Annotated in this window: 92 protein-coding genes and 3 pseudogenes (1 of these 95 only partly in view); 43 read left to right on the top strand and 52 right to left on the bottom strand. The window is 73.0% G+C overall.

Translation table 11 applies throughout. The annotated features are described in order from the left end of the window. Window positions 1-190: 190 nt before the first annotated feature. Window positions 191-964, bottom strand: coding sequence for a CDP-alcohol phosphatidyltransferase family protein (locus ACP4IX_RS24605; RefSeq protein ID WP_426556624.1), 774 nt, complete (start codon window positions 962-964; stop codon window positions 191-193). A 109-nt stretch (window positions 965-1,073) separates the two neighbouring features. Here ACP4IX_RS24605 and ACP4IX_RS24610 point away from each other — a divergent pair, with 109 nt between their 5' ends. The 5 genes and pseudogenes from ACP4IX_RS24610 to ACP4IX_RS24630 all read left to right on the top strand — a co-directional run. Then, entirely contained in the window at window positions 1,074-2,066 is a 993-nt protein-coding gene (locus tag ACP4IX_RS24610; RefSeq protein ID WP_426556625.1) for a zinc-dependent alcohol dehydrogenase, read from the top strand. Window positions 2,067-2,225: 159 nt separating this feature from the next. Beyond that, complete coding sequence (locus ACP4IX_RS24615; RefSeq protein ID WP_426517467.1) at window positions 2,226-2,624, top strand: 6-pyruvoyl trahydropterin synthase family protein; 399 nt, start codon at window positions 2,226-2,228, stop codon at window positions 2,622-2,624. 143 nt (window positions 2,625-2,767) lie between these two features. Next, the gene (locus tag ACP4IX_RS24620; protein WP_426556626.1) at window positions 2,768-3,910 is read left to right on the top strand and encodes a glycosyltransferase family 4 protein; all 1,143 of its coding nucleotides are present in this window, start codon (window positions 2,768-2,770) and stop codon (window positions 3,908-3,910) included. After that, window positions 3,907-4,815: an SAM-dependent methyltransferase gene (locus ACP4IX_RS24625; protein ID WP_426556627.1), complete on the top strand. Its 909-nt coding sequence runs from the start codon at window positions 3,907-3,909 to the stop codon at window positions 4,813-4,815. Before ACP4IX_RS24620 ends, ACP4IX_RS24625 begins: the two co-directional genes overlap by 4 nt. A gap of 161 nt (window positions 4,816-4,976) precedes the next feature. Next, a pseudogene (locus ACP4IX_RS24630) lies at window positions 4,977-5,750 on the top strand (lysylphosphatidylglycerol synthase transmembrane domain-containing protein); the annotation flags it as partial. Window positions 5,751-5,893: 143 nt separating this feature from the next. Here ACP4IX_RS24630 and ACP4IX_RS24635 read toward each other — a convergent pair. Continuing rightward, the gene (locus tag ACP4IX_RS24635) at window positions 5,894-6,652 is read right to left on the bottom strand and encodes a creatininase family protein (RefSeq protein WP_426556628.1); all 759 of its coding nucleotides are present in this window, start codon (window positions 6,650-6,652) and stop codon (window positions 5,894-5,896) included. Between the two features lie 101 nt (window positions 6,653-6,753). Here ACP4IX_RS24635 and ribA point away from each other — a divergent pair, with 101 nt between their 5' ends. Further along, window positions 6,754-7,422 (top strand): GTP cyclohydrolase II, encoded by a 669-nt coding sequence (ribA, locus tag ACP4IX_RS24640; protein WP_426517457.1) that lies wholly within the window; start codon window positions 6,754-6,756, stop codon window positions 7,420-7,422. Between the two features lie 147 nt (window positions 7,423-7,569). Here ribA and ACP4IX_RS24645 read toward each other — a convergent pair whose 3' ends face one another. Genes ACP4IX_RS24645 through tkt form a run of 7 tightly spaced genes read right to left on the bottom strand, consistent with a single transcriptional unit; the run spans window position 7,570 to window position 17,718 of the window. Next, on the bottom strand, window positions 7,570-9,030 hold the full coding sequence (locus tag ACP4IX_RS24645; protein WP_426556629.1) for a membrane-associated oxidoreductase: 1,461 nt from the start codon (window positions 9,028-9,030) through the stop codon (window positions 7,570-7,572). Window positions 9,031-9,087: 57 nt separating this feature from the next. Continuing rightward, window positions 9,088-9,969, bottom strand: a complete 882-nt coding sequence (gene gnd, locus ACP4IX_RS24650; protein WP_426517453.1) for a phosphogluconate dehydrogenase (NAD(+)-dependent, decarboxylating) — start codon at window positions 9,967-9,969, stop codon at window positions 9,088-9,090. A 1-nt stretch (window position 9,970) separates the two neighbouring features. Then, window positions 9,971-11,659, bottom strand: coding sequence for a glucose-6-phosphate isomerase (gene pgi / locus ACP4IX_RS24655; protein WP_426517814.1), 1,689 nt, complete (start codon window positions 11,657-11,659; stop codon window positions 9,971-9,973). Window positions 11,660-11,663: 4 nt separating this feature from the next. Beyond that, window positions 11,664-12,599: a glucose-6-phosphate dehydrogenase assembly protein OpcA gene (gene opcA / locus ACP4IX_RS24660; RefSeq protein WP_426517451.1), complete on the bottom strand. Its 936-nt coding sequence runs from the start codon at window positions 12,597-12,599 to the stop codon at window positions 11,664-11,666. Beyond that, window positions 12,596-14,374 (bottom strand): glucose-6-phosphate dehydrogenase, encoded by a 1,779-nt coding sequence (gene zwf / locus ACP4IX_RS24665; protein WP_426556630.1) that lies wholly within the window; start codon window positions 14,372-14,374, stop codon window positions 12,596-12,598. The genes opcA and zwf overlap by 4 nt, the downstream gene beginning before the upstream one ends. Continuing rightward, on the bottom strand, window positions 14,371-15,540 hold the full coding sequence (gene tal, locus ACP4IX_RS24670; protein WP_426556631.1) for a transaldolase: 1,170 nt from the start codon (window positions 15,538-15,540) through the stop codon (window positions 14,371-14,373). The genes zwf and tal overlap by 4 nt, the downstream gene beginning before the upstream one ends. Window positions 15,541-15,579: 39 nt before the next feature. Continuing rightward, on the bottom strand, window positions 15,580-17,718 hold the full coding sequence (gene tkt, locus ACP4IX_RS24675; RefSeq protein WP_426556632.1) for a transketolase: 2,139 nt from the start codon (window positions 17,716-17,718) through the stop codon (window positions 15,580-15,582). A gap of 157 nt (window positions 17,719-17,875) precedes the next feature. On the opposite strand from tkt, the gene ACP4IX_RS24680 reads away from it, so the two are divergent. Further along, a complete protein-coding gene (locus tag ACP4IX_RS24680) occupies window positions 17,876-18,811 on the top strand; it encodes an AraC family transcriptional regulator (RefSeq protein ID WP_426517443.1) in 936 nt (311 codons plus the stop codon). Between the two features lie 84 nt (window positions 18,812-18,895). Then, window positions 18,896-21,922, top strand: a complete 3,027-nt coding sequence (locus tag ACP4IX_RS24685; protein WP_426517441.1) for an NACHT domain-containing protein — start codon at window positions 18,896-18,898, stop codon at window positions 21,920-21,922. An 11-nt stretch (window positions 21,923-21,933) separates the two neighbouring features. Here ACP4IX_RS24685 and ACP4IX_RS24690 read toward each other — a convergent pair whose 3' ends face one another. After that, window positions 21,934-23,328, bottom strand: a complete 1,395-nt coding sequence (locus tag ACP4IX_RS24690) for a glycoside hydrolase family 16 protein (RefSeq protein WP_426556633.1) — start codon at window positions 23,326-23,328, stop codon at window positions 21,934-21,936. Window positions 23,329-23,741: 413 nt separating this feature from the next. Between ACP4IX_RS24690 and ACP4IX_RS24695 the strand changes: the two genes are divergently transcribed. The 3 genes from ACP4IX_RS24695 to ACP4IX_RS24705 all read left to right on the top strand — a co-directional run bounded on the left by ACP4IX_RS24695 (window position 23,742) and on the right by ACP4IX_RS24705 (window position 26,871). After that, the gene (locus ACP4IX_RS24695) at window positions 23,742-25,079 is read left to right on the top strand and encodes a 6-phospho-beta-glucosidase (RefSeq protein ID WP_426556634.1); all 1,338 of its coding nucleotides are present in this window, start codon (window positions 23,742-23,744) and stop codon (window positions 25,077-25,079) included. A gap of 245 nt (window positions 25,080-25,324) precedes the next feature. Then, complete coding sequence (locus ACP4IX_RS24700; RefSeq protein ID WP_426556635.1) at window positions 25,325-26,194, top strand: metallophosphoesterase family protein; 870 nt, start codon at window positions 25,325-25,327, stop codon at window positions 26,192-26,194. Next, the gene (locus ACP4IX_RS24705) at window positions 26,191-26,871 is read left to right on the top strand and encodes a 4'-phosphopantetheinyl transferase family protein (protein ID WP_426517433.1); all 681 of its coding nucleotides are present in this window, start codon (window positions 26,191-26,193) and stop codon (window positions 26,869-26,871) included. The genes ACP4IX_RS24700 and ACP4IX_RS24705 overlap by 4 nt, the downstream gene beginning before the upstream one ends. A gap of 342 nt (window positions 26,872-27,213) precedes the next feature. Here ACP4IX_RS24705 and ACP4IX_RS24710 read toward each other — a convergent pair whose 3' ends face one another. The 3 genes from ACP4IX_RS24710 to ACP4IX_RS24720 all read right to left on the bottom strand — a co-directional run bounded on the left by ACP4IX_RS24710 (window position 27,214) and on the right by ACP4IX_RS24720 (window position 28,815). After that, entirely contained in the window at window positions 27,214-27,450 is a 237-nt protein-coding gene (locus ACP4IX_RS24710; RefSeq protein ID WP_426556636.1) for a hypothetical protein, read from the bottom strand. A 136-nt stretch (window positions 27,451-27,586) separates the two neighbouring features. After that, window positions 27,587-28,126 carry a toxin-antitoxin system, toxin component gene (locus tag ACP4IX_RS24715; protein ID WP_426517812.1) on the bottom strand — a complete coding sequence of 180 codons (540 nt, stop codon included), beginning with the start codon at window positions 28,124-28,126 and terminating at the stop codon, window positions 27,587-27,589. A 32-nt stretch (window positions 28,127-28,158) separates the two neighbouring features. Next, window positions 28,159-28,815: a helix-turn-helix domain-containing protein gene (locus tag ACP4IX_RS24720; protein ID WP_426517810.1), complete on the bottom strand. Its 657-nt coding sequence runs from the start codon at window positions 28,813-28,815 to the stop codon at window positions 28,159-28,161. Between the two features lie 231 nt (window positions 28,816-29,046). Here ACP4IX_RS24720 and ACP4IX_RS24725 point away from each other — a divergent pair, with 231 nt between their 5' ends. Continuing rightward, window positions 29,047-29,700 (top strand): hypothetical protein, encoded by a 654-nt coding sequence (locus ACP4IX_RS24725; RefSeq protein WP_426517429.1) that lies wholly within the window; start codon window positions 29,047-29,049, stop codon window positions 29,698-29,700. A gap of 80 nt (window positions 29,701-29,780) precedes the next feature. Here the strand turns inward: ACP4IX_RS24725 and ACP4IX_RS24730 are convergent, their stop codons facing one another. From ACP4IX_RS24730 to ACP4IX_RS24760, 7 genes are all read right to left on the bottom strand, one after another. Next, window positions 29,781-30,584, bottom strand: coding sequence for an ABC transporter ATP-binding protein (locus tag ACP4IX_RS24730; protein WP_426556637.1), 804 nt, complete (start codon window positions 30,582-30,584; stop codon window positions 29,781-29,783). Window positions 30,585-30,604: 20 nt separating this feature from the next. Continuing rightward, a complete protein-coding gene (locus ACP4IX_RS24735) occupies window positions 30,605-31,384 on the bottom strand; it encodes an ABC transporter permease (RefSeq protein WP_426556638.1) in 780 nt (259 codons plus the stop codon). After that, window positions 31,381-32,154 (bottom strand): ABC transporter permease, encoded by a 774-nt coding sequence (locus tag ACP4IX_RS24740; protein ID WP_426517423.1) that lies wholly within the window; start codon window positions 32,152-32,154, stop codon window positions 31,381-31,383. The genes ACP4IX_RS24735 and ACP4IX_RS24740 overlap by 4 nt, the downstream gene beginning before the upstream one ends. Then, entirely contained in the window at window positions 32,151-33,119 is a 969-nt protein-coding gene (locus ACP4IX_RS24745) for an ABC transporter substrate-binding protein (RefSeq protein ID WP_426556639.1), read from the bottom strand. Before ACP4IX_RS24745 ends, ACP4IX_RS24740 begins: the two co-directional genes overlap by 4 nt. A gap of 263 nt (window positions 33,120-33,382) precedes the next feature. Beyond that, complete coding sequence (locus tag ACP4IX_RS24750) at window positions 33,383-34,321, bottom strand: PDR/VanB family oxidoreductase (RefSeq protein ID WP_426556640.1); 939 nt, start codon at window positions 34,319-34,321, stop codon at window positions 33,383-33,385. Then, window positions 34,318-34,521, bottom strand: coding sequence for a hypothetical protein (locus ACP4IX_RS24755; RefSeq protein WP_426517417.1), 204 nt, complete (start codon window positions 34,519-34,521; stop codon window positions 34,318-34,320). The genes ACP4IX_RS24750 and ACP4IX_RS24755 overlap by 4 nt, the downstream gene beginning before the upstream one ends. Next, window positions 34,518-35,591 carry a Rieske 2Fe-2S domain-containing protein gene (locus ACP4IX_RS24760; protein WP_426556641.1) on the bottom strand — a complete coding sequence of 358 codons (1,074 nt, stop codon included), beginning with the start codon at window positions 35,589-35,591 and terminating at the stop codon, window positions 34,518-34,520. Before ACP4IX_RS24760 ends, ACP4IX_RS24755 begins: the two co-directional genes overlap by 4 nt. A gap of 207 nt (window positions 35,592-35,798) precedes the next feature. Here ACP4IX_RS24760 and ACP4IX_RS24765 point away from each other — a divergent pair, with 207 nt between their 5' ends. Continuing rightward, entirely contained in the window at window positions 35,799-36,683 is an 885-nt protein-coding gene (locus ACP4IX_RS24765; RefSeq protein WP_426517413.1) for a DUF4132 domain-containing protein, read from the top strand. A 38-nt stretch (window positions 36,684-36,721) separates the two neighbouring features. Further along, window positions 36,722-41,764 (top strand): DNA-binding protein, encoded by a 5,043-nt coding sequence (locus tag ACP4IX_RS24770; protein WP_426556642.1) that lies wholly within the window; start codon window positions 36,722-36,724, stop codon window positions 41,762-41,764. Between the two features lie 453 nt (window positions 41,765-42,217). Here ACP4IX_RS24770 and ACP4IX_RS24775 read toward each other — a convergent pair whose 3' ends face one another. Together ACP4IX_RS24775 and ACP4IX_RS24780 are read right to left on the bottom strand one after the other, a co-directional pair. Continuing rightward, complete coding sequence (locus ACP4IX_RS24775) at window positions 42,218-43,255, bottom strand: hypothetical protein (protein WP_426556643.1); 1,038 nt, start codon at window positions 43,253-43,255, stop codon at window positions 42,218-42,220. After that, on the bottom strand, window positions 43,252-44,058 hold the full coding sequence (locus tag ACP4IX_RS24780) for a phosphatase PAP2 family protein (protein WP_426517407.1): 807 nt from the start codon (window positions 44,056-44,058) through the stop codon (window positions 43,252-43,254). The genes ACP4IX_RS24775 and ACP4IX_RS24780 overlap by 4 nt, the downstream gene beginning before the upstream one ends. 212 nt (window positions 44,059-44,270) lie before the next feature. On the opposite strand from ACP4IX_RS24780, the gene ACP4IX_RS24785 reads away from it, so the two are divergent. Continuing rightward, entirely contained in the window at window positions 44,271-44,885 is a 615-nt protein-coding gene (locus ACP4IX_RS24785; RefSeq protein ID WP_426517405.1) for a TetR/AcrR family transcriptional regulator, read from the top strand. 145 nt (window positions 44,886-45,030) lie between these two features. Here the strand turns inward: ACP4IX_RS24785 and ACP4IX_RS24790 are convergent, their stop codons facing one another. Beyond that, window positions 45,031-46,059: a DUF2510 domain-containing protein gene (locus tag ACP4IX_RS24790; RefSeq protein ID WP_426556644.1), complete on the bottom strand. Its 1,029-nt coding sequence runs from the start codon at window positions 46,057-46,059 to the stop codon at window positions 45,031-45,033. Window positions 46,060-46,323: 264 nt separating this feature from the next. Between ACP4IX_RS24790 and ACP4IX_RS24795 the strand changes: the two are divergent. Beyond that, a pseudogene (locus tag ACP4IX_RS24795) lies at window positions 46,324-48,997 on the top strand (ATP-binding protein). Between the two features lie 39 nt (window positions 48,998-49,036). Here the strand turns inward: ACP4IX_RS24795 and pcaD are convergent. The 7 genes from pcaD to ACP4IX_RS24830 are packed head-to-tail and all read right to left on the bottom strand — an operon-like array spanning window position 49,037 to window position 55,487. Next, entirely contained in the window at window positions 49,037-50,152 is a 1,116-nt protein-coding gene (pcaD, locus tag ACP4IX_RS24800; RefSeq protein WP_426517808.1) for a 3-oxoadipate enol-lactonase, read from the bottom strand. Window positions 50,153-50,154: 2 nt separating this feature from the next. Further along, window positions 50,155-51,483, bottom strand: a complete 1,329-nt coding sequence (gene pcaB, locus ACP4IX_RS24805) for a 3-carboxy-cis,cis-muconate cycloisomerase (RefSeq protein WP_426517399.1) — start codon at window positions 51,481-51,483, stop codon at window positions 50,155-50,157. Continuing rightward, window positions 51,480-52,085 (bottom strand): protocatechuate 3,4-dioxygenase subunit alpha, encoded by a 606-nt coding sequence (pcaG, locus tag ACP4IX_RS24810; RefSeq protein WP_426556645.1) that lies wholly within the window; start codon window positions 52,083-52,085, stop codon window positions 51,480-51,482. Before pcaG ends, pcaB begins: the two co-directional genes overlap by 4 nt. 6 nt (window positions 52,086-52,091) lie before the next feature. Next, window positions 52,092-52,865, bottom strand: coding sequence for a protocatechuate 3,4-dioxygenase subunit beta (gene pcaH, locus ACP4IX_RS24815; protein WP_426517395.1), 774 nt, complete (start codon window positions 52,863-52,865; stop codon window positions 52,092-52,094). Between the two features lie 23 nt (window positions 52,866-52,888). Then, on the bottom strand, window positions 52,889-54,091 hold the full coding sequence (locus tag ACP4IX_RS24820; protein ID WP_426556646.1) for a thiolase family protein: 1,203 nt from the start codon (window positions 54,089-54,091) through the stop codon (window positions 52,889-52,891). Next, a complete protein-coding gene (locus ACP4IX_RS24825; protein WP_426556647.1) occupies window positions 54,088-54,732 on the bottom strand; it encodes a CoA transferase subunit B in 645 nt (214 codons plus the stop codon). Before ACP4IX_RS24825 ends, ACP4IX_RS24820 begins: the two co-directional genes overlap by 4 nt. Next, a complete protein-coding gene (locus tag ACP4IX_RS24830; RefSeq protein WP_426517389.1) occupies window positions 54,732-55,487 on the bottom strand; it encodes a CoA transferase subunit A in 756 nt (251 codons plus the stop codon). The genes ACP4IX_RS24825 and ACP4IX_RS24830 overlap by 1 nt, the downstream gene beginning before the upstream one ends. 238 nt (window positions 55,488-55,725) lie before the next feature. On the opposite strand from ACP4IX_RS24830, the gene ACP4IX_RS24835 reads away from it, so the two are divergent. Then, a complete protein-coding gene (locus tag ACP4IX_RS24835) occupies window positions 55,726-56,193 on the top strand; it encodes a MarR family winged helix-turn-helix transcriptional regulator (protein WP_426556648.1) in 468 nt (155 codons plus the stop codon). On the opposite strand, the gene ACP4IX_RS24840 is transcribed toward ACP4IX_RS24835, so the two are convergent. Beyond that, a complete protein-coding gene (locus ACP4IX_RS24840; protein WP_426556649.1) occupies window positions 56,194-57,177 on the bottom strand; it encodes a DUF3048 domain-containing protein in 984 nt (327 codons plus the stop codon). Window positions 57,178-57,386: 209 nt separating this feature from the next. On the opposite strand from ACP4IX_RS24840, the gene ACP4IX_RS24845 reads away from it, so the two are divergent. Then, window positions 57,387-58,577, top strand: coding sequence for a zinc-dependent alcohol dehydrogenase (locus ACP4IX_RS24845; protein ID WP_426556650.1), 1,191 nt, complete (start codon window positions 57,387-57,389; stop codon window positions 58,575-58,577). 15 nt (window positions 58,578-58,592) lie between these two features. Here ACP4IX_RS24845 and ACP4IX_RS24850 read toward each other — a convergent pair whose 3' ends face one another. Next, a complete protein-coding gene (locus tag ACP4IX_RS24850; protein ID WP_426556651.1) occupies window positions 58,593-59,660 on the bottom strand; it encodes an ATP-dependent DNA ligase in 1,068 nt (355 codons plus the stop codon). A 259-nt stretch (window positions 59,661-59,919) separates the two neighbouring features. On the opposite strand from ACP4IX_RS24850, the gene ACP4IX_RS24855 reads away from it, so the two are divergent. The 3 genes from ACP4IX_RS24855 (at window position 59,920) to ligD (ending at window position 63,196) form a co-directional block, all read left to right on the top strand. Next, window positions 59,920-61,626 (top strand): TlrC/CarA/OleB/SrmB family ABC-F type ribosomal protection protein, encoded by a 1,707-nt coding sequence (locus ACP4IX_RS24855; RefSeq protein ID WP_426556652.1) that lies wholly within the window; start codon window positions 59,920-59,922, stop codon window positions 61,624-61,626. 63 nt (window positions 61,627-61,689) lie between these two features. Next, window positions 61,690-62,064 (top strand): hypothetical protein, encoded by a 375-nt coding sequence (locus tag ACP4IX_RS24860; protein ID WP_426556653.1) that lies wholly within the window; start codon window positions 61,690-61,692, stop codon window positions 62,062-62,064. Window positions 62,065-62,170: 106 nt separating this feature from the next. After that, the gene (gene ligD / locus ACP4IX_RS24865; protein ID WP_426556654.1) at window positions 62,171-63,196 is read left to right on the top strand and encodes a non-homologous end-joining DNA ligase; all 1,026 of its coding nucleotides are present in this window, start codon (window positions 62,171-62,173) and stop codon (window positions 63,194-63,196) included. Window position 63,197: 1 nt separating this feature from the next. Here the strand turns inward: ligD and ACP4IX_RS24870 are convergent, their stop codons facing one another. Both ACP4IX_RS24870 and ACP4IX_RS24875 read right to left on the bottom strand, forming a co-directional pair. Beyond that, entirely contained in the window at window positions 63,198-65,387 is a 2,190-nt protein-coding gene (locus ACP4IX_RS24870; RefSeq protein ID WP_426556655.1) for an OmpL47-type beta-barrel domain-containing protein, read from the bottom strand. Between the two features lie 14 nt (window positions 65,388-65,401). After that, complete coding sequence (locus ACP4IX_RS24875) at window positions 65,402-67,879, bottom strand: ThuA domain-containing protein (RefSeq protein ID WP_426517373.1); 2,478 nt, start codon at window positions 67,877-67,879, stop codon at window positions 65,402-65,404. 208 nt (window positions 67,880-68,087) lie between these two features. Between ACP4IX_RS24875 and ACP4IX_RS24880 the strand changes: the two genes are divergently transcribed. Then, a complete protein-coding gene (locus tag ACP4IX_RS24880) occupies window positions 68,088-69,095 on the top strand; it encodes a multicopper oxidase domain-containing protein (RefSeq protein WP_426517371.1) in 1,008 nt (335 codons plus the stop codon). Window positions 69,096-69,422: 327 nt separating this feature from the next. Further along, entirely contained in the window at window positions 69,423-70,496 is a 1,074-nt protein-coding gene (locus tag ACP4IX_RS24885; protein WP_426517369.1) for a LacI family DNA-binding transcriptional regulator, read from the top strand. Between the two features lie 35 nt (window positions 70,497-70,531). On the opposite strand, the gene ACP4IX_RS24890 is transcribed toward ACP4IX_RS24885, so the two are convergent. Then, window positions 70,532-71,320, bottom strand: coding sequence for a VOC family protein (locus ACP4IX_RS24890; protein ID WP_426517367.1), 789 nt, complete (start codon window positions 71,318-71,320; stop codon window positions 70,532-70,534). Window positions 71,321-71,511: 191 nt separating this feature from the next. Between ACP4IX_RS24890 and ACP4IX_RS24895 the strand changes: the two genes are divergently transcribed. Continuing rightward, a complete protein-coding gene (locus tag ACP4IX_RS24895) occupies window positions 71,512-71,757 on the top strand; it encodes a WhiB family transcriptional regulator (protein WP_426517365.1) in 246 nt (81 codons plus the stop codon). A gap of 84 nt (window positions 71,758-71,841) precedes the next feature. Then, entirely contained in the window at window positions 71,842-75,201 is a 3,360-nt protein-coding gene (locus tag ACP4IX_RS24900; protein WP_426556656.1) for a hypothetical protein, read from the top strand. 127 nt (window positions 75,202-75,328) lie between these two features. Here ACP4IX_RS24900 and ACP4IX_RS24905 read toward each other — a convergent pair whose 3' ends face one another. The 4 genes from ACP4IX_RS24905 to ACP4IX_RS24920 all read right to left on the bottom strand — a co-directional run bounded on the left by ACP4IX_RS24905 (window position 75,329) and on the right by ACP4IX_RS24920 (window position 81,286). Continuing rightward, window positions 75,329-76,303 carry an acyl-ACP desaturase gene (locus ACP4IX_RS24905; RefSeq protein WP_426517361.1) on the bottom strand — a complete coding sequence of 325 codons (975 nt, stop codon included), beginning with the start codon at window positions 76,301-76,303 and terminating at the stop codon, window positions 75,329-75,331. A 207-nt stretch (window positions 76,304-76,510) separates the two neighbouring features. After that, a complete protein-coding gene (gene ddaH, locus ACP4IX_RS24910) occupies window positions 76,511-77,287 on the bottom strand; it encodes a dimethylargininase (RefSeq protein WP_426556657.1) in 777 nt (258 codons plus the stop codon). A gap of 104 nt (window positions 77,288-77,391) precedes the next feature. Continuing rightward, window positions 77,392-79,650 (bottom strand): ATP-binding cassette domain-containing protein, encoded by a 2,259-nt coding sequence (locus tag ACP4IX_RS24915; protein WP_426556658.1) that lies wholly within the window; start codon window positions 79,648-79,650, stop codon window positions 77,392-77,394. Between the two features lie 10 nt (window positions 79,651-79,660). Next, window positions 79,661-81,286 (bottom strand): ABC-F family ATP-binding cassette domain-containing protein, encoded by a 1,626-nt coding sequence (locus ACP4IX_RS24920; RefSeq protein ID WP_426556659.1) that lies wholly within the window; start codon window positions 81,284-81,286, stop codon window positions 79,661-79,663. A 322-nt stretch (window positions 81,287-81,608) separates the two neighbouring features. Between ACP4IX_RS24920 and ACP4IX_RS24925 the strand changes: the two genes are divergently transcribed. Continuing rightward, a complete protein-coding gene (locus ACP4IX_RS24925) occupies window positions 81,609-82,307 on the top strand; it encodes a GOLPH3/VPS74 family protein (RefSeq protein WP_426556660.1) in 699 nt (232 codons plus the stop codon). Between the two features lie 72 nt (window positions 82,308-82,379). Here ACP4IX_RS24925 and ACP4IX_RS24930 read toward each other — a convergent pair whose 3' ends face one another. After that, window positions 82,380-82,796, bottom strand: coding sequence for an SsgA family sporulation/cell division regulator (locus tag ACP4IX_RS24930; protein WP_426517351.1), 417 nt, complete (start codon window positions 82,794-82,796; stop codon window positions 82,380-82,382). Between the two features lie 408 nt (window positions 82,797-83,204). Here ACP4IX_RS24930 and ACP4IX_RS24935 point away from each other — a divergent pair. Both ACP4IX_RS24935 and ACP4IX_RS24940 read left to right on the top strand, forming a co-directional pair. Continuing rightward, a pseudogene (locus ACP4IX_RS24935) lies at window positions 83,205-83,676 on the top strand (WD40/YVTN/BNR-like repeat-containing protein); the annotation flags it as partial. A 42-nt stretch (window positions 83,677-83,718) separates the two neighbouring features. Then, window positions 83,719-84,048: a plasmid stabilization protein gene (locus ACP4IX_RS24940; protein WP_426517349.1), complete on the top strand. Its 330-nt coding sequence runs from the start codon at window positions 83,719-83,721 to the stop codon at window positions 84,046-84,048. Window positions 84,049-84,060: 12 nt separating this feature from the next. Here the strand turns inward: ACP4IX_RS24940 and ACP4IX_RS24945 are convergent, their stop codons facing one another. Then, entirely contained in the window at window positions 84,061-84,357 is a 297-nt protein-coding gene (locus tag ACP4IX_RS24945; protein WP_426517347.1) for a YciI family protein, read from the bottom strand. Between the two features lie 41 nt (window positions 84,358-84,398). Between ACP4IX_RS24945 and ACP4IX_RS24950 the strand changes: the two genes are divergently transcribed. After that, a complete protein-coding gene (locus ACP4IX_RS24950; protein ID WP_426517345.1) occupies window positions 84,399-85,103 on the top strand; it encodes an endonuclease V in 705 nt (234 codons plus the stop codon). Here the strand turns inward: ACP4IX_RS24950 and ACP4IX_RS24955 are convergent. Then, the gene (locus ACP4IX_RS24955) at window positions 85,091-85,285 is read right to left on the bottom strand and encodes a hypothetical protein (RefSeq protein WP_426556661.1); all 195 of its coding nucleotides are present in this window, start codon (window positions 85,283-85,285) and stop codon (window positions 85,091-85,093) included. The genes ACP4IX_RS24950 and ACP4IX_RS24955 overlap by 13 nt on opposite strands. A gap of 180 nt (window positions 85,286-85,465) precedes the next feature. Between ACP4IX_RS24955 and mmpA the strand changes: the two genes are divergently transcribed. Next, on the top strand, window positions 85,466-85,615 hold the full coding sequence (gene mmpA, locus ACP4IX_RS24960) for a morphogenic membrane protein MmpA (protein ID WP_426517341.1): 150 nt from the start codon (window positions 85,466-85,468) through the stop codon (window positions 85,613-85,615). Between the two features lie 251 nt (window positions 85,616-85,866). On the opposite strand, the gene ACP4IX_RS24965 is transcribed toward mmpA, so the two are convergent. Beyond that, the gene (locus tag ACP4IX_RS24965) at window positions 85,867-87,045 is read right to left on the bottom strand and encodes a saccharopine dehydrogenase family protein (RefSeq protein ID WP_426556662.1); all 1,179 of its coding nucleotides are present in this window, start codon (window positions 87,043-87,045) and stop codon (window positions 85,867-85,869) included. Window positions 87,046-87,250: 205 nt separating this feature from the next. Between ACP4IX_RS24965 and ACP4IX_RS24970 the strand changes: the two genes are divergently transcribed. From ACP4IX_RS24970 to ACP4IX_RS24980, 3 genes are read left to right on the top strand one after another with little or no spacing between them, the layout of a single operon-like run. Beyond that, window positions 87,251-88,408, top strand: coding sequence for a CaiB/BaiF CoA transferase family protein (locus ACP4IX_RS24970; protein ID WP_426556663.1), 1,158 nt, complete (start codon window positions 87,251-87,253; stop codon window positions 88,406-88,408). Window positions 88,409-88,419: 11 nt separating this feature from the next. After that, window positions 88,420-89,634, top strand: a complete 1,215-nt coding sequence (locus ACP4IX_RS24975; protein ID WP_426517335.1) for an acetyl-CoA C-acetyltransferase — start codon at window positions 88,420-88,422, stop codon at window positions 89,632-89,634. 55 nt (window positions 89,635-89,689) lie between these two features. Then, window positions 89,690-91,888: a 3-hydroxyacyl-CoA dehydrogenase NAD-binding domain-containing protein gene (locus ACP4IX_RS24980; protein WP_426556664.1), complete on the top strand. Its 2,199-nt coding sequence runs from the start codon at window positions 89,690-89,692 to the stop codon at window positions 91,886-91,888. A 9-nt stretch (window positions 91,889-91,897) separates the two neighbouring features. Here the strand turns inward: ACP4IX_RS24980 and ACP4IX_RS24985 are convergent, their stop codons facing one another. Then, complete coding sequence (locus ACP4IX_RS24985; RefSeq protein ID WP_426517331.1) at window positions 91,898-92,629, bottom strand: MerR family transcriptional regulator; 732 nt, start codon at window positions 92,627-92,629, stop codon at window positions 91,898-91,900. A 235-nt stretch (window positions 92,630-92,864) separates the two neighbouring features. On the opposite strand from ACP4IX_RS24985, the gene ACP4IX_RS24990 reads away from it, so the two are divergent. Both ACP4IX_RS24990 and ACP4IX_RS24995 read left to right on the top strand, forming a co-directional pair. Continuing rightward, the gene (locus tag ACP4IX_RS24990; RefSeq protein ID WP_426556665.1) at window positions 92,865-94,334 is read left to right on the top strand and encodes an amino acid permease; all 1,470 of its coding nucleotides are present in this window, start codon (window positions 92,865-92,867) and stop codon (window positions 94,332-94,334) included. Between the two features lie 54 nt (window positions 94,335-94,388). Further along, complete coding sequence (locus ACP4IX_RS24995; protein WP_426556666.1) at window positions 94,389-94,874, top strand: macro domain-containing protein; 486 nt, start codon at window positions 94,389-94,391, stop codon at window positions 94,872-94,874. A gap of 32 nt (window positions 94,875-94,906) precedes the next feature. On the opposite strand, the gene ACP4IX_RS25000 is transcribed toward ACP4IX_RS24995, so the two are convergent. After that, window positions 94,907-96,400 (bottom strand): M1 family metallopeptidase, encoded by a 1,494-nt coding sequence (locus ACP4IX_RS25000; RefSeq protein WP_426556667.1) that lies wholly within the window; start codon window positions 96,398-96,400, stop codon window positions 94,907-94,909. Between the two features lie 180 nt (window positions 96,401-96,580). Here ACP4IX_RS25000 and ACP4IX_RS25005 point away from each other — a divergent pair, with 180 nt between their 5' ends. From ACP4IX_RS25005 to ACP4IX_RS25015, 3 genes are all read left to right on the top strand, one after another. Next, window positions 96,581-98,542, top strand: coding sequence for a Xaa-Pro dipeptidyl-peptidase (locus ACP4IX_RS25005; RefSeq protein ID WP_426556668.1), 1,962 nt, complete (start codon window positions 96,581-96,583; stop codon window positions 98,540-98,542). After that, window positions 98,539-99,834, top strand: coding sequence for a M14 family metallopeptidase (locus tag ACP4IX_RS25010; protein ID WP_426556669.1), 1,296 nt, complete (start codon window positions 98,539-98,541; stop codon window positions 99,832-99,834). The genes ACP4IX_RS25005 and ACP4IX_RS25010 overlap by 4 nt, the downstream gene beginning before the upstream one ends. An 80-nt stretch (window positions 99,835-99,914) precedes the next feature. Then, window positions 99,915-101,645, top strand: a complete 1,731-nt coding sequence (locus tag ACP4IX_RS25015) for a BCCT family transporter (protein ID WP_426517319.1) — start codon at window positions 99,915-99,917, stop codon at window positions 101,643-101,645. Between the two features lie 84 nt (window positions 101,646-101,729). Here ACP4IX_RS25015 and ACP4IX_RS25020 read toward each other — a convergent pair whose 3' ends face one another. Next, on the bottom strand, window positions 101,730-102,683 hold the full coding sequence (locus tag ACP4IX_RS25020) for an FAD-dependent oxidoreductase (protein WP_426556670.1): 954 nt from the start codon (window positions 102,681-102,683) through the stop codon (window positions 101,730-101,732). A gap of 66 nt (window positions 102,684-102,749) precedes the next feature. Between ACP4IX_RS25020 and ACP4IX_RS25025 the strand changes: the two genes are divergently transcribed. Beyond that, on the top strand, window positions 102,750-103,781 hold the full coding sequence (locus tag ACP4IX_RS25025) for an oxidoreductase (RefSeq protein ID WP_426517315.1): 1,032 nt from the start codon (window positions 102,750-102,752) through the stop codon (window positions 103,779-103,781). A 35-nt stretch (window positions 103,782-103,816) separates the two neighbouring features. Further along, entirely contained in the window at window positions 103,817-105,457 is a 1,641-nt protein-coding gene (locus tag ACP4IX_RS25030) for an ABC-F family ATP-binding cassette domain-containing protein (protein ID WP_426517314.1), read from the top strand. A 124-nt stretch (window positions 105,458-105,581) separates the two neighbouring features. Here ACP4IX_RS25030 and ACP4IX_RS25035 read toward each other — a convergent pair whose 3' ends face one another. The 4 genes from ACP4IX_RS25035 to ACP4IX_RS25050 form a co-directional block, all read right to left on the bottom strand. Then, window positions 105,582-107,957 carry a Tex family protein gene (locus tag ACP4IX_RS25035; RefSeq protein WP_426556671.1) on the bottom strand — a complete coding sequence of 792 codons (2,376 nt, stop codon included), beginning with the start codon at window positions 107,955-107,957 and terminating at the stop codon, window positions 105,582-105,584. A 119-nt stretch (window positions 107,958-108,076) separates the two neighbouring features. Then, on the bottom strand, window positions 108,077-108,208 hold the full coding sequence (locus ACP4IX_RS25040) for an LPFR motif small protein (RefSeq protein WP_426517310.1): 132 nt from the start codon (window positions 108,206-108,208) through the stop codon (window positions 108,077-108,079). Window positions 108,209-108,301: 93 nt separating this feature from the next. Then, complete coding sequence (locus ACP4IX_RS25045) at window positions 108,302-109,171, bottom strand: SCO6745 family protein (protein ID WP_426517308.1); 870 nt, start codon at window positions 109,169-109,171, stop codon at window positions 108,302-108,304. Between the two features lie 91 nt (window positions 109,172-109,262). Then, the gene (locus ACP4IX_RS25050; RefSeq protein WP_426556672.1) at window positions 109,263-110,030 is read right to left on the bottom strand and encodes an enoyl-CoA hydratase/isomerase family protein; all 768 of its coding nucleotides are present in this window, start codon (window positions 110,028-110,030) and stop codon (window positions 109,263-109,265) included. Window positions 110,031-110,233: 203 nt separating this feature from the next. Here ACP4IX_RS25050 and ACP4IX_RS25055 point away from each other — a divergent pair, with 203 nt between their 5' ends. Further along, window positions 110,234-110,695 carry an ATP-binding protein gene (locus tag ACP4IX_RS25055; RefSeq protein ID WP_426517804.1) on the top strand — a complete coding sequence of 154 codons (462 nt, stop codon included), beginning with the start codon at window positions 110,234-110,236 and terminating at the stop codon, window positions 110,693-110,695. A gap of 45 nt (window positions 110,696-110,740) precedes the next feature. Here the strand turns inward: ACP4IX_RS25055 and idi are convergent, their stop codons facing one another. Further along, window positions 110,741-111,334, bottom strand: coding sequence for an isopentenyl-diphosphate Delta-isomerase (idi, locus tag ACP4IX_RS25060; RefSeq protein WP_426556673.1), 594 nt, complete (start codon window positions 111,332-111,334; stop codon window positions 110,741-110,743). A gap of 413 nt (window positions 111,335-111,747) precedes the next feature. Next, window positions 111,748-112,686, bottom strand: coding sequence for a cation diffusion facilitator family transporter (locus ACP4IX_RS25065; protein ID WP_426517304.1), 939 nt, complete (start codon window positions 112,684-112,686; stop codon window positions 111,748-111,750). Between the two features lie 466 nt (window positions 112,687-113,152). On the opposite strand from ACP4IX_RS25065, the gene ACP4IX_RS25070 reads away from it, so the two are divergent. Together ACP4IX_RS25070 and ACP4IX_RS25075 are read left to right on the top strand one after the other, a co-directional pair. After that, window positions 113,153-115,015, top strand: coding sequence for a DUF5941 domain-containing protein (locus ACP4IX_RS25070; protein WP_426556674.1), 1,863 nt, complete (start codon window positions 113,153-113,155; stop codon window positions 115,013-115,015). Beyond that, window positions 115,012-115,083, top strand: partial view of a sugar phosphate nucleotidyltransferase gene (locus tag ACP4IX_RS25075; RefSeq protein WP_426517300.1) — the 5' end (the start) only. 681 nt of this gene lie beyond the right edge of the window; only the first 72 of its 753 coding nucleotides appear in the window; its start codon is at window positions 115,012-115,014; its stop codon lies off the right edge, out of view. The genes ACP4IX_RS25070 and ACP4IX_RS25075 overlap by 4 nt, the downstream gene beginning before the upstream one ends.

Below are 115,083 nucleotides of genomic sequence, written 5' to 3' on the forward strand. Positions count from 1 at the left end.
CCGTCCGGCACCAGACGCCCCACCATCGCCATCACGGCCGCCAGCCTAGTGATCCAGCCAGTTGAGACGTCCTCTAAAAGGGCATGAGGGTATGACGGCACTAAGGGCATGAGGTCTGAGGGGCTCGGGGCCGAGCGGGGCGGGGGAGGAGCACCGGCCTTCCGCCTGCCTCTGCTGCCGCCTGCTTGCCTCACCTCTGAGCGGGGAGGTCCGGCATCACCGTGTCCGGGGTGTCCTTCTCCCGCGGTGTCCGCCGCCACAGCCACAGCACGTCCCGGCCGAACGACCACACCAGCAGCCCCAGCGCCAGCAGCACCACCCCGGCGTTCGCCGTCCGCGGCAGCAGGGCCGCGCCCGCCAGCAGCAGCAACACGCCCTGCAGCGCGGCCACCGTCTTGCGGGCGGTGCTCGGCGGCAGCGGGGCGGTCAGCCACGGCCACAGGCGGGCGGCGGCGACGAACACGTAGCGCATGCCGCCGATCAGCAGTACCCACGGGCCCAGGTCCGTCGCGACGTACACGCTGAGCACCAGGATCAGGAACGCGTCGACCTCCATGTCGAAACGGGCGCCCAGCGGCGAGGACGTGCCGGTGCGGCGGGCGACCCGGCCGTCCACGCCGTCCAGGACCAGGGCCACCACGGTCAGGCCGACGAGGAGGGAGACGGGCGGTGCGCCGCGGAAGGAGTCCGCGACCAGTGCCGTGACCCCGCCGACCAGGACGGCCCGGCCGAGGGTGACCCGGTTGGCGGGGCCGAACGACGGCAGCCGGGAGCGGTGCAGGGCCCGGGAGAGCACCGCCCAGGTGGCGAACGCGAACGCGAGGCCGGTCAGCCAGCCGGCCGTGCCCATGCCGATCGCGGTACCGAGGAGTGTCAGGAGCAGGATCTGCGCGCCCGCCCCCACCGCCGTCTCCTGCTGAACGGGCCTCGCGTCGTACGCGTCGTACGTGTTGTTCAGGGCCACCGAACACCCTCCGGCCGAGTGACAGAGTCGATCAGTGCCGCTACCTTGTGCGCGGCTTGTGCGTCCCCCGGTACGTGGGCGGCTTCCCGATCGTTCAGGAGGACATCCGATGACAGGCACCGCACACGCGTTCTGGCTCGACGCGCCGGGCCGGGGCGTGATCCGCGAGGTACGGCTGCCCGAGCCCGGGGCGGACGAGGTGCTCGTGCGGACGCTCTACAGCGGGGTCAGCCGGGGCACGGAGACGCTCGTCCTCCGCGGCCGGGTGCCCGAGAACCAGTACGCGGCCATGCGCGCGCCGTTCCAGGAGGGCGACTTCCCCGGGCCGGTGAAGTACGGCTACCTCAATGTCGGAGTGGTGGAGGAGGGACCGGGGGACCTCGTCGGCCGTACCGTCTTCTGCCTCTACCCGCACCAGACCCGGTACGTCGTCCCGGCCGACGCCGTCACCCCGGTGCCCCCGGAGGTCCCCGCCGGGCGGGCCGTGCTCGCCGGCACCGTCGAGACCGCCGTCAACGCCCTGTGGGACGCGGCGCCCCTGGCCGGCGACCGGATCGCCGTGGTCGGCGGCGGCATGGTCGGCTGCTCGGTGGCCGCGCTGCTGGACCGGTTCCCCGGCGTCCGCGTCCAGCTGGTCGACACCGACCCGACTCGTGCCGGGATCGCCGAGGCACTCGGCGTCGGCTTCGCGTCACCCGCCGACGCCCTCGGCGACCTCGACCTCGTCGTCCATGCCAGTGCGACGGAGGCGGGCCTCGCCCGGTCACTGGAGCTCCTGCGGCCCGAGGGTACCGTCCTCGAACTGAGCTGGTACGGCGACCGGCGCGTCGCCCTCCCCCTCGGCGAGGCCTTCCACTCCCGGCGCCTGACCGTGCGCAGCAGCCAGGTCGGCACCGTCTCCCCGGCGCGCGGCGCCACCCGCACGTACGCCGACCGGCTCGCCCTCGCCCTCGACCTGCTCGCCGACCCGGCGCTCGACGCGCTCGTCACCGGCGAGTCCGCGTTCACCGAACTGCCGGACGTGCTGCGAGGGCTGGCCGCCGGTGAGATCCCCGCCCTGTGCCACCGGATCCGGTACGCCGACGACGGCCACGGTGACTGACCGCCGACCACTCGTCCCCTACGGGGCGGCAACGGCGCCCGACCCTGAGAAGAGACGCACGGGCCGCTGAACGACGGAAGGCACCGGGCCGTAATGGACGGCACCCCCGCGCAGCGATCGGCGGGGAATCAGACGTGCCACACCTTGGAGGGTCGTCCGTTGTTCAGCATCACCGTCCGCGATCACATCATGATCGCCCACAGCTTCCGCGGCGACGTCTTCGGGCCCGCGCAGCGCCTGCACGGAGCGACGTTCCTGGTGGACGCCACCTTCCGGCGCGAGCAGCTGGACGAGGACGACATCGTCGTCGACATCGGACTGGCCACCCGGGAACTGGGTGCCGTCGTCGGCGAGTTGAACTACCGCAACCTCGACAACGAACCCGACTTCGCCGGCGTCAACACCTCCACCGAGTTCCTGGCGAAGGTCGTCGCCGACCGGCTCGCCGAGCGCGTGCACAAAGGCGCGCTCGGGGAAGGGGCCAAGGGGCTGGCCGGTCTCACCGTCACCCTGCACGAGTCGCACGTCGCCTGGGCGAGTTACGAGCGTGTGCTGTGACCGGCGCGTCCACCGAAACGGCGTCCGGGCGGCCTCGGCCCACCCGCGTTCCCGGGCGGACGTCCGCGCGGATGTCTGGCCAGGCGTCCGGGCAGGCTTCCGGTCAGGCGTCCGCGCAGGCTTCCGGTCAGGCGTCCGCGCAGATGTCCGCGGCGACTTCCTCCCCGAGGAACGGGGAGATCATCCCCATGGCCCTGCGCTCGGTGCACTTCGTCATGCCGGGCGGAGTCGACGACCCGGCCGCGCCGAGCGGCGGCAATGCCTACGACCGGCGTGTGCGGCTCGACCTGCCCGGCTTCGGCTGGCGGGTGCGGGGGCTGCCGGTGGCCGGTGACTGGCCCCGGCCGGACGGCGGCGCCCGCGCGGAACTCGTTCGCGTACTGCGCCGGTTGCCGGACGGTGCCGTCGTCCTCCTCGACGGGCTGGTCGCCTGCGGCGTCCCGGAGATCGTCGTCCCGGAGTCCGGGCGGCTGCGCATGGCCGTCCTCGTCCACCTCCCGCTCGGCGACGAGACCGGCCTCGACCCCGCCGTGGCCGCCGGACTGGACGCCCGCGAACGCGCGGTACTGCGCGCCGTCCCGGCCGTCGTCGCCACCAGCGACTGGGCGGTCCGCCGCCTCGTCTCCCACCACGGACTCGACCCGGGCCGCGTCCACGCCGCCGTCCCCGGCGCGGACATCGCGCCCCTCGCGCCCGGCACCGACGGCGTCTCCCGGCTGCTGTGCGTCGCCGCCGTCACCCCCCGCAAAGGCCAGCACCGGCTGGTGGAGGCCCTGGCGACCGTCACCGACCCGCGGTGGAGCTGCGTGTGCGTGGGCGGGCTCGGCCATGACCCGGAGTACGTCGACCGGCTGCGGGCGCTGATCGCGCGGCACCGTCTGGAGGGCCGGCTGGTACTCACGGGCCCGCGGGCCGGCGCGGAGCTGGACGCCACCTACTCCACCGCCGACCTGATGGTCCTCACCCCGTACGCCGAGACGTACGGCATGGCGGTGACGGAGGCCCTCGCGCGCGGCATCCCCGTGCTGGCCACGGACGTCGGCGGTCTCCCGGAGGCGGTCGGGCGCGCTCCCGACGGCGGAGTGCCGGGCCTCCTCGTGCCGCCGGAGGACCCCGCCGCCCTCGCCGCCGGACTGCGCGACTGGTTCGGTGAAGCGGACCTGCGACGCCGGCTCAAGGCCGCGGCACGCGGTCGCCGCGCCGCCCTGAACGGCTGGGCGACCACGGCACAGAGCCTGGCCGCAGTACTGCACCGGCTGCCCGGCGAACCCCGGAGGACGGCATGAGGGAGACGACGCCGCCGCCCTCCGCGGAGCACCCCGCCCGCCGCCTCCGCGAGGCCCCGGGGCATTGCGGCGAACCCCCGCGCTACGCGCCCGAGTGGCTGCGGCTGCGCGAGCCGGCCGACGCCGCCGCGCGGGCGCGCGACCTGCTCGACCCGCTGCGGATCCGCCTCGCCGGCCTGCCGAGGCGGGCGGACGGGCTGGTCGTGCACGACGTGGGCTGCGGCACCGGCTCGATGGGACGCTGGCTCGCCCCGCTGCTCGACGGGGCCCAGCACTGGGTGCTGCACGACCGGGACCCGTACCTCCTGCGCTCCGCCGCCGTCACCGCCCCGCGCTCGGCCGCCGACGGCAGCCGTGTCACGGTCGAGACCCGGCGCGGCGACCTCGCCCGTCTCACCCCGGACGCGCTGACCGGTGCCGCGCTGGTGACGGCGTCCGCGCTCCTCGACGTCCTCACCATCGAGGAGGTCGGCACACTTGCCGCCGCCTGCGCCTCGGCGGGCTGCGCGGCACTGCTGACCCTCTCCGTCGCCGGGCGCGTCGACCTCACCCCCGCCCACCCCCTGGACGCCGAGATCGCCGAGGCGTTCAACGACCACCAGCGGCGCACCGGCCTGCTCGGCCCGGACGCGGTCACCGCGGCGACGGAGGCCTTCGCCGCGCACGGCGCCACCGTACGGACGCGCCCCAGCCCCTGGCGGCTGGGTCCGGGCGAGGCCGCGCTCACCGCCCAGTGGCTGCGGGGCTGGGCCGGCGCGGCCGTCGAACAGCGCCCGGAGCTGCGTGAACGGGCCGGCCGGTATCTGGACGAGCGTCTCGCGTCCTGCGCCGCGGGGGAGTTGCGCGTCGTCGTCCACCACACCGACCTGCTGGCGTGGGGCCGGCCGGCGGGCAGGACCCCGTGAGCGCACCGGCCGTACCGGCGAGGGCCTGGCCGGCGGCGGCCGTACGCCGGGACACCGCGGCAACCGCCGGCACCCCTCCCGGCGGCCCTCCTGGACATCCTCCCCGTCGCCGCGCCCTCCGCGCCCACCTGGGCAGCCTCGCCGGCAGCGCCGTCCTCGCCGTGCTCCTGTGGCGGACGGGGCCCGGCGTCCTCCTGGACGGGCTGCGCCGGATCGACGGGCCCGCGCTGCTGGCGGCGCTCGGGATCGGGCTGGTCACCACGGTGTCCAGCGCCTGGCGTTGGGCTCTGGTGGCCCGGGCGCTGCGCCTCCGGCTGCCCCTCGGGCCGGCCGTCGCCGACTACTACCGTGCCCTGTTCCTCAACGCCGCCCTCCCCGGCGGCGTCCTCGGCGACGTGCACCGCGCGGTACGGCACGGACGCGGTGCCGGCGACCTGGGGCGGGGTGTGCGGGCCGTCGTCCTCGAACGCGCCGCCGGACAACTCGTGCTGGCCGGCGCCGGCGTCGCGGTGCTGCTCACGGTGCCGTCGCCCGTGCGGGCCGGCACCCGGAGCGTCGCGCCGCTCGCGGGGACGGCCGTACTCGGTGCGTTCGCCGTCGTCCTCGCTCTGCGCGCGCACCGGGCGCCCGCGCGTCCGGACCCCGGCCCGAAGCGGAGGGCCGGGGCCCGGTGGACGACGCTCGCCGAGGCGCGCGAAGGGCTGCTGTCCCGACGCACCCTGCCGGGGGTCGTCGTGTCGTCCGTCGTCGTACTGGCCGGGCACCTCGCGATGTTCGTCCTCGCCGCACGCGTGACGGGCAGCGGTGCCTCCGTCGCCGTACTGACGCCGCTGGCCGTGCTGGCGCTGCTCGCCATGGGGCTGCCGCTGAACATCGGCGGCTGGGGGCCCCGGGAGGGCGTCACCGCCTGGGCGTTCGGCGCGGCCGGGCTGGGGGCGGGCACCGGGCTCGGCGTGGCCGCGGTCTACGGGGTGCTCAGCCTCGCGGCGAGCCTGCCAGGCGTCGTGGTGCTCGTCGTCCGCCGGCGCGCGGGACCGCGGGCCGGCGGCTGCGAGCCGCGCCGCGCGCCCGACGCGCACTACCCGGGCTCACCGTCCGGCACTGTGCCCGACCCCGCCGTCAGCAGCGCGAAACACATCCCGAAGGAATCCGCGAGGCCGGCCAGCAGTTTCCTCCCCTTTTCCGCCGAACCCAGTGAAGGACGCCCGATGACACCGGATTCGGTATAGCCGGACATACCGAGGGAGAGCAGATGACGCCGGTCGTCCGCGACGAAATCGGCGGCCTCGAAACCGGGCCGGACGTATTCGGGGTGCGTATGCAGAAGAATGGAGGTCTCGATTTCCCCGGCGTGCATGTCGGTGAGCAGCGACGTGGTCACCTCCGCACGTTTCCGCGCCGCCTCCCAGTCCTCCGCGGCGGGGAACAGCGCCATCCGCTCGCCGCGGGCGGTGGACTCCTGGACGACGTTGCCCAGTACGTGGTTTCCGCCGTGCCCGTTGACCACCACCAGGGCGTCGACGCCCGAGCGGCGCAGCGAGTCCGCTATGTCCCGTATCACCGCATAAAGGGTCACGGAGGAGATGCTGACGGTCCCCGGCCAGTCCGCGTGCTCGTGCGAGCAGCCGATGGTCACCGGCGGGAGCAGGTGCACCGGGTACGCGGCGGCGATCTCCCGCGCGACGGCACAGGCGACGAGCGTGTCGGTCGCCAGCGGCAGATACGGGCCGTGCTGCTCGAAACTCCCCACCGGCAGCACCGCGACCTGCCGCGGCACCCCGCCGCCGCGTGCGCGCACGTCCGCGCTCGTATCCGCCGGCACCAGTGAAACATCCATTCCCGCACGGCCTTTCGTCTCCGCCCGGCCATCTGCTGAGCCGTCTGCCGGGCCATCTGTTGAGCCATCTGTTGAGCAATCTGTTGAGGAACGCGAGAATCATGACAGAAAAAATCGGTGTACTCGGCAAGAAAGCGTCGCAGCGGTCACGGCGCACGGACGTGGAACGCGTCGTGGTCACCCCCCTGCCCACCGTGTACGGGGAATTCCGGGCGTTCGGCTATTTCGACCACGAGCGTGGCGAGGAGCAGGTGGCGCTCGTCCACGGCGACCCGGGCGCCGACGGCGTGCTCACCCGACTGCACTCGGAGTGCCTGACGGGCGACGCCCTCGGCTCGCGGCACTGCGAGTGCGGCGACCAACTCGCCTCCGCGCTGCGGGCGGTGGCCGTCGCGGGCAGCGGCGTCGTCGTGTACCTGCGCGGCCACGAGGGGCGCGGCATCGGACTGCTCGGCAAGCTGCGCGCGATGGCGCTGCAGGCGGAGGGCCTGGACACGGTGGAGGCGAACCTCGCCCTCGGCCTGCCGGTCGACGCCCGGGACTACGGCGTCGCCGCCCGCGTCCTGGAGGACCTGGGGGTGCGGTCCGTACGGCTGCTCTCCAACAACCCGCGCAAACGGGAGGCCTTGGTGCGGCACGGCATCCAGGTCGCCGAGCAGGTGCCGCTGCTGATACCGCCGTGCGAGAGCAACATCACCTACCTGCGGACCAAGCGGGAGCGTCTGGACCACCACCTGCCCCACCTGGACGCCGTGGCGCACCTGTCCTGAACCGCACCAGCGGCCGCGCCCCGGTCACGCCCCGGTCGGTCCGTCAGGGCCTCGTGCACGAGCCGCCTGCGCGGGGAGGGCGGCGTGCGCGGGGAGGCGCGGCCAACGCCCCGGTCCGGCCGGCCGCGCAGCACGCCGTGCGGGGATTCACTGGCGGCTGACGGTGCGGGTCAGGCCGGTGATCACGGTGGTCGCCAGGATCCAGCCCGTGACGATCAGGACGTAGGACAGCGTCTGGTACCCGCCCTCCGGGGCGAAGGCGTTCTCCTGGCCGAAGGAGATGACCGGCAGCAGCAGGTCCAGGGTGTAGAACACCGGATCGAAGTCGGGGGACTCCGCGGGCTTGAGGGGCGGCGGGTGGCGCAGCCCGTACGCGACGGAGCCGACCGCGAGGAGCGACAGCAGCCAGCCACCCGCGCGCAGCGGACGGAAGCCGTATCCGACCGTGACGTCCTGGAGGTGCCCCCACAGCCGGCCGTACCAGGGCAGAGTGCGACGGCGCCGCCGCTGCTTGGCGAGCTGGACCAGCCGGGCCGCGTCGTCGTCGCCGATCCGGCGGTAGGCGGCGGTCAGCTGCTCGTAGGTGAAGGGCAGGTAGCTGTCGCCCTTCTCCAGCATCGGCAGCCGCCTTGCGGCGGGCTCGTGCGGGACGAGCGAGGTGTAGGTGAGGTCGTTCAGCTGGACCCAGCCCGGTACCGTCTCCGGTTCGACGAACAGCACGTCCACCTGGGCGCGGCGCAGGTTCAGGGTGCCCTCCACCCTCGGGCCCTGACGCAGCCACAGTTCGCCGATCACGGAACTGCTCGCGCGCAGCGCGGTTCCCGCGGGATTGGCCAGGCGCGCGTGCGAGAGGTCGAGACGGCCGGGTATGCGCGCGCCGCGCAGCTCCAGCCGGCCCCGCACCTCGGCGTGCCGCATCACCACGTCGGCCTCGGCCGCGAGCGTTTCGGCCTGCAGGGCGGTGCCGCCGGGACGGTCCAGCACCGAGTCGGTGAGGTTGACCGCCCCGGCCACCCGTGCGCCGGTGAGCCGCACCTCGCCCCGGGCGCGCAGCCCCGGCGCCCACAGGTCGGCACCGAGGACCGCCTGGTTCAGCTGGAGCACCGGCCCCTCGGTGTCCGGCGCGTGGATCTCCGTGCCCTCCAGGTAGAGGCTCCCGGTGACCTCCGCCCCGCCGAGCCGCACCATCCCGCCGAACCGCGCGCGGGTCAGCCGCAGCACGCCCTCCACCCGGAGCGCGTGCGCGATCAGCCCGGGCAGCACGGACTCACTCAGGTTCACCTCGCGCAGCCGTCCCGCGTACAGCCTCGGCACCTCGTCGAAGTGGCAGTGCCGCAGCCGCACGGGGTGGTCCACCGTCGCGTACTGCAACTCCAGCGGGCCGGTGACGCGCGCCCCGGCCAGACTGAGCGCGGCCACCTCGCCGTCCTCCTGGGGACCGTCCAGGAGCAGCGCCCTCAACACGCTCCCCCGTATGCTCCGTTCGGGGCCCCAGGTGCCGCCGTCGGCCGGGTCCTCGTCGTCCGCGGCGCGGAAGTCCACGGCGGTTCCCGTGGCGAAGGCCCGCCAGACGCGCGCCTCGGCCGGTGTCAGGTCGTTGATCTCCATCGCGGGGACTCTGACCCGAACCGGCCGCTCGCGTCAACGTGTTACTGCCACGCCGTGCTACTTCTTGGCCGACTCCACCGCGTGCCCGCCGAACTGGTTGCGCAGCGCGGCGATCATCTTCATCTGCGGGGAGTCCTCCTGCCGGGACGCGAAGCGGGCGAAGAGGGAGGCCGTGATCGCGGGCAGCGGCACGGCGTTGTCGATGGCCGCCTCGACGGTCCAGCGTCCCTCGCCGGAGTCCTGCGCGTAACCCCGAAGGTTGTCCAGGTGGTGGTCCTCGTCGAGGGCGTTGACGGCCAGGTCGAGGAGCCAGGAGCGGATGACGGTGCCCTCCTGCCAGGAGCGGAAGACCTCGCGGACGTTGTCCACGGAGTCGACCTTCTCCAGCAGCTCCCAGCCCTCGGCGTAGGCCTGCATCATGGCGTACTCGATGCCGTTGTGGACCATCTTGGAGAAGTGCCCGGCGCCGACCTTGCCCGCGTGGACGTAGCCGTAGGGGCCCTCGGGCTTGAGCGCGTCGAAGATCGGCTCGAGGTCGTCGACGACCTCCTTGTCGCCGCCGACCATCAGCGCGTAGCCGTTCTTCAGGCCCCACACGCCGCCCGAGACGCCGGCGTCGACGAAGTTGATGCCGTGCCTGGCCAGCTCCTCGGCGTGCTTCTCGTCGTCCGTCCAGCGGGAGTTGCCGCCGTCGATGACGGTGTCACCGTGCCTGAGCAGGGTCGCCAGCTGGTCGATCACGCCCTGGGTGGCGGCGCCGGCCGGGACCATCACCCAGACCGCGCGCGGCCGCTCCAGCTGCTCGACGAGGTCGACGAGGCTGTTGACGTCGGCCAGTTCGGGATTGGTGTCGTATCCGACGACGGTGTGGCCGGCGTTGCGCAGGCGCTCGCGCATGTTGCCGCCCATCTTGCCGAGACCAACGAGACCGATCTGCATGTCAGTGCACTTCCTTCAGTTCACGGTAGGCGGCCACCAGCGCGGCCGTGGACGGATCGAGGCCGGGCACGTCGGCGCCCTCGGTCAGGGCGGGCTCGACGCGCTTGGCGAGGACCTTGCCGAGCTCGACGCCCCACTGGTCGAAGGAGTCGATGTTCCACACCGCGCCCTGGACGAACACCTTGTGCTCGTACAGCGCGATCAGCTGGCCGAGGACGGAGGGGGTCAGTTCGGCGGCCAGGATCGTGGTGGTCGGGTGGTTGCCCTGGAAGGTGCGGTGCGGCACCTGCTCCTCGGGCACGCCCTCCGCGCGGACCTCGTCGGAGGTCTTGCCGAAGGCCAGCGCCTGTCCCTGGGCGAACAGGTTGGCCATCAGCAGGTCGTGCTGCGCCTTCAGCTCGTCGCTCAGCTCGGCGACGGGCCGGGCGAAGCCGATCAGGTCGGCGGGGATGAGCTTGGTCCCCTGGTGGATCAGCTGGTAGTAGGCGTGCTGCCCGTTGGTGCCGGGCGTGCCCCAGACCACCGGCCCGGTCTCCCACTCCACCGGACGCCCGTCGCGGTCCACCGACTTGCCGTTGGACTCCATGTCGAGCTGCTGGAGGTAGGCGGTGAACTTCGACAGGTAGTGGCTGTACGGCAGGACCGCGTGCGACTGGGCGCCCATGAAGTTGCCGTACCAGACGCCCAGCAGGCCCAGGATCAGCGGGGCGTTGGCCGGGGCCTCGGCGTTGCGGAAGTGCTCGTCGACGATGCGGAAGCCGTCGAGCATCTCCCGGAAGCGGTCCGGGCCGATGGCGATCATCAGGGAGAGCCCGATCGCCGAGTCGTACGAGTAGCGGCCGCCGACCCAGTCCCAGAACTCGAACATGTTGGCCGTGTCGATGCCGAAGCCGGCGACCTTCTCGGAGTTCGTCGACAGCGCGACGAAGTGCCGGGCGACCGCCTTCTCTCCCCCGCTCTCGGCTTCGCTCGAGCGGGTGGGGCCCCCATCGTCCAGCCCCGCCAGCAGCCAGGAGCGCGCCGACGTGGCGTTCGTGATCGTCTCGATCGTGGTGAACGTCTTGGACGCCACGATGAACAGCGTCTCGGCCGGGTCCAGGTCCCGGACCGCCTCGTGCAGGTCGGCGCCGTCCACGTTCGACACGAACCGGAAGGTGAGCGAGCGGTCGGTGAAGGCGCGCAGCGCCTCGTACGCCATCGCCGGACCGAGGTCCGAGCCGCCGATGCCGATGTTGACGACGTTGCGGATGCGCTTGCCGGTGTACCCGGTCCACTCGCCGGAGCGGACCCGGTCCGCGAAGGCGGTCATCCGGTCGAGCACGGCGTGCACCTTGGGCACGACGTTCTCGCCGTCGACCTCGATCACCGCGTCCCGCGGGGCGCGCAGCGCGGTGTGCAGCACCGCCCGGTCCTCGGTGATGTTGATCCGCTCGCCGCGGAACATGGCGTCGCGCAGGCCGGACACGCCGGTGGCCGAGGCCAGGTCCCGCAGCAGGGTCAGGGTCTCGTCGGTGACCAGGTTCTTGGAGTAGTCGATGCGCAGGTCGCCGACGCGCACGACGTACCGTTCCGCCCGCCCGGGGTCGGCGGCGAACAGCTCGCGCAGGTCCGGCCGTCGCAGCGCGTCCTCGCGGTGGTCCGCCAGCGCGGTCCACTCCGGGCGCCGGGTGAGCTTCGGGGAGTCGGACATGGAGTCAGACATGGACAGGGGTCTCCTTGCCGGCCTCGCCGCGCAGGGCGACGGCGTACATCTCGTCCGCGTCGAGGCGCCTGAGCTCCTCGGCGATGAGTTCGGAGGTGGGGCGCACCTTCAGCGCGAGGGAGCGCGGGGGCTGGCCGGGCAGGGTCATCGTGGCGAGCGGTCCCTCCGGCCGGTCGATGACGATCTCGCCGTTCGCGGTGCCCAGGCGGACGGCCGTGACGACCGGTCCGTCGGTGATCACCCGGTCGACCCGGACGTGCAGCCGGGCCTCCAGCCAGCGGGCCAGCAGCTCGGCGGCCGGGTTGTCGGCCTCGGCCTCCACGGTCGCCGAGGTCACCGGCACCCGGGCCTGGTCGAGGGCCGCGGCCAGCATGGAGCGCCACAGCGTCAGCCGGGTCCAGGCGAGGTCGGTGTCGCCGGGCGCGTAGGAACGGACCCGGCGCTCCAGGACCTCCATCGGCCGCTCGACCGCGTACAGGTCGGTGATCCTGCGCTGCGCCAGCGCGCCCAGCGGATCCTGCGCGGGGTTGTCCGGCGCCTCCACCGGCCACCACACGACGACCGGGGCGTCCGGCAGCAGCAGCGGCAGCACGACCGAGTCGGCGTGCTCGGACACCTCGCCGTACATGCGCAGCACGACGGTCTCGCCGGTGCCGGCCTCGGACCCCACCCGCACCTCGGCGTCGAGGTGCGAGCGGGTGCGGTCGCGCAGGTTGCGGGCGTGCCGCTTGATGACGACCAGGGTGCGCGAGGGGTGCTCGTGCGAGGCCTCCTCGGCCGCCTTGATCGCGTCGTAGGCGTTCTCCTCGTCCGTGACGATCACCATCGTCAGGACCATGCCCACGGCCGGGGTGCCGATGGCGCGGCGGCCCTGCACCAGCGCCTTGTTGATCTTGCTTGCCGTGGTGTCGGTCAGGTCGATCCTCATGGCCTGCGCCAGCTCCGTCCGTCTCGTGCGAGCATCTCGTCGGCTTCCCGCGGTCCCCAGCTGCCCGAGGCGTACTGCGCGGGCCGCTCGTGCCTGGCCCAGTACTCCTCGATCGGGTCGAGGATCCGCCAGGACTCCTCCACTTCCTGGTGGCGGGGGAACAGGTTGGCGTCGCCCAGCAGGACGTCCAGGATCAGCCGTTCGTACGCCTCCGGGCTGGACTCCGTGAAGGACTCGCCGTACGCGAAGTCCATGGACACGTCCCGGATCTCCATCGACGTCCCCGGCACCTTGGAGCCGAACCGCACCGTCATGCCCTCGTCGGGCTGGACGCGGATGACGATCGCGTTCTCGCCCAGCTCCTCCGTCGCGGTGGAGTCGAAGGGGGAGTGCGGGGCCCGCTGGAAGACGACCGCGATCTCGGTGACCCGGCGGCCGAGCCGCTTGCCGGTGCGCAGGTAGAAGGGGACGCCCGCCCAGCGCCGGTTGTCGATGCCCAGCTTGATCGCCGCGTAGGTGTCGGTCGCGGAGGCCGGGTCGATGCCCTCCTCCTCCAGGTAGCCGGGGACCTGCGCGCCGCCCTGCCAGCCGCCCGCGTACTGCCCGCGCACGGTGTGCTCGCCGAGTTCGTCCGGCAGCCGCACCGCCCGCAGCACCTTCAGCTTCTCGGTGAGCAGCGACGCGGCGTCGAAGGAGGCGGGCTCCTCCATCGCGGTCAGCGCGAGCAGCTGGAGCAGGTGGTTCTGGATGACGTCGCGGGCGGCGCCGATGCCGTCGTAGTAGCCGGCCCGGCCGCCGATGCCGATGTCCTCGGCCATGGTGATCTGCACGTGGTCCACGTAGGACCGGTTCCAGATCGGCTCGTACATCTGGTTGGCGAAGCGCAGCGCCAGGATGTTCTGGACGGTCTCCTTGCCCAGGTAGTGGTCGATGCGGAAGACCTGCTCCGGATCGAAGACCTCGTGCACCAGCGCGTTCAGCTCCCGGGCGCTGCCCAGGTCGTGCCCGAACGGCTTCTCGATCACCGCGCGGCGCCAGGAGCCGTCCGGGGCGTCGGTCAGCCCGTGCTTCTTGAGCTGCTGGACGACCTTCGGGAAGAACTTCGGCGGCACCGAGAGATAGAAGGCGTAGTTGCCGCTGGTGCCGCGGGAGGCGTCCAGCTCCTCGACGGCCCTGCGCAGCTGTTCGAACGCGTTGTCGTCGTCGAAGTCGCCGGGGATGAAGCGCATGCCCTCGGCGAGCTGCTGCCACACCTCCTCGCGGAACGGAGTGCGCGCGTGCTCCTTGACGGCGTCGTGCACGACCTCGGCGAAGTCCTGGTTCTCCCAGTCCCGGCGGGCGAACCCGACCAGGGAGAAGCCCGGCGGCAGCAGGCCGCGGTTGGCCAGGTCGTAGACGGCCGGCATCAGTTTGCGGCGGGACAGGTCACCGGTGACACCGAAGATGACCAGTCCGGAGGGGCCCGCGATGCGGGGGAGGCGGCGGTCCTGGGGATCGCGCAGGGGGTTGCTCCAGTCGAGGGGTGCGACGGGCGCGACGGCCTTCTCGCCGGCGCCCGCCCCCTTCGCCTGCTCGGCGGCCCCGGCCGCCCGGGACTTCCGGGCGGTACGGGCGGACCCGGCCGTACCGCGCGCCTTCGGCGTCCCGGCGGCGCGGGACTCCTCGCCCTCCTCGGCGAGCGGCGGCCCCGCGGCGTCCTGGGCCGTCCCCGCCTCCTCGGCCTCCTTCGTCGCCTTGGCCCCGTGGACCGTCGTAGCGGGAAGGTCCTCGCTCATTCCCCGTCAACTCCCTTGCTGTCGAGGGACTTCGTCACGGCGTCGAGCAGGTCCTGCCAGGCCGCCTCGAACTTGGCCACGCCCTCCTGCTCCAGCTGCTGCACCACCTCGTCGTACGAGATGCCGAGCCGCTCCACGGCCGCGAGGTCGGCCCGGGCCTGGGCGTAACCACCGGTGACCGTGTCGCCCCGTACGTCACCGTGATCGGCGGCGGCGTCCAGGGTTGCCTCCGGCATCGTGTTCACGGTGCCGGGAGCGACCAGCTCCTCCACATACAGGGTGTCCCGGAATGCCGGGTCCTTCACCCCGGTGGACGCCCACAGGGGGCGCTGGGCGTTGGCGCGGGCGCCTGCCAGGGCGGTGAACCGGTCGCCCGGCCGCGTCGAACCGCCGGCCGAGCCGAACACGTCTTCGTACGCCTCGTAGGCCAGGCGCGCGTTGGCCAGCGCCGCCTTCCCCTTCAGGGCGAGGGCCTCGTCCGTGCCCAGCAGCGTCAGGCGCTTGTCGATCTCGCTGTCGACGCGGGAGACGAAGAAGGAGGCCACGGAATGGATGCCCGCCAGGTCGAGCCCGGCCGCCTGCGCCTTCTCCAGACCGGCGAGGTAGGCGTCCATGACCTCGCGGTAGCGCTCCAGCGAGAAGATCAGCGTGACGTTGACGCTGATGCCGGCGCCGACGACCTCGGTGATCGCCGGGAGACCGGCCTTCGTCGCCGGGATCTTGATCATCACGTTGGGGCGGTCGACCAGCCAGGCCAGCTGACGCGCCTCTGCGATCGTGGCTCGCGTGTCGTGGGCGAGACGCGGGTCGACCTCGATGGAGACCCGGCCGTCCCGGCCGCCGGTGGCGTCGTACACCTCACGCAGCACGTCGGCGGCGGCGCGGACGTCGGCGGTGGTCATCATGCGGACCGCCTCGTCCACGGTGACGCCCCGGGTCGCGAGGTCGGCGAGCTGCTCCTCGTAGCCCTCGCCGGATCCGATGGCGGACTGGAAGATCGACGGGTTGGTGGTGACGCCGACGACGTTCTTCGCTGCGATCAGCTCGGCGAGGTTGCCGGACTCGATCCGCCGCCGCGACAGGTCGTCCAGCCAGACGGAGACGCCCTGGTCGGACAGGCGTCGCAGTGCTCCCGCGGTCGCGGTTGCTTCGGTCACAATGATCATCTTCTCTTTCTGCGGTCGGACCGGGTGGTTCCGGTCGGCTCAGCCGCGGGCGGCGGCCAGGGATTCCCGGGCGGCGGCGGCGACGTGCTCGGCGGTGAAGCCGAACTCGGTGAACAGGGTCTTGGCGTCGGCGGAGGCGCCGAAGTGCTCCAGGGAGACGATGCGGCCCGCGTCCCCCACGAACCGGTGCCAGGTCAGGCCGATACCGGCCTCCACGGCCACCCGGGCCTTGACGGACGGCGGCAGCACGCCCTCGCGGTACGCGCGCGGCTGCTCCTCGAACCACTCCACGGACGGCATCGACACCACGCGCGCGGGCGTGCCCTCCGCCTCCAGCGCCTCCCGCGCGGCCACGGCGAGCTGCACCTCGGAGCCGGTGGCGACCAGGATCACGTCGGGTGCGCCGGTGGAGGCGTCGGCGAGGACGTAGCCGCCGCGCGCCGCGTCCGGGTTCGGCTCGTACGTCGGTACGCCCTGACGGGTGAGGACGAGTCCGTGCGGGGCCGGGCCGGTCGAGTGGCGCCTGAGGATCTCGGCCCAGGCGGTCGCGGTCTCGTTGGCGTCGGCCGGGCGGACGACGTTCAGGCCGGGGATCGCGCGCAGGGCGGCGAGGTGCTCGACGGGCTGGTGGGTCGGTCCGTCCTCACCGAGGCCGATGGAGTCGTGGGTCCACACGTACGTCACCGGCAGCTGCATCAGCGCCGACATACGCACGGCGTTGCGCATGTAGTCGGAGAAGACGAGGAACGTGCCGCCGTAGACGCGGGTGTTGCCGTGCAGGGCGATGCCGTTCATCTCCGCGGCCATCGAGAACTCACGGATCCCGAAGTGGACGGTGCGGCCGTACGGGTCGGCCTCCGGCAGCGGATTGCCCGCGGGGAGGAAGGAGCTGGTCTTGTCGATGGTCGTGTTGTTGGAACCGGCCAGGTCGGCGGAGCCGCCCCACAGCTCGGGCAGCACCGCGCCGAGGGCCTGGAGGACCTTGCCGGAGGCGGCGCGGGTGGCGACGGCCTTGCCGGTCTCGAACACCGGCAGGGTGCCCTCCCAGCCCTCGGGCAGCCGGCCGGCGACCACGCGGTCGAACAACCCGGCGCGTTCCGGCCGGTCGCCGCGCCACTTGGCGATCCGCTTGTCCCAGGCGGCGTGCGCCCGGGCGCCCCGGTCCAGGGCCTTGCGGGTGTGGGCGAGGACCTCGTCGTCGACCTCGAAGGACCGCTCGGGGTCGAAGCCGAGGACGCGCTTGGTGGCGGCGACCTCGTCCTCGCCGAGCGCGGAGCCGTGGGAGGCCTCGGTGTTCTGCGCGTTCGGGGCGGGCCAGGCGATGATCGTGCGCATGGCGATGATGGAGGGGCGCCCGGTCTCCGCCTTCGCCGCCGTCAGCGCCGCGTACAGCGCGTGCACGTCGACATCGCCGTTCTCGGCGGGTTCGACGCGCTGCACGTGCCAGCCGTAGGCCTCGTAGCGCCCCAGCACGTCCTCGGAGAACGCGGTCGCGGTGTCGCCCTCGATGGAGATGTGGTTGTCGTCGTAGAGGAAGACGAGGTTGCCGAGCTTCTGGTGGCCGGCCATCGACGAGGCCTCGGCGGAGACGCCCTCCTGGAGGTCGCCGTCGGAGACGAACGCCCAGACGGTGTGGTCGAAGGGGGACTCGTCCCCGGGGCGCTCGGAGGCTTCAGCGGCCCCGGGGGCCTCAGCGGCCTCGGGGATCTCGCGAGTGTCGGGGTCGAACAGGCCGCGTTCGTAGCGGGCCGCCATCGCCATGCCGACCGCGTTGGCCACGCCCTGGCCGAGCGGGCCGGTGGTGGTCTCCACTCCGGCGGTGTGGCCGTACTCCGGGTGGCCGGGCGTCTTCGAGCCGTGCGTGCGGAAGGCCTTCAGGTCGTCCAGCTCCAGCTCGTACCCGGCGAGGTAGAGCTGGGTGTACAGCGTCAGCGAGGTGTGGCCGGGGGAGAGGACGAAGCGGTCGCGGCCGGTCCACTCAGGGTCGGCGGGGTCGTGCCGCATCACCTTTTGAAAGAGCGTGTACGCCGCCGGGGCGAGGGCCATCGCCGTGCCGGGGTGGCCGTTGCCGACCTTCTGCACGGCATCGGCCGCGAGAACTCGGGCGGTGTCGACGGCACGCCGGTCGAGTTCGGTCCATTCGAAGCGGTCCGCGCTGTCCATCGTGTGCGTGCTCATCTTCAAGAAGTCCTCGATCGGAGCGGAGAAACGGGCTTGACGTGTCCAAACTTAAAAGTCTGACTTTTGAGAGTGAAGGTCCTGATGTGCCAGCCTGTGGTGAAACTGGGACACGCCCCCGACGCGGGACGTACGGGCGGGACGGCACGAGAAGGACATGGCGGACGAAAACCATCAAGACGGCAGCGGCGGCGGTGACGGCGACAGCGGGTACGGCGGCGGGATCAGAACCTTCCCCTTCCCGGTCGATCTCAGCCTCCTCGGCGTCGGCATGCAGGTCGGCCCCATGGGCGCCGGCCGCACCTGGCACGCGCAGGCCCCGCTGCACCGCGTGCACCGCATCGACTTCCACGTCGTCATGCTCTTCACCGGCGGCCCGGTGCACCACATGATCGACTTCGCCGAGTACGAGGCGACGGCCGGCGACCTGCTGTGGATCCGGCCCGGACAGGTCCACCGCTTCTCGCCGCGGAGCGAGTACCGCGGAACGGTGCTCACCATGCAGCCCGGCTTCCTGCCCCGCGCCACCGTCGAGGCCACCGGCCTCTACCGCTACGACCTGCCGCCCCTGCTCCACCCCGACGAGGCGCGGCTCGCCGGGCTGACGGCCGCGCTCGACCAGCTCCGCCGCGAGTACGAGGACGCCACCACCCTGCCCCTCAGCCTGCACACCGCCGTACTGCGCCACACGCTGTCCGCGTTCCTGCTGCGTCTCGCGCATCTCGCCGTCAGCTCCGCCGAGGCGGCACGGCAGGGCCAGGCTGCCGCGCCCGGCGACACCACCTTCACCCTCTTCCGGGACGCGGTCGAACGGGACTTCGCCACCAACCACAGCGTCAGCGCCTACGCCGACGCGCTCGGCTACTCCCGCCGCACCCTCGTCCGCGCGGTGCGCGCCGCCACCGGCGAGACGCCCAAAGGGTTCATCGACAAACGCGTCGTCCTGGAGGCCAAGCGCCTCCTCGCCCACACCGACATCCCGATCGGCCGGGTCGGCGCGGCGGTCGGCTTCCCGGACGCGGCGAACTTCTCCAAGTTCTTCCAGCAGCACACGGACCAGACGCCGGCGGTGTTCCGGGCGGAGCTGCGCTGAGATCACCGGACACCTGCCCGCGGCCCTGCCGACTCCCTATGATCTAGGAGCGCTCGTCACTGGTACGTCGGTTCGGGGGGTCTGATGGATCCGGCCAGCATCGGTACGACCGCGCGCATCGCCTCGGCGGTGGCGCGGCCGATCATCGCCAGACTCTTCGTCCAGGAGGGGCCGGGCGCGGGCCTCGTGGACAAGCCGGTACGCGTGTCACGGCTCATCGGGTGGGGCGGGGAGAAGCGCGGACTGAGCAACCTGGACATGTGGAAGATCGCGCGGGAGCTGGTGAAGGCGGCCATCGACGCCAACCCGCACGAACCCCCGGTGAAGTCCGACGAACGCGAAGCCCTCGCCGACGCCCTCGCGGCGACCCTCAGCGCCCTCGGCGAGCTGGAGATGGACGACGTGCAGGCGGTCCGGCTCGGCCGGGTCGAGCTGGCCCGACGCCTGACGGCCGCCCGCGGGGACGCCACAAGGGACCTTTCCGCCGACGCCACCGCTCTGTACGACAGTCTGCTCGACCTGAGCTGCCTGCACATCCTGCACTTCTTCACCCAGCGCTCGACCTTCGTGGCCCGTGCCCAGGTGGCCCAGACCCGCATGCTCGACGAGACACTGCGCCTGCTGGACGCGCTGGTGGACCGCATCCCCCGCCCCGGCAGCGCGGACGAGGAGTTCGAGACACGCTATCTCGCCCACCTGGAACGCAAGTACGGCAAACTCAACATCTTCGGCCTCGACCTGAGCGATCCCGGTCAGGCCAACTGGCCCCTGGACACCGCCTACCTCAACCTGGAGCTGGCATCGCAGCGTGACGGCGGTTCGCCGTCGGCCAACCGCCGGCGTGTCGAAGAGGCGTTCACCGGATGCAACCGGGCGGTGCTGCGGGGCATGGCCGGATCGGGCAAGACCACGCTGCTGCAGTGGCTGGCCGTCTCGGCCGCGCAGAACTCCTTCCCCGACGAACTGGCGGAGCTGCGCGGCCGGGTGCCGTTCGTGCTGCCGCTGCGCGCGCTCGCCCAGACTCCGGGGATGCCGGGCCCCGAGCGGTTCCTCCACGCCGTGGGCAACATGCTGCACGGCCTCCAGCCCGAGCACTGGGCCGACCGGGTCCTGCACAGCGGCCGCGGCATGGTGCTCATCGACGGCGTGGACGAGATCTCCGAAAGCGAACGTCCCGGCGTGCGCAGGTGGTTGCTCGACCTGATCGAGCTCTACCCGAGGAACTTCTTCCTCGTCACCACCCGGCCCTCCGCCGTGGACACCCACTGGCTGGAAGAGGTCGACTTCGCCGAGTTCAACCTGCTGCCGATGACCCGCCAGGACGTCGACCGGTTCGTCCACCGCTGGCACGACGCCGTCCTCACCACGGTCGGCGAACCCGAGGAACGACAGGCGGTCGAACGCTGCCGCGAAGCCCTGCGCGCCAGCCTGCGGCAGAAGCACGACCTGTACCGGCTGGCCACCAATCCGCTGATGTGCGCGCTCATCTGCGCTCTGCACCGCGACCGGCTGACCCACCTCCCCGAACGCCGCATGGAGTTGTACGCCGCCGCGCTCACCATGCTGCTGGTGCGCCGCGACAAGGAGCGCGAGATCCCCGCGCCCCCCGGCCTGGCACCCACGGAGGAGGCCCAGGTCCAGCTCCTCCAGCGGGTCGCGTACTGGCTGATCCGCAACGGGCGTTCCGAGGCGGCCCAGAGCACCGCGGTCCGCATCATCCGCGAGAAGCTCCCCGCCATGCCGCACCTGGCGCCACCCGACCGGGCCCAGGACGTCTTCCGCTACCTGCTGCTGCGCAGCGGGCTGCTGCGGGAACCCTCGGCGGGCATGGTGGACTTCATCCACCGCACGTTCCAGGACTACCTCGGGGCCAAGGCCGCCGTCGAGGCCGAGGACCTCGACCTCCTCGCGGAGTCCGGCCGTGACGACCAGTGGGACGACGTCGTCCGGCTCGCCGTCGGCCACGCCCGCGACAGTGAACGCGCCTACCTGCTGCGCAAGCTGGTCGCACTGGGCGACCAGAGCGCCGACCCGAAACTGCGCCGTCGCTACCACCTGCTCGCCGCCGCGTGCCTCGAGCACGCCACCACCCTCGACCCGGCCGTCCGCGCCGCGGTGCTCCTGCGGGCCGGTGAACTGATTCCCCCCGCCTCTCCGGCAGACGCCGAACAGCTCGCCACCGCCGGTGACATCGTCCTCGACCTGCTGCCGCGTCCCGAGGGCCTGGGACCGGAGCAGGCGCGGGCCACGGTGATGACCATCGCCCGGATCGGCGGTGCGGCGGCGCTGGACCAGATGGCCCGGTTCCAGGGCGTGCCCGACCGCATCGTCCGCCAGGAGGTGGCGGCCTCCTGGCCGTACTTCGACGCACGGTCGTTCGCCGAGGACGTGCTGGCCGGCCTGCCGATGGACGACCTGACACTGCACCTGTCCTCCCCGGAGCAGGTCGCCTGCCTCGACGTGCTCGACCGGGTGCCCCACCTGTCCGTGCGGGGCCAGTTGCTGACCGCCGGCCTCGTCGCGTCCCTGGTCCCCCTGCGCGTCCACTCCCTGTCGGTCGCGCTGTCCAGCGCCGTGTCGTTCGCCGTGCCCTCCCTGGCACCGCTCGACGGACTGCGCCGGCTCGTCGTCGAGTCCTGCGATGTCATCGAGGGGCTGGCCGTCCTGGCCGAGAGCCCGGCGGAGGAGCTCACCCTGCACCGGCTGCCGGCCGGCGCGGACCTGGGCTTCCTGACCGGAGCCGCACAGCTGAGATCTCTCACCCTGTCCTCGCCGCACGGCGTCCCGCTCCCCACGGTGCCGCTGCCCCGGATCACCAGCCTCACCGTGGACGGGGTCCTGACGGACGCCGGAGTCCCGGAGTTCGCGGCGGCGCACCCCGCGCTCACCTCCCTGACCCTGCGACTGACCTGCCAGAGCTACCAGGCGGCCGTCGACCTGTCCCCGCTGCGCGACGTGCCGAGGGCGAGGATCGACATCACCCTCGTGGACGCCGGCAAGGTGCACGGTCTGGAGTCGTTGCCGGCCGATCGGGTGGTCGTGCGCCACGAGGGCCGGTCCGGGACCGACAGGCGGCCCCGGACCGGCTTGCTGCGGCGCTTCCGGGCGTGAGCCCCGGGTGGTCAGCGGCCGAAGCTGAACCAGTTCACGTTCACGAAGTCGGCGGGCTGGCCGCTGGTGAAGGTCAGGTACACGTCGTGCGTGCCCGTCACCGAGCCGATGTTCGCCGGGACGGTGCGCCACGACTGCCAGCCGCCCGTGCTGCCCACCGCGAAGCTGCCGATCGGCGCACTGGTACGGCTGTCCAGGCGCACCTCCACCAGGCCGCTGACGCCGGCCGGCGCGCCGCTCGCCACCCGGGCCTTGAACTGCGTCGCCGGACCCGCGCCGAAGTTCACGCCTTTGTACTGGACCCAGTCGCCGTCGGCGAGCGCGCCGAGGTTCCGGCCGCCGCCCGAGTCCGAGGTGGCCTCGGTCATCGTGCCGGCCTGGGAGTCGTACGACTCGGCCTCGACGGCGCTGTACGCGTCGCGGTCACCGGTCGGTGGCGTGGTACCGCTCCCCTCGGACGACAGCACCTGGACGTAGTCCACGAGCATGGAGTGGCCGGGCTGGGTGCCGGCGTCCGGGCCGCCGCCGAAGGCGTTCGGGAAGCCGCCGCCCATCGCCACGTTGAGGATGAGGAAGTAGCCGTGGTCCGTCGCGTTCTGCCACGTCGTCGCGTCGACCTGGTCGGCGCGCACGGTGTGGAAGTTGTTCCCGTCGAGGGAGAAGCGGATCTCCTCGACGCTCGTCGAGCGGTCCCATTCCACCCGGTAGGTGTGGAAGCCGGCCTGGCAGGTGGTGCCGGTGCACGTGGTGCTGCCGCCGATGCCGCTGGTCTCGTTGCAGGGGCCGCCCGGTGAGGTGCCGCAGTGCATCGTGGCGTGGACGGTGTTGAGGCCCTGGGTGTTCTCCATGATGTCGATCTCGCCGACCGCGGGCCAGTTCCAGTAGTTGCCCCGGTAGGGGGAACCGAGCATCCAGAACGCCGGCCAGTAGCCCTTGGCCGCTGCCCCGGTGACGTTCGGAACCTGGATACGGGCCTCCACGCGCAGCGTGCCGTCCGCCGGGGGCTCGAAGTCGGCGCGTCGGGTCTCGATGCGTCCGGAGGTCCAGTTGCCGGCGCTGTCGCGCTGCGGGGTGATGCGCAGGTTGCCGTTGCCGTCGAGGGAGACGTTGGAGGGGCTCGACGTCATCGTCTCGATCTCGCCGGTGCCCCAGTTGGCGGGGCCGCCGGGATACGAGGTGCCGGTCGCGTACTGCCAGTTCGAGGTGTTCACGCCGGAGCCGGCGGCGCCGTCGAAGTCGTCGGCGAAGACCTGCGTCCAGCCGGACGGGGGCGGCGGGACGGTGGCGTTCGCGGACGGCCCGGTGACGGCGGTGGCGGCCGCCGCGAGACCGAGCGTGCCGACGACGGCCACCAGCGCCCGGCGCAGTCGACGTCGTCCGGGCGGATTGCCGGAGCTTTCTCTCATGTGGGGGTCGCCTCTCGGGTGCGGGGGTGGGAAGCGTGAAGGGTCCCGAGCGCGCTCCCCGGACGTCGTGCTGAGAGCGCTCTCAGAGTGCGGCCAATGTGCTCCCGGTCGCACCGGTCGTCAAGAGGTGAAGCCGAGAAAGTCCGTACGGGGCGCGGGAGTTCACCCCGTGAACGACGCGAATGTGCCGAAGTGTGCGCAGCGGCCGCGGGTCCTCCCCAGCCCTGTCGGAGAGGGACCGCGGCCGGCCGGTCCGGCGGGCGGTGATCGGGCGCGGCCACGGTCCCTCCGTTCACCCGGCCGGCCCGTTCACCCGGCCTCGGTGCCGGTGCCGGAGCCGGTGTCGGCGGGGCCGGGCGTGCCATGATCGGCGCCGGACGGAAGACTGGCCGGACGACGGAGAGGGCACGGGCGTGAGGCTGACGATTCTGGGCGGCGGCGGGTTCCGGGTGCCGCTCGTGTACGGGGCGCTCCTCGGCGACCGTGCCGAGGGACGCGTGACGCACGTGGTGCTGCACGACCTGGACGCGGCCCGGCTGTCGGCGGTGACCCGGGTGCTGGCCGAGCAGGCCGCCGGGATGACCGACGCGCCCGACGTGACCGCCACCACCGACCTGGACGACGCGCTGCGCGGCGCCGACTTCGTGTTCTCCGCGATCCGCGTCGGCGGCCTGGAGGGCAGGGCCGACGACGAACGGGTGGCGCTCGCCGAGGGCGTGCTCGGGCAGGAGACGGTCGGCGCGGGCGGCATCGCGTACGGACTGCGGACCGTTCCGGTCGCCGTCGACATCGCACGTCGCGTGGCCCGACTCGCCCCGGACGCCTGGGTCATCAACTTCACCAACCCCGCCGGTCTGGTCACCGAGGCCATGTCCCGGCACCTCGGCGACCGGGTCATCGGCATCTGCGACTCCCCGGTCGGCCTCGGCCGCCGCATCGCCCGCGTGCTGGGCGCCGACCCGGCCCGGGCCTTCATCGACTACGTCGGCCTCAACCACCTCGGCTGGGTCCGCGGCCTGCGCGTCGCCGGCCGCGACGAGCTCCCCCGGTTGCTCGGCGACCCGGCGCTGCTCGGCTCCTTCGAGGAGGGCCGGCTCTTCGGCCCCGAATGGCTGCGCTCCCTGGGCGCGATCCCCAACGAATACCTGCACTACTACTACTTCAACCGGGAAACCGTCCGCGCCTACCGGGAGGCGGACCGGACCCGCGGCGCCTTCCTGCGCGACCAGCAGGCCCGCTTCTACGACGAGATGCGCCGCCCCGACGCCCCCGCGCTGGCCACCTGGGACCGCACCCGTGCCGAACGCGAGGCCACCTACATGGCCGAGAACCGGGAGACCGCGGGCGCGGGCGAGCGCGAGGCCGACGACCTGTCCGGCGGCTACGAGAAGGTGGCCCTGGCGCTGATGCGGGCCGTCGCCCGCGACGAGCGCACCACCCTGATCCTCAACGTCCGCAACCGCGGCACGCTGTCGGTCCTCGACCCCGACGCCGTGATCGAGGTGCCGTGCCTGGTCGACGCGAACGGCGCCCGTCCGGTGGCCGTGGACCCGCTGCCGGGGCACGCCACCGGCCTGGTCTGCGCGGTCAAGGCGGTCGAGCGGGAGGTCCTGGCGGCGGCCGATTCCGGCTCCCGTACGGCGGCGGTACGCGCCTTCGCCCTGCACCCCCTCGTCGACTCGGTCAACGTCGCCCACCGCCTGGTCGACGGCTACACGGCGGTCCATGCCGGCCTGGGGTACCTGCGGTAGGGCCGGCGGCGGGACGGCTGGTCGTGACGACGTGTCCGGGGCCACCGTCCGCCGCCGGCGGGACGGGCCGATCGGGCTGCTCGCCGCCGGGGCGCCGGGCCCGGGCCGTGCCCCGGGTCGCACGGACGCGCCGGCGCCGCCGCGGGGCGGTCGGGAGGTCCGGTCGGGTGGGGCGAGTCGCCCTTGTGACCGGGGGCCGGGATGTGATCTCGTGGCGTCGAACGCGCGTCTGGAAGGGGTGGGGGATGACGTCGACGGTCGGTGGCCCGGGTCAGCTGTGGGCCATCAGCGACTTGCACATCAGCTACGCGGAGAACCGTGCCCTGGTCGAGGAGATGCGTCCCGGCTCCGACGACGACTGGCTCCTGGTGGCCGGCGACGTGGCGGAGACGGTCGCCGACATCCGATGGGCCCTGGGCACCCTCGCGGGTCGCTTCCGCCGGGTCGTCTGGGCCCCCGGCAACCACGAACTGTGGACCCACCCGAGCGACCCCGTCACCCTCCGGGGGGTCGCCCGCTACGAGCACCTCGTCGCGATGTGCCGCGAACTGGGCGTGACGACACCCGAGGATCCGTACCCCGTGTGGGACGGAGTCGGCGGCCCGGTGGTCGTCGCACCGCTGTTCCTGCTCTACGACTACTCGTTCCTGCCCGCCGGATGCGCGACCAAGGCCGAGGGGCTGGCGTACGCCCACGGTACCGGCGTCGTGTGCAGCGACGAGTTCCTGCTGCACCCCGACCCGCACCCCAGCCGCGAGGCATGGTGCCGGGCGCGGGTCACCGGGACCGAGCGCAGGCTCGCCGAGATCCCCACCGAGCTGCCGACGGTGCTCGTCAACCACTACCCGCTGGACCGGCATCCCACGGACGTCCTGTGGCACCCCGAGTTCGCCATGTGGTGCGGCACCCGCCTGACCGCCGACTGGCACCGCCGTTTCCGGGTCGACACCATGGTCTACGGGCATCTGCACATCCCGCGGACCACCTGGCACGAGGGCGTCCGCTTCGAGGAGGTGTCGGTGGGCTATCCCCGCGAATGGCGCAAGCGGACGGGGCCGCCGGGACGGCTGCGCCGCATCCTGCCGTCGGCGTCGCGTGAGGAGGTGGCCCGGTGATCGAGGTACTGCTGCCGGACACGGTCGTCACCGTGGAGGCCCACGGCCACGACGACACCGGACACCTGCCGCTCCATCCCGAGGAGGAGGCGCTCGTGGCGCGGGCGGTCGCCAAGCGCCGCCGGGAGTTCACCGTCGTCCGGTCCTGCGCCCGCCGGGCCATGGAGAAGCTCGGCGTGCCCCCGCAGCCCGTGCTGACCGGCGAACGCGGGGCGCCGCGCTGGCCGCACGGCCTGACCGGCAGCATGACCCACTGCGACGGCTACTGCGCCGCCGCCCTGGTCCGTGTCGCCGACCTCGCCTCCCTCGGCATCGACGCGGAACCGGACGGGCCGCTGCCGGACGGGGTCCTGCCCAGCGTGTCGCTGCCCGGTGAGGTGGAGCGGCTGCGCCGGCTGGCCGAGGAGCATCCCGGTATCCACTGGGACCGGCTGCTGTTCAGCGCCAAGGAGTCGGTCTACAAGGCGTGGTTCCCCCTCACCGGGCAGTGGCTGGACTTCGCGGAGGCCGACATCGAGATCTCCGTGGACCCCGTCGACCCGCGCCGTGGCTCCCTGCGTGCCGCCCTCCTGGTGCCGGGACCGACCGTGGGCGGCCGACGCCTGACCCACTTCGACGGTCGTTGGACCGCCCGGCAGGGCCTGGTCGCCACGGCGGTCACGGTCCCGCACACCTGAGCCTGGGCCGGTGCCTTCGGGCATCCGTGCGGCCCGCCGTGTCCGGCGCCGGGCCGCACGGCCCGAGCTCCCCGTGCGCGCGCCCTGGCGTCCTTCCGCCTCCTGCCCCGCCCGGCGGGCGTCCGGCCGAAGACGCCCGCCGGTCCGGGCGCGGACGCCCGCCGGTCCGGGCGCGGACGCCCGCCGGTCCGGGCGCGGACGCCCGCCGGTCCGGGCGCGGAACGGTTCCGGGCCGGCGCCGGCGGGCGCACGGCGTAGCGACGCCTCCCCGGCCTCACGCGCGGCGTGTGGTCCGTCCGTCGGCCTCACGCGCGGCGCGTGGACCGCCTGCCCGGCTCCGCGTCACGCCCGTGGGCCCCAGCTTCGCACCAGCCGGAAGAACGCCTCCTCGTTCCCCGCCAGCCCCGCGGCTGCCAGCGCCTGTTCCGCCTCGGCCAGGACGGAGGGCGGGACGAGGGGCGGGCGGGCGGCGTCGGCCGGTCCCGCCGCGGTGTCGAAACCGGCCCGCACGGTGTGCAGGAGCCGCAGGTAGGCCTGAACCGCGGTGCGCTCGTGGTCGGTCAGTACGGCGATGGTCATCGGTCGGCTCTCCCCACAACGACGTCAGCGGTCACGCGTCCCCGCACGGCGGGGACACACACCCAGCTTGCCGCCCACCACTGACAATCACCCCGAGCCGCGCCCGCCCGCCGCCCGGCACGAGCCGATCGAGCCATCAGCCCAGGTAGCCCAGCGACGCCCCGATCCGCCCGGCCAGGTGGTCCCGCTGCACCGGTCCGCGCAGTGACGAACCGGCCAGCCACGTCCGGCACTTGCTGGCCAGCAGCAGTCCGAAGGCCTCGGCCTCCTTCTCGTCGGCGAGGTCGAAGCGGGAACGCGCGGCGACGGTGCGCACGGTCGCGCGCAGCGCTTCCTCGTCCCGGTCCGGGCCGTCTCCGGCGAGGAGCCGGGCCGCGACCGCGGTGCCCTCGACGTGGTGGCCGCGGTGCCCGGCCTTCATGTGCCACAGCTCGTGCCCCAGGATCACCAACTGGTGGTCGGGTGCGGTGCGTTCCTCGACGACGACCAGGTCCTGATCGGCCATGTCGAGCCACAGGCCGCTGGCCGTCCCGGGCGGGAAGGCGGCCATGCGGAACAGCACCGGCCGGCCCCGCCGTCTGCTCATCGCCTCGCACAGCGCGGCGTACAGCTCGGCCGGCCGCGCCGGGGCGGGAAGCGTCAGCTCCTCGACCAGCTCGCCGCACAGGCGGCGCATCTCCTTACCGATGCCCACGTCTCTCCCCAGGCTCACGACTCGGGCCGCTTGACGCTCTCCAGGAGCATGTCCAGCCACTCGGCGACCTTGTCGCGGTGCTGGTCGGTGGGCAGTTGAGCGGCCCGCCAGGCGATGCCGCGCACGCCGTGGTCCTGCAACAGCCGCTCCAGCGGGTCGCTGTCGGCGGCTGCCGCCTCCCGCTCCCGGCCGGCGAGCTGCTGCAGCAGTTCCTGTTCGGTGTGCTGCAGGGCGCCCGCGAGCGCCTCGGGGTCCTCGGCGGTGAGGAACCCGGCGTGCACCCGGAAGAAGCGCTGGATGGCGTCGCAGTGCTCCATGGTGGGCCGCCGGTCGCCGTTGATGAGGGCGCCCGCCTGCTGCCGGGACATGCCGGCGCCGTCGGCGATCTCCTGCTGGGTGTACTTGCGGCCGTTCGGCTTCACCCGAGTGCGGCGCAGCAGGTCCAGGCGCTGCACGAACCGGGCCTGCACATCGGGTTCACCCGCCGGCCGGCCGGCCAGCAGGGCTCCCACCACGCGCTCGGGTACGCCGGAGGCCGCGGACAGGCGGCCGACGTCGAAGACCTCGGCGTGCGGCACGCCGAGCCGGTCCGCGAGTGCGGTGACGCGGGCGACGACGGCGGGCAGCGCGGTGGTCGGCACGGCGCACGGACCCTCGAAGCCCCCCGCCACCGACAGCTCTTCTACGTCTTTCACAGGCCTCACAGGCTTCTCACAAGCGGTTGCCGTGAACTTCCGGGAGAGTAGCGTGCCGCTCGAACTCACATCCAGGTCTCGCCACAACTGTGGCCAGTTTCAGCCGTCAACAGGCACGAAATGCCACGATAGTTGACACGCCTCTGTCGGGGCACCAGGATCGGGACGCCGCGAGAAGGCCGCATAGGCAAGAGGGGTGACCTCCCGATGGCATTTCAGGCAGGAGGGCAGCGGCCGGCGCCGCCGCCCGCCCCCGCGACCTCCGGGGCCCAGGCGTACCTCCAGGACTACACCGCGCTCCTGGAGGGCGTTCCCTTTCCGTCCCTCGTCGTCGACCACCGCTGGGACGTGGTGCTCAGCAACGGTGCGTTCCGGACACTCTTCCGGGGGGCCGGACCGCATCCGACGGCCATGCCGGGCGACAACTTCCTCAGGTTCGTCCTCTTCCACCCGGACGCGTCCGCGGTCCTCGGGGAACACGAGTCGAGCTGGTGCCTGCCGATGCTGGCGCACTTCGCGGCCGCCCTGGAGCGGTACGGCCACGATCCCGGCCTGCAGGCCGTCCGGCGTGACATCGCCCAGGATCCGATCATGGAGGCCGCCTACCGGCAGGGCCTGCCGCACTGGATCCGGGCCGTCGGCGCGGAGGCCGTCGAACACGACGGTGCCGTACGGCCGCTGCACCACCCCGATCCGCGCTGGGGCGACACCGAGTGCCGGGTCGTGATCGAAACCCCCCGGACGTTGGAGGAGCTGGGGTACACCCGTCTGACCCTGGTCCTGCGGGAGCGGCGCCGCACCCCGTACCGCCCCGCGCGCCGCACCGCCGCCCACCTGAGGGTGGTCCCCGCCCCCGAGTGACCCACCGCCGAGCGGCCGTCGGCCCGGGTCCGCGGGTACGCCACCCGCCCGGGGCTCGACGCGGCTGCCCGGCGGCCTGGTCAGTGCGGGGGAGGCGAGTCCGTCTTCGTCACCCCCGCCTCGCGTTTCGCCGCCTGGATCTCCTCGTACACACGGGTGCGCAGGGCGGCGAAGCGCGGGTCCGCCCGCGTGTGCGCCTGGTCCCGCCCGCCCGGCAGATCGACCTCGAACTGCTCTCGCACGACGGTGGGGGAGGCGGACAGCACGAGCACGCGTTCGCCCAGGTAGACGGCCTCGTCGATGTCGTGGGTGACGAACAGGACGGTGATCCCGCGCTCCCGCCACAGCCGCCGCACCAGGTCCTCCAGGTCGGCGCGGGTCTGCGCGTCGACCGCCGCGAACGGCTCGTCCATCAGCAGTACCTCGGGCTCGTAGGCCAGCGCCCGCGCGATGGCCACCCGCTGCTGCATGCCGCCGGACAGCTGCCACGGGTAGGCCCCGGCAACGTCCGCGAGGCCGACGGAGGCGAGGGCGTCCGCGACCAGCTCCCGGCGCCGGGGCTTGCTCAGGCTCTTCTGACGCAGGGGGAGTTCGACGTTCTCGCCGACCCGCATCCAGGGGAACAGGCTGCGCCCGTACTCCTGGAAGACGAACGCCGTCCCGGGCAGCGGCCCGTCCACCCTCCGGCCGGCCAGGAACACCTCGCCGGCCGTCGGGGAGAGCAGTCCCCCCACGCACTTCAGCAACGTCGTCTTGCCGCAGCCCGACGGGCCGACCAGACAGACCAGTTCCCCGGACGCCACGGTGAAGGTCAGGTCGCGCACCGCCTCCACCCGCCGCCCCGACCCCTCGTACACCTTCGTCAGGCCGCGTACGTCGAGCATGGACCGCCCTTTCAGGAGCGTCACCCGGACCGCCGGGCGGCGGCGCGCAGGCCGTGGTACCAGCCGAGCACCCGCCGCTCGACCAGCCGGAAGAGGACCGACAGCACGAAGCCGAGCAGACCGAGCAGCAGGATGCCGGTCCACATGCCGGGGATCGCGAAGGAGCGCTGGAACTGCACGATGGTGAAGCCGAGCCCGTTGCTGGCGGCGAACATCTCGCTGATCACCATCAGGATGATGCCGACCGACAGCGCCTGGCGCAGACCGGCGAAGATCTGAGGGCTCGCCGAGCGCAGTACCACGTGCCGCAGCCACGCGACGCCCGTGATGCCGTAGGAGCGGGCCGTCTCGGCCGTCACCGCGTCGACCGCCCGGACCCCCTCGACCGTGTTGAGCAGGACCGGCCACACACAGCCGGCGGCGATGACGACGATCTTCATCGTGTCGCCGATGCCCGCGAACAGCATGATCACCGGTACGAGCACCGGCGGCGGCACCGCCCGCAGGAACTCCAGCACCGGCTCGCACACTGCCCGCACCCGCCGGTAGGAGCCGACGAGCGTGCCGAGCGCGACACCGGCGACGGCCGCGAGCGCGTAGCCGGCCGCGAGCCTGAGCATGCTGGGCAGCACGTCCGCGCGCCACCGCTCGCCGGTCCACACCTGCGGGAAGGTCTTCAGGATCGTGCCGAGCGGCGGCCAGTACACGTTCTCGCTGCCGGCCGACGCCGCCCACCAGGCGGCCACCAGTGCGACGGGCAGCGCGAGCGCGAACACCAGTCGCAGCAGGGCCGGCCTCACACCGCCACCTCCCCGCGCACCGACTGGTGCCAGGCCAGCGCCCGCCGTTCCACCGACCGGGCCCCGACGTTGATCAGCAGCCCGAGCAGACCGGAGACGACGATCAGCGCGTACATCTCGGGAACGGCCTGCGAGGTCTGCGCGACGGCGATCCGCGCGCCCAGCCCCGGTGCCCCGATGACGAGTTCGGCGGTGATGGCCAGGATCAGCGCGACGGCCGCCGCCAGCCGCACCCCGGTCATGACGTACGGCAGCGCGGTCGGCCACAGCACGTGCCGGATGCGCGCCCAGGTGCCCAGCCCGTACGACCGCGCCGTCTCCTCGGCGACCGGGTCGACGTCCTGGACGCCGTACAGCACCTGGATCAGTACCTGCCAGAAGGCGGCGTAGACGACCAGGAGCAGCACCGATCCCAGCTCGGTGCCGTACAGCAGCACCGCCAGGGGGATCAGCGCGACCGACGGGATCGGGCGCAGGAACTCGATCGTGGACGCCGTCGCCTCGCGCAGATACGGCACCACCGCGAGGAGTACCCCCACGACGATCCCGGCGCCGACCGCGAGGGCCAGGCCCAGCACCCAGCCGGTGAGGGTGTCGCCGAGCGCCGCCCAGAAGGCGCCGTCCGCGACCTCCGCGGCGAGCGCGTCGGCGATGCGGCTGGTCGGCGGGAAGTAGTCCTCCTCGACCAGGCCGAGGCGGGGCACCGCCTCGCCCAGGGCGAGGAAGGCCGCGAGGCCGGCCGCGCCCAGCGCGGCGTTCGTCCCCTTCACGGCAGCAGCGCGTCCAGGTCGGGGAACCGCTCGAACAGGCCGTCCGCGTGACCGAGTTTCGCCAGCGCCGTGATGGAGGAGCGGTCCGGTTCGGCCGGCCACTTCGGCAGGGTCACCTTCGCCAGCACGTCCGCCGGGATCTTGGTGTACGTGGTGACGGTCTCGCGGACCTCGTCGGGGTGCGCGTCGGCGTACGCGAGGGACTCGGCGGTGGCCTCCTGGAACTTCTTCACCACCTCCGGGTTCTCCCGCGCGTACCGGGTGGAGGTGAAGTACATGGCGACCGTCAGCTTCGGAGAGACGTCGACCATGGGAGAGGCGATCTCCCTGCCGCCCTGGCTCTTGACCGTGGCCAGCGCCGGTTCCACCACCATCGCCGCGTCGATCCGTCCGCCGTCGAGCGCGGCCGGCATCTGGTCGAAGGCCAGCTCGACGAAGTCCACCTTGTCGGGGTCGCCGCCCGCGGCGCCGACCGAGGCGCGTACCGCGGTCTCGTTGATGTTCTTCAGGGTGTTGATGGCGACCTTCTTGCCCTCCAGCTCCTTCGCCGACGTGATCGGGCTGTCACCCCTGACGGTGAGCGCCTCGAAGTCCTCGCCCACCACGCCGGTCGAGGCGATGCCGTTGGCCACCGCCTTGACGGGCACGTCGTTGGACTGGGCGATCATGAGGGACGTCATGTTGCTGAAGCCGAACTCGAACTGGCCGCTGACCACTCCGGGCACGATCGCCGCGCCGCCCTGCGCGCTGGAGAAGGACAGTTCCAGCCCGCGCTCCTCGAAGAACCCCTTCTTCCGACCCAGGTAGAGGGGTGCGACATCGACGATGGGGATGAGTCCCACCTCGACGGTGGTGGTGCCACCGGACGAACCGGCGCCGTCCGGCCCGCCGGAACCGGACGATCCGCACGCCGTCGCGGCGGCCAGGACGGAAACGGCCGTGAGGCCGACGAACAGACGACGCATGAACTCCCCCTGTGGCACCGGACCAGGTACTCCGACAGCTGTGCGCAGACAGTACGGATGTGCTCAGCGAGAACGTGTTCAGCGGGAACGTAGGGCCCGTGCGGAGTCCGGGTCAATGCCCCTGCCCGGATGGGCGGTTGAGGATTCAACCGCGACCCCGTTGGCAGCGCGGGACGCGCACGCGTAGCGTGCGCCGGCCGCACCATGACCGCGGCGATCACCGTCGGCACCCGTTTCCCGGAACCGCATCGCCGGCCCCGGGGTCACAGGTCCAGCACGAGCCGTCGGCCACGGCAGCGGGACACGCAGATGAGCATGGTCTCCCCCGCGGCCCGCTCCTCGTCGGTGAGCACCGAGTCCCGGTGGTCCGGTTCGCCCTCGACGACGTCGGTCTCGCAGGTGCCGCAGGTGCCCTCCGTGCACGAGTAGAGCACCTCGACGCCGGCCGTGCGGACGGCGTCCAGGACCGAGACGCCGGGTGGTACGGCGACCGTGCGCCTGCTGCGCGCGAGCACGACCTCGAACTCCGCCTCCGGGCCGCTCGGTGCCGCCTCCTTCGGGCGGAACCGCTCCAGGCGCAGCACCCCCGCCGGGCAGCGAGCCTCGACCGCGTCCAGCAGCGGCGCGGGTCCGCAGCAGTAGACGAGGGTGCCCTCGGGGACGTCGTCGAGCACGGAGGCGAGGTCCAGCAGTCCCGACTCGTCCTCGGGGGCGATCGTGACCCGGTCGCCGTACCGCTCCAGCTCCCCGGTGAACGCCATGGAGTTCCGGGTCCGTCCGCCGTACAGCAGGGTCCACTCGGCGCCCGCCGCCTCGGCGGCTGCCAGCATCGGCAGGATCGGGGTGACGCCGATGCCGCCCGCGACGAAGCGGTACCGGGAGGCCGGCTCCAGCGGGAAGTGGTTGCGGGGCCCCCGTACCCGGACCTTGCCGCCGGACCTCAACTCGGCGTGCACGTAGGCGGACCCTCCCCGACCCTCGGCCTCGCGGAGGACGGCGATCCGCCACACCTGCCGGTCGGCCGGGTCGCCGCACAGCGAGTACTGCCGTTCCAGGCCCGGGCCGATGACGACGTCGATGTGGGCGCCGGGCTCCCAGGCGGGCAGCGGTTCGCCCAGCGGATGGCGCAGGGTGAGGGCGAGCACGCCGTCGGCCGCGGTCTCCCGGCGGTCGACGACGAGTTCGGCTTCGTACGGGTTCATGAGCCGTCTCCCCGGTGCTTTCGCTGCGGGAGGCCCTGCGGGAGGCCTTGCGGGTGTCCTTGCGGGTGGGCGAGCATCCAGTCCCACATGGCGACGGGGTCCTCGGCGGTGTGCTCGGCGCCGCAGTGGCAGGTGCCGTGCAGGACGTCGGTGCCCGGCAGCCAGTCGACGCGGTAGACCTCGCCGGTGCGCCCGCTCACCGGGCCGCCCGTTCCACGGGCTTGTCGCCCTCCTCGGCCAGCCGGGCGAGGATGCGGCGGGCGGCCAGGCCGCCGGTGTCGATGTTGATGCTCAGCTCCTGGTAGCCGGTGCGCTCGGAGCCGAGCGTGCGCTGGAGCAGGTTGAGCGCGTCGACGTCCTGCATGACGACCGTGCGGTTGTTCTCCCGCAGGAACTCGGTGACCTCGGCGTCGTCCGTCGCCCAGTCCCGCGAGACCGCCCAGAAGTCGTACACCCTGCCCTCGCCGGACGGTGTGATGGCGTACGTGATCTCGGTGTGGAAGCCGTTCGGATCGCTGCCGTCCGCCTCGGGCACCACACCGGTCGGGGCGACCCGGCTGTGCAGCAGGTACAGACAGGGCGCGTGGTACTCGATGTCCTGCCACCGGTCGATGCGTCCGCTGATGCCGGTCGACCTGGCGTAGAACGGCGGGCACTCGGCGTCGTCCATGTGCCGGCTCACCCGGACGATGCCGGCGCCCTCGTCGACCTCCGTGGTGATCGGCGTCTCGGCGACCTCGGGCGTGCCGATGTAACCGCCGTGCAGATACGTCTCGTGGGAGAGGTCGAGGAGGTTGTCGACCAGCAGCCCGTAGTCGGCGTCGATCGGCTCCATGCCCCGGACCGTGACCCAGCCGGGGGAGTCCAGGTGCCGGGCCCGCGGCACGGCCCCGGCGTCGGCCAGTGCCGGGTCGCCGATCCACACCCACACCAGGGAGTCCCGCTCCGCCACCGGATAGGAGGCGACGCGGGCGGTGCGCGGGACGCGTTTCTGGCCCGGCACGTACACGCAGGTGCCGGTCGTGTCGTACGTGAACCCGTGGTACCCGCACACGATCCGGTCGCCGTCGAGCCGCGTCGGCGCCTCGGACAGCGGGTAGCGGCGGTGCACGCAGCGGTCGTGCAGGACGACCGGCGTCCCGTCCTCCTCGGTGCGGTAGAGGACGAGCGGCTCACCGAGGACCGTGCGTCCCAGCAGTTCGCGGCCGACCTCTTGGCTGTAGGCGGCGACGTACCACTGGTTCCTGGCGAAGGCGGTCATGTGCGGCATCGTTGCGGCTCCCGTCCGTCGTGGGTGGTGGCATCGTCGGCGAGTACGTCGCGGGCGGGCAACGCTCCTTCCGCCTCACGGAAGGGGTTCCACGGGGACTGTCGGTGGGTGCCCCTAGTCTTTCGCCAACGTTACAGCGGGGCACGCCGATTGGGGCCGCCTCGGGCGCTGTGCCGTGTTCCGAGCGGTGGGAGAGGCGAAGAACCTATGGGTTGGCTGGCAGCGGGCGGCACCTACGAAGTCGCGCTGGTGGATGGACGGGTGGTGGCCCGGCCCGCGCCGGGAGGGGCCCCGGCCGGGCGGGAGGGCAAGCAGGAGGGAACCCTGCCGGCGGAGATCCGGGACCGCCCCGAAGTCGTCGAACTCCAGCGCTTCGCCGAGTGGCTGGACCGGCACGCGGCCGAGTGCGCGGCGCAGGTCACCAACTGGATGGTGTCCTCGCTGCCGGTGCCGACCGCCCTGCTGGCCCGGGTCTGGCCCGACGAGGCATGGCAGGCGGCGCTCCGCGACATCGTCATCGTCGGTGCCACCCCCCAAGAGGTCGGCTTCCTGCGCGACGCGGACGACTCGGGTGAACTGCGGGTGGTGAACCTGGACGGCGAGACCGTTCGCCTGGCGGCCCGGACGGTGACCATGCCCCACCCGGTCCTCCTCCCCGATCTCGAAGGACTCCGCCTGTTCGCGGCGGAGTTGGGGGTGGTCCAGGGTGTCGAACAGATTCACCGGGCCACCTGGAGCAAACCCGCCGACGGGACGGACGGCGGGGCCCGCGGGGTCACCGAATTCGCCAATGCCGAGTACCGCTCGTGGTTCCACCTCTCCTCCCGTGCCACGTCCCTCGGCTACAAGATCTCCGGCAGCAGCGTCGTCGACAGGATCCGGGACGCCGGGCGCGTCTTCACTGCCACGGTCGGCATGAGCGATCCCTACACCGAGGAGAAGGCCTGGACCGGCAGCCTGACCTGGAGCGACGAGGACGGGCACCGGTGCCTGCCGCTGACGGAGGTCGGCCCCGTGGCCTGGTCCGAGGGCATGCGCATGGCCGCGGCGCTGCACGCCGGCCGCACCGTGACCACGGACGGCGCCGAGTGAACGGCAGCGGTACGCACACCCACGAAAGGCACGCGAGCATGAGCGACGGTACGACACGGGACGGGGCGACGGCAGAGGTGGAGGAGCTGCTGCGCGCCGGTGCGGTACTGCCGCCGGGCACCACCGGAGGAGGCGACCGGGCCGTGCCCGTGTTCGCCCGGGCCTACCGGCATCCGGGTCTGGACGGCCGGACCGTGGTGCGTCTGATCGCCGAGGACGGGACCGGGGACCCGGACACAGGCTTCCTCGGACTCGAGCCCGAGGGCGAGCCGGTGGAGGTCGGTGTCGGGCAGCACCGGGCCATGGGCTTCCCCGAATGGGTGCTGGCCCGCCACCCCTCGGACGGACACCTGGCGATGTCCCTGGTCGAGGAGATGAACAAGGTCGCGCGGACGGTGAGATCCCGGGCGAAGAAGGCCCGTGCCACCTACGAGTCGATCGGCGAACGGCTCGCGGGCTCCGTACCGCACTTCCTGCCGACCTTCTACGAGCAGGCCGGCCGGGTGTTCCTGGGGGCCGACCAGACGGCCTACGCGACCCAGATGTTCGTCAACGCCCGCAAGGCCGAGACGGCACACGCGCTGCCGTTCGACGAGGCGCGCATGGACGCGGTGTTCCTCGAGTTCGCCCTGGCCCGTGCCGTGCCGACGAAGATCCTCTCCAGCTACGCCAAGGGACTGTCGTCCCGGGTACCGGCCGAGACGGCCTTCCGGCACCTGCGCGGGCTCTTCGTCCGGCTCGCCGCGCACGGCGTGCCGCCGTCCAGTCCGGGCGCGGCCGACCTGCGCCGACTGGCGAAGGCGGTCGCGGGCAGGAACGCGCTCGCCGAGGAGATGGCCTACCTCCGCGAGATGCTGCCGCTGCCCGGCACGGTCAAGGCACCGCCCGGCTGGTGGAAGGCCCACCGGGCCGCCCTGCTGGAACTGGCCCGGCGGGAACCCGCCGTCCGCGGCACCCTGCTCGGGTTGCTGCCGACGGAGTGGGAGCGGGACGAGCTGCCCCAGTGGCTGGCCCTGCTGGACGACGCCGGAGCCACCGCCGGGCTGTGCGACACCACGCTGCCCGCCGAGGCCCGGTCCCCCGACGGCACGGTCGGATGGACGCGCAGGGTCGTCGCACTGTGCGGTGCCGACGGCCATCGCGCCGCACCGCCGGAGCTGTACCCGCTCGTCGACCGCATGGCCGGCGCGCTGCGGGCCGAACTCCGGGCTCAGGGAGACACCTTCGAGCCGCCGGTCGGGGATGTGGACCTGCTCGACCAGCTGCTGTCCCTGGACATACCGCTGGCGGAACCCGGCGACGGCCAGCGGCTCGCGCTGAGTACGTGGGCGGCCCGCGAGCACCGTCGGGACCTCCTGGCGCTGGCAGCCGACGCCCGTTTCCGTCCGGCGTTCCGGCGCGGCTGTCCCGACGGGCACTGGGGCAACAGCGAGGAGACCGTCGTCAACCTGGCCGCGTCCCCCGGCGGGCGTCCGATGCTCGCCCCATGGGTGGCAGAGGCCGCCCGCAAGTACCTCACCGGCGAACTGGCCGAGTTCCTCGGCTACTCCGGCCCGCTGCGCACGCTGTCCTGGCTGCCGGGAGAGGCGCTGGCCGTCGCCGCCGACGAGGTGCGGGAAGCCCTGGCCACCGGCGTCGCACCCGCGCTGGCCCGCACCCTGCGCACCGGCGTCCTCGACGAGCTGGGCTGGCCCGCCTGGGAGGAAGCCCTGCGATCCGCCGCCTCGCGGGAGAAGAACCGGGGGATCAGGATCATCGACGGCTGGCCGTACCTCATCGTCATGTCGGGCGACGAGGTACGGGTGATCGGGGCGGAGGGCACGGTTCTCGCATGCGAGCCGAGCCTCCCGGACGGTTCGGACAGGCTCTGGTCGTTCACCTGCCAGTACGTCGACGGTGGGCTGTTCGTCTGGTGGCGTTCGTACTCCGCCTCCGAATGGCAGGGGTACTGGCTCGACACCGCCGGCTCGGACTCGCCGCACATGACGGTGGAGGGTCACCACCACTCCTGGTGGCCCTGCGAGGTGGACGGGAGCGGCGGGGTCAACGGGGGCATGGCCCCCGCGTCCCCGCCCCTCCCCGGGGGCGGCCGGGTCACCGGTCTCGGGGTGCTGCGCCGAGGGGACGCCTTCGTACCGGAAACGCGGCGGGTGATCAGCGACGGCACGGCGTACTGGGTGTGGGCCAAGGAGGACGGGGAGAAGGAGCGGTACACCTGGCGCGCGTACGACCCGGTCGGCGACACCCTGGGCGAACCCGGCGCACCGGAGTGGATCGACGAGGCGCTGAACACCGCCCCGGAGGGAAGCACCCTCGGGAACGCCTGGCTGCTGCCCGCCCCCTCCGCCGTACCGGGCCCGGTGTGCGCCCCGGTGGACGGCGTGCTCGGCTGGCGTGTGGTGACCCTCCCCGACGGCTCGCGGCGGGGCGAGGACCTGGCCGGACGCGCGGTCGTCGTGCCGCCCTCGGTGGGCGCGGACCCCGAGCACGCGCTGGTCTTCCCCGGCGCCGACCGGCCGTTGACTGTGATCTCCAGGTCCCGCACGGTCCAACTGTTCGACACCGACGGCGTGCTGGTCGCCGAGAGCGGGAGCGGCTACACGGCAGGTCCCTTCCACGCGGGTACGGCCCTGCTTCCGCACCTGCGCTACTGGCACCTCCTCCAGCCGCGCGACCCGCAGGGGTCCGCCGCGCTGCGTCAGGTCGGCGAGGACACCGCGGCGGCACTCCTGGCAGGGGCCGTGGCCGCGCTGGACGCCGAGAAGGACGACGAGCCGGGGAAGGAACGGGCCGGGACGGACGGCCGGGACACGGTGTCCGACCTGGTCCGCACGCTCCTGCCGGAGGTCGGCCACGAGGCGCTGCGCGCGGGCATCACCGGGGTGGTGCGGTTCGCGGCCGAGCAGCAGCGCACCCTGGACGCGGCGCTGGCCCGGCTCGACTCCGCGATCGCCGGAGTCGTCCCGCAGGAGCCGCGGCCCGAGGTGGGAGACGAGCTGCTCGAGGCGGCGGTGAACGGCGTCGGTCTGACCGGCCGGGGCTGGCGCCCCCATTACTGGGCCAGCGACCACTACCTCTACGACCTGCCGCGCCTGCTGGGCCGGTCCATGCGGAGCACGGCCGAGCAGGCGCCCGCGGGCCGGATCCACCAAGAGCTGACCGGGCAGAAGTCGCTGGAGAAGATCGACGCCTTGGCCCTGCCCGAGCTGCCCGCGATACTCGCCCTGCGAGCCGGTTCGGTGCCCGTCCTGGAGGAGCACCGGCAGGCACTGGACGCGTACCTCGCGGAGTTCGACGCGCAGGAACTCACGGACCTGGACCCGGGCCACTGGCGCCGCGTCCGGCTGCGGCTGGACAGGAGCCTGTTCGAGGGGCCCCGCGCCGTGCGGGGCGGCACGAACGAGACCGTGCTCCCCCTCGACGGCGGTGCGTTCCTGCTCTTTCCCCACCGCGCGTTCGACTTCCTCGGCGAATGGGACTTGGAGGACGACCCCACGGGCCATCGCTACGGAGCGGTCTTCCATGATCCGTCCGGCCGGTTCGAGGTACCCGCGCCCTACACCCTGGTCGCCGCGGGGCCGTTCGTGCCGGAGCGGACGCGAGCTCCCGGCTGGGCGGCGGCGTTCCGCGCCGAGCTCGCCGAGCGCGGCCCGGCACCCTGGTTCCCGGCGGCTGCCGAGGAGTTCGCGCGACTCACCGGTGTCACCCCGACCATGGCCCGGCTGGTGGTCGCGGGTATGCCCATGGTCGACGACAAGCGCGAGGCGGTGCCCTCCGCGACGCTCAAGGCGATCGGAGTGAAGGCGGCCGACGCGCGCGTGGCCAAGGACGAGTTGCGTTCCCTCGACGCGGGCGCCCGGCAGGCCGTCGTGGCGGCGCTCCTGCCCGCCGAGCCGACGCGGCTGTGGACGGACGGCCCCGACGCCGCCCGCGCGGCCGAGGTCTGGAACGAGCGGCTGGGCCGGCGCACACCCGTCCGCGAGGAGGTGCTGCACGACGCGGCCCGCACCGTGGTGTCTCCGGGATGGGCACCGCCCGCAGCCCTGCACGGCTTCGTCGACATGGCCACCGAGCCCCGCCTGACACGGGACCTGACCTGGCAGCTCGGCCCCTACTACGTCCAATCCGCCGAGAAGACACCCGGCTTCGACAACAACGTCCTCAAGGGTTCGGTGGCCCTCGCCGCGTGGCTCGCCCACCGGCTCCCGTCCGGCGACCCGGTCCGCGCCACCCTGCCCGGCGTACTGAGCGCGCTGCGCGACCGGCTGGCCCATCCGGGCCTGCTGATCGCTCTCGACCGGCGGACCGAGTGGGAGCCGTTCCGGCGGGCCGCCGGAGATCCCACGGAGACCGGCGAGGACTTCGTGCGCTACGGCGCCGTCGTGCTGGGCACCGGGGGGCCCGGACCCGTCCCCGCCATCCGGCCCGCGCTGCTGGACGCGGCCGGCAACGACCCCCACCTGACGACGTTGTTCACGGGTGAACGACCGAACGCCCAGGAGACCGCGCTGAGCATGGTCCACGACCGGCGCTTCGCCGAACTGCTCGCCGACCCCGGCAACCCGGTGGCGGGCGAGCGCGACGCGGACGGGCTGTGGTGGCCGCAGGATCCCGCCCGGTCCGTGCCCGGCCTGGTCGCCGAGGTCGCCGAGCGGTACGGCGTCGGCGAGGACGCCGCCGTCCTCTACCTGATGCTGCTCGCCATGCCGGACCCCACCGACCGCAACACCGCGCGCTGGACCGGCTGGGGCGGGCAGCGAGGGGGAACGGCCCGGCTCCGCGCCGCCCGCGCCGAACTCGCGGCCACCGACCTCGTACTCGAGGGCAACCGCTCCAAGGCCGGACGTTCGCTGTTCCTGCCCGGCGGCTGGACCCGGCTCGGCAATCCGCACCTGCCGCTGGAGCGGTGGAAGCTGCCGATGTACGACCTGCGCGACGGCGAGAGCCCCGTACTGGGTGTCGTCGTGCCCACCCGGCCCGTCGCCGGTCTGTACCGCGAGGCCTGGCAGCGGGTCCAGGACGGGGACGGGCCGCGACTGGAGGAACTGGAGGTGCCGCGACCGCGCAAGCGCCGCCGCTGAGTTCCGCCACCGGAGGGGACGCGGCCCAGTGGCTCGCCACCGCCGTCTACCTCGCCGGGGGCGCCGAGGCGGCCCTGCGCGACGGGAGGTGGCGCGGATGAGCTCGGCGGCGGGGCCGGTGGGATTCGAACCGCGGACAGGAGAGGGGCGGGGCCCGCCCGGTCCCTCAGTCGGCGTGCGCGGGCCTCGCCCACGTCGATCGCGATGGACCGCTCTGCCACGGCCCCGCAGCCTGCGGGCACCGCGCGCTACCGCTCCGGTCAGCGTAAGGATGCCGTCCCGTCCGGGCGACATGTCTTGTCTCCGCCCGTGGGTCACCCTCCGTGTACCGGCGACTTCCACTTCCGCGCCACCCCCCGCCACCGGAACGGGAGCGGCGCCCGCCAGACCGGGGCGGGCATGCCGGGCCGCGCGTCCGGACCCCGCGGTCCGTGGCATGTCCGCCGGGCGGCCCTACAGCCGCGTCAGGTGCCCCGGCTCCGGCTGCCGGGGCACCAGCACCGGTCCCGCCTGCCTCGGCCCCGCCGCCGCCTGTCCCACCGCTGCCGTTCCCGCAGGTTCCTGATGCGCCGCCGCCTGTTCCGTCGCCGTCCGTCGGCCGGCCGGTTCCCGTCCCGCCGCATCCGGCTCCAGTACCGGTACGGCGGCCATCGCCCCCGTGTCAGCGGGCCGCCCGGGCGTCGCCCGGCTCAGCTGGACCACGCCCCAGGCGGCCAGCGCCGCACCGGTCAGAGCGAGCAGTATCCCGCCCGCGCCGCCCCGCAGCCGCTCACCGAGCAGGGACAGCCCGATCACCGCGGCGGCCAGGGGGTTGGCCAGCGTCACCACCGCCAGCGGGGCACCGAGACCACCCCGGTACGCCGTCTGCGACAGCAGCAGTCCGCCCGCCGCGAAGGCCGCCACCAGCACCGCCACCCCGATCACCTGCGCGCTGAGCAGCGGGCCCGAGCGGTCCGTGACGGCGACCGTGACGGTCTGGGTGAGCGCCGAGGCGACTCCGGAGGCGATGCCGGACGCGGTCGCGTGCCGCAGGCCCGGCCGGGCGCCGGGCCGCGACAGCATGCCGATCAGCGCCGCCGTCGCGCCGGAGACCACCAGCGCCTCGGGCACGCTCAGCACGTCGTCGGGCGCGGGACCGGACGCGGTGAGCAGCAGTGCGCCCAGCCCGAGCAGCGTCAGCCCGGTGCCTCTCCACTCGACCGCGCTCACCCGCCGGCCCGCCAGCCGTGCCCCCAGGGGCACCGCCGCGACCAGGGTGAGCGCACCGAGGGGCTGCACCACGGTCAGGGGGCCGTACTTGAGGGCCGCGACATGCAGCAGCGCGGCCGCGGCGTTGAGCGCGACCGACCACCACCAGGCGCCGGTGGTCAGCATCCGCAGGGCGCCCGTGCCGGTGCTGCGGGAGGCCAGACGCTCCTGGGCGACGGCCGCTGCGGCGTAGGCGCAGGCGGAGACCAGGGACAGCAGGACGGCGATCAGCGCGGCGTTCATCGGCCCGCCCCCACCAGCTCGTGCCGTTCCGCCGCTGTCCCGGGCCGGAACTCCGGCCGGCGGTGCGACACGGCGCACCGGGGCCGCCGCGGCACGCGGATCACCGCGAGCGCGAGACCGAGCAGGGCCGCGGCCACGAGCACGTCGAGCCAGTAGTGGTTCGCGGTGCCCACGATCACCAGCAGTGTCGCCAGTGGATGCAGCAGCCACAGCCACCGCAGGGGCGACCGCGTCGCGACGATCAGACCGACCGCCAGCATCAGGGCCCAGCCGAAGTGCAGCGAGGGCATCGCCGCGAACTGGTTCGACAACTGGTCGGTGCCCGGCGGGCCGTACACCGAGGGGCCGAACACGCGGGCGGTGTCGATCAGACCGGTGGCGCCCAGCATCCGCGGCGGGGCGAGCGGGAAGAGGAGGTGCAGCACCAGCGCGGCGGCGGTCAGCGCGGCCAGGGCCCGGCGGGCCCAGACGTAATGCGCGGGCCGCCGCAGGTAGAGCCAGACCAGGAAGGCCGCGGTGGCCGGGAAGTGGACCGTGGCGTAGTAGGTGTTCGCCGCGTGTATCAGGGTGTCACCGTGCAGGAGCAGGGACTGCACCGTGCCCTCACCGGGCAGCCGTAGCGCGCGTTCCCAGTCCCACACGTGGCGGGCGTTGCGGAAGGCGTCGGCGGTGTGGCCGGTCGCCAGCTGCCGGCCGGACTTGTACATGAGGAAGAGCCCGGCCACGAGCAGGACCTCGCGGACGATCGGCGGGCGCGGGTGCGCGTCCGGTGCCGCTTCTGCAGGCTCGCTGCGGGCGTTCATCCCCCGGCCCCTTCGCTGACGGTGGTGCGTGTGGCTCACAGGTACGGGGGCGTGTGACGGTTCTCATCGATACGACCTCGTTCCGATACGCCAGTGTACCGATACGCTGGTGTACCGGTACACTGGCGTATCGGTGGACATACGACACACTGGAGTACAGGCCGCTGGAGCGCCGCTGTACCGCCGCTGGAACCGAGTGAGGAGCAGGACCGATGACGTCGCAGGCCGCGGACCGACCGGACACGGCCGGCGTCTCGCGCCGCTCCAAGATCACGCCGGAGCGTGAGCAGGAGTTCTTCGACGCCGTGCTCGAACAGATCCGGTCCTGCGGCTACGACGCCGTCACCATGGACGGCATCGCCGCCAGCACCCGGTGCAGCAAGTCCACGCTCTACCGGCAGTGGAAGACCAAGCCGCAGTTCGTCGCCGCGGCGCTGCGTTCCCACCGCCGGGTGCGCTTCGTCGGCATCGACACGGGGTCGCTCGCCGAGGACCTGCGCCAGGCGGCCCGCGCCGCGGGTGAGGGAGCGGCCAGGGACACCGGGCTGCTCCAGGCGCTCGGCCACGCGGTCATGCAGGACCCGGAGCTCCAGTGCGCGCTGCGCGAGGCGCTCGTCGAGCCGGAGATCGCGGCGCTGAGGGAGATCCTCGACCGCGGCGTCGCGCGGGGAGAGGTCCCCGCCGGCCACCCGGCCCTGGAGTACGTGCCCGCGCAGATGTTCGGCATGCTGCGGATGCGGCCCGTGGTCGAGGGCGAGCAGGCCGACGCGGCGTACCTCGTCCGGTTCGTGGAGGCCGTCGTGCTGCCGGCGCTCGGCCTCCCCTGAGACTCAGGCCGCCGTCCGTGGGATGACTGGACGGCGGCCTGCCCGCGCCGCACCGTGGGGACGGGGGCGGCGCGCACCACCGGCCGGGTGGGGCACCCTCTGAGCGGAAGGGCGCCCCGCCCGGCCGACTGCTGTCCGGGGCAGGTCAGACGTCCTGCCCGTTGCCGCCGCCTCCGGAGGAGTCCACCTCGATGCCCTCGGTGATCTCGTCGATGACGGACTGGTTCTCCCCGACGTCGACGCCGAACCGGACGACGACGATGCGCTCGGGGTCGGCGGGCGCCGGGAAGGCGAGCGATTCGACGTAGCCGTCGGCACCCTCGCCGGTGACCGCCTTCCAGCGGACCAGGTAGCCCTTCTGCCCGGCGACCGTGACCGCCTTGGACGCCAGTTCCTCGTGGGAGGTGATCCCGCCGTAGGACTCGCCGCCGTAGGACTCCTCGGCGTTCGCCTCGATGTCGGCCTTCGCGACCTCCTCGGCGGTGCCGCCCTTCGTGCCCAGCACCACCGCGGGAGCCGAGTAGGCGCCGCCCTTGGTGCACGTCTTGGAGGTGTCGCCCGGGCACGGGTAGCTGTTGTCCGACGTCACCGTCGCGCCGACGGACAACCGCTGCCCGGACCAGCCGTCCGGGATGGGCAGGCTGATCCCGCTGACCGGGTCCGTCACCGATCCGCTGTCGATCGTGGGCGGTTCGGACCCGTCGGGGGAGCCGGGGGCGGACGGCTCGCCGCCCTCGCCGCCGCCCGAGTCGCCGAAGGGGTCGTTCTGCCCGCCGGGGCCGCGCCGGTCCGCCTGCGAGGACACGTTGTCACCGCCCGAACCGTCGTCGGCCAGCACGTACACGCCGACACCGATCCCGGCCAGCACGGCCACGGCGGCGGCGACGGCTATGCCGGTGCGCAGCCGGTGCCGCCGGGCGGACGGCGGCTGGACGGGCAGCCCCGGATAGCCCGGGTGCACGGGGTACGGCGCGGGCCCGGCCCCGTACGCGGGCACGCCCTCGTGCACCGGCGGTTGCGCGGGCGGCTGCGCAGGAGGTGCCCACGCGGCGGCCGGCCCCGCGGGGCGGACCTGGTCCGTCCACGCCTTGCCGTCCCACCAGCGCTCGGTGGCGGGACCGTCATTCTTCTGTCCGGGGTCCGGGTACCACCCGGGGGGAGTCACCTGCGTCATGTGCCCACCGTATGAGGCGTCGGTGAAAGCGGGATGAGAGACCCCGCGCCGGCTCGCCGGGCCGCCCGCCGTGCCGGCGCCGTTCACGGCGAGTTGACGGACGTCGCCCGGTACCGTCGCTGATGACGGGCCCGGCGCGTCGTCCGCGCTTTACCGCATGTCACCCGTCGCGGCAACTGCCGCCCCGACACCCCACCACTGACGCGATCGGACGGCTAGGCTCGAGGTCTGTACGTCATTCGGGCGACTCGGGGAGGTAGCGGGATGACGGAGGTACGGCGGAGGTCCGCCGCCTCGGCCGCCCTGTGGGAGCGCGACGAGGAAGTCGCCACCCTCACACAGGCGGTCGACACACTGTGCGCGGACCGCACGTCCCCCGGCAGCCTCCTGGAAGCCCGGGGCGAGGCCGGACTCGGCAAGACCGCGCTGCTCGCCGAGACCCGCCGGATCGCGGAGGCCCGGGGCTGCACCGTCTGGTCGGCGCGCGGCGGCGAGACCCTCAGGTCCGTCCCCTTCAACGTCGTACGCCAACTGCTCCAGCCCGCGCTGGTGTCCATGCTCCCGGAGGAAGCGCGCGAGTACCTCGGCGACTGGTACGACATCGCGGGCCCCGCCCTCGGTATCGCGGACCCCGGGGACCGGCAGGCCGACCCGCAGAGCGTGTGCGAGGGACTGGTCGCCGCCGTGCGCCGGCTCGCCCGCCGGGAGTGGCCGCTGGTCCTGCTGATCGACGACGCCCACTGGGCCGACCAGGAGACCCTGCGCTGGCTCGCCGCGTTCGCCGAACGGCTCGACGAGATCTCCGTGCTGGTCGTGATCGCCCGCCGCCCCGGCGACGTCAGCGGCGACAGCGCCCGCCACCTGGAGGCGGCCGCCGCCGTGGGCCGCCTCCTCGCCCCGTTCAACGAGCTCACACCCGAGGCGACGGCCGGTCTCACCCGCTCCACGCTGGGCGACCACGCCGACGCCGCGTTCTGCCGCGAGGTGTGGGCCGTCACCGGGGGCAACCCCTACGAGACCGTGGAACTCCTCGCCAAGGTCCAGGACAGCGAACTGGAACCGGTCGAGGCGGAGGCCTCCGAACTGCGCGCCCTGAACCGCTCCGCCCGAGGCGGCGGCCTCGTCGCCCGCCTGGAGCAACTCGGCGTCGAAATCGACCCGGTTCGCCTGGGCCGCCGCCATCCTCGGCAGCGGCATCACCGTCGACATGGTGGCCCGGCTCGCCACCCTCGACCGCGACGAGGCCGCCCGCTGCGCCGAGTTGCTCCGCGGCGCACGCATCCTCTCCGCACCCGACCCCGCCGCCGGGCAACCGGACGCGGGCGACCTGGAGTTCGTCCACCCGCTGATCGCCACCGCCGTCTACAACTCCATCCCCGACGCGCTGCGCACGGCGATGCACGGCATAGCGGCCCAGTTGGTCACCGACTCCCGGCTCGGTGCCGCGGCCGCCTCCCGCCACCTGCTCCGGGTGCATCCCGACGACGACCCGGAAGTCGTCGGTCAGTTGCGCGACGCCGCCCGCGAGCACCTCGCCGTCGGCGCGCCCGACGCGGCCCGCCTCTGCCTCGAACGCGCCCTGCGGGAACCACCGCTGCCCGACATCCACGCGCGCGTCCTCTACGAACTGGGCTGCGCCACCCTCCTCACCGCGCCCGCCACCACCATCGGCCACCTGCGCACCGCCCTCGCCATGCCCGGCCTCGACGGCGACCAACGCGTCAACGCCGTGTTCCGGCTCTCCGAGGCCCTGCTCCACAACAACCAGCTGGAGGAGGCCGTCCGCACCGTCGAGGCGGAGGCCGCCCGGAACCCGGACCCGTCCGCCCGGCTGCGGATGCGGGCCGTCCAGTACATGTGGGAGGGCATCCACCCCGGCGAGACGTCCTCACCCGGCCGTTCCGCGCACCTCGCCGAACTCGCCCGGACCTGCACCGGCCGCGACGACACCGAGCGCGCCCTGCTCATCCTGCGCGGATTCGACGCGATGACCCACGGCGAGAACGCCGAGGAGGTCGTCGAGCTGTGCGACCGCACCCTCGTCAACGGCCGCCTCGCTCCAGGCCTCGGCTGGACCGACAACGAGTGGGGCCTGGAACTGCCGATGATGCTGGCCAACTGCTACGCCTACACCGATCGGCTCGACCGCGCCGAGGCACTGTTCACCGAGGCCCTGCGCGCCTACGAGACCGCCGGCTGGAGCGGCGGCCACCTCGCCCTCGCGTACACCTACGTCGGGCTCGGCCACCGCAGGCGGGGCCGCCTCAGGGAGGCCGAGGCGACCCTGCGCGAATCACTGCGCGTCGCGGAGCGCGTCGGCCGTGGCCTGCCGATGTACTGGTCCGCGGTCTGCAACCTGATCGACACGCTGCTCGCCCGCGGCCATGTCGAGGAGGCCCGGTCCGTCGCCGACCGGTACGGCTTCGACCCGCCGTACCCCACCACGATCGTGCTGCCCGAGCCCCGTTCCGTACGCGGGCGGCTGCTGCTCGCCACGGGCCGCACCAAGGAAGGCATCAACGAACTGGAGGCCGCCGAGAAGGCGGCGGCCGCTCGCGGGCGGGACAACCCGGTGGTGGCTCCCTGGGCGGCCGAGCTCGCCCGGGCCCTCGCCGCGGAAGACCCCGCCCGCGCCGCCCGGCTGGCCTCCGACGCACGCCGCCAGGCCGAGCGCTTCGGCACGGACACCGCCATAGGCGAGGCCCTGCGCTGCGCCGCCGCGCTGGAGACCGGTCAGCGCGCGGTCCGGCTCGCCGGCCAGGCCGTCGCCTATCTCGAGGCGTCACCCTGCCAGTACGAGCACGCCGCCGCCCGCGTGGAGTACGGCATCGCCGCCCGCTCGGCGGCCGAGCTGCGCCGCGGCCTGGCGCTGGCGGACTCGTGCGGCGCGGACGGGCTGGTGGCGAGGGCCCGCGAGGCACTGGCGGCGGGCCCGTGAGCCGAGGGGCCGGTGTCGGCCCACGGGGACGCCGGCGGCTCAGCCTCCGGCGCCGTCCTCCTCGGCCAGCACCCGCTGGGCCGTCGCGAACGCCGAGTTCGCGGCGGGCACCCCGCAGTACACCGCCGTCTGCAGCAGCACCGCGCCGATCTCGTCCGGCGTCAGCCCGTTGCGCCGCGCCGCCCGTACGTGCATGGCCAGCTCCTCGTAGTGGCCGTGCGCGACCAGCGCCGTCATGGTGACCATGCTGCGCTCGCGGCGCGAGAGGGTCTCGTCGGTCCAGATCTCGCCCCAGGCGTAGCGCGAGATGAAGTCCTGGAACCGGGCGGTGAACGGGGTCTGCCGCCCCTGTGCCCGGTCCACGTGCGCGTCCCCGAGCACCTCGCGCCGTACCGCCATGCCCCGGCCGGCGCCGCCGTCGAAGTGCGCCCGCAGAGCGGTCAGCACCGCCTCGGGACGCTCCGCCGGCGCCAGGTGCGAGGCCCCCGGCAGTTCGGTCAGCGTCGCGCCCGGCACCGCGTCGGCGATCTCCCGCAGATGCGCGGGCGGTGTCGCCGGGTCCTCGCGGCCCGCGATCAGCAGGGTCGGCGCGGTGATCTCGCCGAGCCGGTCCCGCAGGTCGAAGGCGGCCAGCGCGTCACAGCAGGCGGCGTACGCCCCGGGATCGGCGTCCCGGTGGTCCCGCACCAGCGTCGGCACGGTGAACCCGGGCGTGAACCAGCGGTCGTCCGCGCTCCGAGCGAGCTTCGCCAGCCCCTCCGCGCGCACCGTCGCGGCCCGCTCCTGCCACGCCCGCGCGCCGTTGAAGTGCGCCGACGAGCAGACGACGGCCAGCGACGACACCCGCTCCGGGTGGTGCACGGCCAGATGCAGTCCCACCGCGCCGCCCAGTGACACGCCCGCGTAGGCGAACCGCTCCACCCCGAGCGAGTCGGCGAGCGCGAGCACCAGGCCGGCGAGGTCGCCGACGGTGGCGCCCGGCCCGATGAGCTCCGCCGCCGAACCTCCGTGCCCCGGCAGATCCCAGCGGATCACCCGGTGCGCGATGGACAGCTCGGGCGCCACCTGGTCCCACAGCGCGTACGAGGTGCCCAGCGAGGGCCCGAGCAGCAGCGGGGGAGCGGTGGCGGGGCCTTCGGACAGGTGGTTGAGCATGGTCAACGTCGCTCCAGAGCACGGTCGGTCAGGGCTCCCGCGGAGCCGGTGTAACGGGCGGGGTCGGTCAGGGAGCCGAGATCGAGGCCGGACAACTCCGGTACCTCGGCGAGCAGTTCGCCAAGACCGCGGTCCTCGGTGTACGTCCGCCGGGCCAGCTCGGTGAGCAGCGCCTTGGCGCGGGCCCGCCCGAGCACCGGCGCCAGTTCGGCGGAGAGCCGCTCGGACACGATCAGCCCGTGGGTGAGGCCGAGGTGCGCGCGCATCGCGTCCGGGCGGACCTGGAGCCCCTCGGCCAGCTCCGCGGCGTCACGGGCCGCGCCGCCGGTCAGCCGCAGCAGGTCCCGCAGCGGCTCCCACTCGGCGTGCCAGGCCCCGGCCGGCCGCTCGTCCTCGGCGGTCAGCGACCCGTACAGCGTGGCCGCGAGCTGCGGCGCACGCCGGGCCGCCGCCGCGATCAGCGTGGACCGTACGGGATTGGCCTTGTGCGGCATCGCCGACGAGCCGCCGCCGCTGCCCTCGGCGACCTCGGCGGTCTCGGTACGGGAGAGGACGAGCACGTCCGCGGCGGTCTTCCCGAGCGCGCCGGCGGTGAAGGCGAGGCAGCCGGCCAGGTCGGCGACCGGGGTGCGCAGCGTGTGCCAGGGCAGCACGGGCGCCCGCAACCCGAGTTCACGGGCGTACGCCGTCGGCAGTTCGGCCGGCTCCGTCGCGCCGTACGCCCCGAAGGCGGCCAGGGTGCCCGCCGCGCCGCCGAGTTGGGCGGGCAGCGCGTCGCGCACGGCGGCGACCCGGTCCCGCGCGTCGAGCACCAGCGTGCGCCAGCCGGCCGCCTTCAGTCCGAAGGTCGTCGGCACGGCGTGCTGGGTGAGCGTCCGTCCCGGCATCGCCGTGTCCCGGTGCTCGGCGGCCAGTCGCGCCAGCGCCCGCTCCGTACGGCCGAGGTCGGGCAGCAGCAGGTCCAGGGTGCGGGCGGCGACCAGCATCGTCGCCGTGTCCAGGATGTCCTGGCTGGTCGCGCCCCGGTGCACGTACGGCCCGTACTCCTCGCCGACCGCCTTCGTCAGGTCGGCCACCAGCGGGATCACCGGGTTCCCGCCGCCGCGGGCGCGCCCGGCCAGGGAGCGGACGTCGAACCGGTCCGGGTCCGCCGCGTCGGTCACCGCGGTCGCCGCCTCGGCGGGGGCGAGGCCCAGTGCGGCCTGAGCGCGGGTCAGCGCCGCCTCCGCGTCGAGCAGCGCACCCAGCCAGGCGTGGTCGTCGGTGGCGTCGGCGGCCGGTGAGCCCGCCCAGCCGGGGGCGAGCAGGCCCGTGTCGGGAGCTGATGTCACTGGAACTCCAGGAAGACCGTCTCGCCCTCGCCCTGAAGGCGGATGTCGAAACGGTACGTCCCGTTGCCCTCGTCCGCGGCGATCAGCGTGTCGCGGCGCTCCGCGTCCACCCGGGACAGCAGCGGGTCCGCGGCGAGCACCGCCGCGTCGCCCGGCAGGTAGATCCGGGTGAACAGGTGCACGAGCAGCCCGCGCGCGAACACGCACACGCCGACGTACGGCGCGCTCCGGCCGCGCGCCCCGGGCCGCAGCGTCCGGGCGTACCAGTGGCCGTTCGCGTCGGTCTGGATGCGGCCGAAGCCGGTGAACTCCACGCCGTTGCGGCCGAGGAACCCGCCGGAGGCGGGGTCGCGCCGCATCGAGCCGTCGGCCGTCGGCAGGTTGCCGTCCGGGTCCGGCCCCCACACCTCCAGGAGCGCGTCCGGCAGCGGGTCGCCCGCGCCGTCGTACACGTACCCGTGCACGGTGATCGTGTCCGGGTGGCCGACGGGTGCGATGTCCTCGCCGCCGCGGAAGGGCAGCGCGTACCCGTAGAACGGGCCGACCGTGTGCGACGGCGTGGGCAGCACGTTCTTCGGGCCGCTGGTGTCGATCTTCGTCATGGCGGGTCAGCGTCCTTCTTCGATCCAGGTGGCGTTCGGGCCGTCGAGCACGATGTCCCAGTGGTAGCCGAGCGAGAACTCGGGCACGGACAGGCTGTGGTCGTACGTCGCGACGAGCCGCTGCCGGGCGGCGTCGTCCGTCACGGACTGCAGGATCGGGTCGTACGGGAAGAGCGGGTCGTTCGGGAAGTACATCTGCGTCACGAGCCGCTGCGTGAACGCCGAGCCGAACACCGAGAAGTGGATGTGGGCCGGGCGCCAGGCGTTGACGTGGTTGCGCCACGGGTAGGGGCCGGGCTGGACGGTGGTGAAGCGGTAGAAGCCGTCGTCGTCGGAGAGGGTGCGGCCCACGCCGGTGAAGTTCGGGTCCAGCGGGGCGTCGTGCTGCTCGCGCTGGTGGGCGTAGCGGCCGGCCGAGTTCGCCTGCCAGATCTCGACGAGCTGGCCGCGCACGGGCCTGCCGTTCCGGTCGAGGAGGCGGCCGGACACGGTGATGCGCTCGCCGACCGGCTCCCCGGTGTGCTGCCGGGTCAGGTCGTTGTCGATTCCGGTGATGTCCCGCTCCCCGAAGGCGGGGGAGGACAGCTCCACCAGTTCCGGGTCCTTGGTGACGTCGATCGCGATCGGCGGCTGCTTCGGGTGGCGGAGCACCGAGGAGCGGTACGGGGCGTAGTCGCGGCGCGGGTGGTGCTCGACGGGCGCGCCGTCCGCGACCCGCTTCTCGTACGCGGCGTGCTCGGCCGCGATCTCCGCGTCGATGTCGTGCTGGGTGAGAGTCATGGGGGTTCCCGTGGGTGGCGTGACTAGCGGTCGAGGACGAGGGCGAGGCCCTGGCCGACGCCGATGCAGAGGGTGGCGACGCCGGTGCCGCCGCCCTTGCGGGCGAGCTGGTGGGCGACGGTGCCGGCGAGGCGGGCACCGGAGGCGCCCAGCGGGTGGCCCAGTGCGATGGCACCGCCCTGGGGGTTGAGGATCGCGGGGTCGAGATCGGGCCACTCGGCGACACAGCCCAGCACCTGGGCGGCGAAGGCCTCGTTGAGTTCGAGGACGTCCAGGTCGGCGAAGGTCCGGCCGGCCTTGGCGAGGGCGCGGTTCACGGCTTCGACGGGGGCGAGGCCGAAGTAGTGCGGGTCGGTCGCCGAGACACCGGTGGCCCGGACGCGGGCGAGCGGCTCGCGGCCGGTGGCCTTCAGACCCTCCTCGTCGACGAGGAGGAGGGCCGCCGCGCCGTCGTTGAGCGGCGAGGCGTTCCCGGCGGTCACGGTCCCGTCGGTGGTGCGGAAGGACGGCCTGAGCTTGGCCATCGCCTCCAGGGAGGCGGTCGGGCGTACGCACTCGTCGGCGGCGAAGTCGACGGGGTCGCCCTTGCGCCGCGGCACGGGTACGGGCGCGAGCTCGGTGTCGAAGAGGCCGTCCGCCTGGGCCCGCGCCGCCTTGTGGTGGGAGGCGAGGGCGTACTCGTCCTGCTGCTCGCGGGAGATCTCGTACTTGTCGGCGATCAGCTCCGCGGACTCCCCGAGGGGGACGGTCCACTGCGGGTCCATCCGCGGGTTGACCATGCGCCAGCCCAGGGTGGTGGAGTACAGCTCGGTGTGCCCGGCGGGGAAGGGCCGGTCCGACTTGGGCAGCACGTACGGCGCCCGGGTCATCGACTCCACGCCGCCCGCGAGGGCGATCCGGGCGTCGCCGACGGCGATGGCACGGGCGGCCTGGATCACCGCTTCGAGGCCGGAGGCGCAGAGCCGGTTCACGGTCACGCCGGGGACGGTGGTGGGCAGGCCGGCCAGCAGTCCGGCCATGCGGGCGACGTTGCGGTTCTCCTCACCGGCGCCGTTGGCGTTGCCGAGGTACACGTCCTCGATCCGGGAGGGGTCCAGGCCGGGGGTGCGGGCGAGGAGTTCACGGATCGCGTGTGCGGCCAGGTCGTCGGGGCGTACGCCCGCCAGAGAGCCGTTGTACCTGCCGAACGGGGTACGTACCGCGTCGAGGATGTAGACGTCCTTCATGCCGGGCCCTCCGCGACGACGAGTTCGGCGCCGGTCTTGGCGACGATCTCGTCGACACCGACGCCCGGTGCGGTCTCGACCAGGACCAGGCCGTCGTCGCCGACGTCGAGGACACCGAGGTCGGTGATGACCCGGTTCACACACGCCTTGCCCGTGAGCGGCAGCGCGCACTCCCGCACGATCTTGGGCGAGCCGTCCTTGGCGGTGTGGGTCATCACCACGATCACGGTGCGCGCACCGTGGACGAGGTCCATCGCGCCGCCGATCCCCGTGATCATCTTGCCCGGGACGGCCCAGTTCGCCAGGTCGCCGGCGGCCGAGACCTGCATGGCCCCCAGCACGGCGACGTCGATGTGCCCGCCGCGGATCATGCCGAAGGACAGCGCCGAGTCGAAGAAGGAGGCGCCCGGAAGGACCGTCACCGTCTCCTTGCCGGCGTTGATCAGGTCGGGGTCCACCTCGGCCTCGGTCGGATACCGGCCGGTGCCCAGGATCCCGTTCTCGGACTCCAGGGTCACCTCCACGCCCCGCGGGAGGTGGTTCGGGATGAGCGTCGGCAGCCCGATGCCGAGGTTGACGTACTGCCCGTCCCGCAGTTCCCGGGCCGCTCGCGCGGCCATCTGTTCACGCGTCCACGCCATCAGGAACTCACCGTCCGCCGTTCGATCCTCTTGTCCGCGGCCTGTTCGGCCGTGAGCGCCACCACCCGCTGTACGAAGATCCCCGGCAGGTGCACCGCATCCGGGTCGATCTCCCCGGGCTCGACCAGCTCCTCCACCTCGGCGACCGTCACCCGCCCGGCCATCGCCGCCAGCGGGTTGAAGTTCCGGGACGACTTGGCGAACACCAGGTTCCCGTGCCGGTCCCCCCTCGCCGCCCGCACCAGTGCGAAGTCGGTGCGGATGCCGTGCTCCAGCACGTACTCGCGCCCGTCGAACGCGCGGACCTCCTTCGGCGGCGAGGCCAGCGCGACCCCGCCGGAGCCGTCGTAGCGCCACGGCAGCCCGCCCTCGGCGACCTGCGTGCCCACCCCCGCCGGCGTGTAGAAGGCGGGAATCCCAGCCCCGCCGGCCCGCAGCCGCTCGGCCAGCGTGCCCTGCGGGATCAGCTCCACCTCCAGCTCACCGCCCAGGTACTGCCGCGCGAACTCCTTGTTCGCCCCGATGTAGGACCCGGTCACCCGGGCGATCCGCCCCGCGGCCAGCAGCACCGCCAGCCCCGAGTCCATCGCCCCGCAGTTGTTGGAGACCACCGACAAGCCGCCGGTCCCACGCTCGTGCAGCGCCTGGATCAGTACGTTCGGCACACCGCTCAGCCCGAAGCCGCCCACCGCGAGCGATGCGCCCTCCGGCACGTCGGCCACCGCCTCAGCGGCTGTGGCCACCACCTTGTCCATCCGAGAAGCCCCATCTCTTCCAAGCGCCCCGGATCGCGGACCGATCGGCGAATCGGCGAATCGGCGAATTAATCAGGGCACTGAGTATTTCAGCGAGGTTTCCCACACGCTGCCACCGGACGGGCAGGGCGTCAAGACCTCTCAAAAGGCCTGGTGGCTCGCCTGATGTGACTTCGGGCAGTCTCCGCCCGTCCGATGTATCGTCAGTGCACCGACGAAAATGACCACAGGAGCGCACATGGCCGCGGTCGACCTGACCACCCATCCCGGGCATCTGGCCCGGCGGCTGCAGCAGGCGCACCACCTGCTGTGGAACACGATGGTCTCGGAGGAGGTCACCTCGCCGCAGTTCGCGGTCCTCAACGCGCTCGTCAGCGAGCCGAACCGCCTGGACCAGCGAACCGTGGGGGAAAGGGTGGGCCTGGACCGGTCCACCATCGCCGAGGTGATCAGCCGGCTCGGCCGCCGCGGACTGCTGGACAAGGTCCGCGACCCGCAGGACGGGCGCCGCTTCCTGCTGCGCCTGACCGACGACGGCCTGCGCGTCCACCGCAAGCTCGCGGTGCGTACGGCTCGGATGAACCAGGTCTTCCTGGCCCCGCTCTCCGCCGACGAGCAGGCCGTGTTCTTCGACCTCGTCCGGCGGGTCGCGGACGCCGCCGGACGCCTCCGCAACCCGGTCGAGCCCGCGGCGGTACCGAGCTGATCAGGGCCGCTTCGCTGTATCGGCGAACACCACCCACACCTGGCCCTCGGCGAAGTCCAGCGGGGTGCCGTCCTCGGTGGTGAAGGACGTCCCGTCCGCGGCCGCGCCGCGTTTCCAGGCCGCCCCGTACGCGCGCCCGTCGCGCAGCACCTCCGCCTGCCCGGAGCCCACCGACTCGACGTACGGCGAGTTGCTGCCCCGGACGTCGTGGAAGTCCGACTCGCGTACGTTCACGTGCTGCACGACGACCGTCGACGGTGCGAGACGCCCGCCGTCGGCCGTCCGGGCCGGGGCGCCGTCCAGGGAGACCAGCCAGCGGTCGCGGCTCTCGGACCAGGTGAAGGTGAAGGACGCCGACGGGTAGCGCACCGTGCGCGAGGACTCCGCCTCGCCGCCCTCGGGGGCCGGTCCGTAGCGGAAGCCCGTGGTCAGGGCGTCGGCGCCCGCGGGTGACGGCTGCAGTCGCCTCGGCCGCAGATAGAGATTGTGCGGGGCGGGCCGGTCGTCGTCGCGGACGTAGGCGTCGGACGCCTCTTCCTGCCCCGGCGGCTCCGCGCGAAGGGGCGCCTCGTCGATGAGCGGCAGCAGTCTCCTGTGCGCACCCGAGAACGCCAGCGTCGGCCGGTCGAACTGGCGCAGCAGCTCCAGGTCGGACTCGCGGGCGCTGCGCACCGGTCCGACCGACGGGGGAAGATCGGTCGCGTAGACCGCCATCAGACGGCTCAGTCCGCCCTCCACCGGCTCCACGTAGACCACGTCCGCGGCTTCCAGGCCCGTCTGCGGACGGGCCGCCGGCACGTTGTCGACCTTCACGGCGAGCACCGGGCCCGGGCTGCCCGCCGCACTGTGCGAGCGCTTGGGGCGCGGTGCCTGTCCGTCCTCCTCGACCGTCCCCGGCCCGGCCGTGCAGCCCGCCGCCAGCGAGGCCGCCACCGCCGCGGTCACCAGCGCCCCGCCGCGCCACGCGTGCGTCCTTCGTCGCATTCCGACCACCCGCCTACCCGTCCCAGGTCATTGATTGTGTACTTTTCAAAGCATTTAGTGCCATACCTGACCGAATCTGATACGGCACATGGAAGGCGGCACATAATCCGCTGTTGGGACGAAACCGGCGGCGGTTCGGTGGAGGGCACCTCGGGTACCCGGCCGCCACGCAGCCCCGAAGGGCACGGCGACGGAGGGAGTGCGAGGCGATGAAGGCAGTGACGTGGCAGGGCAAGCGGGACGTGCGGGTGGAGGACGTACCCGATCCGTCGGTCCAGGAGCCGACGGACGCGGTCATCCGCGTCACGTCCTCCGGGCTGTGCGGCTCCGACCTGCACCTGTACGAGGTGCTGACGCCGTTCATGACCCCGGGCGACATCCTCGGCCACGAGCCCATGGGCATCGTGGAGGAGGTCGGCCCCGAGGTGACCGGCCTGCGGCCCGGCGACCGGGTCGTGGTGCCGTTCCAGATCGCGTGCGGGCACTGCTTCATGTGCGGCACCGGACTGCCGACCCAGTGCGAGACCACCCAGGTCACCGGCGAGGGCATGGGCGCCCCGCTGTTCGGCTACACCCGCCTGTACGGTGCCGTCCCCGGCGGCCAGGCCGAGTACCTGCGCGTGCCGCAGGCGCAGTACGGCCCGATCAAGGTGCCGGAGGGCCCGGCCGACGACCGCTTCGTCTACCTCTCGGACGTCCTCCCCACCGCCTGGCAGGCGGTCGAGTACGCCGCCGTCCCGCGGGGCGGCAGCGTCGCCGTGCTCGGCCTCGGCCCGATCGGCGACATGGCCTGCCGGATCGCCCGGGCCAAGGGGGTCGGGAGGGTGTTCGGCGTGGACCTCGTGCCGGAACGGCTGCGACGGGCCCGTGAGCGGGGCGTGGAGACGTACGACCTGCGGTCCTTCGACAGCGAGAAGGAGCTGGTCGCGGCGATCCAGGACGAGACCGGGGGCCGCGGTCCCGACGCCGTGATCGACGCGGTCGGCACCGAGGCGCACGGCGGCGTCGTCGCCAAGCTGGTCCAGTCGACCGCCGCGGTGATGCCCCGGGCCGTGGGCGGCCCGCTGGCGGAGCGGTTCAGCGTCGACCGGCTCGCCGCCCTGTACACCGCCATCGAGCTGGTGCGCCGGGGCGGCACGATCTCGTTGTCCGGCGTGTACGGCGGCATGGCCGACCCGATGCCGATGCTCACCCTGTTCGACAAGCAGATCCAGCTGCGGATGGGGCAGGCGAACGTACGCCGCTGGAGCGACGAGATCATCCCCTACCTGACGGACGAGGACCCGCTCGGCGTCGACGACTTCGCCACCCACCGGGTGCCGCTGACGGACGCACCGCACGCGTACGAGATGTTCCAGAAGAAGCAGGACGGCGCGGTCAAGGTGCTGCTGAAGCCGTAAGGCCCTGGGGCCTCCTCAGGGGCCGCCGAGGATCTCCGCCAGGTCGTAGCGGACCGGCTCCTCCAGCTGGGCGTAGGTGCAGCTCTCCGGCGTCCGGTCCGGGCGCCAGCGGCGGAAGCGGGCCGTGTGCCGGAAGCGCGCCCCGTTCTCCATGTGGTCGTACGCCACCTCGACGACCCGTTCCGGCCGCAGCGGCACCCAGGACAGGTCCTTCTTGCCCGACCAGCGGCTGGGGGCGCCCGGCAGCCGGGCCGACTCGTGCGCCGACTCCTCGGCCCAGGCGGCCCACGGATGGCCCCGGACGTCGTCCATACGCAGCGGTTCCAGCTCCTCCACGAGCTCCGCGCGCCGCTTCATGGTGAAGGCCGCGCTGACGCCCACGTGCTGGAGGACGCCCCGGTCGTCATAGAGGCCGAGCAGGAGGGAGCCGACGACGGGGCCGCTCTTGTGGAGGCGGTAACCGGCGACCACCACGTCCGCCGTGCGCTCGTGCTTGATCTTGTACATGGCCCGCTCGTCCTGGCGGTAGCGGAGATCGAGCGGCTTGGCGACGACGCCGTCGAGCCCCGCTCCCTCGTACTGCTCGAACCACCTCCGCGCCACCTCGATGTCGTCCGTCGCCGGTGCCACGTGCACCGGGGCCGTGAACCCGGACAGTGCCCCCACGAGCGCCGCCCGCCGGTCGGCGAGCCCCACGTCGAGCAGCGACTCGTCGTCCAGCGCCAGCAGGTCGAAGACCACCAGTGAGGCCGGCGTCCGCTCGGCCAGCGTGCGCACCCGGGAGTCCGCCGGATGGATCCGCTCGGTGAGGGCGTCGAAGTCCAGATGCCCCTCCCGCGCGATGACGATCTCCCCGTCCACCACGCACCGCTCGGGCAACCGCTGCCGCACCGCCTCCACCAGCTCCGGGAAGTACCTGGTCAACGGCTTGCCCGTGCGGCTCCCGAGCTCGACCTCGGCGCCGTCGCGGAACACGATCGACCGGAACCCGTCCCACTTGGCCTCGTAGTGCATGCCCGGCGGGATCTTCGCCACGGACTTGGCGAGCATCGGCTTCACGGGCGGCATGACGGGCAGATCCATGGTCCGACTGTATGAGCGGTCCGCGGGCCTCGCCTGTTAGGCTTGTGGGGTGATCAGGTTCTACTACTTCTACATCTGATACCGCCCCGGGAGACCGGGCGCCGATGCCGCCGCGCGTACGCGGTGTGATTCCGGCCGCCCGTCAGGGTCCCCGGGTTCGGCTGTAGCACGGCCTTCACCCACGCCGCTCCGTCGCGCGCCGATGACCCCTCCCTCCGTATCGGTCACTGTCCACGCCTTCCGATATGGCGGATCACGCATGTCTCAGCCCACTTCTGGCACCACCACCTGCCCAACCACCTCGTCCGGTACCGGCTCGGACTCCGGCTCCGGCTCCGGCTCCTTCCAGGTCGTCCTGGACGACGTCGTCCGCGCGCCCGGAGGCCGGCCGCTGCTGGACGGCGTTCACCAGTCGGTGGCGCTCGGCGAGCGCATCGGCGTCATCGGCGAGAACGGCACCGGCAAGTCGACCCTGCTGCGCCTGCTGGCCGGTCTCGACCGGCCGGACGCGGGCCGGATCCGCGTCCACGCCCCGGGCGGCGCCGGGTACCTGCCGCAGACCCCCGACCTCCCCCCGGACGACACCGTCCAGGACGCCGTCGACCACGCCCTCGCCGACCTGCGCACCCTGGAACGCGCCCTGCGCCGGGCCGAGCAGGCGCTGGCGGAGGCCGGGCCCGGCGAACTCGACGGCCTGCTCGCCTCGTACGGGGAGCTGCTGGAGGCGTTCGAGGCGCGGGACGGCTACGCGGCCGACGCCCGCGTCGAAGCCGCCATGCACGGACTGGGCCTTCAGCGCATCGCGCCCGGCCGGCGGCTGGGCAGCCTCTCCGGCGGCGAGCAGGCCCGCCTCAACCTGGCCTGTCTGCTGGCGGCCGCACCACAGCTGCTGCTGCTCGACGAGCCCACCAACCACCTCGACGTCCCGGCCGTCCAGTGGCTGGAGGAGCACCTGCGCTCCCATCGCGGCAGCGTGCTGGCGGTCTCCCACGACCGCGTCTTCCTGGAACGCGTCGCCACTGCCCTGTGGGAGGTGGACGGCGAACGCCGCACCGTCCACCGGCACGGCGGCGGGTACGCGGGATACCTCCGGGCCAAGGCGGCCGCCCGGCGTCGCTGGGAGCAGGAGCACGCAGACTGGCAACGGGAGTTGGCGGAGCAGCGCGCCCTGGCCCGCCGTGCCGCCGACACCATGGCCGCCGGCCCCCGGCGCCGGGCCAACGCCGACCGCGACAACCAGCGCCACCAGCGCAGCGTGGAGAAGCAGATCTCCGCGCGCGTCCGGCAGGCGAAGGAGCGGGTGCGGCGGCTGGAGGAGAACCCGGTCCCGCGGCCGCCGGAGCCCCTGCGCTTCGGGGCCCGGGTCGCGGGCGGCGAGAGCGACCGCAAGGGGGCGGTCGCCGACCTCCACCGGGTCGCGGTGGGCGACCGGCTCGACGTACCCGGCTTCACGGTCGAACCCGGCGAGCGCGTCCTGGTCACCGGGGCGAACGGCGCCGGCAAGAGCACGCTGCTGCGGGTCCTCGCCGGTGACCTGGACCCCGACCGGGGCACGTGCACGCGCCCGGACCGCGTCGGATGGCTGCCCCAGGAGACCGCGATCACCGATCCGCGGCGGACCCTGCTGGCCGCGTTCGCCGCCGGACTGCCCGGCGTCGCCGAGGAACACCGCGGCGCCCTCCTCGGGTTCGGTCTGTTCCGGCCGTCCGACCTGACGACGGCGGTCGGTGACCTGTCCACGGGGCAGCTGCGCCGGCTGGCGCTGGCCCGTCTGCTGCGGGACCCGGTGGACCTGCTGCTGCTGGACGAGCCGACGAACCACCTCTCGCCCGCGCTGGTGGAGGACTTCGAGGAAGCCCTGCACCACTACCGGGGCGCGCTGGTGATGGTCTCGCACGACCGCATGGTCGCCCGGCGCTTCACCGGCCGCCGGGTCCGGATGAGCAACGGGAGCCTGGACGAGTAGAGAGGGCGGCGTGGCGTGGCGGCATGGGACCGTGGGAGGAGGTGTGACGGAGGGAGGGCGCGCGTGCCGGGGAGTTCCGCCAGGGCGGCCGTGGTGGTCACCGCGGCCGTCGCCGTCACCGGCGCCTGCGTGACCGCGATGGTGGCCGCGACGGGCGACCTCACCGGTCCGCCGGGCGTCACGGTCGGCTCACCCGAGGCGCCGGGCCCGGTGCCCCGCAGCCGTCAGGAGACGGTCGAGGCGTGGAGGGCGGAGCTCGCGCGTGCGGGTCTGCGCCTGCCCGAAGGATGGGAGCGACTGCCGACGGCGGAGATACGCGCCAGGTACCTGAAGCAGAAACGCGTCAACGACGGCCCGCCGAAGGACATCGACCCGCACATGGCGGTCGATCCGTGCGGGTCGTGGACCTGGGTGGTCAAGCCGGGCGAGTGCTGGTGACCGCTCCGGGCACACGGAGACGCCCGGGAACGCGGGTTCGAATGAAGGTCCGGGTGGGACGTCGCCTGATGTGCGAGGTCCCCATGGTGCGCCTACCGTGGCTCGCATGGCGGAAGCGGTGGAACTGGAAGCGGGCGGACGGACCGTGCGGCTGTCCAGCCCGGGCAAGGTCTTCTTCCCGGAGCACGGCTACACCAAGCTCGACGTGGCCCGGTACTACCAGGCGGTCGCCCCCGGCATCCTGCGCGCCCTGCGCGAGCGGCCCACCACCCTGCAGCGCTATCCGGACGGCATCACCGGCGAGTGGTTCTACCAGAAGCGCGCCCCCAAGGGCATGCCCGACTGGATCCCCACCGCGCACATCACCTTCCCGAGCGGTCGCAGCGCCGACGAGATGTGCCCCACCGAGGAGGCGGCGGTGCTGTGGGCCGCCCAGTACGGCACCCTCACGTTCCACCCCTGGCCGGTGCGCCGCGACGACGTCGACCACCCCGACGAACTGCGCATCGACCTCGACCCGCAGCCCGGCACCGACTACGACGACGCCGCCCGCGCCGCCCACGAACTCCGTGCCGTGCTGGAGGAGTTCGGCGGTCTGCGCGGCTGGCCCAAGACCTCCGGCGGACGCGGCATCCACGTCTTCGTGCCGATCGAGCCGCGCTGGACCTTCACCCAGGTGCGGCGCGCCGCCATCGCCGTCGGCCGCGAGATGGAACGGCGGATGCCCGAGCAGGTCACCATCAAGTGGTGGAAGGAGGAGCGCGGCGAGCGCATCTTCATCGACTACAACCAGACCGCCCGGGACCGCACCATCGCCTCCGCCTACTCCGTGCGCCCCCGCCCGGGCGCCCCGGTCTCCGCGCCGCTGACCTGGGACGAGGTGGGCGTCGCCCACCCGCGGGACTTCGACATCACGACCATGCCCGCGCGCTTCGCCGAACTCGGCGACGTGCACGCGGGCATGGACGACCGTTCCCACTCCCTCGACGCCCTGCTGGAGCTGGCGACGAAGGACGAGCACGACCACGGGCTCGCTGATCTGCCGTACCCGCCCGAGTATCCGAAGATGCCGGGGGAACCCAGCCGGGTACAGCCGAGCCGCGCGAAGAAGCCGCGCCCTCAGAAGAGCTGACCTACAACTCCTTGATCCTCACGTCCCGGTACGAGACCACGTCCGTGGTGCCGTGGACCTGGAGCCCGATGTAGCCGGAGGCGTACCGACGCCCGTCCGTGCCCGGGTCGTCCGAGCGCGGCGGGGAGAAGTCCTGGCCGCCGGTGTTGTCGAACTCGTTGATCAGCACGCCGTTGCGGTAGACGGAGTAGTGCTGGTCGACCACGCGGATCTCGTAGTCGTTCCAGGTGCCCTTCTCCGTCACCCCGGCGCCGGCCAGGCCCACCCGGTCGAAGCCGTAGACCGACCCCGACTTGTACATGTCGCCGGTCGGGCTGTCGAACACCTGTACCTCGTGCCCGTACTTGATGGCGACCCACTCCGGCCGGGACTCCTCCGGGTGGTCGTGGACCTGCGGGAAGCGCACGAAGACGCCGCCGTTGGTGTTGGCCGTGCCGGGCGCGTCGTCCCGCCACTGGAGCTTCAGCGAGAAGTCCCCGTACGTGCGCTCCGGGAACCACAGCATGCCCATGCCCGGTGTGCTCGTGCTGGAGGTGATCGAGCCGTCCTCGTTCAGCGCGAACGAACCACCGCCCACCTGCTGCCACGTGCCGAAGGACTCCTGGGAGCCGTCCAGAATCGCGCGGTAGCCCTCGGTCTGGCCGGGCACGCCGATCTTCGACTGGCGGGCGGCCTTGTTGATCGCCCGGTACTCCCGCCGGTCGACGACGCCCTCGTCCAGCAGCGCGTCCATGACCTCGCGGACGTGCTTGAGGAACAGCTGCTGCGACGACCAGTCCTTCTCGTCCTCGATCAGCTCGTTGATCCGGCACCGGTTGTTCGTGACCCGGTTCGGCACACCCGTGTCGACCGTGCCCACGACCACCGTGAGCCGTTCGTCGTACTCCGGGCAGGGCGGCGGCGGTACCTGGCCCGACACCACCGTGAAGCTCACGGTCAGCGGCGCGGAGGTGTTGCCCGCCTTGTCACTCGCCCGGTAGCTCACGGTGTGCCGGCCCACCCGGTCGACGACGACCGGCCCGGTGTACGCCAGGTAGGGCCCGGCGTCCAGGGAGTACTCGATGCCGGCCACCCCGGAGCCGCCCTCGTCGGTGGCGCTGACGGTCACCTTGGCGCTGCCGACGTACGCGCCGACGGAGTTCCTGCTGCCCTCCACGGTCGCGCCGGTCACCGGCGGCACGGTGTCCTGCGGGGGAGCGGCGACGACGGTGAAGGCGACGCTCTTCTCCGCCGCGACGTTGCCCGCCTTGTCGGTGGCGCGGTAGCGCACGGTGTGCTCACCGACCGCGTGCACCATGACGGGCGCGGTGTACGCCTGCCAGGCGCCGTCGCCGACCGCGTACTCGATGGTGTTGACGCCGGAACCGGTGTCGGAGGCGGTGACGGTCACCGTCGCCATGTCGATGTACGCGCCGTCGGAGGTCTTCTCGCCGCCGACCGTCGCCGAGGTCTCCGGCGCGGTCGTGTCGTCGGTGTCCGGGGCGACCACGGTGAACGTGACGCTCTTCTCGGCGGCCGCGTTGCCCGCCTTGTCGAACGCCCGGTAGCGCACCGTGTGGTCGCCCACCTGGTCGATGACGACCGGCGTGGTGTACGGCTGCCAGGCACCGTCGGCGCCGATCGCGTACTCGATCCGCTCGACGCCGGAGCCGCCCTCGTCGGTGGCGCCGAGCGTCACGCTCGCGGCCCCGACGTACTGGCCGTCGGCGTTCTGCGTGCCGCCCACCTCCGCCGACGTGGCGGGCGCCGTGGTGTCCTCGCCCCCGCCGCCCTCGGTCACCACGAGGACGCCCTTCATCTCGCCGTGGCCCTGGATGGTGCAGCGGTAGAGGTAGCGGCCGGGGGAGAGGGTGACCTCGGCGGTGTGCCTGCCGCCCTGGTCGTCGCCCGGGTTGGCCAGGATGTTCAGCTGGACGTCCTGGTTGTACTCGGGATCACTGGTCGTGAACGTCAGCGTGTGCGGCATGCCGGTGGTGTTGCCGGTCGCCTCACTGTTCTCGAAGACGATCGTGGCCGGACCGGCCACCGCCGTCTCGGGCGCCGACGTGTACTTGTCGATGTCGTTGCCGGCCGTCCAGGTGAGGACCTGGTCGGCGGCGACGGCCTCGGTCTTCGCCCGGGGCTGCCCGGACGCGGACGTCGCCTGCAGACCGAGCATCATCAGCAGGCCGGCCAACAGGGCCGCCCACATTCTTCGCCCGCGTATCACTCGGACCCCCTCGCCAGCTGCCCGGCGGCCGGCGTCGGCCCACCGCCCTCGTAGGTGACCCGCCACAGGGCCGACTTGGAGTCCGAGGTGAAGAAGCCGCGGCCGTAGTCGAGGACGTACAGCGCGCCGTCCGGGCCGAACTTCCAGCCCATCAGGTTCCTGATGCCGTCGTTGCCGACCGGCACGATCTTCTTCAGCGACTCCGAGTGCACCGGCAGTCCGCCGTCGCCCTGTGTCTTCGGGTCCATCAGCACCGCGTTGCGCGGCTGGTCGGCGTCGTAGAAGTCACCGACGAACCACTTGCCGTCCCAGTACGCGGGCCACTTGGTCTCGCTGGTGCTGTCGGCGTCGTAGCGGTAGACCGGGCCGTTCATCGCGGCCTGGCCGCCGCCCTTGAGCCAGGGCAGCTTGTAGGTGGCCTCCTCCTGCTCGTACGACGGGACGCCGTTCTCGTCGCGCGGGAAGTCGGGGCCGCCGCCCTGCGGCGAGTACCAGATGTTGTTGCCGGTCACCGGCGGCAGGTTGACCAGGCCGTCGTTGTTCGGCGACTCGTTCTTCGGGGCGTCGCAGTCGTACCAGCCCAGCGGCTTCGACGGGTCCGGCAGGTTCCGGTCCCGGTACGGCTGCTTGTTGCCCATGCAGTACGGCCAGCCGCGGTTGCCCGCCTCGGTGATCGCGGCGAACGTGTCGTACTTCGCCGGACCCCACGTCGGCGACGGTGAGCCGGCGTCCGGTCCGACCCAGCCCGCGTAGAGCGTGTCGGTCTTCTTGTCGATGGAGATGCGCGCCGGGTTGCGCACGCCCATCACGTAGATCTCGCCGCGCGTCTTGCCGCCGCCCTCGGCGGTTTCCTCGCCGGTGAAGAGGTTGCCCTCGGGGAGCGTGTAGGTCCCGTCCGGCTCGGGGTGGATGCGCAGGATCTTGCCGTTGAGGTTGTTGGTGTTGCCGGCGGTGCGGCGCGCGTCGGCGAAGGACACGCCCTTGAAGTTGGGCTCGGGGTTGTTGCCCGAGTAACCGCCGCTGAAGCCGCTGGAGTTGTTGTCACCGGTGGCGATGTACAGGTTGCCCTTGGAGTCCCAGGCCATCCCGCCGCCCGCGTGGCAGCAGCTGTGGATCTGCACCGGCCACTTCAGCAGCACCTTCTCGCTGCCCAGGTCCAGCTTGTTGGTCGCCTGGTCGAGTGTGAAGCGGGAGACCCGCCGCTCGGCCATGTGGGTGTCGCGGTTGATCCCGGAGTGCGGCGTGTAGTGCAGGTACACCCATCCGTTCTCCGCGAATCCCGGGTCCAGCTCGATGCCGAGCAGCCCCTCCTCGACCTTGACCAGCTCCTCGCCGCCGCCCTTGTTGCCGAAGACGGTCAGCTCACCCGCGAGGGTGACCTTGTCGGTCTCGGGGTCCCAGACGTGGATCTCGCCCTTGCCCTTGCCGATGTCCGGGTCGTTCCAGTCGGTCACCACGGGCTGCGAGGAGTCCGCGCCGCCGCGGCCGATGTAGAACACGCGGCCGTCGGGCGCGGTGACCAGGCCGTGCGGCTCGCCGATCTGGTCGTTCTGGCCGGGCTGGTTGGGGTCGGTGAGTCGTTCGGCCTTGTAGTTGCCGTCGATGGTGGCCTTGCAGTCGGCCTGCGCCAGCCGGGTCGTCCACATCAGGGCGCCGCGCAGATGGGCGCGGAAGTCGGTCTCGTCGTACGACGACACCGTGCCGCCCATGCCGGTGTAGAAGGACCGGCCGCCGTCGTAGTCCCGGCACCAGCTGACCGGGTGGTCCCAGCCGTTGGCGCTCGCCCCGGGCTGGTACGTCGACTCGCGCACCCGGGCCACGGTGTGCACGTCGCCGGACGGGTTCTCCACCCAGTTCATCCACTCGTCGGGCCGCTTCCACTGCGCCGGCAGGTCCTTGGTGGCCGGATGGCGCCGGTCACCGACCTCGACGGTGGCCCGCTGGACCTTGGTGGGGCTGGACGCGGCGGGGCGGGCCCCGACCAGACCGGTGAACCAGTCCGAGTACGGTTCCGCGCGGGCCGCGTCATGAATGCCGACGAAACCGCCGCCGGCCTCCATGTAGGCCTCCAGGCCCGCTTCCTGCGCCGGATCGAGGACGTCACCGCCGCCGGTCAGGAAGACGACCGCGTTGAAACGGCCGAGCCTCTTCTCGTTGGTGAAGACCGAGGCGTTGTCCGTGGCCTCGACCGTGAAGCGCTCCTTCGCCGGGCCGGACAGCCCGATCCGCTCGATGGCCGCGATCCCGGCGTTCACGACCGGTGACTCGTCCCCGGCCGCGGCGGATCCGTAGAAGATCAGCACCCGTACGTTGGCGCCGCCCGGCGGCGACTTGATCGACATCGTTGTCAGAGACGGGTCCGGCGCCGGACGCGCGCTGGCGGTGGGCCCCGCCAGCAGTCCCGCGGCGACGAATCCGGCGGTCGCGAACGCCGCCCAGCCCTTTCTTCTCGCGCTCAACCCTCGTAAGTGCATGGGCACCTCCTCGGTCACGGCAGCAGCGCCAAGGAAGTTAGACCTCTTTGCGTGGTTCGCCAATAGGTATGACCGGCATTGAACGAACTTTGTCCTGAGTGTGGATAAACGCGGGTGCAGCGGATACCGTCCCAGGTTCAACACGCATCATCACGAACAGTCATGGCTACGTCTGCGCACATTCCATACCAGTGTGGGGGAGTTCGGCATGGACAGACGCGGTTTCAACCGGCGGGTGCTGCTGGGCGGCGCGGCCGTCGCGACATCGTTGTCCATCGCTCCGGAGGTCGCGGGCGCGGCCGGCCAGGCGAAGGCGGCACCGGTGAGGACGGCACCGGCCGGAGGCGAGGTGAGACACATCAGGATGTACGCCGAGAAGCTGCCCGACGGTCGGATGGGCTACGGCCTCGAGAAGGGCAAGGCGTCCGTCCCCGGCCCGCTGATCGAGCTCAACGAGGGCGACACGCTGCACATCGAGTTCACGAACACGATGGACGTCCGGGCCAGCCTGCACGTCCACGGCCTGGACTACGAGATCTCCAGCGACGGCACGGCGATGAACAAGAGCGACGTCGAGCCCGGCGGCACCCGCACCTACACCTGGCGCACCCACAAGCCCGGCCGCCGCGCGGACGGCACCTGGCGGGCGGGCAGCGCGGGCTACTGGCACTACCACGACCACGTCGTCGGCACGGAGCACGGCACGGGCGGCATCCGCAAGGGCCTGTACGGCCCGGTGATCGTCCGCCGCAAGGGCGACGTACTGCCGGACGCGACGCACACGATCGTCTTCAACGACATGCTCATCAACAACCGCGAACCCCACACCGGGCCGGACTTCGAGGCCACCGTGGGCGACCGGGTCGAGATCGTGATGATCACGCACGGCGAGTACTACCACACCTTCCACATGCACGGTCACCGCTGGGCCGACAACCGCACCGGCATGCTCACCGGCCCCGACGACCCGAGCCGGGTCATCGACAACAAGATCACCGGGCCGGCGGACTCCTTCGGCTTCCAGATCATCGCGGGGGAGGGGGTGGGCGCCGGGGCGTGGATGTACCACTGCCACGTGCAGAGCCACTCCGACATGGGGATGGTGGGCCTGTTCCTGGTGAAGAAGCCGGACGGCACCATTCCCGGGTACGACCCGCACGAGCACGGACACGGGCGGGAGACCGCGACCGGGGAGGCTCCCGCGCACGACCACTGAGGCGACACGCCGGCCGGCGTCGAACGGGCCCCACCCGGTGCCGGGTTCCTCCAGCGGGCCCCCGCGCCGTGCCCGGCAGCGAGTGGGCCCTGCCGCGGGCGTCGACCGCGCTCGTGCGGCAGGCCGCAACGTCCTGGCGTACGCGCGGGGGGAGCCGGGCGTACGGGACGAGCCGACCAGGCGCCATGGGCCCTCCTCGTGGACACGCGCGGACCACGGCGCCGCACGGGCCTCCCGCGCAAGCGGTTCCCGGGCGCGGGGAGCGCTCTCTCCGGTTCGGCGGCTGCCGCTATCCTGAGCCGCAGCCGCCGACGAGGAGCCCCTGAAGTGACCGAGACAGCGCCGCGTCCCACGCTGGAGGCCGTGGCCGAGCGCGCCGGGGTCTCGCGGGCCACCGTGTCCCGCGTGGTGAACGGGGCGCAGGGGGTGCGTGACGCGCTGGCCGAGCGGGTCCGGCGCGCGGTGGAGGAGCTCGGATACGTGCCCAACCAGGCCGCCCGCAGCCTGGTGACCAGACGCCACGACGCAGTCGCCGTCGTCGCCGCCGAACCGGAGGCCCGGGTCTTCGCCGACCCCTACTTCGCCCAGCAGCTCCGCGGCATCAGCAAGGAACTGACGGCCCGTGACAACCAGCTCGTGCTGCTGCTCACCGAGGGCCGCGAGGACCATGCCCGCGTCGGCCGCTACCTGGCCGGCGGTCATGTCGACGGGGCGCTCGTCTTCTCCCTGCACCTCGACGACCCGCTGCCCGGCCTGGTCCGCAGCGCCGGTGTGCCGACCGTGTTCGGCGGGCGCCCCGGCTGGGACGACGGCCGGGACGACGTGGTCTACGTGGACAGCGACAACCGCGGTGGCGCCCGCGAGGCGGTCCGCCATCTGGCCGGCCTCGGCCGGACCCGCATCGCGCACATCTGCGGCCCGCTCGACCAGACGTCCGCGGCCGACCGGCTCGCCGGCTACCGCGACGTCCGCACCGACGCCGACCCGGGGCTGATCGCACGCGGCGACTTCACCTCGGGCGGCGGAGAGCGGGCGATGCGGGAGCTGCTCGACCGGTGCCCGGACCTGGACGCCGTGTTCGCGGCCAACGACCTCACCGCGGCGGGTGCCCTGCGGGTGCTGCGTGACCGCGGGCGGCGGGTGCCGGACGACGTGGCCGTGGTCGGCTTCGACGACATGCTGTCCGTCGCCGAGCAGACCGACCCGCCGCTGACCACGATCCGCCAGGACATCGAGGAGATGGGCCGGCTCATGGCCCGCCTGCTGCTGCGCGGCCTGGACGGCGGCGCAGCGGAGGACTCCGCGCCGGCCGCACCGATGGGGCCGGCCGCGCCTGCTGGGCCGGCCGCGCCGGCCGGCGTCGTCCTGCCGACGACCCTGGTCCGCCGCGCCACCGCGTGAGACGGAGCAGGCGGAGCACGGCCGGACCGGGCCCCCTACGCCTTCCGGGGCACCGGCCTGAGCACCGCGAACCGGGCGCCGTACGGGTCGGCGAGCCGGGCCAGGCGCCCGACGCCCTCGATGTCCGTCGCGGGCAACCGCACCGTGCCGCCCAGCTCCCGGGTCCGGGCGACCGCGGCGTCCGTGTCGTCGACCGCGAAGTACGGCAGCCAGTGGGCATCCGTCTCCACCGGGTCGTCGGCGAGCGGGACGACGCCGCCGAACATGCTCTCCTCGCCCTCCCCGGACGGGTTCACGCACGTGTACGTCCCGGCCCCGGGGAAGGGGACTGCGGAGGTCTCCAGCCCCAGCACCGCGTCGTAGTACGCGGCGGCGGCCGCCACGTCCGCCGTGTACAGCTCGACCCAGCACAGCGCACCGGTCTCGCCGGCCACGGTCAGGCCGCCCAGCCGCTCCGGCTGCCGGACGCCGAACGGCACCCCGGCCCGGTCGGCGAGGATCGCCGTGGTGCCCCGGCCCAGCACGTCCGCCGGCCGCACGAGCACACCGCCCCGGGCCTGCTCGGATGCCGTGGCGGCGGCCTCCGCGTCCGGGGTCTGGAAGTACACCGTCCAGGACGGTGGGCCCTGCTCCGGCGCGGTCCGCATGCCGCCGGCCACGATCCGGCCGTCCAGCTCGAAGAAGCCGTGGTCCCCGGCCCCGCCCCCCGCCGGCCGGAACCGCCAGCCGAAGAGGCCGCCGTAGAAGGAAGCGGCGCCGTCGATGCGGGGCGTGCCGACGGTGATCCAGTTCGGGGCGCCGGTGACGAAACGGGTGGTGAGCATCATCGCCCTCCTCGGAAGGGTCCCGTTGGCCTGCACTGCCGAGTCTTCCACCCACCCCTGGCGACCGCTCCCGCGCGCCGCCGTGCGTCCTTCCGCGGGGAGGGGGACCATCGGGTCGGCCCGGGGCCCGGCCCCCGGGCGTTGATCCGGCGTTGATCGAACGTTTTTCGCGGCCGGGCACGCTCTCGAGCATGCACATCGAGACGATCGCGACGCCCGACCTCGCCTGGCAGGCGGAGGCGTTGTGCGCACAGACCGGGGGAGACTTCTTCTTCCCGGAGCCCGGGAGCTCCGTACGGGACGCCAAGCGGATCTGCGCCCTGTGCCCGATCCGTTCGGCCTGCCTGGAGTACGCGCTGAGCAACGACGAGCGCTTCGGCGTCTGGGGCGGGCTGTCCGAGAAGGAACGGCTGTCACTGCGGCGCGTCCCGCGCTGAGCCGGGCCCTCCGGCAGCGCGTGCCGCACCGCCCGCGCCGGTAATTCGCTGGGCCGCGCCCGTCCCGGCAGGCAGAATCCCCGCATGTCGCGAACCGCCGCCCAGCACGAGGCCGAGAGCCTGCTGCACATCCTCGATCCGCTCGCCCATCCGCAGCGGATGCGGGAACTCGTCCTGCGCGCGCGGGAGTCGGCGGCCCTGCGGCCCGTACTGACCGAACTCGAACGGCACGGTGCCTACGGGCGCGGGCTCGCCGTCGTCGCCGCGTCCGCCGCCGGCGACACCGGGTGGATCGCGGACCGGATCGCCGACGCGGACCCGTTCGTGCGCGGTCATGCCCTGCGCGTCGCCGGCAGCCTGGGGGTGCCGGACACCGCCTTCGAGGCGGCGCTCGCCGACGCGCCCGAGGCGGCACGCCGCGACCTGCTGCGCGCCGTCGTGTCCGACGGACGCCGCGCCCTCGCCGACCGGCTGGTCGAAGGCCTCCGCCGTGACTGGGGCGACGCCGAGGCGGCCCGTCTGCTGCCCGGCTGCACCGCGCCGACGGTCGCCCGGCTGCTGCCCGGCCTGCTCCACGCCGTGCGCGCGTGGGCGCCCCTCGCCAAGCGGCACCGCGCCGCACTGCTCGGCGTGCTGGAGGAGGAGCTGACCGCGCTGCCCGAGGCCCTGCGCGACAACTGGTGGCACCGGTACGCACACGCGATGGCCACCCTCGCGCCCGCCGAACCCGCGTGGGTGCTGCGGCTGCTGGAACGGCACGGTCCGAGCCGCCTGCCGTACGAACTGCGCGGCCACCTCCCCGCGTTCGCCGCCGTGGACCCGCGGCTGGTGCTGAGACTCCTGCCCACGCCCGCCTGGGCCGCCGTCGTGACCGTCCACCGGCTCGGGCGCACGGTCCTGCACCGGCTGACCCGGACCGACTCGCCCGAACTCGTCGCCTACGGCCGCACCCTGCTGCCCTACGGCGGCCTCCCGTGGCTGCTGAAGGCGCTCCCGCCCGCCCGGCGCCCCGCCCTGTACACGGCCGTCCGCGAGGGACGGGGCCCCGATGCGGCCGGTGTCGACGAGATGCTGCTGCAGGTGCTGCCGCGCCGCCACGCGGCGCAGCAGGCCCGGGAGGCGGCCGCACGCGCGCGTGCGGCCGGCGCCACCGAGAACGCGGTCCTCAGCGCCGAGTCCTTCCTGCCCGTCGCCGAGGTGCGCGACCGGCTGCTGGCCGCCACCGGGCGCCCGGACGCCGAGGACCGCGCCACGGCCTGGCCGCTGCTGATCCGCAACGCCGCCCGCTCCGGCGACCCGGACGCCGTCACCGCCGTCCTGAGGGACATGGCGCGGCTGCGCAACGAACAGGACCCCGTACGGGCCGCCGCGCTGCGGGCCGCGGGCGCCCTTCGGGCCACGCTGTTCACCGAGGAGGCGGCCGGCCATCTGGACCGCGTCGCCACCGACGCCGTCGAGGCCCGCGACTCCTCGTCCGAGACCCGGCAACTGCTCGGCTCACTCGCCCTCCGCGTGCTGCGCGAGCACGCGGTGGACGGAACACCCGCGTTGGCGGACTGGGCGCTGCGCACCCTCGTACGGATATCCGGCACCACGGGCGGCGCCGACCTCGGCCGTCTCGACCGCACCTTGCGGCGCGGCCAGGAGCACCGGGTGTACGAGGTCCTGAGGCCGTGGATCGAGGCGGGCGCCGAGAGGGCGGACCACGGCCTCCTCCTCGCGCTCGCCCGCGCGGTGGGCCCCCGGGCCGCCGGCATGGCCGAACTGCAGGACATGCTCTGGCGGGCCGTCCGGTACGGCGATGACACGACCGCGCGCACCGCGGTCGGCCTGTGGCTCGAACCGCCCGCCACACGCGACGAACGAGCGGCCCGCGTCCTCGCCCACGAACCGTCGGCGGCCGCCCTGCCACCGGTCCGCGACGTGGTCGTCCGGCGCCGCACCGACCTCCTGGCCCCGCTGCTCGCCGACACGCCGCCCCACGGCCGTTTCCTGACCAAGGGCACTCCCTGGTCCCTGCCGGTGTCCGCGTACGACGTGCGCCGGTGGGTGCCGCGCCAGCGGGACGCCCTGCTCCGCCGGTGCGCGGAGGCGGTCGCTGACTCCGGGCTGCCGCTGCACCACCGCGCGCACGCCCTCGCCCTGGCCGCCGCCGTGCCCGACGGGGGCGCCGGCCTCCTGCGCCGCTGGACCGGATCCGCGGACGTGGTCCTCTCGGAGGCCGCGCTCGCCGCCCTGGCCCGCACCGACCGGGCCGCCGAGGCGCTGCCCGAGCTGCTGGCGCACGCCGGCGGCGACCGGGCCCGCGTCGCGGTGTACGCGGTCACCCAGGTGTCCCGGCAGGTGCGCCCGTCGCGCCTCGCCGCCCACCTGGGGGACGTACTGCGGGCGCCGGACGCCAAGGTGACCAGCGTCAAGGAGGCGGTCCGGCTCGCCGCGGCCCGGCTTCCCGTCCCGGACGCGGCCGCCCTGATCACCGAGGTCTACACCCGGCCGGGCACCCACCCCGACGTACGGGCCGCATGCGTCGCGTCCGCCGGCGGCCTGCTCGCGCGCGACGAGGTCTGGGAACTGCTGCGCGACGCGGCCGGCGGTGCGCCGGTCCTGCGGGCCGCGGTGCTGCGGGCCGCGCCGCTGGACCTGCCCGAGGAGTACCGCGCGCGGTACGCCCGCCTGGTCCGCGGGGTCGCCGCCACCGACGACCCCGGCACCGCGGCCCTCGCCTACGAGGCGCTGGCCCGCTGGACCCCCTGGTCGGCCGAGGCGCCCGCGGTGCTGGCCGGAGCCGTCACGGACCTCGCGAAGAGGGGAAGCTGGCACTCCGCGGCCAACGCCCTGATCAGCGCGGCAGTGGTCGCCCCGCACGGCCTGGCAGGGCTCCTGGACGCGCTGCGCACCCTCGCCGGCACGGCGTCCGACGACGACAGCGACGCCACGGCGCGGCGCGACCGGCCGGCGCGGCGGCGCGTCGAGTTCCTCGTCGCCCGGCTCGGGGCGACCCACTCCGGCTCCGAGTCGGCCGTCCGCCCGGCGGGCCTCGCCGCCGCCGAACTGCTGGCGGAGTACGAGGCGTACGCCGCGCAGGCCGCCGTCCTGGCGGCGACCCACCTCGACCTGACCGCCGCACCGCCGCGCCTGGACCGGGTGACCGCCCTGGCCGGAGCCGACCGTCCGGCACTCGCCGCGCGCGTCGCCGGGGAACTGCGCGGGCGTCTGGAGCGCCGGGGGCAGCCGGGCGACCCCGAGGCGCTGCGCGTCGAGGCCCTGGCCCTGGCCGAGCACGGCGGCCACGCCGAGGGGCTGACGGCCGTCGCCGTGACCGGCGCGCTCGGCAGCCGCGAGCAGTGGCCCGCGCCCTGGCGGGCACTGCTGCGGACGCTGCGCCGCCACCCGCTCCCCGACGTGCGCGACGCGGCGCTGGAGGAGACCACGGCCTACGAGTGACGGCGGCCTGCGTGCGGCGGCGGCCTACGGGAGGCAGCGGCCTGTCGGCGGCGGCGGTTCAGGGGGACAGCGGCCGACGGGTGACGGCGGGCCGGGCACGGCCGAGCGGTACGGGAGGCGGATGCGGTCAGCCCGCCGCCCGGGCCGCCATTCGCGCCTTGCGCGCCGCCAGCTTCTCGTCGAACTTGGACGCCTCGGCGTCCAGCCCGCCCATGTACAGCCCCAGCTCCTCCTGGGCCGCCTGCCCCTCGGGGCCGAGGCCGTCGATCTCCATGACCTTCAGGAAGCGCAGCACGGGCTGGATCACGTCGTCGTGGTGGATGCGCAGGTTGTAGACCTCGCCGATCGCCATCTGGGCGGCGGCCCGCTCGAAGCCGGGCATGCCGTGGCCGGGCATCCGGAAGTTCACGACCACGTCCCGCACCGCCTGCATCGTGAGGTCGGGGGCGAGCTCGAAAGCGGCCTTGAGCAGGTTGCGGTAGAAGACCATGTGCAGGTTCTCGTCGGTCGCGATGCGGGCCAGCATCCGGTCGCAGACCGGGTCGCCGGACTGGTGGCCCGTGTTGCGGTGCGAGATGCGGGTGGCCAGCTCCTGGAAGGCGACGTACGCCACGGAGTGCAGCATCGAGTGCCGGTTGTCCGACTCGAAGCCCTCACTCATGTGGGCCATGCGGAACTGCTCCAGCTTGTCCGGGTCGACCGCGCGCGAGGCGAGCAGGTAGTCGCGCATCACGATGCCGTGCCGGCCCTCCTCCGCGGTCCAGCGGTGCACCCAGGTGCCCCAGGCGCCGTCGCGCCCGAAGAGGCTCGCGATCTCGTGGTGGTAGCTCGGGAGGTTGTCCTCCGTCAGGAGGTTCACCACCAGGGCGATCCGGCCGATCTCGGTGACCTTGGACTGGCCCTTCTCCCAGGCCTCGCCGTCCTCGAAGAACCCGGGGAAGTTGCGGCCGTCGCTCCAGGGCACGTACTCGTGCGGCATCCAGTCCTTGGTGACCTTCAGGTGCCGGTTGAGTTCGGTCTCGACCACTTCCTCCAGCGCGTACAGCAGCCGGGCGTCGGTCCATTCGGCGGAATTGCCGAGGTGCGGGGAGACGATCGTCACGGAGAACTCCAGGGGACGTGCGACAGAGCGGAAAGCGCCGGCGAGCGGTGCCGGGAACCTACGGGATCGTAGGCTACGAAACCGTAGGTTACGAGACCGTAGGTTAAACGCACTGTAAAGGCCCCTGATCAGCCATCGTCCACCGGGGTACGGCAAGGCGCCGGGACACGCAGGTCCGCGCGGCCGAACGGGTGACGTCCGCAGGGCTCAGGCGTACAGCTCCCGCAGTCGCACCGAGAGGCACGTCACACAGCCCTCGAGCTTCTCGAACTCGCCGATGTCCACGACCACCGGCTCGTGACCCAGGCCGGCGAGCAGGTCCGCCGTCTTCGGAGCGCTCGCCGCCATCAGCAGCTTGCCGCCGCCGAGCAGCACCACGTGCGCGCCCGACTCCTCCGGAACCGGGAGGAAACGGGGGAACAGCGACGGCACGTCCAGCATCGGGATGTGTCCGATCACCGTCCCGTCCGGCAGCGCGGTGACCGCCGACCTCAGGTGCAGCACCTTGCTCACGGGCACGGCGACGACCCGGGCGCCCAGCGGTTCGAAGGCCGCCCGCAGCTGCTGGACGCCGGCCGCGTTGGTGCGGCCCCCGCGTCCGACGTAGAGCGTGTCGCCGATCTTCAGGACGTCGCCGCCGTCCAGGGTCCCCGGTTCCCAGACCCAGTTGACCGAGCAGCCCAGCCGGGCCACGGCCTCCTCGACCCCGGCGGTCTCCGTGCGGCGCGACTCGGCGCCGGGCCGCGTGATCAGCGCGACGTTCCGGAACATGACGACGGTGTCCTCGACGAAGACCGAGTCCGGGCAGTCGTCGGCCGGGTCCACCTCCAGCGTCTCCCAGCCGTGCGTGCGCAGCGCCTCGACGTACGCCTCCCACTGCTCGACGGCGAGGCCGTGATCGACCCGCTCGCGATCGATGTGGGTCACCAGCCCCTCGGCGAGGCGGGGGCTCGGGCGGCGGACGAGGGCCTTCTTGCTGGGCACGAGGGGGCTCCGGGGTCTCCGAACCGGTGTTGGCTGTCCGGCGCCCGTGTTACGGCGCCGGCTTGGCCATCATGCAGGGCGGGCCCGCGGGGACGGAACCCCCGTCAGTGTCCCGTGGCCCTCCTGAGATGCTCCGCGGTGCTGGAGTCCCGGGCCGCGAGCAGTTCTCGCGGGGTGCCCTCGAAGATCACCCGGCCGCCGTCCCGGCCCCCGTCCGGGCCGAGGTCGATCACCCGGTCGGCGTGCGCCACCACGTCCAGGTTGTGCTCGACGACCACGACGGTGTTGCCGGTGTCGACCAGCCGGTCCAGCAGGGCGAGCAGTCCCTCGACGTCCGACATGTGCAGCCCGGTGGTCGGTTCGTCCAGGACGTACACGGCGCCGGTGCGGTGCAGCCGGGTGGCCAGTTTGATGCGCTGGCGTTCGCCGCCCGACAGCGTGGACAGCGGCTGCCCGAGCGTGAGGTACGTGAGGCCGACGTCGCGCAGGGCGCGCAACCGCCGCCGTACGCCCGAGTCGGTGAGGAAGTCCAGGGCCTGGCCGGCGGTCATCGCCAGCACGTCGGCGACGGAGCGGCCGTCGACCGTCAGCCGCAGCACCTCCTCCCGGAAGCGCCGCCCCTCGCAGTCGCCGCACGTCGTGGTCACCGGGTCCATGAAGGCCAGGTCCGTGTAGATGATGCCTCGCCCCGTGCAGGTGCCGCACGCGCCCGCCGAGTTGAAGCTGAAGGACCCCGGATCGGCGCCCGTCTCCCGCGCGAAGATCTTCCGCACCGGGTCCATGATCCCGAGGTACGTCGCCGGGGTGGAGCGTGCCGAGATGCCGATCGCCGACTGGTCGACGACCACGGCGTCCGGGTGGGCGGCGACGAGTTCCGCGACCAGCGTGCTCTTGCCCGACCCGGCGACCCCGGTGACCGCCGTCAGCACCCCGGTCGGGAAGGCGACCGTCACGTCCCGCAGGTTGTGCCGGCCGGCGCCCTTCACCCACAGCTCGCCGGTCGGCGTGCGCGGGTCCGCCTTCACCGTGGTACGGCGCCGGAGGCAGCGGCCGGTGAGCGTGTCCGCCGCGGCCAGTTCGCCCGGGGTGCCCTCGAACACCACCCGGCCGCCGTCCGCGCCCGCCCGCGGCCCCATGTCGACGACGTGGTCCGCCAGCGCGATGACGTCCGGGTCGTGCTCGACGACCAGCACGGTGTTGCCCTTGTCGCGCAGCCGCAGCAGCAGGTCGCCGAGGCGGCCGACGTCACGCGGGTGCAGCCCCACGCTGGGCTCGTCGAAGATGTACGTCATCCCGGTCAGGCTGGAGCCCAGGTGCCGCACGGTCTTCAGCCGCTGCCCCTCGCCCCCGGACAGCGTGGAGGTCTCCCGGTCGAGACTGAGGTAGCCGAGGCCGATCGTCTCGATGCGCTCCAGCGCGGCCACGGCGGCAGCGGCGACCGGCCGGGCCACCGGGTCGTCGATCTCCTTGAGTACGGCGATCAGGTCGGTGACCTGCATGCGGGAGCAGTCGGCGATGGAGTGCCCGTCGATCCGGGTCGCGAGCGCCGCCGCGTTGAGCCGGGCGCCGCCGCAGTCGGGACAACTGCCCTCGACCAGGAACTCCCGCACCAGGTTCCGGGTCTTCTCGCTCATCGCCGACAGGTCCCGCTTCAGGTACAGCCGCTCGAAGCGGTCGGCGAGCCCTTCGTACTCGGTCGTCCAGGTGCCGCCCGTGCCGTTGACGGTGACCTTGCTGCCGGGCCGCCCGCGCATCAGGAACGCCCGCTCGTCGTCCGTGAAGTCGCCGACCGGCTTGTCCGGGTCCAGCTCGTCGGTGTTGGTGTACGCCTGCCCCTGCCAGGTCCCGGCCGCGAACGGCGGGAAGCGGACCGCCCCCTGCGCCAGCGACCTGCCCGGGTCGAGGATGCGGTCCCAGTCGGGCCGCACCGTGCGGCCCAGGCCGTCGCAGCCGGGGCACATGCCCGACGGGTCGTTGAACGAGTAGGCCGTCGCGGCCCCGGCGCTGGGCGTGCCGTGCCGCGAGAACAGCACCCGCAGCACCGAGTGGATGTCGGTCATGGTGCCGACGGTGGAGCGGGAGTGGCCGCCGACCGGCCGCTGGTCGACGACGATCGCGGGGGAGAGGGCCTCCAGGGCGTCCGCGTGCGGGCGTTCGTACTGGGGCAGCCGGTTGCGGACGAACCAGGTGAACGTCTCGTTCAGCTGGCGCTGCGACTCGACCGCGATCGTGTCGAACACGACCGACGACTTCCCTGACCCCGAAACGCCGGTGAACACGGTCAGCCGGCCCTTCGGGATGCGGAGGGTGACGTCCTGGAGGTTGTTCTCCCTGGCTCCGGTGATGGTGATGAACTCGCTCATGCGGGCGACGCTAGGCGGGATACCCGACAGCTTCTGGCGTGGTTTCCTTCAGCTCTCCCTCCTCCAGCAGCAGCCATCGGGTGATACCGATCGACTCCAGGAACGGCAGGTCGTGACTGGCCACGATCAGCGCCCCCTCGTACGACTCCAGCGCGGTGGTGAGCTGCCGCACGCTCGCCATGTCCAGGTTGTTCGTCGGCTCGTCCAGCATCAGCAGCTGCGGGGCGGGCTCGGCCAGCATCAGCGCGGCCAGCGCCGCCCGGAAACGCTCGCCGCCGGACAGTGTCGCCGCCTGCTGGTCGGCGCGGGTGCCCCGGAACAGGAAGCGGGCCAGCCGCGCCCGGATCCGGTTGTTGGTGGCGCCCGGCGCGAACCGGGCCACGTTCTCGGCGACGCTCAGCTCGCCGTCGAGGACGTCCAGGCGCTGCGGCAGGAACCGCATCGGGACGTGCGCCGTCGCCTCGCCCGCCACCGGCTCCAGCTCCCCGGCGACCGTGCGCAGCAGCGTGGTCTTGCCCGCGCCGTTGCGCCCGATCAGCGCGATCCGCTCGGGGCCGTGCAGATCGAAACCGCCCTCCACCCGCGCGCCGTAGCGGAGTTCCAGGTCCCGGAGCGTCAGCACCGAGCGGCCCGGCGGCACGGCGGTGTACGGCAGGTCGACGCGGATCTCGTCGTCGTCCCGTACCGCCTCCACCGCGTCGTCGAGCCGCTCCCTGGCCTCGGCGAGCTTCTCCTCGTGCATGATCCGGTGCTTGCCCGCGGACTCCTGCGCCGCGCGCTTGCGTGCGCCCATGACGATCTTCGGCTCGCGCTTCTGGTCCCACATCTTCTGGCCGTACCGCTTGCGGCGGGCCAGTTTGACCTGGGCGTCGGCCAGCTCGCGCTTCTGCTTGCGCAGGTCCGACTCGGCGACGCGCACCATGCGCTCGGCCGCGTCCTGCTCCACGGCCAGCGCCTCCTCGTACGCCGAGAAGTTGCCGCCGTACCAGGTGATCCCACCGGAGCGCAGGTCGGCGATCTGGTCGACGAGGTCCAGCAGTTCGCGGTCGTGGCTGACCACGACCATCACCCCGGGCCAGGAGGCCACGGCCGTGTACAGCCGCCTGCGTGCGTACAGGTCGAGGTTGTTGGTGGGTTCGTCCAGGAGCAGGACGTCGGGCCGGCGCAGCAGCAGCGAGGCGAGGCGCAGCAGTACCGACTCGCCGCCGGAGACCTCGCCGACGGTGCGGTCGAGCCCGACGTGACCGAGACCGAGTTCGCCGAGCGTGGCGAGGGCGCGCTCCTCGACGTCCCAGTCGTCGCCGACCGTCTCGAAGTGCTCCTCGGCCACGTCGCCCGCCTCGATGGCGTGCAGCGCGGCGCGCCGAGCGGCGATGCCGAGCGCCTCGTCGACCCGCAGCGCGGTGTCGAGCGTGACGTTCTGCGGCAGGTAACCGACCTCGCCGGCCACGCGGGCCGTGCCGTCGGCCGGAGTGAGCTGCCCGGCGATCAGTTTCAACAGGGTGGACTTGCCCGACCCGTTGACACCGACGAGCCCGGTCCTGCCGGGGCCGAACGCGGTGTCCAGTCCCTCGAAGACGGGCGTGCCGTCGGGCCAGGCGAAGGAGAGGGACGTACAGGTGATGGAAGCAGACATACAGGGTCTCCGCGGTTGCTTGAAGCGGTCAGGGGCAAACGCGTATCGAGACACCGGGAGGCGGCGACGCCGTCGGGCGAGGGAAGGAGGAGCCCCGGGGAGTGCTCGGGCATGAAAAAAGCCCTGCTCCGCAAGGACGGCTCGAACGCCGAGGTCGCACGCGGCGTACACACATGACAGGTGTGACGCGGTGTCTCAGGACCTCAGACGAGCAACGTCCTTCTCCAATCGGCGGCAACAGAAGCGCTGTACACCGTACGAGAAACCGGGTGGGCTGTCAACGCCTCACCGCGGATCGGTTTCACGGCCCCGAGGAGGCCCCGTGCCCAACGGCTTGCCCGACGGCTCGCTCTCACTGCCGACCAGGCTCTGCCTGCTGGCCTGGGACCCGGCGCGGCCCGGCGCCGCCGACGCCGCCCGGCTCCACCACCTGGTGCGCGCCGGCGCGCTCACCGAACTGGCCCAACGCGGTCTGCTCACCGACGACGAGGGGATCGTCACCCCCGCCGACCTGGACTCCCGCACCGGGGACAGCGCCCTCGACGGACTGCTGGACCTCGTCCGCGAGTCGATGCCGCACCGGTGGCGTACGTGGGTGCGGCGGTACGCGCGGGTCACCTTCGACGCGGTCCGGGAGCAGTTGGTGGCCGAGGGGTATCTGCGTGCCGAGAAGAAGCGCGTCCTCGGCGTGTTCCCGTCCGTGGAGTACGTCCTGGCGCGGGCATCGGCGGCGCGGGCGCTGCGCGAGGAGACGCGGTACGTGCTGGAGGGGCCGGTACCGGCCGGGGAGGTCTCGGAGCGGGACGCGGCCGTGGCCGCGCTGGCGGCCGCCGCGCGACTGCGCACCCTCGGGTTCCGCGCCTTCGAGTCCGCCGTGACCGGCGCGCGCCGGGACGGCCGCGTCGCCGAGCTGGCCGGGCGCGGCGGCGCGGCGGCACCCGGGCTGCGGAGGATCGTGGACGAGGTGCGGGGAGCGGTGAGCGCGGAGACGGCTCGGGCCGTGGCGTCGGCGGGCGGGTGAGCCGGCCCGTGCGGCGGCGTCCCGGGCCGCGCCGGCGCTCCCGCGGTCGGCGTGCGTGGCGGCGGGGCCCCGTCAGCAGGTCCCGCGCATCAGCTCCGCCAGATCGTGGTCCAGGTCCAGCTGGAGGTGCTCCAGGCCGACCGGCACCAGCTCGCCGGTGGCCTGCAGGAACCGGCGCAGTTCGCCCGAGCGCACGTGGACCACGGCGGTGCCCTCGGGCGCGTGGAACTCCAGGACGGTGCGGTCGTACCCGTACGGGCGGACCCGCACGTCACCGTGACCGTCCGGCTCCCGCATCCCCGAGATGAGCAGCTCGCGGGAGAAGGTCCAGCAGACCTCCACGCCCTCGAGGGTGGCCGGAGCCGGGAAGGTCATGCGGACGGCGAACGGGTCGCTGCGGTCGTAGTGCAGCGTGGCGGGAATGCTCGGCATACGCGGCGCGGCGGCGACAAGACGCGCCTCGACGGGCTGCTCGATGACGGTGGACAACGCCTTGCTCCCTCGTGACGGCTGGACGGGCTTGCGGGGTCGTGCGGGCCGGGCACTGGAAGAGACGACGGAATCAGCCGATCCGTGCACACGATGACCGAGTGACCTCTGTCACCGCGTTCATGCGCGGGGGCGACGCGACTCTTCTCATGCGCCTCGTACGGCACTTGACGGCACTCGTGCCCGCACGCGCGTGCCGCACACGGTCCTCTGGACGGCGGCGGGGCGGTGGGCCGGCTTCGCCCGCCATGAGGCGCTCGAAGAGCACGCGACGCACGGCACGATCCGCCCGAACCGGCGGCGGGCCCGCGGGACGGGTGGTGATCGCCGGGGCGGTGTGCGCGGCGGCGCCGGCCGCGCCGACGGCGGCCGCCCCCGTGCGCGCGCACCGGCGCCCGCACGAGCTGCGGCGCGGCACGCGCACGCCTGCTGCACTCCGCCGACCGGGGGCTCACCCGGACGGCCTCCGACGCCCGGGTCCCGGCGGGCGACCCGGCCCGGGGCGTCTTCGCCCTCGCCTTCCGCGACCGCGACCGCGGCCTCGCGGTCGGCGGCGACTTCCGCCCCGACCGGCCCTCGCCCCGGGCGGCGGCGCGGACCACCGACGGCGGCCGTACCTGGCGGCCCGCCGACCGGCCGGCACCGGCCTACCGCTCGGGCGTCGCCTGGCTCCCGCACAGCCGTACGGCCGCCCTCGCGGTCGGCCCCTGCCGGCACGGATCTCACCACGGACGGCGGCCGCACCTGGCGGGCCGTCGACACGGGCTCCTACGACACCGTGGACTGCACTGCCGACCCGGGCTGTTGGGCCGCCGGCGAGCGGGGGCCGGTCGCCCGGCCGGAGCGCCGACGCCGCGCGGTGCCGGGTGTTTGTCCGTAACGTGGGTAACCGTTCGCTGAACGTGAGAGGAAGTGAGCGGACATGCCACGCGGTTCGAGCTCCAAACGGGAGCGGCAGTACGAGCACATCAAGGACAGCGCCGAGGACCGTGGCGAGAGCACCGGCCGCGCCAAGGAGATCGCCGCCCGGACGGTGAACAAGGAGCGCGCCCGGTCCGGCGAGTCGAAGACCGCCAGCCGTACGTCCACGCAGGGCAAGTCACCCGGCAAGCGCGGCGGCCAGCGGTCCGGCAACCGGCAGGGCCCCCAGGGGCCCACCTACGACCAGCTGTACCAGGAGGCCAAGCGCCGCGACATCAGCGGTCGTTCGCACATGAACAAGAGCGAGCTGCAGCGTGCCCTGGGCAAGTGAGCCGTACGGCTCCTAGCCGGGGGTCTCCCGGTACCGCTCCAGTGCCGGTGCCGTCTTCGTGGCGACGAACTCGGTGACGCGGTACGCGCACACCCCCGCCCTGACGAAGGGGTCGCCCGCGGCGATCTCCTCGATCCGCGCCCGGTCCCCGGCGACGGCGATGATCACCCCGCCGTCGCGGGGCTCCTTGCGCCCGGACGCCAGGACCACCCCCTGCTCGTACAAGTCGTCGAGCCACGCCACGTGCTCCTCCAGCACGGCGTCGACGGCGTCGAGCGGGGCGGTGTACGACAGCTCCAGTACGAACATGATCGCGAGCCTACTCCGGGCCCCGTAGGCTTGCCGCCATCATGACGACCGTGACCGTGCAGATCCCCACCGACTGGCCCGCGACCGAGGAGCGGGCCCGTGCCGTCCAGGACGAACTGCGGGCACGCGTGGTGCACGACGAGCCGGGCCCGCCGCCCGGCACCGGCCGGGTGACCGGCGTGGACGTCGCCTACGACGACGAACGCGACGTCGTCGCGGCGGCGGCCGTCGTGCTGGACGCCGCGACCCTCGCCGTCGTCGCCGAGGCCACGGCCGTCGGGAGGATCTCCTTCCCCTACGTGCCCGGCCTGCTCGCCTTCCGTGAGGTCCCGACCGTCCTCGCCGCGCTGGACGCCCTGGCCGTCCCGCCCGGTCTGGTCGTCTGCGACGGCTACGGCCTGGCCCACCCGCGCCGCTTCGGCCTCGCCAGCCACCTCGGGGTGCTCACCGGACTGCCCACGATCGGCGTGGCCAAGAACCCGTTCACCTTCACGTACGACGACCCGGACGCGTCCCGCGGCAGTACGTCACCGCTTCTCGACGGCGCCGAGGAGGTCGGGCGTGCCGTCCGTACCCGCGCCGGCGTCAAGCCGGTCTTCGTCTCCGCCGGGCACCGTGTGAGCCTCGACAACGCCTGCGCGCACACCCTGGCACTGGCCCCCGCCTACCGCTTGCCGGAGACCACCCGCAGGGCGGACGCCCTGTGCCGGGCGGCCCTGCGGGCGGCCACCACCTACTCGGCCTGACCCACGACGCTCCAGCGGCCCACCTCCCGGTACGCGGAGTCGTAGACCACCGAACCGTCGCCGGGCCGCAGCGCGTAGTGGTGCAGGTTGCCGCCCCAGTACCGCAGAATCCGCTGCAACTCGCCCGTGGGGTCCTCGGCGAGCGCGCCCTCGTCCATGGTGACTTCGAGAAGGAACTTCATACCTTCAAGGGTTTCATTGAAGTCCTTCTTGGCACTTCGCCGTGCTCGGTGGCGGGTGGACGTGCCCTGCGGTGGGAAAAGCCTCACATCGCGGTGACTGCCGGCCGGTGTCGGTGCTCAGTCACCGGCTGAGTATCCGTACGGATGTGCCAGGTCGCCGGCCGCGACAGGCTGGACCGTATGACGACGCACCGCGCACCCGAGCAGTCCGCCCACCGGCCCGCCCGGCCCACCGAGCGGGCCGTGGTCGCGGGGCTGGTGCTCGCCGTGGGGGCGGGGCTGGCCTGGATCGGAGGGATGATCTACACGGTCGCCGGGTGGTCGGGTTAGGGCCTGCCCCCACCGGACGGCCCATGGGGCGGACCGCTGTCGGGCAGCGGCCTGGGGCGTGCCGCCCGTCGGGCGGGACCGGGGGCGTGGGGCCACCGGCAGGCCGTGGGGGGCGCGTCTTCCGGGGAGGCCCGGGCGCGGGTCTGCTGGGCAGGTCGCGGGGTGTGCGACTTCTCGGGGAGGCCCGGGCGTGGGGCCACCGGCAGGCCGCGCAGGGCGTGCGTCCTCCCGGCAGGCCCCGGGGCGGCCCGTCAGCGGATCGCGGCCACCCGGAAACGGATCCCCGCCGCCCTCAGCCGCTCGATCAGCGCGTCCCCCATCGCCACGGCCGTCGTGACCTGCCCGGCCGTCGGCGGCAGGTCGTCGAGGGCGAGGGCGAGCGCCGCCTCGGCGAACATCTTCGCCGTCTCGTCGTACCCGGGGTCACCGCCCGCGACCTCGGTGAACACCTTCCGGCCGCCGCCCTCACCCACGAAGCGGACCGAGAACCAGCTCTTCGCCCGCTTCTCGGGGCCCGGCCCGTCACCGGACTCGAACCGGCCGGTCAGCCAGCGCCGCGCGGGCGGTACCTGAGCCGCCGCCACCAGCGCGCCCACGGCCGCCACCCCGCCCACCGCGACGGGCAGGTGCCGGACGGCCGCGTAGTGGCGGTAGCGGAAGTCGGGGCCGTACCGGTCCAGGGCCTTCGCGGAGCGCCGCACGATCTGCGCGTCGATGGTCGGCAGGGGCAGCGCCCACGCCCCCACCTCCCCGGCGAACCGCGGCGTGCCCGTCGGCGTCACCGCCCGGCGGCCCACCAGCCGGGGTTCGTGCCGCCGGCGTTCCCGCGCGGCGTCCCGCAGCTGCCGGCCGCGCGCGAACTGGCCCAGCGCGGAGGCGAACGTACCGCCCGAGAAGGTGGCGTCGGCGGTCACGAAGCCGTCCACGGCCAGCGGCACACCCTCCGGCAGCTGCCGCACCGTGAAGTACACGCCGAGGTCGTGCGGGACGGAGTCGAAGCCGCAGGCGTGCACCAGCCGGGCTCCGGTCTCCCGCGCGCGTGCGTCGTGGCGGACGTACGTCAGGTCCACGAACTCGGGTTCGCCGGTGAGGTCGAGACAGTCCGTGCCGGTCTCCGCGCAGGCGGCGACCAGCGCGTCGCCGTACCGGACGTACGGGCCCACCGTCGTGGCCACCACGCGGGCCCGCTCGGCGAGTTCGCGCAGCGAGGCCGGATCGGACACGTCCGCGCGCAGTACGCCGACGTCCGCCGCGCCGGGCAGCCGCTCCCGCAGCCGCCGCAGCTTCTCCTCGCTGCGGCCGGCGATCGCCCAGCGCAGCCCGTCGGGGGCGTGCGCGGCGAGGTACTCCGCGGTGAGCTCGCCGACGAACCCGGTCGCTCCGAAGAGCACGATGTCGTACGGCCGGTCGGCCCTCTTCAGCCTGCTCATGACATCCCTTCGTCACCCGCCGACGGCCCCTGGTCCCGCAGCACGCGCCGTTGCCGGTGGCTGAGGCTAGCGTGTGGACTGCCGGACCGGAGAGGGGCTGCCCCATAATTGGCTAAGCGCTTGCTCGCCCGGGTCTTGTGCCCGGTGGAACACGTTTCTAGCATCACCGGTGTTACATCAGTTGTGTCACAGAGCTGGGGGCTCGATGTCGGAAGCGGAGACAGCGGGGCGGACGCCGCCCGAGGGCCCGCTCACCGGTGTGCGCGTGGTTGAGCTGGCCGGTATCGGCCCCGGGCCCTTCGCCGGCATGCTCCTGGCCGACCTGGGCGCCGACGTCGTCCGCGTCGACCGTCCCGGCGGACCCGGCCTCGCGATCGACCCCGCCCACGACGTCACCAACCGCAACAAGCGTTCGGTGATCGTCGACCTGAAGTCACCGGACGGCCCGGCCCGCGTCCTCGACCTCGCCGAACGCGCCGACGTCCTGATCGAGGGCTACCGCCCCGGCGTCGCCGAACGGCTCGGCGTCGGTCCCGAGCACTGCCGCGCCCGCAACCCCCGCCTCGTCTACGGCCGCATGACCGGCTGGGGCCAGACCGGCCCCCTCGCCCAGAGCGCCGGCCACGACATCGGGTACATCGCGCTCACCGGCACCCTCGGCATGATCGGCGACCCCGACGCGCCGCCGGCCGTCCCCGCCAACCTCCTCGGCGACTACGCGGGCGGCTCCCTCTACCTGGTCGTCGGCATCCTCGCCGCCCTGCACCACGCCCGCGCGACCGGCACCGGCCAGGTCGTCGACGCCGCCATCGTCGACGGCACCGCCCACCTGTCCTCGATGATCCACGGCATGCTCGCCGCCGGGGGCTGGCAGGACCGCCGCGGCGCCAACCTCCTCGACGGCGGCTGCCCCTTCTACGGCACCTACGAGACCGCCGACGGCCGGTACATGGCGGTCGGCGCCCTGGAGCAGCGGTTCTACGCCGAGTTCATGGAGCTCCTCGGCATCCCCGACCAGGCGCCCGCCCGCGACGACATGGCCCGCTGGGCCGAGCTGCGCGAGGCCATCGCCACCCGGTTCAGGTCCCGCACCCGGGACGGGTGGACGGCCGTCTTCGCGGACTCCGACGCCTGCGTCGCCCCCGTCCTGTCGCTCCGCGAGGCCCCGCACCACCCGCACCTGGCCGCCCGCTCCACCTTCACCGACCACGGTGGCGTCACCCAGCCCGCCCCCGCACCCCGCTTCTCCGCGACCCCCACCGCCGTCCGCACCGGGCCCGCCCTGCCGGGTGCCGACACCGAGACAGTGGCCCGCGACTGGGACGTCCCCCGGCTTGCGGCCTCATCCCGAAACCCTCAGTGAAAGGCCTGCCAGTGACCACCGAAGCGTACGTGTACGACGCGATCCGCACCCCGCGCGGACGCGGCAAGGCGACCGGCGCCCTGCACGGCACGAAGCCCGTCGACCTGGTCGTCGGCCTCATCCACGAGATCCGCGCCCGCTTCCCGGACCTGGACCCGGCCGCCGTCGACGACATCGTGCTCGGCGTCGTCGGCCCGGTCGGTGACCAGGGCTCCGACATCGCGCGCATCGCCGCCATCGCGGCCGGACTGCCGGACACCGTGGCGGGCGTCCAGGAGAACCGCTTCTGCGCCTCGGGTCTGGAGGCCGTCAACCTGGCCGCGGCCAAGGTGCGTTCGGGCTGGGAGGACCTGGTCCTCGCGGGCGGCGTCGAGTCGATGTCCCGGGTGCCGATGGCCTCGGACGGCGGAGCCTGGTTCAACGACCCGATGACCAACCTCGCCACCGACTTCGTCCCCCAGGGCATCGGCGCCGACCTGATCGCCACCCTCGAGGGCTTCACGCGCCGCGACGTCGACGAGTACGCGGCCCTCTCCCAGGAGCGCGCGGCGACCGCCTGGAAGGAGAACCGCTTCGAGCGGTCCGTCGTCCCGGTGAAGGACCGCGCCGGCCTCACCGTCCTCGACCACGACGAGCACCTGCGCCCCGGCACCACCGCCGACTCCCTCGCGGGCCTCAAGCCGTCCTTCGCCGACATCGGCGAACTCGGCGGCTTCGACGCCGTGGCGCTGCAGAAGTACCACTGGGTGGAGAGGATCGACCACGTCCACCACGCGGGCAACTCCTCCGGCATCGTCGACGGCGCCTCCCTGGTCGCCATCGGCTCCAGGGAGGTCGGCGACCGCTACGGCCTCACCCCCCGCGCGCGGATCGTCTCCGCCGCCGTCTCCGGCTCCGAGCCCACCATCATGCTCACCGGCCCCGCCCCGGCCACCCGCAAGGCGCTCGCCAAGGCCGGGCTGACCATCGACGACATCGACCTGGTCGAGATCAACGAAGCGTTCGCCGCGGTCGTCCTGCGCTTCGTCAAGGACATGGGCCTGTCCCTGGACAAGGTCAACGTCAACGGCGGCGCCATCGCACTCGGCCACCCCCTCGGCGCCACCGGCGCGATGATCCTCGGCACGCTCGTCGACGAACTGGAGCGCCAGGACAAGCGCTACGGCCTCGCCACCCTCTGCGTGGGCGGCGGCATGGGCATCGCCACCATCGTCGAGCGCGTCTGATCCCTGCGAGAAGCGGCACCGCGGCCACACGAAGACCTCACTGGAGACCCCTGCCATGACGACCGAGAGCACCACCATCCGCTGGGAACAGGACGACACCGGCATCGTCACCCTCGTCCTCGACGACCCCGACCAGTCCGCGAACACCATGAACCGGGCGTTCCGCGAGTCCCTGGCGGTGATCACCGACCGCCTGGAGGCCGAGAAGGACTCGATCCGCGGCGTCATCGTCACCTCCGCCAAGAAGACCTTCTTCGCCGGCGGCGACCTGCGCGACCTGATCCGCGTCACCCCGCAGACCGCCCAGGACCTCTTCGACGGCGGCATGGCGATCAAGCGCAACCTGCGCCGCATCGAGACCCTGGGCAAGCCCGTCGTCGCCGCCATGAACGGCGCCGCGCTCGGCGGAGGCTACGAGATCGCCCTCGCCTGCCACCACCGCGTCGCCCTCGACGCACCCGGCTCCAAGATCGGCTGCCCCGAGGTCACCCTCGGCCTGCTCCCCGGAGGCGGCGGCGTCGTCCGCACCGTCCGGATGCTCGGCATCACCGACGCGCTCCTCAAGGTGCTCCTCCAGGGCACCCAGTACAACCCGCGCCGCGCCCGGGAGAACGGCCTGGTCGACGAGGTCGCCGACAGCCGCGAGGACATGCTCGCCAAGGCCCGCGCCTTCATCGACGCCAACCCGGAGTCCGCCCAGCCCTGGGACCGGCCCGGCTACCGCATCCCCGGCGGCACCCCCGCCCACCCCAAGTTCGCGGCCAACCTGCCCGCCTTCCCCGCCACCCTGCGCAAGCAGACGAACGGCGCCCCCTACCCGGCACCGCGGAGCATCATGGCCGCCGCCGTCGAGGGCTCCCAGGTCGACTTCGAGACCGCCCAGGTCATCGAGGCCCGCTACTTCGTAGAGCTGGCCGCCGGACAGACCTCGAAGAACATGATCCAGGCGTTCTTCTTCGACCTCCAGGCCGTCAACTCCGGCGCCAGCCGCCCGAAGGGCGTCGAGCCCCGCGAGGTCTCGAAGGTGGCCGTCCTCGGCGCGGGCATGATGGGCGCGGGCATCGCCTACTCGTGCGCCCGCGCGGGCATCGACGTCGTGCTCAAGGACGTCTCCCTCGAAGCGGCCCTCAAGGGCAAGGCCTACTCCGAGAAGCTGTGCACCAAGGCCGTCGCCAAGGGCCGTACGACGCGGGAGAAGGCCGACGCGCTGCTGGCCCGCATCACGCCGACCGCCGAGGCCGCCGACCTCGCGGGCTGCGACGCGGTCATCGAGGCCGTCTTCGAGGACACCTCGCTCAAGCACAAGGTGTTCCAGGAGATCCAGGACGTCGTCGCCCCCGACGCGCTGCTCTGCTCCAACACCTCCACGCTCCCCATCACCGCGCTGGCCGAGGGCGTCGAGCGGCAGGCCGACTTCATCGGACTGCACTTCTTCTCGCCGGTCGACAAGATGCCGCTCGTCGAGATCGTCAAGGGCGGGCGGACGGGTGACGAGGCGCTGGCCCGTGCGTTCGACCTGGTGCGGCAGATCAGGAAGACGCCGATCGTGGTCAACGACTCGCGTGGCTTCTTCACCTCCCGGGTCATCGGCCACTTCATCAACGAGGGCGTGGCGATGGTCGGCGAGGGCATCGAGCCCGCCTCCGTCGAGCAGGCGGCGGCCCAGGCGGGTTACCCGGCCAAGGTGCTCGCCCTGATGGACGAGCTGACCCTCACGCTGCCCCGGAAGATCCGCGAGGAGACCAGGCGGGCCGTGGAGGAGGCGGGCGGTACCTGGACCGCCCACCCCGCCGAGGCCGTCATCGACCGCATGATCGACGAGTTCGGCCGTCCGGGACGCTCGGGCGGCGCCGGGTTCTACGAGTACGGGGACGACGGCAAGCGGGCAGGACTCTGGCCGGGTCTGCGGGAGCACTTCACCGAGCCCGGGTACGAGATCCCCTTCGAGGACATGCAGGAACGCATGCTCTTCTCGGAGGCGCTCGACACGGTCAGGCTTCTGGAGGAGGGCGTGCTGACCTCCGTCGCCGACGCCAACATCGGCTCGATCTTCGGCATCGGCTTCCCCGGCTGGACCGGCGGCGTCCTCCAGTACATCAACGGCTACGACGGCCACGCCGGGGCAGGTGCCGGCCTGCCCGGCTTCGTGGCACGCGCCCGCGAGCTCGCCGACCGCTACGGCGAGCGCTTCACGCCGCCCGCGCTGCTGGTGGAGAAGGCGGACAAGGGGGAGGTCTTCACCGACGCCCGTTGAGCCGCCGCGTCACCCGCCCGTGTGTGCGCCGGCGCCGTCGTCGGTGTCCTTGTCGAGCCACTCCCGCAGCTCCGCACGAAGCGACCGCTGGAACGTGGTCAGCAGCGCCCGGACCACGAGCGGGTGCATGTGCGCGGACAGGGACCGCACGTCCCGCGCGTCGCGTTCGGCGACCGCGTCGCGCAGCAGCCGCGACAGGTCGCGCGCGGCGGCGCGGGAGTGGTCGAGGAGGGCCGTACGGGCGGCGAGGAGCGTCTCGGGCGAGAAGGGCATGTCGAGCAGCTCGACGCCGAGCCGGAGCAGCCCGGCGTCGAGCCGGTAGGCGTCACCGTCCCGCGCGACGACGTCCATCGCGGTCAGCCGGTCCACCTCGTCGTCCGTCAGCGGCCGGCCCGCCCGCCGGTCCAGCTCCTCGCGCGTGACGCTCTCCACCGTCTCCGGAGCCCAGGAGGCAACGACCGCGCGCTGCAGCGCGAGGTCGTGGGGGCTCAGGTCCGGCGGCAGCTGCTGCAGATACCGCTCGATCGCGGCCAGCGTCATGCCCTGGTGCTGCAACTCCTCGATCAGCGCCAGCCGGGCCAGATGCTCCCCGCCGTAGCGCCCCACCCGGCGCGGGCCGATCGCCGGCGGCGGCAGCAGCCCCCTGGTGCCGTAGAAGCGGACCGTGCGCACCGTGACGCCGGCCCGCGCGGCCAGCTCGTCGATCGTGAGGGTCGGCTCCTCGGTGTCGGTCGTCGTCATGAGCAGCAGTATCGCTGTCTCACCAGTGCTGTGACACCTCTTGTGCACCGTGTAGAGAGGGCCGACGGATCGTGTGACAAGTCACGCTGTGTGACATGGACCATCGCATGCCCACGCAGAGTCGTGGGAAAGTGCTGCCTTGGTCTGTGCCGTCCATGGGTGGTGCGGGCCCGGAACACAGGTACGGACGACTCGGGCGCACCCCGCCCGAGGGCACCAGAGAGTGGAACCACCCGTGAGCAAGGACGCCGTCGACACGGCACAGGCCGCCGCCCACCCCCAGGCGACCGGGACCATCCCCGCGGACGCGGGGGACGCCGGATACAGCAAGGGCCTCAAGGCCCGCCACGTCAACATGATCGCCATCGGCGGCGCGATAGGCACCGGCCTCTTCCTCGGCGCCGGCGGGCGCCTGCGCGACGCGGGCCCGGCGCTCGCGATCGCCTACCTCGTCTGCGGCGTCTTCGCCTTCTTCGTGGTCCGGGCACTCGGTGAGCTGGTGCTCTACCGGCCCTCCTCCGGATCCTTCGTGTCCTACGCGCGCGAGTTCCTCGGCGAGAAGGGCGCCTACGTCGCCGGCTGGATGTACTTCCTGAACTGGTCGACGACCGGTATCGCCGACATCACCGCGATCGCGTTGTACACGCACTACTGGAGCATGTTCACGAGCATCCCCCAATGGGTGCTCGCGCTGATCGCCCTCGCGGTGGTCCTGGCGGTGAACCTCATCTCGGTGAAGATCTTCGGTGAGATGGAGTTCTGGTTCGCGATCATCAAGGTCGCCACCCTCGTCGGCTTCATGCTGATCGGCATCTTCCTGCTGGCCACCCAGCACGACGTGGGGGGCCAGACCCCGGGCGTGAGCGTCATCACGGACAACGGGGGCGTCTTCCCGCACGGCGTGATGCCCGTCGTCCTGGTGATGCAGGGCGTGATCTTCGCGTACGCGGCCCTCGAACTGGTCGGTGTCGCCGCGGGTGAGACCGCCGAGCCGGAGAAGGTCGTCCCGCGCGCGGTGAACTCGATCATGTGGCGTGTCGCCCTGTTCTACGTCGGCTCGGTCGTCCTGCTGGCCCTGCTGCTGCCCGGCTCGCTCTACTCCGGCGACGAGAGCCCGTTCGTCACCGTCCTGTCGAGGATCGGTGTCCCGGCGGCCGGTGACGTGATGAACCTCGTGGTCCTCACCGCCGCGATGTCGTCCCTGAACTCCGGCCTGTACTCCACCGGCCGCATCCTGCGCTCCATGGCGATGGCGGGCTCCGCGCCCAGGTTCACCAGCGTGATGAGCCGCAGCCAGGTGCCCTACGGCGGCATCCTGCTGACCTGCGGGGTCTGCGTCCTCGGCGTCGGCCTGAACTACCTGGTGCCGAGCAAGGCCTTCGAGATCGTGCTGAACGTCGCCTCCCTGGGCATCATCAGCACCTGGGTGATCATCATGGTCTGCCACCTGGTCTTCGTGCGCCGGGCGCGCGCGGGCCTGGTCGCCCGGCCGCACTTCCGCCTGCCCGGCAGCCCGGTCACGGAGATCGCCACGATCGTCTTCCTGCTGGCGTGCCTCGGCATGATGTGGAACGACCCCGAGGTCGGCCGCAAGACCCTCCTGCTCATTCCCGTGCTCGCCGTCATGCTGGTCGCCGGCTGGTTCGGCGTGCGCCGCCGGGTGGCGCGGAACGCCGACCAGGAGCTGGGCAGCCTCACCCCATAGGACAGGGTGCCCCGGGCCGCGGCCACTGTCAGTGGTGGCCTCTACTGTGGCGTCATGTCGGAGATCAGGTATGTCCGGGGTGACGCCACCGTCCCGTCGGTCAAGGGCGTCAAGATAATCGCCCACGTCTGCAACGACCTCGGCGGCTGGGGCAAGGGCTTCGTCCTGGCCGTGTCACGCCGCTGGCCGGAACCCGAGGCGGCCTACCGCGCCTGGCACCGCGACCGCGCCTCCAACGACTTCGGGCTGGGCGCGGTCCAGCTCGTCCAGGTCGAGCCGTACGCGTGGGTGGCCAACATGATCGGCCAGCGCGGCATGAGGACCGGCAGCAAGGGCGTCCCCGTGCGCTACGAGGCGATCGACACGGCACTCGGCCGCCTCGCCGACAGGGCGGCCGAGCTCCAGGCGTCCGTGCACATGCCCCGCATAGGCTGCGGCCTGGCCGGCGGCAAATGGTCCCGAGTCGAACCGCTCATCACCGAGCGCCTGGCCCGGCGCGGCGTCCCCGTGACGGTCTACGACCACGGCGACGCCGCCTGAGACCTGCCGGCCCAGTGCCCAGTGGCCAGCGCTCAGTGCTCGTGCACGTCGTTCGTCGCGGCGATCTTCCGCCACGACCGTGGGCGCACGGGCGCGTCCGACGCCTTCGCGAGGGACGCCGCGCGCGCCGCCGGAGCGTCGGGTCTCGACGGCTGGAACAGCCAGGTGTCGAACAGCGCGGCCAGCGGCTTGCCGGAGACCTCCTCGGCGTACCGCCGGAAGTCGGTGACGGAGGCGTTGCCGTGGGCGTACCGCGCGGGCCATCCCTTGAGGATCGCGAAGAAGTCCTCGTCCCCGACCTCGTCGCGCAGCGCGTGCACGGCCAGCGCGCCCCGGTCGTAGACCGCGATGTCGAACTGGTTGTCCGGCCCCGGATCGCCGGGCTTCACCGTCCAGAACGGGTCGTCGGCCGGGCGGGAGGCGTACGTGTAGTCGGCCAGCTCCTGCGCCGTGCCCTCGCCCTCATGTTCGGACCACAGCCACTGGGCGTACCGCGCGAAGCCCTCGTTGAGCCAGATGTCCTTCCAGCCGCGCACGGAGACCAGGTCGCCGTACCACTGGTGGGCCAGCTCGTGCACGACGACGGACACGTTCGACCCGATCGCGAACTGCCGGGGGCTGTAGAACGGACGGGTCTGCGTCTCCAGCGCGTACCCGGTGTCCGTGTTCGGCACGTATCCGCCGAGCGCGTCGAACGGGTAGGGCCCGAAGTACCCGGCCAGCCAGTCGGCGACCTCCCCGGTCCGTTCCACGCTGGCCCGCGCCGCGCCGTCGTTCGCGCCCAGGTCCTTGCTGTAGGCGTTGACGACCGGGATGCCGCTCTCGGTCGTGCCGGTGGTGAGGTCGAACCGGCCGACCGCCAGCGTGGCCAGATACGTGGCCTGCGGTTTGTCGGAGCGCCAGTTGAACCGGGTCCAGCCCAGCCGTGAACTCGTCGACCGGAGCGTGCCGTTGGAGACGGCCTGGGTGCCGTCCGGAACCTGCACCGACACGTCGTAGGTGGCCTTGTCGAGCGGGTGGTCGTTGCTGGGGAACCACCACCAGGCCGCCTCCGGCTCGCTCGCGCCGACGCCTCCGTCCGGGGTGCGGTGCCAACTGGTGAAGCCGTACGCCTTCTTAGAGGACGGCACGCCGCTGTAGCGGACGACGACGGTGACGGGTGTGCCCTTGGCCAGCGGGCTCCTCGGGGTGATCTCCAGCTCGTGCTCGCCCGAGGCCGCGAAGGACGCATCGGCGCCGTTCACGCGAACCTCGCCGACGTCGAGCAGGAAGTCCAGGTTGAACCGCGACAGGTCCTGGGTGGTGCGGGCCAGGATCGTCGCCGTCCCCTCCAGCCGGTCCGTGGCGGGCCGGTACCTCAGGCGCAGGTCGTAGTGGGAGACGTCGTATCCGCCGTTGCCGTACGCCGGGTAGTAGGGGTCGCCGATACCCGGAGCGCCGGGGGAGGGGGCCGCCGCCGACGCCGGGATCGCCAGCATGAGGGAAGCGGCGCCCAGCGCGCCCGGCACGATGATGCTGCGGTGCACGAAAGCTCCAAGTCGTCGGGGCACGAGGTCTGTTCGGAGCCTATTCGTCCCTTGTGCGTGCAGTCGTGTCCACGGCCGCCCTGTCACACGTTTGCCATTCGGCCGTGTCGCGACACCCGGCTCGAGGAGACACCCGACGCCCTCTTCTGCGCGGGAGTCGACCGATGTACCGTCCCGCGCATGCCGATACGCACGCGCTTCACGATCTGGAGACCGCTCGCGACGGCGGCCACGGCCGCTCTCATGGCAACCTTCCTCACACCCGTCGCGGCGGCGCACCCCGCAACCCCGCGACAGAGCGAACCGGTCCACTCCTACGAGGACGCCATCCGCGAGGCCGTCTGGGTGGACACCGGCCACGACGGGGACGGCGACGGCGAGGACGACCGCGTCGCCGTCGACATCGTCCGCCCCCGCGAACCCGCGCGGCAGGGCCGGAAGGTCCCCGTCATCATGGACGCCAGCCCGTACTACTCCTGCTGCGGGCGCGGCAACGAGAGCCAGAAGAAGACGTACGACGCCGACGGCGACGTCGACGGGATGCCGCTGTACTACGACAACTACTTCGTGCCCCGCGGCTACGCCTTCGTCGGCGTCGACCTGGCCGGCACCAACCGCTCCGACGGCTGTGTCGACGTCGGCGGACGCTCCGACGTCCAGTCCGCGAAGGCCGTCGTCGACTGGCTGAACGGGCGCGGGAAGGCGTACACCAGCCGCACCGGCGGCGAGCGCGCCCAGGCGGGCTGGACCAACGGCAGGACGGGCATGATCGGCAAGAGCTGGGACGGCACCGTGGCGAACGGTGTCGCCGCCACCGGCGTCGAGGGCCTGGAGACCATCGTCCCGATCGCCGCCATCTCCTCCTGGTACGACTACTACTTCAGCCAGGGCGCCCCGCTGTACGACTCCGGCCCGGAATGGCTGTCCGACTACGTCAACAGCCCCGACGCGCGCGCGAAGTGCGACGCCGTCCAGCAGAGGCTCGTCGACGGTGCCCCGCGCACCGGCGACTGGACGAAGCCGTGGACCGAGCGCGACTACGTGAAGGCCGCGAGCAAGGTGAAGGCGAGCGTCTTCCTCGTCCACGGCATGCAGGACCTCAACGTCCGCATGCAGCACGTCGGCCCGTGGTGGAACGCCCTCGCGAAGAACGGCGTCGACCGCAAGATATGGCTCTCCCGGACCGGCCACGTCGACCCCTTCGACTTCCGCCGCGCCGAGTGGGTCGACACCCTGCACCGCTGGTTCGACCACGAACTGCTCGGCCACGACAACGGCATCGACCGCGAGCCCATGGCCGACATCGAACGCGGGCCCGACCAGTGGGAGACGTCGAGGACCTGGCCGCCGCGTTCCACCGCCACCACGACCCTGCGCCCCGCCGACGGCGAGCGACCGGGCGTCGGCACGCTCGGACTGCGCCGGGACCACGGCACCGAGACCTTCACCGACGACCCCGCGCTGGACGAGACCGACTGGGCCGCGCACATCGACGAGCCCACCCCGGGCAAGGCCGGTTTCGTCACCGGTCCGCTCACCCGCGACCTGCGCCTGTCCGGCGCCTCCGAGGTCACCGTCACCGCCCGGTCCAGCACCCCGACGGCCCACCTCTCCGCCGTCCTCGTCGACCTCGGCCCCGACACCATCCGCGACTACGCCGACCCCGGCGAGGGCATCACCACCCTCACCGACCGCACCTGCTGGGGCCCGAGCACCCCGGGCGACAGCTCGTGCTACCGGGAGACGGCGGCGAAGACCACCGACGTGGACTACACGGTCGTCAGCCGCGGCTGGGCCGACCTCGGCAACCACGCGTCCAAGTGGCGGGGCCGCCCGCTCACCCCGGGCAAGGCGTACACCATCACCCTCGACCTCGCCGCCACCGACCACGTCGTCCCGGCCGGCCACCGGCTCGCGCTCATCGTCGGGGGCACCGACAAGGACCTCATCGACCCTCCCGCCGACACGCCGACACTCACCGTGGACCTCTCCCGCACGTCGGCACGCGTACCGTTCGTCGGCGGCACCGCCGCGTTCGCCGAGGCCACCGCCGGTACCGCGACCGCCGCTCCCGCACCCGCGCCCCTCGACGGCGTGACCGCGCCGCACACGACCCACCGCGTCCCGAAGGGAGGCCGATGAACCGCCTGCGCACCCTCACCGTAACCACCGCGGCGGCCACCGCGGCCTTCGCCGCGTCCCTCCTCACCGCACCGGCCCAGGCCGCCGGCCCCGCACACCACCCGCCCCGCACCGGCTTCGAGAAGACGCACGGCGCCCGCTGGACCAGCCAGCCCGAGGAGCAGGCGCTGCTGGCCGCCGCCGACCGGGCGAGCGACCGCGTCGCCGTCGACCGCATCGGCACCACGAAGCAGAACCGCCCCCTCCAACTGGTGACGATCGGCAGGCCCGCCGCCCCGAACAAGGTGCTCCTCGTGTGCAGCCAGCACGGCGACGAGCCCTCCGGCCGCGAGGCCTGCCTGTCCACCGTGCGCGACCTGGCCTACGCGACGGACCGGCGGACCCGGCGCTTCCTGGACCGCACCACCGTGCTGGTCGTGCCCACCGCCAACCCCGACGGCCGGGCCGCCGACACCCGCGGCAACGGCGACGGCGTGGACGTCAACCGCGACCACCTTGCCCTGAAGACGGCCGAGGCCCGCGCCCTCGCCGCCGTCGTCCGCGACCAGCGCCCCGACGTCCTCTACGACCTGCACGAGTACGGCGCCACACCCCCGTACTACGACAAGGACCTCTTCGACCTCTGGCCCCGCAACCTCAACACCCACACCCGGGTCCACGACGAGGCCCGCGCCCTGTCCGGCACGTACGTCCGCCCCGCCGCCGAGCGGGCCGGCCACTCGACCGGCACCTACGGCATCTGGACCGACCCCGTCACCGGCGACCCGGTCAAGCAGACCGCGGGCGACGGCCAGGAACGCATCCTGCGGAACATGTCCGGCGTGAAGCACTCGGTCGGCCTGCTCATCGAGAGCCGCGTCGACGCGCTCACCGACGCCGAGCGCGAGGACGAGGCCCTGAACAACCGGCGCCGGGTGAAGTCCCAGCTCGCGGCCCTGGACGGCATGTTCCGCTACGCCGACCAGCGGCGCGGACACGTCGAGGCGGCCACCGCGGCCGCCCGCCGGTCCGGCCCGGCCGACTCCGGGGCCGTGTACCTCGGCGGCGCGGACAACGACCCGGCCGAGCCCACCGAGGTGATCGCGGACCCGCCCTGCGGCTACCGGCTCACCTCCGCCCAGTACACGGACCTGAAGGACGAACTGGCCCTCCATGGTGTACGTGCGCGTCCGGACGGGGAGAAGGGCGCCTACGTACCGCTGCGCCAGCCGCTGCGCGCCCTCGTGCCGCTGCTCCTGGACGAGCGAGCGACGTACCGCTTGACGGTGGGTGAACCCGACACCCACTGCTGATGAGGTGAGTTCTGCGTCGCACGTGGTAAGGGCGTAACGGAGGATTGTTTTCAGCCTCACCGACTTGAAAGGTGCCGCCTGTGACGCAGGACCGACCGAGCGACAAGGAACACCACGAAAGAGGCACGCTGCCGGGTTCGGAAGCGGGCCTGCCGGGGCGGGAGCACAAACCCCGGACCGACCGCGTCGTCTTCGGCGTCACGGCTGTCCTGACCCTGGCCTTCGTCATCTGGGGCGCCGCCGGCACCGACTCGCTGGAGGACGCCTCCGGCACCTTGCTCAGCGGCCTGATGCACAACGGCGGCTGGGCGTTCGTGCTGGCCGCCTCCGGCTTCGTCGTCTTCGCGCTCTGGCTCGCGGCCAGCCGCTACGGCCGCATCCACCTCGGCGCCGAGGGGGAGAAACCCGAGTTCCGCACGGTGTCCTGGGTCGCCATGATGTTCAGCGCGGGCATGGGCATCGGCCTGATGTTCTGGGGCGTGAGCGAGCCGCTGGCGCACTACACGGCCGCCCCGCCGGGCAGCAGCCCCGCCGACTCCGGCGACCGCATGGCGACGGCCATGGCCACCACCCTGTTCCACTGGACGCTCCACCCGTGGGCGATCTACGCGGTGGTCGGCCTCGGCATCGCCTACAGCACGTTCCGCAGGCGCCGCCGTCAGACCATCAGCGCCGTGTTCACGCCGCTCATCGGCGAGAAGCACGCCAACGGGGTCAGCGGCCGGGTCATCGACATCCTGGCCATCATCGCGACGGTCTTCGGCTCCGCTGCCTCGCTCGGCCTCGGCGCGCTGCAGATCGGCTCCGGTGTCGAGAAGCTCGACTGGATGGACAAGGTCAGCACCGGCCTGCTGGTCGGCATCATCGCGGTGCTGACCGTGGCGTTCGTGGCCTCCGCGGTCTCCGGCGTCGAGAAGGGCATCCAGTGGCTGTCCAACACCAACATGGTGCTGGCCCTGCTCCTCGTCGTGTTCGTGTTCGCGGCGGGCCCGACCATCCTCATCCTCGACCTGCTGCCGACCTCGGTCTTCGCCTACCTCGGCGACCTGCCCGAGATGGCCGGCCGCACCGAGATCAGCGGCGGCGAGGGCGTCGCCGACTGGCTGGGCAGCTGGACGGTCTTCTACTGGGCGTGGTGGATCTCCTGGACGCCCTTCGTCGGCATGTTCATCGCCCGCATCAGCCGGGGCCGCACCATCCGCCAGTTCATCGGCGGCGTCATCCTCGTCCCCAGCACGGTCAGCCTGGTCTGGTTCGCGATCTTCGGCGGCTCGGCGATGAGGCTTCAGGAGCAGAACCGGCTCGGCGACGAGACGACCCCGGAGGGCCGGCTCTTCGCCGTGCTGCAGGAGTACCCCATCGCCACCGTCACCAGCCTGCTGGTGATGGTCCTCGTCGGCATCTTCTTCGTCTCGGGCGCCGACGCGGCCTCCATCGTGATGGGCACCCTCTCGCAGAAGGGCGCGCTCGAACCCAGCCGCTGGGTCGTGGTGTTCTGGGGTGTGGTGACCGGCGCGGTCGCCGCCATCATGCTCCTGGTCGGCAGCGGCGAGGGCGACGCGCTCACCGGTCTGCAGAACCTCACGATCCTCGCGGCGGCGCCCTTCGTCATCGTGATGATCTTCATGTGCGTCGCCCTCATGCGCGACCTGCGCCGCGACCCCCTCATGGTGCGCGGTGAGATGGCCTCCGAAGCCGTCGAGCTGGCCGTCATCGAGGGCCACAAGCGGTACGAGGGCGACTTCGAGATCCGCATCGGCCCGGGCCCCGGCACGGACGTGGAGGGCGATCCGATCGGCAAGCACCACTGACCGCCACCGAGGCGATCGGCCGACGGGGGACCGGAGGGGCCGGCACGCACCCGCGCGCCGGCCCCTCCGGTCCCCGGGCGCGGGTCAGCGGCAGGCGAGGCCGGCCGCCTCCCGCGCGCAGCCCCAGGCCACGGTGACGCCCGCGCCGCCGTGGCCGTAGTTGTGCACCAGCACCCGCCCGTCCGCCAGCGGCTCGCGCTCCAGCCGTACGGCGTCCCGCGCGGGCCGCAGGCCCACCAGGTGCCCGAGCACCCTCGCCCCGGCGATCTCGGGCCGCAGCGCCGCGCACCGCCGTACGATCGCCTCCGCGACCGCCGGGTCCGGCTCGGCCGACCAGGCGTCCTCCTCGGCCGTACCGCCCAGGACCAGCCGGCCGGGCTGCGGGAAGAAGTACGCCATCTCCCCGGAGACGGGATCGGTGGAGACCGCCCAGGTCCGGATGCCCGGGTTCTCCACGACGACCAGTTGCCCGCGCACCGGACGCACGGACGGGTCCGGGACCAGCTCCCGGGCGCCCAGCCCGGTGCAGTTGACCACGACCGGCGCGTCGGCCTCGGCCGGACCGGCCACCGCCCGCGTCTCCACCACGCCGCCCGCGGACACCAACCGCTGCCGCAGCCACGGCAGATGGGTCGACATGTCGATGAGCGGCAGCCGCGCCCACAGCCCCGACCCGCCGTACTCCTCCGGGGTCGCCGCACGCAAGCCCGGCAGCCGGGCGGCCGCCCACGTGCCCACCTCGTCCAGGCCGGTCTCGCCCAGCACCCCTTCGACCATGCGTACGCCGCTCTCCCCGGGCCGCGCCGCCATCTCCTCGTACACGTCCAGGGAGCGCAGCGCCCACGCGCGCGCCGACGCCACCGGCTCGATGCGGTACGGCCACCACAGCGCACCCGCGACCGCCGAGGTGGTCCGCTCGACGGGCTCCCGCGACCACAGCCGCACCCGCCTGCCGCGCTCGGCGAGAACGACGGCCGTCGTCAGCCCGATCACACCGCCGCCGACCACGACGACTTCGTCATCCAGTTCGGTTCCCACACCGGGACGTTAGCGGAATGCACCATGCCGTGCTCGAAGCGGTCCCGCCCCGGGAATACTCACCGCATGGCTGCCGAGTACGCGACCTTCGGTCTGGCCCCGGCGATGCGCGCCGGTGGCGTCCTCGCCGACGGCGACTACCAGGTCCACCGCGACTTCGTGGACTTCATCGTCGACGGACGTCCCCTGCTGTTCCGCCTCTCCGATCTGGACGCCGTCTCCCCGCTCGCCTCCGACGTGCCGCCCGCGATCTTCGCCGCGCAGGTCCGCAGCCTGCTCCTGGAGAGCGACGCCCCCCTGCCCGGCGGCCGGTACGTCATCTACGGCTGCCCCGAGTGCGAGGACCTGGCCTGCGGCGCGGTGACCGCCGTGATCCTGCGGGACGGCGACGACTTCGTCTGGCGGGACTTCGCCTGGCAGACCGGCGAACACGCCGACCTGGAGTTCAACGGCTACCACGGCATCGGCCCGTACCGCTTCCCCGGCGCCGAGTACCGCGCGGCCCTCGCCGCCCTGCTCGACGGCTCCGCGCACATCCGCCGACGGGTCCTGCTGATCGGCGCCCGCGTCGCCCTGCTCGCCAAGCTCGCCGCCGCGCTGCGCACCATCGGGATCGGCGCCGACATCACCCATGACGCCGGTGACGTACCGGCCGACGAACTGCGGGCCTACGGCGCCGTCGTCTTCGGCCGCGCGGTCCCCGAGGCGGCGCGGGCGGCCGCACTCCGCGCCTTCGCCGACGCCGGGCTGGACGTGGCCCACGTCGACGGCCTCGCCCCGATCGTCCCGCTGCTCGTCGCCCAGACCGAACACGCCCTGGACGCCGGCCCGGCCGAGCGGCGCCGGCTGACCCGCCTGACGGCGACCGGCACCGCCGCGGACGTCGAGGTCACCTCCCCCTGCCGGGTACGGCTCACCGCCTACCGTCTGGACCGCCTGCGCCGCACCCACACCCATGAGGTCTTCGACGGCGTACTCGAAGCGGGCGGCCACCGCGTCGCCCTGGACGCCCGGGCGGTGAAGGGGGAGTCCTTCGTGGTGGCGCGGGCCCCCGGAAGCGTGCTGGTGGCCGCGGTGACGCACGGGAAACCCGGCTGAGCGGGCCGCGGACCGCCGTTAGGATCGACGGTCTGATGACTGCCACCCTCGTCGCCAAGAACCTCGCCGCCGGCCACGGCGACCGCTCCCTGTTCACCGGGCTCGACCTCGTCGTCGCGCCCGGCGACGTGATCGGACTCGTCGGAGCCAACGGCGCGGGCAAGTCCACCCTCCTGCGGATGCTCGCCGGGCTGATCACCCCGGAACAGGGCGAGCTGCGCCTGTCCCCGCCCGCCGCCGCCGTCGGCCACCTCCCGCAGGAGCCGGAGCGCCGGCCCGGCGAGACCGTCCGGGCCTTCCTGGCCCGCCGCACCGGCGTCACCGAGGCCCAGCGCGCCATGGACGAGGCCACCCAGGCCCTGGTCGACGGCGCGCCGGGCGCCGACGACGCCTACGCGACCAGCCTGGAGCGCTGGCTCGCCCTGGGCGGCGCCGACCTCGACGACCGCGCCGCGGAGACCGCCGACGCGCTCGGCCTGACCGTCGGCCTCGACCAGCCGATGACGTCCCTGTCCGGCGGGCAGGCCGCACGGGCCGGTCTCGCCTCCCTCCTCCTCTCCCGCTACGACGTCTTCCTGCTCGACGAGCCGACCAACGACCTCGACCTGGACGGCCTGGAGCGCCTCGAACGCTTCGTGACCGGCCTGCGCGCGGGCACCGTCGTCGTCAGCCACGACCGCGAGTTCCTCACCCGCACGGTCACCAAGGTCCTCGAACTCGACCTCGCCCAGCGGCAGATCAACCTCTACGGCGGCGGGTACGAGGCCTACCTGGAGGAACGCGAGGTGGCCCGCCGGCACGCCCGCGACGAGTACCAGGAGTACGCCGACAAGCGGGCGTCCCTCCAGGACCGGGCGCAGATGCAGCGCACCTGGATGGACAAGGGCGTCAAGAACGCCCGGCGCAAGGCGGGCAACGACAACGACAAGGTCGGCCGCAAGTTCCGCAGCGAGGCCAGCGAGAAGCAGGCCGCCAAGGCCCGCCAGACCCAGCGCATGATCGAACGCCTGGACGTCGTCGAGGAGCCGCGCAAGGAGTGGGACCTGCGCATGGAGATCGCGTCGGCGCCGCGCTCGGGCGCGGTGGTCGCCACCCTGCGCGACGCCGAGGTCCGACGCGGCGACTTCGTCCTCGGGCCGGTCTCCCTGCAGATCGACTGGGCGGACCGGGTGGCGGTCACGGGAGCGAACGGCGCGGGCAAGTCCACGCTGCTCGCCGCTCTCCTGGGCCGCGTCCCGCTCGACGCCGGACACGCGGCGCTCGGCTCCGGTGTCCTGCTCGGCGAGGTCGACCAGGCGCGCAAGCTGTTCCACGGCCCCGAGTCCCTGCTCGACGCCTTCCGGACGGCGATCCCCGACACCGAACCGGCCGACATCCGCACCCTCCTGGCCAAGTTCGCCCTCAAGGCGGACCACGTCGTGCGCCCGGCATCGTCCCTCTCCCCGGGCGAACGCACCAGGGCGGCCCTGGCCCTCCTCCAGGGCTCAGGCGTCAACCTGCTGATCCTGGACGAACCGACCAACCACCTCGACCTGCCGGCCATCGAACAACTGGAGTCGGCCCTGGACTCCTACGAGGGCACGCTGCTCCTGATCACCCACGACAGGCGAATGCTGGACGCGGTACGCGTGACCCGCCGCCTGGAGGTGACGGACGGCAAGGTGACGGAGCGCTGAATCCCGGGCATTCGTGCCTCCCCGGTGTCCGAACGGCCGGGGAGGTACTCCCGGGGGCGGCACCGGTGGGCGCGGGGCGCCCGGCGAGCGCCGGCCCGCGCACCCCGCCACCTCCGCCGGTCGCCTACGCCAATCCGGCCCGCCGCAACGCGTCAGCCATCGCGCCGTTGGACGGAGCAGGCGCCGCCGACGACCGCCCCTTGCCGCCGCCACCACCGCCGGACGCCTGCTGCTGCCGCCGCTGCCTCGGCGGCTTGCCCCCGCGTTCCCGCTTCTGCTCTCCCTGCGCACCCTGCGGAGCGGCCTCGTCGTCCAGCCGCAACGTCAACGAGATCCGCTTCCGCGGGATGTCGACGTCCATCACCTTCACCTTGACGATGTCCCCGGGCTTCACCACGTCCCGCGGATCCTTCACGAACGTCTTCGACATCGCGGACACGTGCACCAGCCCGTCCTGGTGCACCCCGACGTCCACGAACGCCCCGAAGGCCGCGACATTCGTCACGACACCCTCCAGGACCATCCCGGCGGACAGGTCGGAGATCTTCTCCACGCCTTCCTTGAAGGTGGCCGTCCTGAAGGCGGGCCGAGGGTCGCGCCCGGGCTTCTCCAGCTCCCTCAGGATGTCCGTGACCGTCGGCAGACCGAACGTCTCGTCCACGAACTCCGCCGGCCGCAGCGACCGCAGCACGGAGGTGTTGCCGATCAGGCCGGCCACCTCCTGCCCGGCGGTCTTCACCATCCGGCGCACCACCGGGTACGCCTCGGGGTGCACGCTCGAGGCGTCCAGCGGGTCGGTGCCGCCGCGGATCCGCAGGAAGCCCGCGCACTGCTCGTACGCCTTGGGCCCGAGCCGCGACACCTTCTTCAGCTCGGTCCGCGAGGTGAACGGCCCGTTCGAGTCCCGGTGGGCGACGATGTTCTCGGCGAGCCCGGAGGTGATGCCGGACACGCGGGCGAGCAGCGGCGCGGACGCCGTGTTGACGTCCACGCCCACGCCGTTCACACAGTCCTCGACGACCGCGTCCAGCGAGCGCGACAGCTTCACCTCGGACAGGTCGTGCTGGTACTGACCGACGCCGATCGACTTCGGATCGATCTTCACGAGCTCGGCCAGCGGGTCCTGCAGCCGCCGGGCGATCGACACCGCGCCGCGCAGCGAGACGTCCATGTCGGGCAGTTCCTGGGAGGCGAAGGCGGAGGCCGAGTACACGGAGGCGCCCGCCTCGGACACCATCACCTTGGTGAGCTTCAACTCCGGGTGCCTGGTGATGAGTTCCCCGGCCAGTTTGTCGGTCTCGCGGGACGCCGTGCCGTTGCCGATGGCGACCAGTTCGACCGCGTGCTCCTCGGCCAGCCGCGCCAGCTTGGCGATCGCCTCGTCCCACCGGTTGGCCGGGACGTGCGGGTGGATCACGTCCGTGGCCACGACCTTGCCGGTCGCGTCGACCACGGCCACCTTCACGCCCGTACGGAAGCCCGGGTCCAGACCGAGCGTCGCGCGGGTGCCCGCGGGGGCGGCCAGCAGCAGGTCGCGCAGGTTGGCGGCGAAGACGTTCACCGCCTCGTCCTCCGCGGCCGTGCGCAGCCGCAGCCTCATGTCGATGCCGAGGTGCACCAGGATGCGGGTGCGCCAGGCCCAGCGGACCGTGTCCGTCAGCCACTTGTCGGCGGCCCGGCCGCGGTCGGCGATCCCGAAGCGGCTCGCGACGATCCCCTCGTACGACGACGGCCCGTCGGTGGCCTCCTCGGGCTCCAGGACGAGGTCGAGGACGTCCTCCTTCTCGCCGCGCAGCATCGCGAGGACGCGGTGCGAGGGCAGGTCGGTGAACGGCTCGGCGAAGTCGAAGTAGTCGGCGAACTTGGCGCCGGCCTCCTCCTTGCCCTCCTTCACCTTGGCGGCGAGCCGCCCGCGTGCCCACATCCGCTCGCGCAGCTCGCCGATCAGGTCGGCGTCCTCCGAGAACTTCTCCGTGAGGATCGACCTCGCCCCGTCCAGGGCGGCCTGCGGGTCCGCCACGCCCTTGCCGGCGTCGACGAACGCCGCGGCCGCGGCGAGCGGCTCCACGGACGCGTCGGCGAGCAGCCCCTCGGCCAGCGGCTCCAGGCCCGCCTCACGCGCGATCTGCGCCTTCGTGCGCCGCTTGGGCTTGTACGGCAGGTAGACGTCCTCCAGGCGCGCCTTGGTCTGGGCGGTGCGGATGCGTGCCTCGAGCTCCTCGGTGAGCTTGCCCTGCTCGCGTACCGACTCGAGGACCGCCGTACGCCGCTCCTCCAGCTCCCGCAGATAGCGCAGCCGCTCCTCGAGCGTGCGCAGCTGCGCGTCGTCGAGCATCTCGGTCGCTTCCTTGCGGTAGCGGGCGATGAAGGGCACTGTCGAGCCGCCGTCGAGCAGCTCCACCGCGGCCTTCACCTGCCGCTCCCGTACGCCGAGTTCCTCGGCGATCCTGCCTTCGATGGACCTCACGTCGATGGACGCGCTGGACCCGGGTGTCGTCACGATCCGGTACCGCCTTCTCACAGAGGTTGCGCGGCAATTGTGGCAGGTGGCGCCGACAATCGGGGATCAGGGCGCCACCCGGGCCGGTCGCGTGTGAGAGGCGGTGCCGGAGCCGGGGGTCACACCCTGCGGCCGCGGGCGGAGGACGACGCCCCGCCGAAGAGCCGGGCCAGCGCCCGGAAGGGAAGCGTCACGACGGTGGCGACGGCGCCACCGATCTGGCGCAGTACGTCTGCGATCGCACGGAACACGAAAAGCCCCTTTCCTCTCCCGGCCCCTCCGGCCGGGAGAGACACGGGTACCTCCGGATCGGCCGGACATGCCCGCCGGCGGCCGGAACCCGCTCAGCGCTTGCCGAGCAGGTCCGCCGGGAAGGCCCCCGCACCGAGCGCCGTACGCGCGAAACCGGTTGCGAGTTCCGTCAGACGGGCCACCCCGTCCGCCCCCAGGCGCGCGTAGGGGGCCGCGTCCAGCCGGTCCGTCTCCCGCTCGATCCCGTCGCGCAGCGCCACGCCCCGCTCGGTCAGCTCGCCGGCGTCGTCGATCAGCCCACGGTCACGGAGCCGGTCCGTCGCCGCGTCCCACTCCTCCCGGCTCCAGCCGCGGGTGGTGAAGATCCACTTCGGTGTCATGCCCTTGCCGGTCGCGGTGTGCGTCACCAGCGCCTCCAGACCGTCGAGGCCCGCGGCCGCGAGGGCGGCGAGGTGGCCGTCGCCCCGGTGCTCGCGCAGCAGGGTCGCCGCGTGCCAGAGCGCCAGGTGCGGCTCGTCGGGCACGGGCAGGTCCGCGTGGGCCGAGTACAGCGGGCGGGCGCCGCGGGAGCACCCCTCGGCGGCGCGCAGCGCCAGCCCGGCCGCCTCCGACAGCTCCGCCGACGTCAGGATCTCCTCGCCGAGCAGGCGGCGCAGCGTCGCGTCGACGGCACGCGCGCGTGCCGCCAGGGCCTGTTCCGGAGTGACGGTCTCCCACACCGCGGGCACGTGCCGGGCCACCAGGTCGTGCTTGTAGTTGTAGAACGTCGCCGTGACGGCGCCGGCGCCGACCGGCCCCAGCGCGGCGGCACGCACGGCGAAGTTGACGGCCCGGGGGTCGGTGACCCCGAGGGCGCCCAGTTCCCGGCCCAGGTCGGGCGAGAAGTAGAGCGTCGAGTGCAGAGAGTTGAGCGCGTTGTGGCAGCGGCGGCCGGCGCGGGCGTCGATGGCGGCAGTGGTCATGCCCGGCACGTTACCAACCGCTCAGTACGTCCTCCAGGTGTCACCGGCCCTCTTCCTGGCGGCCGCCGGACGTTCCGCGGTGGGAGCCGGTTCAGCCCGGCGACGGCGCGCTCCCCGGCACACTCCAGCCGAAGCGAGGCTGCCTGCGCTCCAGGAAGGCGGCGACCCCCTCCGCGGTGTCGCCGCTGCCGCGCGCCTGCGCGGTCCAGTACGCGTCCCGGTCCTCGCGCCCGTTCGCGAACTCCTTCGCCGCGGCCTGCGTCAGCTGCGAGCGGGACGCCAGCACCCGGGTGAACTCCTCGACCCGCTTGCCGAGTCCGCCCTCCGGCAGCACCTCGTCGACCAGACCGGTGCGCAGCGCCCGCGCGGCGTCGATCAACTCGCCGGAGAACAGCAGGTACTTCGCGGTGGCCGGCCCCGTCAGCGTCACCAGCCGCCGGGTCGAGGAGGCCGGATACACGACCCCCAGCTTGGCCGGGGTCACCCCGAACAACGCCGACTCCTCGGCGAACCGCAGGTCGCAGGCGGCCGCCAACTGGGCCCCGCCGCCCACGCAGTGACCGCGGACCGCCGCAAGCGTCGGCTTGGGGAAGGCCGCCAGCGCCTCCTCCGCGCGGACGGCGAGCTGCTGCGCGGCCTCCGCCGACTCCCGCAGGGTGGAGATGTCGGCACCGGCGCAGAACGTGGCTCCCTCACCGGTGAGCACCAGCGCCCGTACCGCCGGATCCGCCGCCAGGGTGTCGAGCAGCTCGGGCAGTGCCCGCCACATCGCGACCGTCATGGCGTTGCGCTTGGCCGGGTGGTGGACGACGACGGTGGCGACCGAGTCGGCGACCCGGTGCAGCAGCTGCGGCTCCATGCGCCGGATGTTATCCGTCGGCCCGTTGGGCTCGCGCGGACGGTGCGGGAGACAGGAACGGTCCAACAACTGACCGTGTCATACGCCAACGGTCAGAACCGTTCGATACCTGCTGACTTGTGTTCAGTTCTCCGGAGCGGAGTGACCCGTTACCAACACTCAGGGGTGTGGTGACAATCGAGCCCGAGGGTGGCGACCGGACGATGGACGAGACCGGGCCCGCGCAGCCGCTTCCGTACGAAGGCGTCTGGCGGTTCACCGCCCCCGCCGAGGACGCGTCGGTCCCGCAGGCGCGGCACGCCGTGCGGGACCTGCTGGCGCGCCAGGGCGTACCGGTCTGTGACGACGTGGCCGAGGGCCTGCTCCTGATCGTCTCGGAGCTGGTCACGAACGCCGTCCGGCACGCGGCGGTGCTGTCGCCGGTGCTCGCCGTGGAGGTCGCCGTCGGGCCCGAGTGGGTGCGGGTTTCCGTGGAGGACAGCCACCCCTACCGCCCGACCGCCCTGGAGACGGACCACGGCCGGACGGGCGGACGCGGGCTGCTCCTGGTCCGGGAGATCACCCGGGAGGCGGGCGGATCCTGTGACGTGGCCCACACGGCGAGCGGCGGCAAGGTGATCTGGGTGGCCCTGCCGCTCAAGCAGGCCCCGCGCCAGGTGTACTGACCCGTGAGGCCGGGGACGCGCGAGCGCGCCCGGCGGCAGGGCCGCTCACCAGCCGGCGGACGGGCCCGTCAGCTCGCGGACGGCGGGCCGGGCCGCGTCCAGCACCGTCATGAACCACGCCGAGAAGGTGTCCTTGCCGTGCCGTTCGGTCAGCTCGGCCGGGGACACGAACGCCGTCTCGGCCACCTCCTCCGGGTCGGGCCGCGGCGCTGCCTGCACCAGGCCGACGAACAGGTGGTTGTACTCCTGTTCGACCAGTCCTGAGGCCGGGTCCGGGTGGTTGTAGCGCACCGTGCCCGCCTCGGCGAGCAGGGACGGGGAGACACCCAGCTCCTCGTACGTCCGCCGGGCCGCCGCCGCGAAGGGGGCCTCGCCCGGGTAGGGGTGACCGCAGCAGGTGTTGGACCACACGCCGGGGGAGTGGTACTTGCCCAGCGCCCGCTGCTGGAGCAGCAGCCGGCCCCGCTCGTCGAAGAGGAACACGGAGAAGGCGCGGTGCAGCTGCCCCGGAGGCTGGTGCGCGGAGAGCTTCTCCGCGGTGCCGAGCGTCACGCCGTTCTCGTCGACCAGTTCCAGCAAAATCGCGTCTGCGGTGCCGTTCGACGAACTGTGCGTCGCGGTGGCAGGAGTGATCGGCATACCCATCCTTCACGTCGGTCCTCGCGCCCCAAGTGTGCCGTACGAATCCGGCGCTCTCGGCACTTCCCGGCACTCCCGCATGTCCCGCGCGGTGGCGCGGGCGGCGGTCGTCACCGGTCGGACGCCGAGGAGGGGCCCAAGTGATCATCGTGCCCGGCGCCGAGGGCCGGGAACCGTCCGCGGCGTGGCCGGGGGAGTTCCGCGGGGAGACGTACGGGGGACGAGCGGCGGGGACGGCTCGCGATCCGCGGGGTGCCCGAACGCACGTGCCCACGAACGCACGGGTCCCCGTGTGCACGCGCCCCCGGACGTGCGTGCCTCCGTGCGCACGTGCCCCCCGGACGTATGTGCCCCCGTATGTGTGTGCCCCTGGATGTACGTGCTTTGCCGCGGTTCTCCGGTGACACCGTGCCTCAGTGGCACAACCGCGCCTCGTGCTCCGCGTGGCCGCCGGGCTCCAGCTGGAAGGTGCAGTGCTCCACGTCGAAGTGGTCGCCGAGGCAGCCCTGCAACTCGTGGAGCATCTTCTCGTGGCCGATCGCGCTCAGCACCTCGCCGCTCACCACCACGTGCGCCGACAGCACCGGCATACCCGAGGTGATCGTCCAGGCGTGCAGGTCGTGGACGTCCTCGACCCCGTCCAACGCCAGTATGTGGGCGCGCACCTCGGCGATGTCCACGCCCTTGGGCGCGGCCTCCAGCAGTACGTCCAGGGTCTCGCGCAGCAGCCGCCAGGTGCGCGGCACGATCATCAGGCCGATGACCAGTGAGGCGAGGGGGTCGGCCGGCTGCCAGCCGGTGGCCAGGATCACCAGCGCCGAGACGATCACCGCCAGGGAGCCCAGTGCGTCCGCCGCCACCTCGAGGAAGGCGCCCCGCACGTTCAGGCTCTCCTTCTGGCCCCGCATCAGCAGCGTCAGCGACACCATGTTCGCCACCAGGCCGATCGCGCCGAAGACGACGGTCAGCCCGCCCGCGGTGCCTGCGGGTGTGACGAACCGCTCGATCGCCTCGTACAGGACGTAACCGCCGACCCCGAGCAGCAGCAGGCAGTTGGCCAGGGCGGCGAGGATCTCGGCGCGGGCGAAGCCGAAGGTGCGCCGGTCGCTCGGCGGCCGGTTCGCGAAGTGAATGGCGAGCAGCGCCATGCCGAGTCCCAGCGCGTCCGTCGCCATGTGCGCGGCGTCGGCGATCAGCGCGAGCGAGTCGGCGAGCACACCGCCGACGATCTCGACGACCATGACGGTGAGCGTGATCCCCAGCGCGACCCGCAGCCTGCCCCGGTACGCGGCCGTCGCCGTGGTGCCGGCGTGCGCCCCGTGCGCATGCCCGTGATCGTGCCCAGCCCCCATGGGAAGCAGCCTCTCTGTGCGTCGGCGTCCGCGTTCGGAGCACAGTGAACTACGGGTAGGGGGTATCCGGCAACGCGGCACTGAACACCGTTGTCATGTGCCCTGACCTGCGGAAACGTTGTGCAGGTCAGAGCGCCGCGCGGGTGCGGGCACGCGGCCCCGCAATGGCGGGGCGAACGGCCGGGAACGGACGGCCCTGACCGTCCGCGAGCGCCCGCCGACACTGCGCGATGTCCGCGATGCCCGGTCTGGGAGCGCGGTTTGTGGGCCGGGCCCCGGATCCACGATGATGATCGCGGCAAAGACGGGTGCACGCGCCGCCGACCGACCGTGAAACGGGCGGTGAACACGGCGTTCCGGGCATCCGATAGCCTCTGCCGACATGCCGCCCGGGTGCCGCAGGCACGGGCGCCCCACCATGCACAGGCCCGGCGTTCAGGCGTCGGCACCCAGGGAGTGAGTTCGGTTGTCGACCGCCATCCTCACCGGTCAGCCGGTCCCCGGTTCGTCGATCGAGAGCGAACTGCGGTCCCTCGGCTTCGACGTGCGTCTCGCCTCCGGAGCCGACGACACCGAGACGCTGCTGGCCCGGGTCCCGGGCGGTGAGCGGGTCGCCGTGGTCGACGCCCGCTTCGTCGGCCACCTGCACGCCCTGCGCCTCGGCCTCACCGACCCCCGCTTCCCGCTCGCCGCGATCCCGGGCGCCGTGACCGCCCAGCCGGACGCCCGCCAGGCCCTGGCCCGCGCGATGGCTCGCGAGAACTCCGTGGTCGGCGGCACGGCGGACGGGGGCGCCCCGGCGCGGGCGAAGCCGGCTGTGGGAGACGTCGACAGCCTCGCCGACCGGATCACCACCGCCCTCGACGCCGACGGCGTGGGCGTCCACCGCCCCGAGCTCGGCAGCCTCGTCGCCACCGTCCCCGCCGACCCGCAGGCCCGCAACGAGGCGCGGCAGGCCGTCGCCGCCGTCGACGACGAGGCCGTACGCCTGAAGTCGGCGGTCAAGGCCCGCGACGGCTTCGTCACCACCTTCTTCATCAGCCCCTACTCCCGCTACATCGCCCGCTGGTGCGCGCGGCGCGGGCTGACCCCGAACCAGGTCACCACCGCCTCGCTGATCACCGCGCTCATAGCGGCGGGCTGCGCGGCCACCGGCACCCGCGGCGGGTTCGTCGCCGCCGGCGTCCTGCTCATCGCCTCCTTCGTCCTCGACTGCACCGACGGGCAGCTCGCCCGCTACTCCCTGCAGTACTCCACGCTCGGCGCCTGGCTGGACGCCACCTTCGACCGCGCCAAGGAGTACGCCTACTACGCGGGCCTCGCCCTCGGAGCCGCCCGCGGAGGCGACGACGTATGGGCCCTGGCCCTCGGTGCGATGGTCCTGCAGACCTGCCGGCACGTCGTCGACTTCTCCTTCAACGAGGCGAACGTCGACAGCACGGCCGCCGCCACCAACACCAGTCCCACCGCCGCCCTCTCCGACAGGCTCGACAGCGTCGGCTGGACGGTCTGGGCCCGCCGCATGATCGTCCTGCCCATCGGTGAACGCTGGGCCATGATCGCCGTCCTGACCGCCGTCACCACACCCCGGATCACCTTCTACGCGCTGCTGATCGGCTGCGCGTTCTCCGCGACGTACACCACGGCGGGCCGGGTCCTGCGCTCGCTGACCCGCAAGGCCACGCGGACCGACCGGGCCGCCGGGGCGCTGGCCGACCTGGCGGACTCCGGCCCGCTCGCCGAGGCCGTCGCCAGGGGTCTCGCGAAGCCCGCCCGCCGGCTGCCCGGCTTCACCGCCCCCGCCGTCGCCCTCCTCGGCGGCCTCGCCGTCGCCCTGACGGCCGCGTTCACCGACTTCGGCGGTCCCTGGCCGGTCGTCGCCGCGATCGTCCACGCGCTGACGTCCGCCCTCGCCGTCGCCCGCCCCCTCAAGGGCGCCCTCGACTGGCTGGTCCCGCCGTTCCTGCGCGCCGCCGAGTACGGCACCGTCCTGGTACTGGCGGCGAAAGCGGACGTGAACGGAGCGCTTCCGGCGGCTTTCGGGCTGGTGGCCGCGGTCGCCTACCATCACTACGACACGGTCTACCGCATCCGCGGCGGCGCTGGCGCGCCGCCGCAGTGGCTGGTGCGGACGATCGGGGGGCACGAGGGCCGCACGCTGGTGATCACCGTGCTGGCCGTGCTGCTCACCGCCACACAGTTCAAGGTCGCGCTCACGGTCCTCGCCGTGGCCGTGGCTCTCGTGGTGCTCGTGGAGAGCATCCGCTTCTGGGTCGCCGCCCACCAGGGCGGCGCACCCGCCGTACACGACGAAGGAGAACCCGCATGATCGGCCTCGTGCTGGCGGCCGGCGCCGGACGCCGTCTGCGCCCCTACACCGACACCCTGCCCAAGGCA

Source organism: Streptomyces sp. WG5, from assembly GCF_049974565.1.
Classification (GTDB): Bacteria; Actinomycetota; Actinomycetes; order Streptomycetales; family Streptomycetaceae; genus Streptomyces.

Bases quoted from the DNA above. Each gene is read 5' to 3' on its own strand.
- tal (WP_426556631.1), bottom strand. From the start codon at position 15,540: ATGATCATTGTGACCGAAGCAACCGCGACCGCGGGAGCACTGCGACGC.
- ACP4IX_RS24780 (WP_426517407.1), bottom strand. From the start codon at position 44,058: ATGAACGCCCGCAGCGAGCCTGCAGAAGCGGCACCGGACGCGCACCCG.
- ACP4IX_RS24920 (WP_426556659.1), bottom strand. From the start codon at position 81,286: ATGTCTGCTTCCATCACCTGTACGTCCCTCTCCTTCGCCTGGCCCGAC.
- ACP4IX_RS24970 (WP_426556663.1), top strand. From the start codon at position 87,251: ATGTCGGAAGCGGAGACAGCGGGGCGGACGCCGCCCGAGGGCCCGCTC.
- opcA (WP_426517451.1), bottom strand. From the start codon at position 12,599: ATGAGGATCGACCTGACCGACACCACGGCAAGCAAGATCAACAAGGCG.
- pcaD (WP_426517808.1), bottom strand. From the start codon at position 50,152: ATGCTCAACCACCTGTCCGAAGGCCCCGCCACCGCTCCCCCGCTGCTG.
- ACP4IX_RS24680 (WP_426517443.1), top strand. From the start codon at position 17,876: ATGGCGGACGAAAACCATCAAGACGGCAGCGGCGGCGGTGACGGCGAC.
- ACP4IX_RS24625 (WP_426556627.1), top strand. From the start codon at position 3,907: ATGAGGGAGACGACGCCGCCGCCCTCCGCGGAGCACCCCGCCCGCCGC.
- ribA (WP_426517457.1), top strand. From the start codon at position 6,754: ATGACAGAAAAAATCGGTGTACTCGGCAAGAAAGCGTCGCAGCGGTCA.
- ACP4IX_RS24690 (WP_426556633.1), bottom strand. From the start codon at position 23,328: ATGAGAGAAAGCTCCGGCAATCCGCCCGGACGACGTCGACTGCGCCGG.
- ACP4IX_RS25010 (WP_426556669.1), top strand. From the start codon at position 98,539: ATGAACCGCCTGCGCACCCTCACCGTAACCACCGCGGCGGCCACCGCG.
- ACP4IX_RS24760 (WP_426556641.1), bottom strand. From the start codon at position 35,591: ATGCCGCACATGACCGCCTTCGCCAGGAACCAGTGGTACGTCGCCGCC.
- ACP4IX_RS24915 (WP_426556658.1), bottom strand. From the start codon at position 79,650: ATGAGCGAGTTCATCACCATCACCGGAGCCAGGGAGAACAACCTCCAG.
- ACP4IX_RS24840 (WP_426556649.1), bottom strand. From the start codon at position 57,177: ATGCGACGAAGGACGCACGCGTGGCGCGGCGGGGCGCTGGTGACCGCG.
- ACP4IX_RS24745 (WP_426556639.1), bottom strand. From the start codon at position 33,119: ATGCGTCGTCTGTTCGTCGGCCTCACGGCCGTTTCCGTCCTGGCCGCC.
- ACP4IX_RS24710 (WP_426556636.1), bottom strand. From the start codon at position 27,450: ATGACCATCGCCGTACTGACCGACCACGAGCGCACCGCGGTTCAGGCC.
- ACP4IX_RS24980 (WP_426556664.1), top strand. From the start codon at position 89,690: ATGACGACCGAGAGCACCACCATCCGCTGGGAACAGGACGACACCGGC.
- ACP4IX_RS24870 (WP_426556655.1), bottom strand. From the start codon at position 65,387: ATGTGGGCGGCCCTGTTGGCCGGCCTGCTGATGATGCTCGGTCTGCAG.
- zwf (WP_426556630.1), bottom strand. From the start codon at position 14,374: ATGAGCGAGGACCTTCCCGCTACGACGGTCCACGGGGCCAAGGCGACG.
- ACP4IX_RS25005 (WP_426556668.1), top strand. From the start codon at position 96,581: ATGCCGATACGCACGCGCTTCACGATCTGGAGACCGCTCGCGACGGCG.
- ACP4IX_RS24965 (WP_426556662.1), bottom strand. From the start codon at position 87,045: ATGAGCAGGCTGAAGAGGGCCGACCGGCCGTACGACATCGTGCTCTTC.
- pcaH (WP_426517395.1), bottom strand. From the start codon at position 52,865: ATGACTCTCACCCAGCACGACATCGACGCGGAGATCGCGGCCGAGCAC.
- ACP4IX_RS24725 (WP_426517429.1), top strand. From the start codon at position 29,047: ATGGCATTTCAGGCAGGAGGGCAGCGGCCGGCGCCGCCGCCCGCCCCC.
- ACP4IX_RS24995 (WP_426556666.1), top strand. From the start codon at position 94,389: ATGTCGGAGATCAGGTATGTCCGGGGTGACGCCACCGTCCCGTCGGTC.
- ACP4IX_RS24950 (WP_426517345.1), top strand. From the start codon at position 84,399: ATGACGACCGTGACCGTGCAGATCCCCACCGACTGGCCCGCGACCGAG.
- ACP4IX_RS24850 (WP_426556651.1), bottom strand. From the start codon at position 59,660: ATGGATCTGCCCGTCATGCCGCCCGTGAAGCCGATGCTCGCCAAGTCC.
- ACP4IX_RS24955 (WP_426556661.1), bottom strand. From the start codon at position 85,285: ATGAAGTTCCTTCTCGAAGTCACCATGGACGAGGGCGCGCTCGCCGAG.
- ACP4IX_RS24635 (WP_426556628.1), bottom strand. From the start codon at position 6,652: ATGGATGTTTCACTGGTGCCGGCGGATACGAGCGCGGACGTGCGCGCA.
- ACP4IX_RS24880 (WP_426517371.1), top strand. From the start codon at position 68,088: ATGGACAGACGCGGTTTCAACCGGCGGGTGCTGCTGGGCGGCGCGGCC.
- mmpA (WP_426517341.1), top strand. From the start codon at position 85,466: ATGACGACGCACCGCGCACCCGAGCAGTCCGCCCACCGGCCCGCCCGG.
- ACP4IX_RS24730 (WP_426556637.1), bottom strand. From the start codon at position 30,584: ATGCTCGACGTACGCGGCCTGACGAAGGTGTACGAGGGGTCGGGGCGG.
- ACP4IX_RS24620 (WP_426556626.1), top strand. From the start codon at position 2,768: ATGTCCGCGGCGACTTCCTCCCCGAGGAACGGGGAGATCATCCCCATG.
- ACP4IX_RS25050 (WP_426556672.1), bottom strand. From the start codon at position 110,030: ATGGAGCCGCAGCTGCTGCACCGGGTCGCCGACTCGGTCGCCACCGTC.
- ACP4IX_RS24750 (WP_426556640.1), bottom strand. From the start codon at position 34,321: ATGAACCCGTACGAAGCCGAACTCGTCGTCGACCGCCGGGAGACCGCG.
- ACP4IX_RS24770 (WP_426556642.1), top strand. From the start codon at position 36,722: ATGAGCGACGGTACGACACGGGACGGGGCGACGGCAGAGGTGGAGGAG.
- ACP4IX_RS24890 (WP_426517367.1), bottom strand. From the start codon at position 71,320: ATGCTCACCACCCGTTTCGTCACCGGCGCCCCGAACTGGATCACCGTC.
- ACP4IX_RS24875 (WP_426517373.1), bottom strand. From the start codon at position 67,879: ATGCACTTACGAGGGTTGAGCGCGAGAAGAAAGGGCTGGGCGGCGTTC.
- ACP4IX_RS24610 (WP_426556625.1), top strand. From the start codon at position 1,074: ATGACAGGCACCGCACACGCGTTCTGGCTCGACGCGCCGGGCCGGGGC.
- ACP4IX_RS25065 (WP_426517304.1), bottom strand. From the start codon at position 112,686: ATGGGGGCTGGGCACGATCACGGGCATGCGCACGGGGCGCACGCCGGC.
- ACP4IX_RS24985 (WP_426517331.1), bottom strand. From the start codon at position 92,629: ATGACGACGACCGACACCGAGGAGCCGACCCTCACGATCGACGAGCTG.
- ACP4IX_RS24940 (WP_426517349.1), top strand. From the start codon at position 83,719: ATGCCACGCGGTTCGAGCTCCAAACGGGAGCGGCAGTACGAGCACATC.
- ACP4IX_RS24715 (WP_426517812.1), bottom strand. From the start codon at position 28,126: ATGCGCCGCCTGTGCGGCGAGCTGGTCGAGGAGCTGACGCTTCCCGCC.
- ACP4IX_RS24785 (WP_426517405.1), top strand. From the start codon at position 44,271: ATGACGTCGCAGGCCGCGGACCGACCGGACACGGCCGGCGTCTCGCGC.
- ACP4IX_RS25045 (WP_426517308.1), bottom strand. From the start codon at position 109,171: ATGACCACTGCCGCCATCGACGCCCGCGCCGGCCGCCGCTGCCACAAC.
- tkt (WP_426556632.1), bottom strand. From the start codon at position 17,718: ATGAGCACGCACACGATGGACAGCGCGGACCGCTTCGAATGGACCGAA.
- gnd (WP_426517453.1), bottom strand. From the start codon at position 9,969: ATGCAGATCGGTCTCGTTGGTCTCGGCAAGATGGGCGGCAACATGCGC.
- ACP4IX_RS24645 (WP_426556629.1), bottom strand. From the start codon at position 9,030: ATGGAGATCAACGACCTGACACCGGCCGAGGCGCGCGTCTGGCGGGCC.
- ACP4IX_RS25030 (WP_426517314.1), top strand. From the start codon at position 103,817: ATGACTGCCACCCTCGTCGCCAAGAACCTCGCCGCCGGCCACGGCGAC.
- ACP4IX_RS25055 (WP_426517804.1), top strand. From the start codon at position 110,234: ATGGACGAGACCGGGCCCGCGCAGCCGCTTCCGTACGAAGGCGTCTGG.
- ACP4IX_RS24835 (WP_426556648.1), top strand. From the start codon at position 55,726: ATGGCCGCGGTCGACCTGACCACCCATCCCGGGCATCTGGCCCGGCGG.
- ACP4IX_RS24845 (WP_426556650.1), top strand. From the start codon at position 57,387: ATGAAGGCAGTGACGTGGCAGGGCAAGCGGGACGTGCGGGTGGAGGAC.
- ACP4IX_RS24790 (WP_426556644.1), bottom strand. From the start codon at position 46,059: ATGACGCAGGTGACTCCCCCCGGGTGGTACCCGGACCCCGGACAGAAG.
- pgi (WP_426517814.1), bottom strand. From the start codon at position 11,659: ATGTCCGACTCCCCGAAGCTCACCCGGCGCCCGGAGTGGACCGCGCTG.
- ACP4IX_RS24820 (WP_426556646.1), bottom strand. From the start codon at position 54,091: ATGAAGGACGTCTACATCCTCGACGCGGTACGTACCCCGTTCGGCAGG.
- pcaG (WP_426556645.1), bottom strand. From the start codon at position 52,085: ATGACGAAGATCGACACCAGCGGCCCGAAGAACGTGCTGCCCACGCCG.
- ACP4IX_RS24685 (WP_426517441.1), top strand. From the start codon at position 18,896: ATGGATCCGGCCAGCATCGGTACGACCGCGCGCATCGCCTCGGCGGTG.
- ACP4IX_RS24775 (WP_426556643.1), bottom strand. From the start codon at position 43,255: ATGAACGCCGCGCTGATCGCCGTCCTGCTGTCCCTGGTCTCCGCCTGC.
- idi (WP_426556673.1), bottom strand. From the start codon at position 111,334: ATGCCGATCACTCCTGCCACCGCGACGCACAGTTCGTCGAACGGCACC.
- ACP4IX_RS24830 (WP_426517389.1), bottom strand. From the start codon at position 55,487: ATGGACAAGGTGGTGGCCACAGCCGCTGAGGCGGTGGCCGACGTGCCG.
- ACP4IX_RS24855 (WP_426556652.1), top strand. From the start codon at position 59,920: ATGTCTCAGCCCACTTCTGGCACCACCACCTGCCCAACCACCTCGTCC.
- ACP4IX_RS24765 (WP_426517413.1), top strand. From the start codon at position 35,799: ATGGGTTGGCTGGCAGCGGGCGGCACCTACGAAGTCGCGCTGGTGGAT.
- ACP4IX_RS24825 (WP_426556647.1), bottom strand. From the start codon at position 54,732: ATGGCGTGGACGCGTGAACAGATGGCCGCGCGAGCGGCCCGGGAACTG.
- ACP4IX_RS25025 (WP_426517315.1), top strand. From the start codon at position 102,750: ATGGCTGCCGAGTACGCGACCTTCGGTCTGGCCCCGGCGATGCGCGCC.
- ACP4IX_RS24700 (WP_426556635.1), top strand. From the start codon at position 25,325: ATGACGTCGACGGTCGGTGGCCCGGGTCAGCTGTGGGCCATCAGCGAC.
- ligD (WP_426556654.1), top strand. From the start codon at position 62,171: ATGGCGGAAGCGGTGGAACTGGAAGCGGGCGGACGGACCGTGCGGCTG.
- ACP4IX_RS24900 (WP_426556656.1), top strand. From the start codon at position 71,842: ATGTCGCGAACCGCCGCCCAGCACGAGGCCGAGAGCCTGCTGCACATC.
- ACP4IX_RS24945 (WP_426517347.1), bottom strand. From the start codon at position 84,357: ATGTTCGTACTGGAGCTGTCGTACACCGCCCCGCTCGACGCCGTCGAC.
- ACP4IX_RS24895 (WP_426517365.1), top strand. From the start codon at position 71,512: ATGCACATCGAGACGATCGCGACGCCCGACCTCGCCTGGCAGGCGGAG.